The organism is Rhodanobacter sp. DHG33, assembly GCF_014843005.1.
In the GTDB taxonomy this organism is placed as follows: Bacteria; Pseudomonadota; Gammaproteobacteria; order Xanthomonadales; family Rhodanobacteraceae; genus Rhodanobacter_A.
The window spans coordinates 1-114331 of the sequence record NZ_JACYXM010000009.1; the positions used below are offsets into that span (position 1 = coordinate 1).

General features: G+C 63.6%; 104 protein-coding genes, 1 tRNA gene and 1 riboswitch (1 of these 106 cut by a window edge). Of the genes, 40 read left to right on the forward strand and 65 right to left on the reverse strand.

The features are described from left to right. The 12 genes from IHE46_RS15360 to IHE46_RS15415 form a co-directional block, all read left to right on the forward strand. On the forward strand, window positions 1–2928 hold a 2928-nt coding region (locus IHE46_RS15360), incomplete at its 5' end, for a fibronectin type III domain-containing protein (protein WP_343230043.1). 31 nt (window positions 2929–2959) lie between these two features. Next, window positions 2960–3943 (forward strand): RHS repeat-associated core domain-containing protein, encoded by a 984-nt coding sequence (locus IHE46_RS15365; protein ID WP_192165553.1) that lies wholly within the window; start codon window positions 2960–2962, stop codon window positions 3941–3943. Beyond that, window positions 3940–4347, forward strand: coding sequence for a hypothetical protein (locus IHE46_RS15370; protein WP_192165555.1), 408 nt, complete (start codon window positions 3940–3942; stop codon window positions 4345–4347). The genes IHE46_RS15365 and IHE46_RS15370 overlap by 4 nt, the downstream gene beginning before the upstream one ends. A gap of 281 nt (window positions 4348–4628) precedes the next feature. Beyond that, window positions 4629–4883 carry a hypothetical protein gene (locus tag IHE46_RS15375; protein WP_192165557.1) on the forward strand — a complete coding sequence of 85 codons (255 nt, stop codon included), beginning with the start codon at window positions 4629–4631 and terminating at the stop codon, window positions 4881–4883. 228 nt (window positions 4884–5111) lie between these two features. Next, entirely contained in the window at window positions 5112–5786 is a 675-nt protein-coding gene (locus IHE46_RS15380; protein ID WP_192165559.1) for a hypothetical protein, read from the forward strand. A 576-nt stretch (window positions 5787–6362) separates the two neighbouring features. Beyond that, window positions 6363–6791, forward strand: coding sequence for a DUF4279 domain-containing protein (locus IHE46_RS15385; protein WP_192165561.1), 429 nt, complete (start codon window positions 6363–6365; stop codon window positions 6789–6791). A 759-nt stretch (window positions 6792–7550) separates the two neighbouring features. Next, on the forward strand, window positions 7551–8450 hold the full coding sequence (locus IHE46_RS15390) for a WYL domain-containing protein (RefSeq protein ID WP_192165563.1): 900 nt from the start codon (window positions 7551–7553) through the stop codon (window positions 8448–8450). Window positions 8451–8500: 50 nt separating this feature from the next. Continuing rightward, window positions 8501–8746, forward strand: coding sequence for a multiubiquitin domain-containing protein (locus tag IHE46_RS15395; RefSeq protein WP_192165565.1), 246 nt, complete (start codon window positions 8501–8503; stop codon window positions 8744–8746). Beyond that, window positions 8746–9147, forward strand: a complete 402-nt coding sequence (locus IHE46_RS15400; protein WP_192165567.1) for an E2/UBC family protein — start codon at window positions 8746–8748, stop codon at window positions 9145–9147. Before IHE46_RS15395 ends, IHE46_RS15400 begins: the two co-directional genes overlap by 1 nt. Continuing rightward, a complete protein-coding gene (locus IHE46_RS15405) occupies window positions 9144–10481 on the forward strand; it encodes a ThiF family adenylyltransferase (protein WP_192165570.1) in 1338 nt (445 codons plus the stop codon). The genes IHE46_RS15400 and IHE46_RS15405 overlap by 4 nt, the downstream gene beginning before the upstream one ends. Window position 10482: 1 nt before the next feature. Then, window positions 10483–12111 carry a phosphotransferase gene (locus tag IHE46_RS15410; RefSeq protein WP_192165572.1) on the forward strand — a complete coding sequence of 543 codons (1629 nt, stop codon included), beginning with the start codon at window positions 10483–10485 and terminating at the stop codon, window positions 12109–12111. Next, a complete protein-coding gene (locus IHE46_RS15415) occupies window positions 12108–12704 on the forward strand; it encodes a DUF6527 family protein (protein ID WP_192165574.1) in 597 nt (198 codons plus the stop codon). Before IHE46_RS15410 ends, IHE46_RS15415 begins: the two co-directional genes overlap by 4 nt. 8 nt (window positions 12705–12712) lie before the next feature. On the opposite strand, the gene IHE46_RS15420 is transcribed toward IHE46_RS15415, so the two are convergent. After that, a complete protein-coding gene (locus tag IHE46_RS15420) occupies window positions 12713–13798 on the reverse strand; it encodes a site-specific integrase (RefSeq protein ID WP_192165576.1) in 1086 nt (361 codons plus the stop codon). Window positions 13799–13902: 104 nt separating this feature from the next. Between IHE46_RS15420 and IHE46_RS15425 the strand changes: the two genes are divergently transcribed. From IHE46_RS15425 to IHE46_RS15445, 4 genes are all read left to right on the forward strand, one after another. After that, complete coding sequence (locus tag IHE46_RS15425; protein WP_192165578.1) at window positions 13903–14796, forward strand: DNA-binding protein; 894 nt, start codon at window positions 13903–13905, stop codon at window positions 14794–14796. 38 nt (window positions 14797–14834) lie between these two features. Beyond that, a complete protein-coding gene (locus IHE46_RS15430) occupies window positions 14835–15350 on the forward strand; it encodes a hypothetical protein (RefSeq protein ID WP_192165580.1) in 516 nt (171 codons plus the stop codon). A gap of 1847 nt (window positions 15351–17197) precedes the next feature. Then, the gene (locus tag IHE46_RS15440) at window positions 17198–17518 is read left to right on the forward strand and encodes an SEC-C metal-binding domain-containing protein (RefSeq protein WP_192165584.1); all 321 of its coding nucleotides are present in this window, start codon (window positions 17198–17200) and stop codon (window positions 17516–17518) included. 88 nt (window positions 17519–17606) lie between these two features. Continuing rightward, entirely contained in the window at window positions 17607–17909 is a 303-nt protein-coding gene (locus IHE46_RS15445) for a hypothetical protein (RefSeq protein ID WP_192165585.1), read from the forward strand. A gap of 423 nt (window positions 17910–18332) precedes the next feature. Here IHE46_RS15445 and tadA read toward each other — a convergent pair whose 3' ends face one another. The 4 genes from tadA to folD all read right to left on the reverse strand — a co-directional run bounded on the left by tadA (window position 18333) and on the right by folD (window position 22967). Next, window positions 18333–18812, reverse strand: a complete 480-nt coding sequence (gene tadA / locus IHE46_RS15450; protein ID WP_192165587.1) for a tRNA adenosine(34) deaminase TadA — start codon at window positions 18810–18812, stop codon at window positions 18333–18335. Between the two features lie 78 nt (window positions 18813–18890). Then, the gene (guaA, locus tag IHE46_RS15455) at window positions 18891–20471 is read right to left on the reverse strand and encodes a glutamine-hydrolyzing GMP synthase (protein WP_192165589.1); all 1581 of its coding nucleotides are present in this window, start codon (window positions 20469–20471) and stop codon (window positions 18891–18893) included. 117 nt (window positions 20472–20588) lie between these two features. After that, a complete protein-coding gene (guaB, locus tag IHE46_RS15460) occupies window positions 20589–22049 on the reverse strand; it encodes an IMP dehydrogenase (protein ID WP_192165591.1) in 1461 nt (486 codons plus the stop codon). Between the two features lie 69 nt (window positions 22050–22118). Continuing rightward, window positions 22119–22967 (reverse strand): bifunctional methylenetetrahydrofolate dehydrogenase/methenyltetrahydrofolate cyclohydrolase FolD, encoded by an 849-nt coding sequence (folD, locus tag IHE46_RS15465; protein ID WP_192165593.1) that lies wholly within the window; start codon window positions 22965–22967, stop codon window positions 22119–22121. A gap of 69 nt (window positions 22968–23036) precedes the next feature. Here folD and IHE46_RS15470 point away from each other — a divergent pair, with 69 nt between their 5' ends. Then, complete coding sequence (locus IHE46_RS15470; RefSeq protein ID WP_192165595.1) at window positions 23037–23636, forward strand: GNAT family N-acetyltransferase; 600 nt, start codon at window positions 23037–23039, stop codon at window positions 23634–23636. On the opposite strand, the gene moeB is transcribed toward IHE46_RS15470, so the two are convergent. The 8 genes from moeB to ndk form a co-directional block, all read right to left on the reverse strand. Continuing rightward, window positions 23597–24766 (reverse strand): molybdopterin-synthase adenylyltransferase MoeB, encoded by a 1170-nt coding sequence (gene moeB / locus IHE46_RS15475; RefSeq protein ID WP_192165764.1) that lies wholly within the window; start codon window positions 24764–24766, stop codon window positions 23597–23599. The two genes, IHE46_RS15470 and moeB, sit on opposite strands and share 40 nt — an antisense overlap. Before the next feature lie 68 nt (window positions 24767–24834). Continuing rightward, a complete protein-coding gene (der, locus tag IHE46_RS15480) occupies window positions 24835–26238 on the reverse strand; it encodes a ribosome biogenesis GTPase Der (protein WP_192165596.1) in 1404 nt (467 codons plus the stop codon). A 22-nt stretch (window positions 26239–26260) separates the two neighbouring features. After that, window positions 26261–27484 (reverse strand): outer membrane protein assembly factor BamB, encoded by a 1224-nt coding sequence (gene bamB / locus IHE46_RS15485; RefSeq protein ID WP_192165598.1) that lies wholly within the window; start codon window positions 27482–27484, stop codon window positions 26261–26263. Then, complete coding sequence (locus IHE46_RS15490; RefSeq protein ID WP_192165600.1) at window positions 27481–28131, reverse strand: tetratricopeptide repeat protein; 651 nt, start codon at window positions 28129–28131, stop codon at window positions 27481–27483. The genes bamB and IHE46_RS15490 overlap by 4 nt, the downstream gene beginning before the upstream one ends. A 150-nt stretch (window positions 28132–28281) precedes the next feature. After that, the gene (locus IHE46_RS15495; protein ID WP_225563107.1) at window positions 28282–29274 is read right to left on the reverse strand and encodes a helix-turn-helix domain-containing protein; all 993 of its coding nucleotides are present in this window, start codon (window positions 29272–29274) and stop codon (window positions 28282–28284) included. Beyond that, entirely contained in the window at window positions 29271–30068 is a 798-nt protein-coding gene (gene pilW / locus IHE46_RS15500; protein WP_192165602.1) for a type IV pilus biogenesis/stability protein PilW, read from the reverse strand. The genes IHE46_RS15495 and pilW overlap by 4 nt, the downstream gene beginning before the upstream one ends. Beyond that, the gene (gene rlmN / locus IHE46_RS15505) at window positions 30058–31209 is read right to left on the reverse strand and encodes a 23S rRNA (adenine(2503)-C(2))-methyltransferase RlmN (protein WP_192165604.1); all 1152 of its coding nucleotides are present in this window, start codon (window positions 31207–31209) and stop codon (window positions 30058–30060) included. Before rlmN ends, pilW begins: the two co-directional genes overlap by 11 nt. 132 nt (window positions 31210–31341) lie before the next feature. Next, window positions 31342–31767: a nucleoside-diphosphate kinase gene (ndk, locus tag IHE46_RS15510; protein WP_192165606.1), complete on the reverse strand. Its 426-nt coding sequence runs from the start codon at window positions 31765–31767 to the stop codon at window positions 31342–31344. Between the two features lie 175 nt (window positions 31768–31942). On the opposite strand from ndk, the gene IHE46_RS15515 reads away from it, so the two are divergent. The 3 genes from IHE46_RS15515 (at window position 31943) to IHE46_RS15525 (ending at window position 36437) form a co-directional block, all read left to right on the forward strand. After that, on the forward strand, window positions 31943–32611 hold the full coding sequence (locus IHE46_RS15515) for a TetR/AcrR family transcriptional regulator (RefSeq protein ID WP_192165608.1): 669 nt from the start codon (window positions 31943–31945) through the stop codon (window positions 32609–32611). 77 nt (window positions 32612–32688) lie between these two features. After that, window positions 32689–35076: a 3-hydroxyacyl-CoA dehydrogenase/enoyl-CoA hydratase family protein gene (locus IHE46_RS15520; RefSeq protein ID WP_192165610.1), complete on the forward strand. Its 2388-nt coding sequence runs from the start codon at window positions 32689–32691 to the stop codon at window positions 35074–35076. A gap of 155 nt (window positions 35077–35231) precedes the next feature. Further along, the gene (locus tag IHE46_RS15525; protein ID WP_192165612.1) at window positions 35232–36437 is read left to right on the forward strand and encodes an acetyl-CoA C-acyltransferase; all 1206 of its coding nucleotides are present in this window, start codon (window positions 35232–35234) and stop codon (window positions 36435–36437) included. Between the two features lie 159 nt (window positions 36438–36596). On the opposite strand, the gene IHE46_RS15530 is transcribed toward IHE46_RS15525, so the two are convergent. Both IHE46_RS15530 and IHE46_RS15535 read right to left on the reverse strand, forming a co-directional pair. After that, a complete protein-coding gene (locus IHE46_RS15530) occupies window positions 36597–37763 on the reverse strand; it encodes a hypothetical protein (protein WP_192165614.1) in 1167 nt (388 codons plus the stop codon). Between the two features lie 82 nt (window positions 37764–37845). After that, on the reverse strand, window positions 37846–38109 hold the full coding sequence (locus tag IHE46_RS15535; RefSeq protein WP_192165616.1) for a DksA/TraR family C4-type zinc finger protein: 264 nt from the start codon (window positions 38107–38109) through the stop codon (window positions 37846–37848). Window positions 38110–38305: 196 nt separating this feature from the next. On the opposite strand from IHE46_RS15535, the gene IHE46_RS15540 reads away from it, so the two are divergent. After that, window positions 38306–39007: a pirin family protein gene (locus IHE46_RS15540; RefSeq protein WP_192165618.1), complete on the forward strand. Its 702-nt coding sequence runs from the start codon at window positions 38306–38308 to the stop codon at window positions 39005–39007. Between the two features lie 209 nt (window positions 39008–39216). Here IHE46_RS15540 and IHE46_RS15545 read toward each other — a convergent pair whose 3' ends face one another. After that, window positions 39217–40122 (reverse strand): sulfotransferase, encoded by a 906-nt coding sequence (locus tag IHE46_RS15545; RefSeq protein ID WP_192165620.1) that lies wholly within the window; start codon window positions 40120–40122, stop codon window positions 39217–39219. Window positions 40123–40295: 173 nt separating this feature from the next. Here IHE46_RS15545 and IHE46_RS15550 point away from each other — a divergent pair, with 173 nt between their 5' ends. Further along, the gene (locus IHE46_RS15550; RefSeq protein WP_192165622.1) at window positions 40296–41219 is read left to right on the forward strand and encodes an MBL fold metallo-hydrolase; all 924 of its coding nucleotides are present in this window, start codon (window positions 40296–40298) and stop codon (window positions 41217–41219) included. 26 nt (window positions 41220–41245) lie between these two features. Here the strand turns inward: IHE46_RS15550 and IHE46_RS15555 are convergent, their stop codons facing one another. The 13 genes from IHE46_RS15555 to cmk all read right to left on the reverse strand — a co-directional run bounded on the left by IHE46_RS15555 (window position 41246) and on the right by cmk (window position 60333). Further along, window positions 41246–41674 carry a GNAT family N-acetyltransferase gene (locus IHE46_RS15555; RefSeq protein ID WP_192165624.1) on the reverse strand — a complete coding sequence of 143 codons (429 nt, stop codon included), beginning with the start codon at window positions 41672–41674 and terminating at the stop codon, window positions 41246–41248. Window position 41675: 1 nt separating this feature from the next. Then, window positions 41676–42020 carry a tRNA-binding protein gene (locus IHE46_RS15560; RefSeq protein WP_192165626.1) on the reverse strand — a complete coding sequence of 115 codons (345 nt, stop codon included), beginning with the start codon at window positions 42018–42020 and terminating at the stop codon, window positions 41676–41678. Further along, on the reverse strand, window positions 42017–43315 hold the full coding sequence (locus tag IHE46_RS15565; RefSeq protein WP_192165628.1) for an FAD-binding oxidoreductase: 1299 nt from the start codon (window positions 43313–43315) through the stop codon (window positions 42017–42019). The genes IHE46_RS15560 and IHE46_RS15565 overlap by 4 nt, the downstream gene beginning before the upstream one ends. Window positions 43316–43375: 60 nt before the next feature. After that, a complete protein-coding gene (gene pbpC / locus IHE46_RS15570) occupies window positions 43376–45742 on the reverse strand; it encodes a penicillin-binding protein 1C (RefSeq protein ID WP_343230044.1) in 2367 nt (788 codons plus the stop codon). A 54-nt stretch (window positions 45743–45796) separates the two neighbouring features. Then, window positions 45797–51835 carry an MG2 domain-containing protein gene (locus IHE46_RS15575; protein ID WP_192165631.1) on the reverse strand — a complete coding sequence of 2013 codons (6039 nt, stop codon included), beginning with the start codon at window positions 51833–51835 and terminating at the stop codon, window positions 45797–45799. A gap of 194 nt (window positions 51836–52029) precedes the next feature. Then, on the reverse strand, window positions 52030–52905 hold the full coding sequence (gene galU, locus IHE46_RS15580; RefSeq protein ID WP_192165633.1) for a UTP--glucose-1-phosphate uridylyltransferase GalU: 876 nt from the start codon (window positions 52903–52905) through the stop codon (window positions 52030–52032). After that, window positions 52906–54804, reverse strand: a complete 1899-nt coding sequence (locus IHE46_RS15585) for a nucleoside-diphosphate sugar epimerase/dehydratase (RefSeq protein WP_192165635.1) — start codon at window positions 54802–54804, stop codon at window positions 52906–52908. After that, on the reverse strand, window positions 54791–55813 hold the full coding sequence (locus IHE46_RS15590) for a glycosyltransferase family 4 protein (RefSeq protein ID WP_192165637.1): 1023 nt from the start codon (window positions 55811–55813) through the stop codon (window positions 54791–54793). Before IHE46_RS15590 ends, IHE46_RS15585 begins: the two co-directional genes overlap by 14 nt. 5 nt (window positions 55814–55818) lie before the next feature. Further along, a complete protein-coding gene (gene lapB, locus IHE46_RS15595) occupies window positions 55819–56991 on the reverse strand; it encodes a lipopolysaccharide assembly protein LapB (RefSeq protein WP_192165639.1) in 1173 nt (390 codons plus the stop codon). Next, on the reverse strand, window positions 56988–57233 hold the full coding sequence (locus IHE46_RS15600; RefSeq protein WP_192165640.1) for a lipopolysaccharide assembly protein LapA domain-containing protein: 246 nt from the start codon (window positions 57231–57233) through the stop codon (window positions 56988–56990). Before IHE46_RS15600 ends, lapB begins: the two co-directional genes overlap by 4 nt. A gap of 204 nt (window positions 57234–57437) precedes the next feature. Next, a complete protein-coding gene (locus IHE46_RS15605; protein ID WP_192165642.1) occupies window positions 57438–57740 on the reverse strand; it encodes an integration host factor subunit beta in 303 nt (100 codons plus the stop codon). Between the two features lie 80 nt (window positions 57741–57820). Next, window positions 57821–59494, reverse strand: a complete 1674-nt coding sequence (rpsA, locus tag IHE46_RS15610) for a 30S ribosomal protein S1 (RefSeq protein ID WP_192165644.1) — start codon at window positions 59492–59494, stop codon at window positions 57821–57823. 158 nt (window positions 59495–59652) lie between these two features. Then, window positions 59653–60333, reverse strand: coding sequence for a (d)CMP kinase (gene cmk, locus IHE46_RS15615; protein WP_192165767.1), 681 nt, complete (start codon window positions 60331–60333; stop codon window positions 59653–59655). A gap of 101 nt (window positions 60334–60434) precedes the next feature. On the opposite strand from cmk, the gene IHE46_RS15620 reads away from it, so the two are divergent. The 4 genes from IHE46_RS15620 to ykgO all read left to right on the forward strand — a co-directional run bounded on the left by IHE46_RS15620 (window position 60435) and on the right by ykgO (window position 64169). Continuing rightward, entirely contained in the window at window positions 60435–60692 is a 258-nt protein-coding gene (locus tag IHE46_RS15620; RefSeq protein ID WP_192165646.1) for an acyl-CoA-binding protein, read from the forward strand. A 71-nt stretch (window positions 60693–60763) separates the two neighbouring features. Next, window positions 60764–62782, forward strand: a complete 2019-nt coding sequence (locus tag IHE46_RS15625; RefSeq protein WP_192165648.1) for an NADPH-dependent 2,4-dienoyl-CoA reductase — start codon at window positions 60764–60766, stop codon at window positions 62780–62782. 284 nt (window positions 62783–63066) lie between these two features. Beyond that, on the forward strand, window positions 63067–63981 hold the full coding sequence (locus tag IHE46_RS15630) for a LysR substrate-binding domain-containing protein (RefSeq protein ID WP_192165649.1): 915 nt from the start codon (window positions 63067–63069) through the stop codon (window positions 63979–63981). Between the two features lie 62 nt (window positions 63982–64043). Then, window positions 64044–64169: a type B 50S ribosomal protein L36 gene (ykgO, locus tag IHE46_RS15635; RefSeq protein ID WP_007080705.1), complete on the forward strand. Its 126-nt coding sequence runs from the start codon at window positions 64044–64046 to the stop codon at window positions 64167–64169. A gap of 85 nt (window positions 64170–64254) precedes the next feature. On the opposite strand, the gene IHE46_RS15640 is transcribed toward ykgO, so the two are convergent. The 5 genes from IHE46_RS15640 to carA form a co-directional block, all read right to left on the reverse strand. Next, complete coding sequence (locus tag IHE46_RS15640) at window positions 64255–64731, reverse strand: hypothetical protein (protein WP_192165651.1); 477 nt, start codon at window positions 64729–64731, stop codon at window positions 64255–64257. Between the two features lie 53 nt (window positions 64732–64784). Further along, window positions 64785–65897: a glycosyltransferase gene (locus IHE46_RS15645; RefSeq protein WP_255430907.1), complete on the reverse strand. Its 1113-nt coding sequence runs from the start codon at window positions 65895–65897 to the stop codon at window positions 64785–64787. A 163-nt stretch (window positions 65898–66060) separates the two neighbouring features. Then, window positions 66061–66540, reverse strand: coding sequence for a transcription elongation factor GreA (gene greA / locus IHE46_RS15650; RefSeq protein WP_192165655.1), 480 nt, complete (start codon window positions 66538–66540; stop codon window positions 66061–66063). Further along, window positions 66537–69764, reverse strand: coding sequence for a carbamoyl-phosphate synthase large subunit (gene carB / locus IHE46_RS15655; RefSeq protein WP_192165657.1), 3228 nt, complete (start codon window positions 69762–69764; stop codon window positions 66537–66539). Before carB ends, greA begins: the two co-directional genes overlap by 4 nt. A gap of 1 nt (window position 69765) precedes the next feature. Next, entirely contained in the window at window positions 69766–70893 is a 1128-nt protein-coding gene (gene carA / locus IHE46_RS15660; RefSeq protein ID WP_192165659.1) for a glutamine-hydrolyzing carbamoyl-phosphate synthase small subunit, read from the reverse strand. 214 nt (window positions 70894–71107) lie between these two features. On the opposite strand from carA, the gene IHE46_RS15665 reads away from it, so the two are divergent. After that, window positions 71108–71803 carry a 2OG-Fe(II) oxygenase gene (locus IHE46_RS15665; protein ID WP_192165661.1) on the forward strand — a complete coding sequence of 232 codons (696 nt, stop codon included), beginning with the start codon at window positions 71108–71110 and terminating at the stop codon, window positions 71801–71803. Window positions 71804–71810: 7 nt separating this feature from the next. Here IHE46_RS15665 and IHE46_RS15670 read toward each other — a convergent pair whose 3' ends face one another. The 7 genes from IHE46_RS15670 to hrcA all read right to left on the reverse strand — a co-directional run bounded on the left by IHE46_RS15670 (window position 71811) and on the right by hrcA (window position 79409). After that, on the reverse strand, window positions 71811–72815 hold the full coding sequence (locus IHE46_RS15670) for a sodium:calcium antiporter (RefSeq protein WP_192165664.1): 1005 nt from the start codon (window positions 72813–72815) through the stop codon (window positions 71811–71813). Beyond that, window positions 72816–73023: riboswitch (yybP-ykoY riboswitch) on the reverse strand. Between the two features lie 44 nt (window positions 73024–73067). Further along, entirely contained in the window at window positions 73068–73865 is a 798-nt protein-coding gene (gene dapB, locus IHE46_RS15675) for a 4-hydroxy-tetrahydrodipicolinate reductase (RefSeq protein WP_192165666.1), read from the reverse strand. Between the two features lie 45 nt (window positions 73866–73910). After that, on the reverse strand, window positions 73911–75032 hold the full coding sequence (gene dnaJ / locus IHE46_RS15680; protein ID WP_192165668.1) for a molecular chaperone DnaJ: 1122 nt from the start codon (window positions 75030–75032) through the stop codon (window positions 73911–73913). After that, on the reverse strand, window positions 75029–75622 hold the full coding sequence (locus IHE46_RS15685; protein WP_192165669.1) for a TMEM175 family protein: 594 nt from the start codon (window positions 75620–75622) through the stop codon (window positions 75029–75031). The genes dnaJ and IHE46_RS15685 overlap by 4 nt, the downstream gene beginning before the upstream one ends. A gap of 72 nt (window positions 75623–75694) precedes the next feature. After that, window positions 75695–77611: a molecular chaperone DnaK gene (gene dnaK, locus IHE46_RS15690; protein WP_192165671.1), complete on the reverse strand. Its 1917-nt coding sequence runs from the start codon at window positions 77609–77611 to the stop codon at window positions 75695–75697. Window positions 77612–77743: 132 nt separating this feature from the next. Further along, the gene (gene grpE, locus IHE46_RS15695; protein ID WP_192165673.1) at window positions 77744–78268 is read right to left on the reverse strand and encodes a nucleotide exchange factor GrpE; all 525 of its coding nucleotides are present in this window, start codon (window positions 78266–78268) and stop codon (window positions 77744–77746) included. Window positions 78269–78347: 79 nt separating this feature from the next. Continuing rightward, entirely contained in the window at window positions 78348–79409 is a 1062-nt protein-coding gene (hrcA, locus tag IHE46_RS15700) for a heat-inducible transcriptional repressor HrcA (RefSeq protein WP_192165676.1), read from the reverse strand. A 138-nt stretch (window positions 79410–79547) separates the two neighbouring features. On the opposite strand from hrcA, the gene recN reads away from it, so the two are divergent. Next, on the forward strand, window positions 79548–81218 hold the full coding sequence (recN, locus tag IHE46_RS15705; protein WP_192165678.1) for a DNA repair protein RecN: 1671 nt from the start codon (window positions 79548–79550) through the stop codon (window positions 81216–81218). A gap of 38 nt (window positions 81219–81256) precedes the next feature. Here the strand turns inward: recN and IHE46_RS15710 are convergent, their stop codons facing one another. Continuing rightward, complete coding sequence (locus IHE46_RS15710; protein ID WP_192165680.1) at window positions 81257–81892, reverse strand: response regulator transcription factor; 636 nt, start codon at window positions 81890–81892, stop codon at window positions 81257–81259. Between the two features lie 234 nt (window positions 81893–82126). Here IHE46_RS15710 and IHE46_RS15715 point away from each other — a divergent pair, with 234 nt between their 5' ends. After that, the gene (locus IHE46_RS15715; protein ID WP_192165682.1) at window positions 82127–83728 is read left to right on the forward strand and encodes an MASE1 domain-containing protein; all 1602 of its coding nucleotides are present in this window, start codon (window positions 82127–82129) and stop codon (window positions 83726–83728) included. A gap of 357 nt (window positions 83729–84085) precedes the next feature. Here IHE46_RS15715 and fur read toward each other — a convergent pair whose 3' ends face one another. Further along, window positions 84086–84508 (reverse strand): ferric iron uptake transcriptional regulator, encoded by a 423-nt coding sequence (gene fur, locus IHE46_RS15720; RefSeq protein WP_192165684.1) that lies wholly within the window; start codon window positions 84506–84508, stop codon window positions 84086–84088. An 80-nt stretch (window positions 84509–84588) separates the two neighbouring features. Between fur and bamE the strand changes: the two genes are divergently transcribed. Continuing rightward, window positions 84589–85104, forward strand: a complete 516-nt coding sequence (gene bamE, locus IHE46_RS15725) for an outer membrane protein assembly factor BamE (protein ID WP_192165686.1) — start codon at window positions 84589–84591, stop codon at window positions 85102–85104. A gap of 6 nt (window positions 85105–85110) precedes the next feature. On the opposite strand, the gene IHE46_RS15730 is transcribed toward bamE, so the two are convergent. After that, window positions 85111–85395, reverse strand: coding sequence for an RnfH family protein (locus tag IHE46_RS15730; RefSeq protein ID WP_192165688.1), 285 nt, complete (start codon window positions 85393–85395; stop codon window positions 85111–85113). Next, on the reverse strand, window positions 85388–85816 hold the full coding sequence (locus tag IHE46_RS15735; RefSeq protein ID WP_192165689.1) for a type II toxin-antitoxin system RatA family toxin: 429 nt from the start codon (window positions 85814–85816) through the stop codon (window positions 85388–85390). Before IHE46_RS15735 ends, IHE46_RS15730 begins: the two co-directional genes overlap by 8 nt. A 140-nt stretch (window positions 85817–85956) precedes the next feature. On the opposite strand from IHE46_RS15735, the gene smpB reads away from it, so the two are divergent. The 4 genes from smpB to IHE46_RS15755 all read left to right on the forward strand — a co-directional run bounded on the left by smpB (window position 85957) and on the right by IHE46_RS15755 (window position 88750). After that, window positions 85957–86451, forward strand: coding sequence for an SsrA-binding protein SmpB (smpB, locus tag IHE46_RS15740; RefSeq protein ID WP_192165691.1), 495 nt, complete (start codon window positions 85957–85959; stop codon window positions 86449–86451). Between the two features lie 119 nt (window positions 86452–86570). Next, window positions 86571–86990, forward strand: a complete 420-nt coding sequence (locus IHE46_RS15745) for a YciI family protein (RefSeq protein WP_192165693.1) — start codon at window positions 86571–86573, stop codon at window positions 86988–86990. 24 nt (window positions 86991–87014) lie between these two features. Further along, on the forward strand, window positions 87015–87431 hold the full coding sequence (locus IHE46_RS15750; protein ID WP_192165695.1) for a VOC family protein: 417 nt from the start codon (window positions 87015–87017) through the stop codon (window positions 87429–87431). Window positions 87432–87472: 41 nt separating this feature from the next. Continuing rightward, window positions 87473–88750 (forward strand): RNA polymerase sigma factor, encoded by a 1278-nt coding sequence (locus IHE46_RS15755; RefSeq protein WP_192165698.1) that lies wholly within the window; start codon window positions 87473–87475, stop codon window positions 88748–88750. Between the two features lie 56 nt (window positions 88751–88806). Here IHE46_RS15755 and IHE46_RS15760 read toward each other — a convergent pair whose 3' ends face one another. The 3 genes from IHE46_RS15760 to IHE46_RS15770 form a co-directional block, all read right to left on the reverse strand. Further along, window positions 88807–89010, reverse strand: a complete 204-nt coding sequence (locus IHE46_RS15760) for a hypothetical protein (protein ID WP_192165700.1) — start codon at window positions 89008–89010, stop codon at window positions 88807–88809. Between the two features lie 601 nt (window positions 89011–89611). Continuing rightward, window positions 89612–91213 carry a glycoside hydrolase family 20 protein gene (locus tag IHE46_RS15765; RefSeq protein ID WP_225563108.1) on the reverse strand — a complete coding sequence of 534 codons (1602 nt, stop codon included), beginning with the start codon at window positions 91211–91213 and terminating at the stop codon, window positions 89612–89614. Window positions 91214–91365: 152 nt separating this feature from the next. Next, window positions 91366–91611, reverse strand: a complete 246-nt coding sequence (locus IHE46_RS15770) for a hypothetical protein (protein ID WP_192165702.1) — start codon at window positions 91609–91611, stop codon at window positions 91366–91368. A 576-nt stretch (window positions 91612–92187) separates the two neighbouring features. Here IHE46_RS15770 and IHE46_RS15775 point away from each other — a divergent pair. Further along, a complete protein-coding gene (locus IHE46_RS15775) occupies window positions 92188–92841 on the forward strand; it encodes a glutathione S-transferase family protein (protein ID WP_192165704.1) in 654 nt (217 codons plus the stop codon). A 36-nt stretch (window positions 92842–92877) separates the two neighbouring features. Here IHE46_RS15775 and IHE46_RS15780 read toward each other — a convergent pair whose 3' ends face one another. The 8 genes from IHE46_RS15780 to IHE46_RS15815 form a co-directional block, all read right to left on the reverse strand. Further along, window positions 92878–93576: a DUF899 family protein gene (locus tag IHE46_RS15780; protein WP_192165706.1), complete on the reverse strand. Its 699-nt coding sequence runs from the start codon at window positions 93574–93576 to the stop codon at window positions 92878–92880. A 71-nt stretch (window positions 93577–93647) separates the two neighbouring features. Continuing rightward, on the reverse strand, window positions 93648–94076 hold the full coding sequence (locus tag IHE46_RS15785; protein ID WP_192165708.1) for a DUF1801 domain-containing protein: 429 nt from the start codon (window positions 94074–94076) through the stop codon (window positions 93648–93650). Window positions 94077–94169: 93 nt separating this feature from the next. Continuing rightward, the gene (locus tag IHE46_RS15790; protein WP_192165710.1) at window positions 94170–94565 is read right to left on the reverse strand and encodes an SET domain-containing protein-lysine N-methyltransferase; all 396 of its coding nucleotides are present in this window, start codon (window positions 94563–94565) and stop codon (window positions 94170–94172) included. Between the two features lie 138 nt (window positions 94566–94703). Beyond that, complete coding sequence (locus IHE46_RS15795; RefSeq protein WP_192165712.1) at window positions 94704–95087, reverse strand: GFA family protein; 384 nt, start codon at window positions 95085–95087, stop codon at window positions 94704–94706. 5 nt (window positions 95088–95092) lie between these two features. Continuing rightward, window positions 95093–96001 carry a prohibitin family protein gene (locus tag IHE46_RS15800; RefSeq protein ID WP_192165714.1) on the reverse strand — a complete coding sequence of 303 codons (909 nt, stop codon included), beginning with the start codon at window positions 95999–96001 and terminating at the stop codon, window positions 95093–95095. Between the two features lie 400 nt (window positions 96002–96401). Then, entirely contained in the window at window positions 96402–98261 is a 1860-nt protein-coding gene (locus IHE46_RS15805) for a S53 family peptidase (RefSeq protein WP_192165716.1), read from the reverse strand. A gap of 1168 nt (window positions 98262–99429) precedes the next feature. After that, on the reverse strand, window positions 99430–99789 hold the full coding sequence (locus IHE46_RS15810) for a hypothetical protein (protein ID WP_192165717.1): 360 nt from the start codon (window positions 99787–99789) through the stop codon (window positions 99430–99432). Between the two features lie 63 nt (window positions 99790–99852). Next, complete coding sequence (locus IHE46_RS15815) at window positions 99853–100107, reverse strand: hypothetical protein (RefSeq protein ID WP_192165719.1); 255 nt, start codon at window positions 100105–100107, stop codon at window positions 99853–99855. A 1272-nt stretch (window positions 100108–101379) separates the two neighbouring features. Here IHE46_RS15815 and IHE46_RS15820 point away from each other — a divergent pair. The 4 genes from IHE46_RS15820 to IHE46_RS15840 all read left to right on the forward strand — a co-directional run bounded on the left by IHE46_RS15820 (window position 101380) and on the right by IHE46_RS15840 (window position 105945). Beyond that, the gene (locus IHE46_RS15820; protein WP_192165721.1) at window positions 101380–102246 is read left to right on the forward strand and encodes a TMEM175 family protein; all 867 of its coding nucleotides are present in this window, start codon (window positions 101380–101382) and stop codon (window positions 102244–102246) included. A 23-nt stretch (window positions 102247–102269) separates the two neighbouring features. Further along, the gene (locus tag IHE46_RS15825; RefSeq protein ID WP_192165723.1) at window positions 102270–102803 is read left to right on the forward strand and encodes a dihydrofolate reductase family protein; all 534 of its coding nucleotides are present in this window, start codon (window positions 102270–102272) and stop codon (window positions 102801–102803) included. Between the two features lie 299 nt (window positions 102804–103102). Beyond that, complete coding sequence (locus IHE46_RS15830) at window positions 103103–103459, forward strand: hypothetical protein (protein ID WP_192165725.1); 357 nt, start codon at window positions 103103–103105, stop codon at window positions 103457–103459. A gap of 1217 nt (window positions 103460–104676) precedes the next feature. After that, window positions 104677–105945, forward strand: coding sequence for a phospholipase D family protein (locus IHE46_RS15840; RefSeq protein ID WP_192165728.1), 1269 nt, complete (start codon window positions 104677–104679; stop codon window positions 105943–105945). A gap of 199 nt (window positions 105946–106144) precedes the next feature. On the opposite strand, the gene IHE46_RS17055 is transcribed toward IHE46_RS15840, so the two are convergent. The 5 genes from IHE46_RS17055 to tpiA all read right to left on the reverse strand — a co-directional run bounded on the left by IHE46_RS17055 (window position 106145) and on the right by tpiA (window position 109475). Further along, window positions 106145–107455: an HNH endonuclease gene (locus IHE46_RS17055; protein ID WP_225563109.1), complete on the reverse strand. Its 1311-nt coding sequence runs from the start codon at window positions 107453–107455 to the stop codon at window positions 106145–106147. Window positions 107456–107465: 10 nt separating this feature from the next. Continuing rightward, on the reverse strand, window positions 107466–107810 hold the full coding sequence (locus IHE46_RS15850) for a nucleotide pyrophosphohydrolase (RefSeq protein WP_192165730.1): 345 nt from the start codon (window positions 107808–107810) through the stop codon (window positions 107466–107468). A 353-nt stretch (window positions 107811–108163) separates the two neighbouring features. After that, window positions 108164–108248 (reverse strand) — tRNA-Leu (locus tag IHE46_RS15855). Between the two features lie 12 nt (window positions 108249–108260). Beyond that, complete coding sequence (secG, locus tag IHE46_RS15860) at window positions 108261–108701, reverse strand: preprotein translocase subunit SecG (RefSeq protein WP_192165732.1); 441 nt, start codon at window positions 108699–108701, stop codon at window positions 108261–108263. 24 nt (window positions 108702–108725) lie between these two features. After that, entirely contained in the window at window positions 108726–109475 is a 750-nt protein-coding gene (gene tpiA, locus IHE46_RS15865; RefSeq protein ID WP_192165734.1) for a triose-phosphate isomerase, read from the reverse strand. Window positions 109476–109583: 108 nt separating this feature from the next. Between tpiA and IHE46_RS15870 the strand changes: the two genes are divergently transcribed. After that, window positions 109584–110396 (forward strand): SDR family NAD(P)-dependent oxidoreductase, encoded by an 813-nt coding sequence (locus IHE46_RS15870; protein WP_192165735.1) that lies wholly within the window; start codon window positions 109584–109586, stop codon window positions 110394–110396. Between the two features lie 41 nt (window positions 110397–110437). Here IHE46_RS15870 and IHE46_RS15875 read toward each other — a convergent pair whose 3' ends face one another. From IHE46_RS15875 to orn, 4 genes are all read right to left on the reverse strand, one after another. Next, window positions 110438–111373: an isopenicillin N synthase family oxygenase gene (locus IHE46_RS15875; RefSeq protein WP_192165737.1), complete on the reverse strand. Its 936-nt coding sequence runs from the start codon at window positions 111371–111373 to the stop codon at window positions 110438–110440. Window positions 111374–111495: 122 nt separating this feature from the next. After that, complete coding sequence (gene glmM, locus IHE46_RS15880; RefSeq protein WP_192165739.1) at window positions 111496–112845, reverse strand: phosphoglucosamine mutase; 1350 nt, start codon at window positions 112843–112845, stop codon at window positions 111496–111498. Window positions 112846–112914: 69 nt separating this feature from the next. Continuing rightward, window positions 112915–113829 carry a dihydropteroate synthase gene (folP, locus tag IHE46_RS15885; protein ID WP_192165741.1) on the reverse strand — a complete coding sequence of 305 codons (915 nt, stop codon included), beginning with the start codon at window positions 113827–113829 and terminating at the stop codon, window positions 112915–112917. Continuing rightward, a protein-coding gene (orn, locus tag IHE46_RS15890) for an oligoribonuclease (RefSeq protein WP_192165743.1) crosses the window boundary here: on the reverse strand, window positions 113826–114331 show its 3' portion. The gene runs 61 nt beyond the window's last position; the window shows 506 of its 567 coding nt (coding positions 62–567); its start codon lies beyond the right edge, outside the window; its stop codon occupies window positions 113826–113828. The genes folP and orn overlap by 4 nt, the downstream gene beginning before the upstream one ends.

Sequence of the window (114331 nt, forward strand, 5' to 3'; positions counted from 1 at the left end):
CCCAGCGGCACGCAGAGCACCACCTACACCTACGACTCGATGGGCCGTGTGCATACCGCGGTCTCCGGTGTCGCCACCCAGGGCTTCGCCTACAACAGCCTGGGCTTGCTCACGGGCGAGAGCCTGCAGGTGAGCGGTTTTAGCTGGGCCATCGGCTACGGCTACGACGCCTACGGCCATCGGTCCACCGTCAGCTACCCGGCCGGTACCGGCACCAGCGAAAGCGTGAGCTACGCGCCGGACCCCTGGGGGCGTGCCACGCAGGTCAGCAGTTATGCCACCGGCATCAGCTATTTCCCCAACGGCCAGGTCGCCGGCTTCACCTACGGCAACGGCCGCCTGTACGCCTCCCAGCAGAACACCCGCCTGCTCACCAGCAACTTCAGCGACGGCACGAGCAGTGCGGCGGACGTGCAGGAGGCGCTGGCCTACGACGCCGACGGCAACATCGCCACGGTGACCGACCCCAGCGGCCTGCGTACCAAGAGCTTCGGCTACGACGCCCTGAACCGCCTGACCAGCGCCACCGCCGCCAACCTCTATCCCGGCGGCCCGGAAAGCTACACCTACGACCCGATCAACAACCTGCGCACGCGCCTGACGCAGGGGCAAACGCTCACCTACAACTACGACACCACCAACAAGCTGACGAGCATCACGCAAGGGTCGACGTCGATCGCCAGCTTCACCTACAACCCACAGGGCGACACCACCGGCAACAACACCGCCACCCTGAGCTTCGACGCCAAGCATCAGCTGACCAATTACCCGGGCGTGGAAAGCTACAGCTACGACGCTGCAGGACGCCGCGTGGTGAAGCAACCGGCCAGCGGCTCGCCGACGTACTACTTCTACAACCAGGCCGGGCAGCTGCTGTACCAGTACGCTCCGGGCACAGCCACCACCAGCAACTTCATCTACCTGGGGACCCGCCTGGTCGCCCAGCACGACCACGTGCAGCTGAGTCTGCCTGGAGCCATCAGCTTCACGGCCAACCCCAATGCGGGTAGCTATACGGTGAGCTGGGGCAGTGTCCTCGGTGCGACCAGCTACGGTCTGGAAGAAAGTTACAACGGTGGAGCCTGGGTACGGCTCTACAGTTCCAGCGGAACGTCGTTTGCCTTGAGCGGCAAGGCGGGAGGGAGTTACCTCTACCACGTCAAGGCCTGTAACAGCAGCACCTGCAGCGGCTGGACCACTTCGGCCACGCTCGGCGTATGGCCGGCCATCCCGACGGTCACCGTGCCCACGGGCACGATCAACGGTCCCTACACCGTGAGCTGGAGTGCAGCGACCGGCGCCACCGGCTACACCGTGCAGGAAAGCCTCAACGGGGGCGCCTGGACCACGATTGCCACCAATACGACGGCCACATCGATCAGCCGTCCGGGCACCACCACGGGCAGCTACACCTATCACGTGGAATCCAGCGACGCTTACGGTACGGCGGGATGGAGTGCGACCTCGACGGCGGTGAGCGTGAACACGGCCTACGGTGTAGTGCCCACTCCGGTGCCCACCTTGACCGTGCCGGCGAGCAGCAGCACAGGTAGCGCCACGGTGAGCTGGACCGCCGCTTCGCCCGTGACAGGTTACACCCTGCAGCAGAGCAGCAACGGCGGCAGCACCTGGACGACGGTGTACAGCGGCACGGCCACCAGTGCAGCCCTGACTGGGCTGGTCAACGGCAGCTACACCTACCAGGTGCAGGCCTGCAACAACACCGGCGGGAACTCCGTGTGCACGGCCTGGGCGACGGGCGGCACGCTGGTGGTCACCCTGCCGCCCGCCAGTGCGCCCACGCTTACCGTCCCGGCGAGCAGCACCACCGGCAGTTACACCGTGAGTTGGGGCAGTGTCGCCACGGCCACCAGCTACACGCTGCAGATGAGCAGCAACGGCGGCAGCAGCTGGAGCACGGCCACCAGCGGAAGCGCCACGAGCTGGGGTGCCAGTGGCCAGGGCAACGGCAGCTACGTGTACCGCGTGGAGGCCTGCAATGTGGGCGGGTGCGGCGCCTGGAGCAGCACCGGCACGACGACCGTGCTGTTGCCGCCGGCCAGTGCCCCGAGCCTGAGCGTACCGGCGAGCAGTGCCACCGGCAGCTACACCGTCAGCTGGGGCACCGTGAGCACAGCAACCAGCTACACGCTGCAGCTCAGTATCGATAGCGGTGGCTGGAGCACGGTGCAGTCGACCAGCGCGACGAGCTGGGGCGCCAGCGGCCAGGCCACCGGCACCTACGGCTACCGTGTGCAGGCGTGCAATGCGAGCGGCTGCGGGCCGTGGAGCGGCACCGGCACCATCAATGTCCTGTTGCCACCGGGCAGCGCGCCGAGCCTGAGCGTGCCGGCAAGCAGCAGCAACGGCAGTTACACCGTGAGCTGGGGCTCGGTGGCGACGGCCTCGAGCTACAACCTGCAGGAGAACGCCAACGGCGGTGGCTGGAGCACGAAACAATCCAGCAGTGCGACGAGCTGGAGCACCAGCGGTCGCGGCACGGGCAGCTATGCGTACCAGGTGCAGGCGTGCAACACGAGCGGGTGTGGGCCGTGGAGTGGCTCTGCTTCCATCAGCGTGACGTTGGTACCAGCGGCACCGACCGGCGTCTCGTCGGCGCCGAACTATGTGCCTTACCCAAGTGGAGCATGGGTATCGAGCTGGCCTGCGGTGAGTGGAGCCACCAGTTACAACGCCCAACGCACCAACACTGGAACGAATGCCGTGGTGGCGATCTACAGTGGCACGGGAACCAGCGTCACCCAGGCGAACGTCGTGCCCGGCACGTATGTCGTCGGAGTGCAGGCGTGCAATGCGTCAGGATGCTCGGGTTGGACGAACTCGGGGGCCGTGACGGTGTATTGCAACGAATCGGCGGTGGCGGCCAAGTCCAATGGCGTCCAACCCCTGATCCTCAAGTGCAACTGATACGACCATGACGATCAGGAAGGAACACACCATGAAGATTCGTCGACTCGTTATCCGCACTGTGTGCCTGTTCGGTTTGTGGCTAGGTGTGGGGCTGCAAGCTCAGGCCCAAACCGACACGGTGACGTATGTCTATACCGATCCACAGGGTACACCGTTGGTGAAGGCGGATGCCTCGGGCAACGTCATTGCCAAGTATGACTACACGCCCTACGGCAACTCGATCGCCTCGTTGGGGGCAGCGCCGAATGGGCCGGGCTATACCGGACACGTGAACGACCCGGAGACCGGGCTGATATACATGCAGGCACGGTACTATCAGCCGACCGGGAGGTTCTTGAGTCCGGACCCGGTGAGGCCGGCAGCAGGAAATATTTATAGCTTCAATCGGTATGCTTATGTAAACAACAATCCAATTCGAAATGTAGACCCTTCGGGACGCTACGTATGTACTGGGAAAACAGATCAATGCGAAAGAGTAGCCACTGCTCTCCAAGAAATTTCGCAAGCTGCTTCAAGCTTACCTGCAGGTTCTAGCGGGCAAAAAGACCTTCAACAAATTATTAGTTTCTATGGCGCCGAGGGAGTGAAGAATGGTGTATCGGTGGCATTTTCCTCAATTAAGGGAACCGCGCTTGCAAATACGTTGACTCAGAAATCTGGATTTTTTACTAGAGCGAAAGCGAAAATCACTCTCGATCTAAATAAAATTGATAGCATCCCAGATCGTAATGATGGGTCGAGTAAAGCTATTGAATTTGCCGCCTCAATCGCGCATGAGGGGCGCCACGGGATCAATGGAATGAGTAGCAGCGTGCCCGAAACAATTAAAAGACCCCAAGAACTTGAGGACGAGCGCCAAGCTTATACATCGCAAGGATATGTCAATGAAGGGTTAGGTGTACGTTCCGCATATGGAATATGGAACATCGGTGATGCACAATTAAACGGCGATGCAATTGAGCGGGCCGCACAGTCCAGTACAGACATTTGGTGCGATGGGAAATGCCAATGAAATATCTAATTCTATTGATTTCATTCTTGCTCTCTGCGTGCGCACCCGCTCGCCATGTCAACTTGACTCACGATGTGACTCTATGCGAGGTCAAGTCGAACCAGAACAATTATGATGGAAAATCTATTTCTTTTCGAGCACAAATTAACAGTGATGGCTTGGAAAATACTTCACTTAGGGATCCGGGCTGTCGAGACTTTTCATTGTCCATCGATCAGGGAGATGGTGATGCAAATTGGTCGGAAGTCAATAAAATTGTTTATGGAGTTGGTGATGTCGGCACCGCAGATAAAATCATTAGCGCTGATATTTCAGGCATTTTCCACAAACTGCCTCACAATGGAAAAATTTCCGTCTCTTCCATAACCAACGTTAAATATTCAATGATAAATGTCAAGCACTAATGAAAATTCAGACGAAATAAAAGTGGACGCTCCTGGCGTCGCTGATGATCACTGCAGGCCTGTTGATCGCCCTAGATGGCTTCTCGATCAGTGAATATGAACTAGGGAAAGATCATGGGTAGAGGGCTTTATTACTTGGGTGCCTAGCGATGAAGTGAATCAGTGATAAATGTCGCCGTGTTGTTAATGTTCTGGAGACGCACTGATGAATAATTCATTGCTGGGGTGTGCTGTTAAGATACGCGCTAACGATTTTTTCTCAAGACATATCCGCGCGTGTCTTGCTTGCCGATGAAGCGGATAGGAAAATTTTATTGGAATTGGATCATGCATTAAGTGTGGTGGGCGTGCTTTACAAATACGCTATTGCGGCACCAAGGTTGGCGAAAAATAACTTGATGGATTTGTTGAATGTAGGCGTATTGGGAAGCGCGGTTACTTGGGTACCAGATGCAGAATTTGATGCAAGCAAACCGTTAGATGTTTCATGGTGGCGAGGAGGAGGGGCGGCTGTTACGGACGTTTGTCTTGATTAGCAGGGTGTTGACCATTCCACGTTTTGTTCAACCGTGACCGGCTATTCAATGCCGAGATTGCCCAGCGCTTCTTCGTCAGAACGATCTTGCTGGCTCGGCTCAACGAGCTGCTCAGAGGCAAGAGCCAAGGGCTGGAAGACCTGCGCCGCGACCTTAGCGCCCGCTTTGCTCGCGGTGCGGCGCGCGGCGCGCGGTGCGCCCGAGCCGGTGCCCAACGCTGCATCGCCCGTGACGGGTTACACCCTGCAGCAGAGCAGCAACGGCGGCAGCACCTGGACGACGGCGTACAGCGGCACGGCCACCAGCGCGGCCCTGACCGGGCTGGCCAACGGCAGCTACACCTACCAGGTGCAGGCCTGCAACAACACCGGCGGGAACTCCGTGTGCACGGCCTGGGCCACCGGTGGCACGCTGGTGGTGACCCATCCGCCGGCCAGTGCACCCACGCTTACCGTGCCGGCGAGCAGCACCACCGGCAGTTACACCGTGAGTTGGGGCAGCGTGGCCACGGCCACCAGCTACACCCTGCAGATGAGCAGCAACGGCGGCAGCACCTGGAGCACGGCCTATAGCGGCAGTGCCACGAGCTGGGGCGCCAGCGGCCAGGCCACCGGCACCTACGGCTACCGCGTGCAGGCGTGCAACGCGAGCGGTTGCGGGCCGTGGAGTGGTACCGGCAGCACCAACGTCCTGTTGCCGCCGGGCAGCGCGCCGAGCCTGAGCGTGCCGGCAAGCAGCAGCAACGGCAGTTACACCGTGAGCTGGGGCTCGGTGGCGACGGCCTCGAGCTACAACCTGCAGGAGAACGCCAACGGTGCTGGCTGGACCACGAAGCAATCCAGCAGTGCGACGAGCTGGAGCACCAGCGGTCGCGGGACGGGTACGCGAGCAATAACCCGATAGCCAACATCGATCCTGATGGGATGGATGATTGTGGCAGTTCAACAGAGGGGCTGAGGCAAGTTGAGAAGCCTTGTCCTCCAAATGCGCCGAATACGTCACCTCAACAACCAACGCCACCTAAAACCTCTACGCCTTTGCCAGCTGTTGTGGTAACTGCGACGTTGTCAAGAAGTTATCCTGGCGCAATAAATATTCCTGGGCCGTCTCTTTTCCTACTGAGAGCTGTGACGGGCGTGGGTCTATTTTTAACGGATGCCAACGGATTTCATGATGCGATCTATGGAAAGCAAGGGTGTTATGGGACTTTAACTTGTGATGGCCGTCCAATTTCTCCGTTAGTGCATGCGGCGACGCCCATTAAAGGGTCAAAACCCAAAGGAGCGCCTCCTGGCACATTGCCAATTGATAAATATCCCGGCCTAAGCAAGGAAGATGTTCACATCATCAAGGGGGTGTTGGAGCGGGCCCTAAAGATTGGACGGGCATTGCACCAAATGGTGACGTGATCACGGGGGATAGCGAGGGTAATGCAGTGAATAACGGATCCAAAGGTGACTATTTGCCAGGTGGAAACTGATGAATACATTTAAATTCAGAACATCCTTACGATTTTTTGGTAAATCGTTCGATCCTCATGAGCTGAGTACTCAGTTGGGCATTAAGGCGACGTACGAGCATAAAATGGGAGAAAGGCGGACTACGCCAAAAGGGGCGATTCTAAACAGCGTTTACGATGAGAGTTACTGCTTATTTGACATCGCAAGTCACCCTAAAGATGGCTTGCATGAAGTGCTTGACCGTACAACAAACTCACTTTTTTGTCATAAAGATCTATTTAATAGCATTCGCAGATGCGGTGATCGCATTGAGATCTTTGTAGGCTGGTTTTCTTCGGGAAACTCCGGGGAGGTTTTACCTTATGATTTAATGGCAAAACTCGGAGAGTTGGGAATTGACTTGGCGCTTGATGTTTACGGATCAAATTCAGAAATTGAAGAAAACTAGCCGAACTCTAGGGTGCATGAATGCCACATCTGGATTGGTGCTCTCGGCGAACCGAGGAGCATCTACGCATGCTCTAGAGCGGTAGCCCTACCGATATTTCCGTACCCGAGGTGGCTTCGTTGCGTAAAGGAGCAAGGTGGTCGAACCGCCTGTCCCGCCTTGAATCCTGGCAATGGCGCTGACCCCAGGCGCACGCTGGCGTCGAAGTGGTAGGCGACTGTGTCGCAGAAACCGTAGTTGACGTCGAACTCGATCTGACCGTCCGGGCATTCACGGAGCAGAGGCGTGAGCTTCGGCAGCAATATCGTCCGCAGCACGAGGTCGCCGCAGGTGATGCGCACGATAACCGGCAGGCTTGTCCCGGAGCTCGGCCTCAATGCCGTCGAGGCGGCGGACGATACCTTTCAGCAGTCGGTCGCCTGCTTCGGTCGAGCGAATCGGCTTGACCTCTTCTGTGGATCTGGTCAGTCCGGAAGGTACGACCCGCCTAGGCCATATGCTCACCCCAATACCAAACCTGACAAAGCGGCCGTGGTCTACCCATGAGTGTTTGGCTACGCCAGATCGATTAGGGACTGTTATCGGGGGTAAGGGGAGTCGCCCCCATTAGCGGACGCTTCCATACTGTGCTTTGGCGCACTGACGCTCCAGTCAGTTGCATCAGCCCTGGCGGGTCGACAGCGTCGCCGGATCACCTTGACATGTCCGGTGCGTCGCATTACTATACGTATATAAACACGTCTCATCTGGAGGCGATGCATGTCAAATCCGTCGTTCCTTGAGCGTGCGCCGCGAAAGGACTTAAAGATTGGCCGCTGGGGTCAAGAGCGTCGTTTGGAATTCATTGACTACCGCCTTTATTGGGATGGTCGCATCAATCGTTCCGAGTTGGTGGAGTTCTTTGGAATATCCATCCAGCAAGCCTCCTTAGATATTGCTCGCTATACCGAATTGGCCCTTGGCAATCTTGAGTACGACCGTAGCGAAAAGGTCTATCGCGCAGCCACGGCTTTTACGCCCATTCTCACATCATCGAATGCGCAGTCGTTTCTCGATCCGTTACTTGGCGTCACCATAGGTACGTTGCCTCTGTCGAGCTCTTTTCTAGGATGGCTACCCCCGACGGATGTCGTGGCCTTTCCCGTTCGCTCCATCCAAGCAAGTACTCTGACCGGTATCAACCAAGCCATTCGCTACCGACAAGACATTGAGCTGGAGTATCAGTCGATGCGGCAGCCCGCTTCGACGCGTCGTTGGATTGCACCGCATGCCATTGCTTTCGATGGCATGCGCTGGCACGCACGGGCATGGTGTTACAGCCGCGAAGAGTTCCGAGACTTCGTTTTTTCGCGCATCCAAACAATCTATCAGACACGCCCAACCCATCTAGCGGATCACACGGATGTGAAGTGGAATACTTACAACACGGTGATCCTGCGTCCCAAGAAGACCCTCTCACCGGCGCAGCAGCGTGCGGTAGAAATCGATTTTGGAATGACCAATGGCGAACTGCACGTACCCATGCGTCAGGCGCTCGTCTTCTACTTCCTTCGGCAGCTTCACCTCACAAATGAACATGAGTTGCAAGATGGCCAGCCGATCGAGTTGGCTAACAAGGATGAACTGAGCTGGTTAATCGTTGAAGCTCACAAGCGGTAATTGCGGTAGTCGTCTATTCATTCAATGTCCTTGAACTGGAGCGAACACACATGAACGGCAACGAGCACAAGAAAGAGTACGAATTTTTCGTGGACGCCAAAAAGTATCACACCGAGAAAGCCACGCTGACCGGTGCTGAAATCAAAGCGATTGCGGACGTATCGCCAACGTATCAACTCTTCCTCGAAGAGGAGGGTGATCAACCGGATCGCGCCATTTCAGATGGCGATAGTGTGAGCCTGGAAGGTCGTGACAAGCATTTCTTCGCGGTTCCGCCTGCCACGTTTGGTGCCTAATGATCGAGCAACAGTTCGAAGTCTTAAGTAACGAGTGCCTTCGCAAGCACCACGCTCAAGCTTCGCGCTTGGCACTCCCCAACGGCAGCCAATTGATCTCCATTGCCGATTTTCCCCTTGCCCTGGGGTGGAATCAGCAAAAAGTTACGGTGCACTTTGTGGCACCGCCCGGCTACCCGGCGGCCAAGCCCGATTGTTTTTGGGTCGAACCGGCGGGCTTGCGTCTTGCCGATGGCGGGACGCCCCAAAACAGCAACGACGCGAACCCGATACCGGGCGACACGCAGCCTGGCCGTCGCACGACTTGGTTCTCTTGGCATCTGCAAGGGTGGGATCCCAACCAAGATTCTCTGTTGACGTTCTTCGAGGTCATCCGGCAGCGGTTGAGTCCAGCGCGATGAACGAGATCACGCTCAGCGAAAGCCATTTCGAGCTCATGCAGCGTGCGCTTTTCCAAGATGGCAGCACCGAGCGCTGCGTAATCTTCTTTGCTTCACAGGCCGAGAAACACGATGGCTCGGTCCGGCTTCTGGTTCGGGAGATGCTGATACCCGATGATGATGACTACAGCCTTCGCGACACCACGGAAGCCGAACTCGTTCCGGCAGTCGTGGCCCGTGTGAGCAAAAAGGCCAAGACCGAACAGCTTTCGCTGATCTTCGTGCACAGCCACCCTGGAGAGGCCTTCCCGCATTTCTCGACCACCGATGATGCGGGCGAGGCGCACATGGCGACCTTCCTTGCTCATCGAACACCAGGGAGACTTCACGCGGCGCTCGTGGTGAGCAAGGGCGGCCTTCGCGCCCGTGTGTTGGGGGCCGGGGAGGGGATTCGCGTCATCGGTCTCGGCACGCAACGAACGGTTTTGTTTGATCCCATCCGCGATCATCGCGCGATGAATGCGCAATTTGATCGGCAAGTTCGTGCCTTCGGTACACAAGGGCAACACGCGATCGAGGCGCTCTGCGTTGGCATTGTGGGGCTGGGAGGGACGGGTTCCCTTTTGGTCGAGCAACTGATGCATCTGGGCGTGAAGAAGTTCATTCTCATTGACCCGGATGTCATCGAGCTTTCCAATCTCAACCGGGTCGTGGGTGCCAACCACGGCGATCTTGGCGTGAACAAAGCCAAGGTGGCCGCACGAGGCATTCGCACCTTTGCCCCTGATTCGCATATCACAGTGGTTGAGGGCGACATCACGCATGAGCGCCACGCGCGCGCGCTCTTCGACGCAGACTTCCTCTTTGGCTGCACAGACTCCCACGGTAGTCGCGCCGTCCTGCAACAGATCGCGTACCAATATCTGCTTCCTTGCATTGACATGGGAAGCACCATCACCGCATCAAGGGGCGAGGTAACCGGTATCTTTGGGCGAGTCCAGTTGCTGACCCCAGGGCAGGCCTGCTTGACCTGCAGTAGCTTGCTGGATCCCGAGCAAGTGCGACGCGACATGATGAGCGAGGCCGAACGTACCCTCGATCCGTATATCGTGGGTGCCCACGAGCCCGCACCGGCGGTAATCTCGATCAATGGCACGGTGGTCTCGCTGGCCACCACGATGTTTATGGCGGTCGTAGCCGGGATTCCGAGTGACGGCCGCTACCTTCTGTATAACGGCAAAAATTCGTCGCTGCGTCGGCTTCATGCGGCGGCGCATCCTAACTGCTATATCTGCTCCTATCGAGGTACCTACGCCCGCGGGGATGCGCTGAGACTGTACGCAAGGGGCGACTAGGATGGCGATTTCGGAGTTCCGTTCGCTCTTGCCTGCCAGGGGAACAATCGTCTTTGGCGGCGAACAACCGTCGGACAACGATGCACGGAGCTTCACGACTCGGGGATACGCTCAACTTCTTTCGACCGAGCAAACCGATCTGACATCGGCAGCCGTCATCGCATCAATCGGTGCAGTGGTGTTTACGGTGACCACCGGTGGCGGTTCCGATCTGAAAGCTTTCTTGGAAAAATACGCAGACGTCCTACTAGATCACGACTGCCGTATCTATGTTCGAGTAAATCGTCAAAAAGAACTTCAGGCAATGGCTCGCACCATCGTCATCAACGCGGTGGATGAGTGCGTGCTTCCCGTCGGATGGGTAACGAAAGACGAAGCACGCAATCTTCAAAACCCCTTGGAACGAAGCGACGGGATGCCATTCGCGCCGTTCGTTTATATTTGTGACTTGGCATTGGGGTGGGATGACATCGCGCAGCTGATCGCCAAAAACGCTGCCGGTGACGCGCCAGCCCCACTCTTACAAGTCGTCGCCGTTGACATTGCCGGTGCTGTTACCCAACTGCCACCAAGCCGAGAGACGTTGGTTCGACGTGCCTTTAGCGACTGCACCAAGGTTCGTCTGGTACAGATGGCAGATGGTTTATCTGGTGCCAAGGTCTTCCGGGCCTTTTCGGAACCGTCAGCGGCAACGCCGGGCTCTTGGCCCTTGATCCATTTCGTCAAATTGGATGCCCGCCGATCCATCGTGTCGGAGTACATCAAATACCACGAGGAGGGACTGGACTTTGTCCCTTTTCATTTGGCCCCACACCTTGATGATACCCGCTGTGCGTTGGGGGCCCGTGATGGCATCTTGGTTGGCGATTTAATTCAAGATGCCGTCTCCTTGCGAGAATACGCCACGACTGGTTTTGCTGCCGTGGCTCTTTCGAATTTGTTCAACAAGACGCTCCGACCGTGGCATCACGCCGCCATGAAGGATGAGGCGCGATCAGTTGCCGACTACTTTGACGGTCGTTATCAGACGAAAATCATATTTCCGACCACAATCCCTCCAAAGCGCCTCCTGGAAATCCAGCGGCTAGGCGGCGACATGTCGCTGACCGACTTGGAAAATATCTTCAAGGCTCAGGACCACAAACCTACTCGCATCGGGACCATTCACGGCGATCTCAATGCCACCAATGTGTTGGTGCGCAATACCGATGCGATCATCATCGATTTCAACGACATCCAGGCCAACATGCCGCTGGTGTATGACGCCGCGTGCCTTGAGGGTGGGTTGCTGGTCGATGGCTTTGTCAAAGATACCCGTTCGCCAAAAGACTGGCTGGCATCCATTGCACCGCTGTACCAGAAGGCGGCGCTCGTGGACTGGATTGAATCGTGCCATCCCAGCGATGCTTCGCGTTGGTTTTACGATTGCGTAAGGCAAATTCGCATCCACGCCAAGCAATTTGAATGTCAGCCAGGCCAATATGCAACAGTGCTGGCGCTGACACTACTCAAGAAAGCGTGCAACAGCCATTCTTTCGAAGACAGCGCTGAACCGTCCGATCGGAAACGTGCGATCCTCCGCGCCGGGGCTTATGTGCTTGGGCAACAGATCCTTCGAAGCCTTAAATGAAGATCGGGAACGTCGCACCGATGTCGAGTGAACTGCCTTTCCAGTTGAAGAGCACGGTGCCGTCGCGGGGCGATGCCTCGGGTCTTCTGCATCACCCTGGTGAAGCGGTCTTGATCGAACGGGGGCGGCCACGCTGGCTGTTGTTGATGTGCCCGTGCGGTTGTGGCGAGGAGATTCCGATCAACCTGGATCGTCAAGCCGGTCCGGCTTGGCGACTCTATCGAAGCCACCGGCATGGGATCAGTCTTTATCCATCCGTGTGGCGTGACACCGGTTGTGAGGCGCACTTCATCGTATGGCGCAGTCGTATTCTGCTGTTCGGCGGACGACACGCCCGCCTTCGGTCGTTGGGACGCCGCGAGGAGATCGCGGGCTTGGCCAGTCAGGTGTATCCGTTGCTGCCGGCTCGTGATTTTGTGTCTTACGTGTCGATTGCGGACACGATGGGAGAGGTGCCGTGGGACGTCTTGGATGCGTGCCGTCATCTGGTTCACGAGGGCCTTGCGATCGAACACGCGGGGGATGAACACGGTCGCTTCAAACGTCGTACTATCACCGCCGTTGGGCTCAAGGGTTTTTCTCGCAAGGCTTAACTCAGCTCTCAATCTTCAAGTAAGCGTGCCGCTGGGTTTTCGGTAGCACCTCCAGATTGGAAGTACCCCATCACACTCGATACTGCCCGGTGCTCCGTCATCGCCATGATCGCTGGCAGCGGCACACCCTGGCGACTGGCTTCGGTCACGAAGCCGGAGCGCAAACTGTGTCCCCCAAAATTCCCCTCCAACCTTGCGAGTCGTGCCCGTCGCTGCACGATCTCGCCCACCGCGGCGGGCGACAGGGCACGGCCCACGCGTTCCTTCCACAGCCGCCGAAACATCGCACCTTCAGTAATGCCGGCCGCCGCTAGCCAAGCCTCCAATGCTTGAGCCGCCCGATCGAGGATTGGCTTGTCTGGTGTCGAGGTCGCAGTAACGCCGGTCTGCTGGGTCTTGCTGTGCTCGAGGCGATAAATGAAACCCTGCGGGCCGATCCGGCGCAGGTCGCGTAGATCGGCCGCAGCGATCTCGCTGCGCCGGCGGCCGCCGCTGGCGAAACCGAAGCAGAGCAGGGCGCGGTCGCGGATGCCTTCCAGGCTGTCATCGCAGGTGGCCAGCATCGCCTCCAGCTCGGCCAGGGTGATTGCGGTCTTTTTGCGCGGCCGCTCGCCGCGTTTTACCGACGCGCGCGCGGCGCGACTCAACACCGTGCGGATCGCCGGTTGTTCGCACGGGTTCGGCAACTGCTTGAGCCGGTGCGCCGTCGATAGCACCGCGACCCGATGGCGCACAGTCGCTAGCGTCCACGAGCCCAGCTTGGCCTTGAGGCCGGCAGCCACCAGCGCTTGATCGACGGCCAGCGGCAGTTCCCACGTCAGTTCGCCCTCGGCCGAGCGCCGCACCACGTGGTCGACCACGAACTGCAGCACGGTGGCTTCGGCAACCGGCAGGCTCAGCTCGATGCCGTAGCGCGCCGCGTGCCAGCCCGCCCAGTAGCGCAGGGCGCTGGCGTAGCTACGCGTGGTGTTGGTTGCGGCCGCTTCGGCGAGCAGTTCGCGGACCGCGTCGGCGGCCTGCTGGGCCAGTTGCTCCGGCAATGTCAGGCTGGAGGCCGGCTGGGCGAGGGCCGGGACTGGGGAAATATCTTTCATATTATGTAATGTATACTACGAAACAGGGCATCTACCCACGATAATCATCACTTATCGCGAGTACGAAACCAAGCGGGCAGGGCGCCGATCGAGGAGACCGTTCCATGCGCACCGGCATCACCCAGGAGCAGGTCAACACCGCCGCCGACACGCTCGTCGCCGCCGGCGACAAACCGACCGTAGAAAAAGTGCGGGCCGCCTTGGGCACCGGGTCGCCGAACACCGTCACGCGGATGCTGGACATGTGGCGCAGTGGCCTAGCGGAGCGCCTGCAGAAAGTGTTGCACCTTCCGGACCTCCCACCGGAGGTGGGGCAGGCGATGACCACGCTGTGGCAGCTGGCCGTCGCGCACGCCGAACGCCTCCTCCAGGCTCGGATGGCCACCGATCGGGCCGCCCTTTTGGCGAACGAAACGCGTCTCGCTGAGGAACGGACGCGCTGGACGGCGACATTGGCTGACGCCGAGACCACCGTCGCTCAAGCTAGAACGCGCCAAGAGCTGGCTGAACACGCTTGCGCCAACCTAGACAGCCAGCTCCGCGACAGCCACGCCTTGCGGGAAGATTTGGTTCTGCAGCGGGATCGCTTGCAGACTTTGGCTGATCGACAAGCCAGTGAGCTTGATGCGCTCCAGGCGGAACGCACAGCCAGGCTAGCCGTTGCAGAACAAGAACGGGAACGCACCGCTGCGCACCTTCGTACGGTCGAGGATCGGGCTCACCAGGAAGTCGATCGCGCTCGGCAAGAAGCAAAGCAGTCACAACAACGTCTGGAAGCGGCCGAACGAAGCCATCGTGACGCCATCCGCGCGCTCGAAGTGCGATCCGTGGCATCACTCAAGCAGCTACAGAAGGCTGAGAAAGAGGTAGCGCGCCTCTCGGGGCAGATCTCCGTACTTGAGACTTCGCTAGCCAAGACTACGGCCAGCACGAAGGTGAAGCGAACTCCACGATCAGCTCGGCCTCCGGGGGCCGCCAAGACCAAAAAGCTAAAGTGAGGATCATCAACGATCATGAGCTACCGCGGGGACTACGTATGACCGCCGCGACACTGACGCTCAAGGCCATCGCAGAGCGGCTTGCCGGGGGCTTCATCCATCGTCTGACACCCCTGTTGGGGACGCCGGCACGCGTGGTCTGTCCCTCGGACGAGGCGGAGCAGGCGATTGTCGATGCCATGACGCAAGTCGCTGCCGTACAGGGCCTTCCGGTCGAGGTTATCGATTTGCGGCCAGCACCTGCCGAGCGATTGGGCGCCGTTACGGCGCGGCTCGACGGCTGGGGAAGCGGAGTGGCCGCTAGCGGCAACGGCTCGCTGCAGGCACTACTGATCCTGCGTGGTTTCGACGTCTTCGGCGACGACACACAGGATGGGCCAACCTATCCATTCCGATCCAAATCTCAATTCGACCGGAAATTCCTATGGCTATTCGTCGGTCGAGACGCATCACGTATGCGGTTCCTGTTCGACAGCTACCGCCGGCCATTGTATCGCGCAGCAGGCGATATCACCCCCGAAGACTGGCAACCAAACGACCATCCGGACAGCTAAGGGGTAATTGCAACTGTAGGCGTTACTTCCTCGCGCGCGTCGGCCAGCTGCTGGAACATTGGTGGGAGCAACTGGCGCAACGCTTGAAGGGCCACGCGCTGCTTCTGGACTTACCGGGTCATGTGGCGCCCAGGCCTTCGCCGAGATCTGGCGCTTGGCGCTGTCCGAAGGGGACGCCTTTGCCCACGCCGTCCTCACGGTCGACCGCAATGCCATCTCGGAAGCTCGCGCGACCGCCACCGATTTGGTCAATAACCCTTTGACCAATTGGTCAGCGGGCTGCTGACCAATTGTGCAGCAGGCTGCTGCACAATTGGCCACGCTAAGGAGGTGCCTAACTTTTTGTCAGATGATTATCCGACGGAATCGCCTCGTACACTGACCATCTATGAGCGCAGCGGTTGCAACATGAGGACGGTTATCCGCACTAATTGTGGAGAGTTAGCGCATTGGCTGGGGACAAATCCATGCGTGCAACACCATTTCAGCCAAGGCTGCGGAACTGCCATGCGTCCTCGGGCGGCGGCGTCGAGCCCCAGGAAGGGGACCAGCACATTTTGCAATCCTCGACCATTCCGTTGTAGTCGTTGATCTTGCACCGAACCCAGGGGCGACCAACTTTCCCCTCGAAAACCACTACGAGATCGATGGGGAATGGAGGAGTGAGCGTAACTGCCATAACTCAGAAGTCTGCGCCGGGATGCCTTATGTGGACGTGACGCCAGACGGGACGCGGATGGGCCACGCGTGCCTCGCAAGTCCGAAGGGCACAGATTCAACTAAATCTCCAAGGTTTCGTGGAGTGCTAAGCTACCGTTAAATTTGCTCTTTTACTTAACAGAAAGTAGCAAATTTAGTTTCTAGACCTCTGGGGGACGACAGCCATGCCAGCTCACCGGAATAGCCTGTGATGATTTTACATAATATACATTATGCGAAATAAAGGGTGCACCAAGGGCCAAGGCTAGGCGCCGTCGCGTGCGCGCTTGGTACCTCTCCCCTGAGGGCTTCCGGGAGCTTCGGCGTACCTGCTTCCTCAGTCCTCAAGCGTGCGCCAAGTTCCTCGGCGTCTCACTGCGGACGGTGCAGCATTGGGACGCCGGCCGGTGCCGGGTGCCGTGGTCGGTGGTGCGACTGCTGCGCCTGCGGCGCTTGGGCGACCTGGGCGCGCTGCACGATGGTTGGGCTGGCTGGATGGTCAACGGCCGCACTGGCGAGTTGGTGAGCCCCAGTGGCTACACCTTTCAGCCGCTCCGTCTGGCCAACTGGACCGTGGTCTACGCGCAGGCCCGTCTCTGGCAGGAGGACTACGAGCGTCGCACGGCTGGGGGTGTGGGGGCCTTGGCCCCTGCGAGGCCGCAGGCCGTGACGCTTCAACCCGAAGTCTGGGAGGCCAGGGTCGTCACCGAAGCTTTGCCCTCCCCTCCAATCGAAGCCATTCCCCAGCTGACCGCTTTCCTTGCCCTCGGGCGTGTCCTCGAGCGGGTCGGTTTCTCTGACGCCTTCCAACTTCACCAGGTAGAGCGGGGGGATCACGCCGCCGCCGGGGAGCGGCTTGGCCGCCCGCCGGCGGCGGGATCTGCCCGCGATGTGATCGACCTGGAAGGCGTTGAGGGCCGCCATGGTTGTCTCACGGGTGCGGAAATGGCACAGTGGCGCGGTCTGGCGACTGTATTGGCCTCCGCGTGCACATCTCCGCGTGATGGCAGTATGCTATCAGTCTGGCGTCAGAATCCCGAGTTTGTGACGGATCAGAAGGCCCCAACGGGGGCCTCGGGAGCGTGTGACGTCCGGGGCCCGGAAAGTAATACGGGCCTAAACCTCACACTCCCGGGAGGGCATTCCTGATGGGTTCGACGACGCTCCGTATCCCCGATGCGCTGAAGGCCGAGGCCGATGCCTACGCGGCCAGCCTTGGCCTGTCTCTCAATGCGCTGTGCGCCGTGGCGCTGCGGGATTACCTCGATGCACGGCGGCGTGGAGCGGAGCCACAGCCCGGGCCTGCGCCTGAACCGGATCGCCAGCCTTCCAAGCCCGCCCAGGTGGCGAAGGCCGTGGCAGTGCCGTCGGCGCGACCGGTGCGGTACGTGGAACCGGCGCAGGGGGTCTATGCACCCTGCCCGTGCGGCAGCGGCAAGAAATGGAAGTGGTGCCACGGGGCATCGTGAAAGGTGCCGCCCCCGGGACGTCTTGGCGGAGGTCCGGGGGCGGCGATTGGCAGGAACCAACCGGGGCTAAGCCCCAAGGAATCATCTCATGAAAGCAGAGGAACGGCGGCAGCAGGAGCGCATCCTGCACGCGTGGCAGAACATCTTGGACATGCTCAATCGGATCGGGCCGGAGAGCGATAGTCAGGCGGACTTGGAAGGCTATGGGGAGGTCAAGGACTACGTGCTGGACCGCATCGAGCGGGTCACCGAGTGTTTGACAAAAGCTGCGCAGCGGACCCCGTCTACTCGGGGTAGAAAACCCGCTTCATTACGTCCGAAGATGAACAGTTTGCATGCCGGAGATAATGCCGTTGATAATCCCGTCTCGGCGGAGGTTGCAAATGGCTAGGAAAACCGGCGGGAGCTATACATTATGCGAAATTATGTGGTGCCATTTTACTGTCCTGCGCATTCAGTTTGGCCGTAAAGCTACGGTGTCGACGACCATCCTCCGCGATTCGTTGTATCTAGCCCCAAGCATGGAGCATATATACATACAGAAGCAGCGTGACCATAGATAAAGACACTGCTGCCGCGTAGTGGTGCCGGCCTGACCAAACCTGCCAGTACATCACTCTACGTTTGCGCGCACGCCGTTGTCTACGCGGTCGAAAAAGACGCTCGATCATCGTTCCGCCCCCCAGCTTCCTGATCTGCAAAGTAAAGCAGATCCTGATGACCGATGGAGTGCAAGCAAATGACCAGGCGACATGCAATCCGGGAATTGGCTAGCTTTTGCCGTCCAGAAGCACCAGCACGATATATTCAAGAATCAACGTCGCGCCTTGAAGAACTCCCGCAGCATGGCGGACGACTCCTCGGCCAGCAGGCCGCCTTGCACTTCGAGTCGGTGGTTGTGGCGCGAGTCGATCAGGGTGTCGAACATGCTGCCGGCGGCGCCGGTCTTGGGGTCGGTCGCCGCGTACACCACGCGGCCGATGCGCGCGTGGATCAGGGCCATCGCGCACATCGAGCATGGTTCCAGCGTCACGTATAAAGTGGCCCCAACAACCCGGTGATTGGCGAGTTTTTCGCCCGCGGCGCGCAACGCCATCACTTCGGCATGGGCGGTAGGGTCGTGCAAGGTGATATTGCGGTTCCAGCCCAGTCCGATGATCTCACCGCCCAGCACCAGCACCGCGCCTACCGGCACCTCGTTCTCGGCATCGCGGGCATGCGCGGCGAGCTGTAGCGCGCGGCGCATGTGCGCCTCGTCTTTGGCGGTAAAAGGCTGGCGGGTTTCTTCGGTCATGTCGGCAAACGGTAAACGATCACGAGAAAGCCGGCGCAATGCCGGCTTTCGGGGGCAAGCCAGAGTTCGTGATCCGGCTCACTCCCACTCGATCGTGGCCGGCGGCTTGCCGCTGATGTCGTACACCACGCGGGAGACGCCACGCAGTTCGTTGATGATGCGGTTGGAGACCTTGCCGAGGAAGTCGTACGGCAGGTGCGCCCAGTGCGCGGTCATGAAGTCGATGGTTTCCACGGCACGCAACGCGATCACCCATTCGTAGGCGCGCGCGTCGCCCACCACGCCCACCGATTTCACCGGCAGGAACACGGCGAAGGCCTGGCTCGTCTTGTCGTACAGATCGGCCTTGCGCAGCTCCTCGATGAAGATGGCATCGGCACGGGCCAGCAGTTCGGCGTACTCCGGCTTCACTTCGCCGAGGATGCGTACGCCCAGGCCCGGGCCGGGGAACGGATGGCGATAGACCATCTCGCGCGGCAGGCCGAGTTCCACGCCGATGCGGCGTACCTCGTCCTTGAACAGCTCGCGCAGCGGCTCGACCAGCTTGAGCTTCATGTGCTCCGGCAGGCCGCCCACGTTGTGGTGGCTCTTGATCACGTGCGCCTTGCCGGTCTTGCTGCCGGCGGACTCGATCACGTCAGGGTAGATAGTGCCCTGCGCCAGCCACTTCACCTGGCCGTGACCGGCATCAGTGACCTTGGCCGATTCCTCGTCGAAGATCTCGACGAACAGACGGCCGATGATCTTGCGCTTGGCTTCCGGATCGGCCACGCCTTCCAGCGCCTTGAAATAGCGCTCGGCGGCGTTGACGCGGATGACCTTGACGCCCATGTGCTCGGCCATGGTGGCCATCACCTGGTCGCCCTCTTTCCAGCGCAGCAGGCCGGTGTCGACGAACACGCAGGTCAGCTGCTTGCCGATCGCGCGATGCAGCAGCGCGGCGACCACCGAGGAATCCACGCCGCCGGAAAGGCCGAGCAGCACGTGGTCGCCGCCCACCTGCTCGCGCACGCGGGCAATCTGGTCGTCGATGATGTTGGCCGCTGTCCACAACGTGGCGCAGCCGCAGATGTCGGTGACGAAACGCTTGAGCAGCGCACTGCCCTGCTTCGTGTGCGTCACTTCGGGATGGAACTGCACGCCGTACCAGCGCTTGGCTTCGTCTTCCATCACCGCGACGGGAATGCGGTCGGTGCTGCCGGTGATGGCGAAGCCCAGCGGCGCTTTGCTGACGTGATCGCCGTGGCTCATCCACACGTCTAGGCGGTGCGCGTCGCCATGGTCGGAAAGGCCGTCGAACAAGCGGCTCTTCGCCACGATGTCCACTTCCGCGTGGCCGAATTCGCGCTGGTCGGCGGCTTCCGTCGCGCCACCCAACTGCGCGGCCAGCGTCTGCATGCCGTAGCAGATGCCGAGGATGGGCAGGCCGGAGTCGAACACTTCCTGCGGCGCCTTGGGTGCGCCCGGCAGCGTGGTGGATTCCGGGCCGCCCGAGAGGATGATGCCCTTAGCGCCGAACGCGGCGATCTCGGCCGGGTCGTGATCCCATGCCCAGATTTCGCAATAGACGCCGAGTTCGCGTACGCGGCGCGCGATCAGCTGCGTGTACTGCGCACCGAAGTCGAGGATAAGGATCTTGTCGGAATGGATGTTTTGCATCGGACTTGAGGGCTTTTCGGAAGGACATCCGGAATGGATCGTGTCGTTCCCGACCTGGTCGGGAACAGCGTCACGCATGAGCCGCGGATCGGGCAGGGAATCCCCTGCCCGCCCGCATCAGGAATTCAGCCGGTAGTTCGGCGCTTCCTTGGTGATCTGGATGTCGTGCGGGTGCGCTTCGGTCACGCCGGCCGAAGTCACCTTCACGAACTGCGCCTTGTTGCGCACGTCGTCGATGGTGGCCGCGCCGAGATAGCCCATCGAGGCGCGCAGGCCGCCGATCAACTGGTGGATGATGTTGCGCAGCGAGCCGCGGTACGGCACGCGGCCCTCGATGCCTTCGGGCACCAGCTTGTCGGCGTCGGCTTCGTTGTCCTGGAAATAACGGTCCTTGGAACCCAGCTGCATCGCACCGATGGAGCCCATGCCGCGGTAGCTCTTGTACGAGCGTCCCTGGAACAGTTCCACCTCGCCTGGAGATTCTTCGGTGCCGGCGAACATCGAGCCCAGCATGACCGAGCTCGCACCCGCGGCCAGCGCTTTCGGGATGTCGCCGGAATAGCGGATGCCGCCGTCCGCGATCAGCGGGATGGAATCCTTCAGCGCCGTGGCCACCATGTCGATGGCGGTGATCTGCGGCACGCCCACACCGGCCACCACGCGGGTGGTGCAGATCGAGCCCGGGCCCACGCCTACCTTCACTGCATCGGCACCGGCGTCGCGCAGCATCAGCGCGGCATCGCCCGTGACGATGTTGCCGGCGATCACCTGCACCTGCGGGTAGCTGCGCTTCACCCAACTCACGCGGTCGATCACGCCCTGCGAATGGCCGTGCGCGGTATCCACCACCAGCACGTCCACGCCGGCCTCGACCAGCGCCTCCACGCGGCGCTCGGTGTCGCCACCGACGCCCACCGCGGCGCCGACCAGCAGCGCTTCGTTGAGGTCCTTCACCGAATTCGGGTTGTCGCGCGCCTTCTGGATGTCCTTCACCGTGATCAGGCCGCGCAGTTGGAAGTCGTCGTTGACCACCAGCACCTTCTCGATGCGGTGCTTGTGCAGCAGCTGCAGCACCTCGTCCTGGCCGGCGCCCTCCTTCACCGTGACCAGGCGTTCCTGCCGGGTCATGATGTTGCGCACCGGATCGTCGGGCTTGCGCTCGAAGCGCATGTCGCGACTGGTGACGATGCCCACCAGCTTGCCGCCTTCCACCACCGGCACGCCGGAGATGCTGTGCGCGCGGGTGAGCTTGAGCACTTCGCGGATCGAGGTGTCGGGGCTCACGCTAAAGGGGTTGCGAATCACGCCGGCTTCGAATTTCTTCACCAGGCGCACTTCGGCGGCCTGCTGTTCGAGCGTCATGTTCTTGTGGATGATGCCGATGCCGCCCTGCTGCGCCATGGTGATGGCGAGGCGCGCTTCGGTCACGGTATCCATCGCCGCGGAAACGATGGGGATGTTCAGGCGCAGGCTGCGGGTGAACCGGGTGGAGGTGTCCACGTCGCGCGGCAGCACGATGGAATGGCCCGGAACAAGGAAAACGTCGTCGTAGGTGAGAGCCTCGGCGAGAATGCGCATGGTAAGCCCCGCGGCAAAGAGAGGATTATACGCGGCACTGCAGCATGCCGCCAGCGCAACGGCTGAACATCAGCGGGCTTCGGCGGCTTCCAGCGTGTTTTCCATCAGCGTGGCCACGGTCATCGGACCCACGCCGCCGGGCACAGGCGTGATCCAGCTGGCGCGTTCGGCGGCCGGGGCGAATTCCACGTCGCCCACCAGACGACCGTCGTCTAGACGGTTGATGCCCACGTCGATCACCACCGCGCCGGGCTTGATCCATTCGCCCTTGACCAGCCCCGGGCGGCCCACCGCGACGATCACGATGTCGGCTCGACGCACATGGCCTTCCAGGTCGCGCGTGAACTTGTGGCAGCAGGTGGTGGTGCAGCCGGCGATCAGCAACTCCAGCGCCAGCGGACGACCCACGTGGTTGGATACGCCCACCACCACCGCATCCTGGCCGCGCACCGGCCGGTCGGTGTGGCCCAACAGGGTCATCACGCCCTTGGGCGTGCATGGGCGCAAGCCGAAGCGGCGCAGCGCGAGACGACCTACGTTCACCGCCTGGAAGCCGTCCACGTCCTTGGCCGGATCGATGCGGTCGACCAGCGCGTCTTCGTCGATGTGTTCCGGCAGCGGCGACTGCACCAGGATGCCGTGCACTTCCGGATCGGCATTGAGCCGGTCGATCAGCGCGAACAGTTCTTCCTGCGAAGTGCTGGCCGGCAGGTCGTAGTCGAAGGAACGGAAGCCCACCTGATGGCAGGCCTTGCGCTTGTTGCGTACGTACACCGACGAAGCCGCATCATCGCCCACCAGCACCACGGCCAGCCCTGGCGCGGGCAGGCCTTGCGCTTTGCGCTCGGCGACACGCTTGCCGATGCGGTCCAGCAGTTCCTGCGCGATGCGTTTGCCGTCGAGGATGCGTGCGCTCATGGGGCTTTTCTGTTTGCAAAGCGCAACATTATCCTGACTGGCCGCCACCCGCACAAACGTACTTTGCCCATGCCCCTGCAAAATCCCCCTGGAACCGCGGAGATCGCTATCCCGCCACTTGCCTTGCGGCCCTGGCGGGACGATGACGCACAAGCCTTGCACGAGGCCGTCCAGGAGTCGCTGGGCAGCGTGGGGCGATGGCTGCAGTGGTGCCATGCGGACTATGACTTGGACGCTGCGCGCCAGCGCATCGTTGTCTGCAAACAGGGTTGGGATGCAGGCGAGCAGTACGCCTTCGCGGTACTCGACGCGACGGGGCGGCTGGCGGGTGGTGTTGGCCTCAACCAGCTGGACGAACGCAATATGCGCGGCAATCTCGGCTACTGGATGCGCACATCCGTCAACGGTCGTGGATATGCCACGCACGCTGCACGCGCCGTTGCGCTATTCGGCTTTGAAGCGCTGGGATTGCAGCGGATCGAGATCGTCGCGGCCACGGGCAACCTCGCCAGCCAGCGCTGTGCCGAGCGCATCGGCGCCAGGCGCGAAGGTATTGCAAGAGGCCGCGTGTTGATGCACGGGCAATCCGAAGATGCCGTGGTCTACGGGTTGCTTCCCGTCGACCTCGATCAGGCGGCGGAAGCGCAGAACGCCGCGACGTCCTCGTAACCGGTGAAGCGGGCGCCTGCCCCACAACCAGGACACTCCGGATCGCGCGGCAGGCGCGTCTCGCGGAAACGCATGCCCAGCGCATCGAAGGACAACAAGCGGCCGACCAGCGGCTCGCCCAGTCCGAGGATCAGCTTCAGCGCCTCGGTGGCCTGCAGCAAGCCCACGATGCCGGGCAGCACACCGAGCACGCCGGCCTCGCTACAGTTCGGCGCGTCGGCCGCCGCAGGCGGCTCGGGGAACAGGCAGCGGTAGCACGGCGAATCCGCCCTGCGCGGATCGAACACGCTGACCTGGCCGCTGAAACGTTCCACCGCCCCGTAGACCATCGGCAGCCACAACCGCAGCGAAGCCGCGGCCAGCAGGTAGCGCGCGGGAAAATTGTCGGCACCATCGATCAATACGTCATGACCGGCCAGCAGCTGTTCCACGTTGTCGGCGCCCAGGCGCTCGCTGCGCGTTTCGATGCGGACGCGCGGATTCAGCGCGTTCAATGCGATGCGTGCCGACTCGGTCTTGGCAATACCCACGCGCGCATCGGCGTGGATCACCTGCCGGTGCAGGTTGGAGCGCTCCACCCGGTCGTCGTCGACCAGGGTGAGTTGGCCCACGCCGGCCGCGGCGAGATACAACGCCGCAGGCGCGCCGAGCCCGCCTGCCCCGAGCAGTACGACTTTCGCCGCCGCGAGTTTCGCCTGCCCTGCCTCGCCCACCTGCGGCAGGCGCAGCTGACGCGCATAGCGCTCGGCGGCATCTGCATCCAGTGCGCCGGTCACGATGGGCAGGCCTTCACCCTTCCAGCGTTCGAACCCACCCGCTACGGAATGCACGTCGCGGTAACCCATGCGTTGCAGCGATTCCGCCGCCAGCAGCGAACGCATGCCGCTGCCGCACAGCGCGAGGATGGGGCGCGCACGATCCGGTTCCGCCTGCTCGATGCGCAGTTCGAGGAAACCGCGCGACAGGCCCAGCGCCCCTGCCGGTGTGCCAGCGGCGCGCTCGCCGTCCTCGCGCACGTCGATCAGCAACGCACCTTGCGCCTGGTGCGCAAGCGCATCGGCGGGCGAAACCTCGGAGATGCGGCCGCGGAGTTCGGCCAGCAGCGTGTCGCGTTGGGTGATCGATGGCATGCCGACAGTGTAACGACCCGGAGCCTGCTCGATGGCTCCATGGATCAGCGGAGCCATCGGATAGGCGGTTACTTCTTGCGCTTTTTCATCTCGCGGATCATGCGCTGGCGTTTGCGCAGCTGGCCTTCGGTGAGCACGTTCTTCTTTCCGGCATAGGGGTTCTCGCCTTCGCGGAACACGATGCGGATGGATGTGCCTTCGAGCTTGTAGCGCTGGCGGAAGAAGTTCTCGAGGTAGCGCTGGTAGGCCGGCGCGATGTGCTTGGTGCGGCTGCCGTGGATCACGATGGTGGGCGGATTGCTGCCGCCGGGATGGGCGAAGCGCAGCTTGGGCGCATGCCCGCGCACCAGCGGCGGCTGGTAGTTCTGGTAGGCCTTTTCCAGCGAACGGGTGAGGTCGGACGAATTCAGTTCCTTGGTCGCGGAGGCATGCGCACGCACGATAGCGCGCATCAGCTCGCGCAGGCCCGAGCCGTGCATGGCGGAGATGTAGACATGCCGCGCCCATTCCACGAACTGCAGGCGGCGCGCCAGCGCTTCCTGGCAACGTTCGCGCTGGTAGGCGTCGAGACCGTCCCACTTGTTCACCGCGATGACCAGCGCCCTGCCCTCGTCCAGCGCGTGGCCGATCAGGGTGAGGTCCTGGTCGGCGAGGTTCTCGCGCGCGTCGATCATCATCACCACGACCTGCGCGGCGGCCATCGACTGCAGGGTCTTGATGACGCTGAATTTCTCCACCGCTTCCTCGACGCGTGCCCGGCGACGCACACCGGCAGTGTCGATCAGGGTGTACTTGCGGCCGTCGCGTTCCAGCGGCACGCGGATCGGGTCGCGCGTGGTGCCGGCCACGTCGGAAACGATCATCCGGTCTTCGCCGAGCAGGCGATTGATCAGAGTGGACTTGCCCGCGTTCGGACGGCCGACGATGGCGACGCGGATGCTGTCGCTCTCGTCGGGCGCAAGCTCTTCGTGCGCATCTTCCGGCAGCAGCGGCTGCAGCGCGGCGATCAGTTGGTCGGTGCCGCGGTTGTGCGCCGCGGACAGCGGCAGCGTGGCGGCGATGCCGAAAGCGGCGAACTCCGCCAACGCGGCCTGTTCGTCAAGGCCATCGGTCTTGTTGACCGCGGCGATGATGGGTTTGCCGCTGCGGCGCAGTTCATCGAGGATGCTGCGGTCCTGCGGCAACAAACCGTCGCGCGCGTCGAGCACGAACACCAGCGCCTGCGCCTCGGCGATGGCCAGGCGTACCTGTTGCGCGGTAAGACCGTCCAGGCCTTCGTCCGAACCGGAGAGGCCGCCAGTATCGACCACCACGAACGGCCGTTCTTCGACGAGATGGCAAACGCCGTAGTGGCGGTCGCGGGTGACGCCCGGCAGGTCGGCCACCAGGGCGTCGCGGCTGCGCGTCAGCGCGTTGAAAAGAGTCGATTTACCGACATTGGGACGACCGACCAGGGCGACGACGGGCAGCATGAGGAGGCATGGTTCCCGGCGATCAGTGCGCGGCGAGGCGATAAGCGCCGATATGGCCCTGCACGTCCTCGACATACACGGTGTCGCCCACCACTACCGGTTGGGCCTGGATCGGCTTCTTGGACAGGCGGATGCGTGCAGCCAGCGCACCGTCGCTGCTCTGCAGCCAGTGCACGAAGCCCGCCGTGTCGGCCACCACGATGTAGTTGCCCTGCACCGCAGGCCCCGTGAGCCAGCGGTACTTGAGCTTGTCGTTCTTCCACATGTCCGAGCCGCTGCTGCGGTCGAACGCCCACACTTCGCCCTGGTCGTTGACGCCGAAGAGGGCACTGCTGTTCAGGGCCAGCGAGGTGTAGGTGGAGAACGGGTGCGACCACATCGGGCGGCCGCTGGGACCGTCGATCGCCGTGAGGTTGCCGTGGTAGGCGGCGCCGTAGAGCGTGCTGCCATCGAGCAGGATCGCGTCGTCGGCATCGTCCAGGCGCTCGATGTCGGTGCGGCCATCGCCGTTCGCCAGGCGCTGCTCCCACAGCTTCTCGCCGTTGTCCAGGCGCAGTGCGACCAGTTTGCCGTCGTCGCTGCCGATGAACACCACGCCGTTCACGGCCAGCGGCGTGCCGTTGCCGCGCAGGCTGAGCGAGGGCACGGTGCCCTGGTCGTAGACCCAGCGGCGCTTGCCGGTGGCGGCATCGAGGCCATAGACGCGGCCGTCCTGGGTGCGCACGATCACCAGATCGCCGCTGATCGCCGGTGCGGACAGCACTTCGGAATCCAGTTCGGACGACCACAGCTCGCTGCCGTCCTTCGGGCTCATGCCGTAGACATAGCCGTCAAGCGTACCCGCCACCAGCAGGTTGCCGGCCACGGTCGGGCCACCTGCATAGGTAGCTTCCGGGACGGCCTTGCCCTTCTTTCCGCCCAGGCCGAACCAGCCCTTCTTGATCTTGGTGCTCTTTTCCCACAGCTTCTTGCCGCTCGCGGCATCGAAAGCGCCGATCTTGCCGTCGGTGCTGATGGCGTACAGCACGCCATCGACCACTGCGGGGCGCAGGCGCACGCCGCTGATGCCGGCGCCCTTGCCGATGCGGGCAGTCCAGACCTTGCTGACCTGCGCCGTGGCCGTGAAATGCTTGTCCAGCGGAGTCGGCGGCTCGAGGTTCTTCTTCTTGAAGGAATCGCAGCCGGCCAGCAGCACCAGCGTACCCAGTGCCAGCAGCCATACTTTCTTGTTCACCACGACTTTCATGCACCCTGCTTCCCGGCCACGGCCAGATCATCGATTTTCATCTGCAGGACGGCATGCTGCGGCGCGTCCTCACCCAATGCCGCCATCGCCGCCTGGTAGGCCTTGCGTGCGTCGTCGGCGCGTCCAAGCTTGACCAGCGCGTCGCCGCGGAGTTCCTGGTTCAGGCCGGTGTATTGCCCGGCCGGCATGGCTTCGAGCGTGGTCAGCGCGGCCTGGCCGTCACCCTTGGCCAACTGCACATTGGCCATGCGCAGTTGCACCATCGACTTCAGCACCGGATCGGTGGCATGCGCCGCGGCCCACTGCAGCGAGTCCAGGGCCTTGTCCAGCTGCTTGTCCTTCACCTGCTGCTTCGCGCGGTCGCTGACCGCGAACAGCGCATACGGGGACTTGGCGTAATCCTTCATCAATTCGTCGACGAAGGCAGTCGCGGCCTCGGGTTTGCCCGCGGCCTGCGCCACTTCGGCCTGCTGGTAAAGGGTGGCGGCAGCGGCTTCGTTGTTCGCCTGATGCTTGCGCCACTGCTGCAGGCCGAAAATGCCGACCAGGCCGATCGCGATACCCACGGCGATGGAAAGGCCGTTCTCGCGCAGCCACTTCTGGACACGCTCGCTTTGTTCGTAGTCGTCGTATGCGTCAAATGCCATGTTTCACCGTTGTTGGGTACCGCGCGCGCAGGGCGCCCGCAGGCTGGATGGCGACAAAAAATGGCTCGCCATCACCCTTCGCCCGAGCACGGGCGAAGAATGGGCAAGCATAACCGAAATGGATGGATCGCAGGCGCAGTGCGATGGCGATCAGAGATTGGCCGCAGCGGCCTTGCCATCCGCGATTTGCATGCGGAAATGCGCCACGTTGGCGTGACGAAGCGCATCGAGCGCCACCGACTGCCCGTCGATGCTCACCTGCGCACCGTCGGCGTTGCCGATGCGCACATCGAGCGGCTGCTCGCTGTGCCAGGTCTTGCTGGTGCCGGCGGGCAGCAGGCCGTATTCCAACCGCGTACCGTCCTGTCCGACCACCTCGACCCAGCTGGCCGCATTGAGGCTCAAGGTCAGGCTGTGGCCACTGGCATCCGTCGAAGATGTGGCAGGCGCGGCTTTCGGCTGCGACGCCTCGTCACCCAGGTTGGGAAACGGCGCCATCGAAGCCATCAGCGGCTGCTGGTCCTGGGCCTGCGGCTGGGTCGCCGGGGCCTTCGTCGCTGCCGTCGACACCGCGTTCGGCTTGCCAGGGACAACGCTCTGCGCATCCTGCTGCGCCACCGGCGATGCATCCAGCGGCGTGAGATGGCTGAGGTCGCGGTCCAGCGTGCTGCGCACGCCGAACCAGATCGTGGGTACCGCGATCACCAAGGTCAGCACCACATAGGTGGCGGCAGTGGCGTAGCGGTCGAGCAGGAAACGCGAATGCGAGATGCCGCCCGTGGCCACGAGTTGCGGCTCGACATGGCGGACACGCGCCAATTCGGCCTGGATCGCCGCATCGTCGATGCCCAGGTACTGGCTGTACTTGCCGATATAGCTGGCCAGATAGACACGGGAGTCGATGTCGCCATGCTCGCCCTGCTCGAGCTTGCGGAGAATGCGCAAGGGCAGCCTCAGCGCATGCGCGCAGGTTTCCATATCCAGTCGGCGCGCTTCGCGCGCCGCACGCAGACGGCTGCCGAAGGCGGCATCGGGGTCGACATGCACCTGGCTGGCAACGGGTACTTCCGTGACATCCCTTTCGGCGAACAGATCGGGCGCGGCCGGATCCTGGCCAGGCTGGGAAGGCTGCATGGTGTTCATGGACTGCTGGCAGTGATTTTCAGGGCGCGAGCCTGCTCCGAGTCCGGGAACTGGCTCTGCAAACGCCTGAGATAGGTTTGGGCTGCATCCGTGTTGCCCAAGCGCGACTCGATATCGTAACCAAGTTTGAGAGCGGCCGCATTGGAGCCGCCCAACGCATCGAAGCGCTGAATGAAGGCCCGGGCTCGGAACGCATCCCCCTGCCGGTAGAGTACTTCAGCCAGATGGAAGAGTGCATCGCCGTTGTTGGGATTCCGTGCGATTGCGTCACGAAAACTCGCTTCCGCCGCGGCTTGGTTGCCCATCTGGAGCTGGCAGATGCCTTCGTTGGTGAGGGCCACGTCGGGGGTGCTGTAGAACGGGTCGGCCACGGCCTTCTGGAAATAGCCGATCGACTCCTGGAATTTCCCCGTGCGGCACAGGAACTGGCCGAGGTTGTTGTTCGGCATCCCCTTGTCCGGTTCCAGCGCCACTGCCTGGCGGTAATTGGTCTCCGCCTCCGGCAGCTTGTTGATCTTCTCGTAGACGAACGCGATGACCGTGTGGGCAGGTGCGTAGTTCGGGTCGAACTGCAGCGCCAGCTTCAGCTTGGCCAGCGCGTCCTGCAGGTTACCCAGGGCAAGGTAATGCTGGGCCAGGTCGGTATGGACGCGGGCGGCATCCTTGCGCTGGTCGGCCTTGCTGGTCTTGGGAATGGACGTGTCGTTCTGGCTGTGGTCGGCGTTGTCGCCAACCGTCACGCAACCGGCAAGCGCCAGCGACAGGCCGAGCGCCGACAGCGATTTAAAGCGCATTCGACACCTCTTGGTCCACACGTTGGCGAATTCCGGCGCTGCGCCGGGTACGGTCGTTCACCTGCCCGGCCAACTGGCCGCAGGCGGCATCGATGTCGTCGCCGCGGGTGCGGCGCAGCATGGTGAGGATGCCGGCGTTGAGCAACTGCGTCTGGAACGCGCGGATAGTCTCGGCGTCCGAGCGCTCGAAGCGCGTACCCGGGAAGGGGTTGAACGGGATCAGGTTGACCTTGCAGGTCGGCAGCTTGCGCATGAAGCGGATCAGCTGCTTCGCGTGCTCGGGCTGGTCGTTCACACCCTTCATCAGGGTGTATTCGAAGGTGATCGAGGTGCGCGGCTTGCGCGCGATCCAGCGCTGGCAGGCCGCGGTCAGCTCGGCCAGCGGGTAGCGCTTGTTGAGCGGCACCAGCTCGGTGCGCAGCTCGTCGTTGGCCGCGTGCAGCGACACCGCCAGCGACACGTCGATGACTTCCGACAACTTGTCGATCATCGGCACCATGCCAGCGGTGGACAGCGTGACGCGCTTGGACGCGAGGCCGAAGCCCAGGTCGTCGCGCATCAGGCTCATCGCCCGCACCACGTTGTCGAAGTTCGCCAGCGGCTCGCCCATGCCCATCATCACCACGTTGGTGATGCGGCGGTTCTGGTGGGTGACGTTGCCCAGCTGCTTCGCCGCCACCCACATCTGGCCGATGATCTCGGCGGTGGCGAGGTTGCGGTTGAAGCCCTGCGCGCCGGTGGAGCAGAACTGGCAGTTCAGCGCGCAGCCGATCTGCGAGGACACGCACAGCGTGCCGCGGGTGGGCTCGGGGATGTACACCGCCTCCACCGCGTTGCGGCCGTCCATGCCCAGCAGCCACTTGTGCGTGCCGTCAGCCGCGGCCTTGTCCACCAGGGTCTTCGGCGGACCGACGTGGCAGCTCGCCTCGAGCTTGGCGCGCAGCGCCTTGCCCACGTCGGTCATGTTGGCGAAGTCGGACTCGAGGTGGTGGTAGATCCACTTCATCACCTGCTCGGCGCGATACGGCTTCTCGCCGAGCTGCGCGAAGAAATCGCGCAGCCCCTGACGATCGAAGTCGAGCAGGTTGACCTTGCCGGCGGTGCCGGACTGGTCGGATGAAATGGCGGCTACCTGGTTCATGTCCTTGTTTCAGAGTGCGGCCATGGATGGCCGCCTTTTGATTTTCGCGTTCAGGGATGAACGCTTTTGTTTAACTCGTGCGGCTATGGATGGCCGCTTCTTGATCTTCGCGTTCACGAATGAACGCACAAATCAACGCGAATGCACTTCGGTGGAAGCGAAGAAGTAGGCGATCTCGACAGCCGCCGTCTCGGCAGCATCGGAACCGTGCACGGCGTTCGCATCGATGGAATCGGCGAAGTCGGCGCGGATCGTGCCCGGCGCGGCTTCCTTCGGATTGGTGGCACCCATCAGGTCGCGGTGCTTGAGCACGGCGTTCTCGCCCTGCAGCACCTGGATCATCACCGGGCCGGAGATCATGAAATCCACCAGCGCCTTGAAGAACGGACGCTCCTTGTGCACGGCATAGAAGCCCTCGGCCTCGGCACGCGACAACTGCTTCTGCTTGGCAGCGACGACCTTGAGACCGGCCTTCTCGAAACGGGCGTAGATCTCGCCGATCACGTTCTTCGCGACGGCATCGGGCTTGATGATGGAAAGGGTGCGCTCCAGCGCCATGGGGGTGCTCCGGTAAATGGGATGAAAGTGTGCGGGGCCGGCATCGTGCCGCGGGCGGTCAAAACCGACTCGGAATGCGGGTTTAGAACGCGAAGTTTGACAGATTCTATCCCATTCGCAAGTTGGCGACGGGCTCTCGGGGCGCCCTGTTTGACGGCAGCCAATCCCCGCGCGTATGCTCAAACGATCGTTTGAATCCCTCCCTTGGCCACGTGGATTGACCCGACCCGTGAACCGCACCGGCTCCACCAAGGAACGCATACTCGGCGCCGCCGAGACCCTGTTCGCCCAGCGCGGCTTCGACGGCGCCTCGCTCCGCCAGCTGACCAGCGCTGCCGGGGTCAACCTCGCCGCGGTCAACTACCACTTCGGCTCCAAGGAAAAACTGGTCGAACAGGTGTTCCGGCGCCGGCTGGACGCACTGAACGCCCAGCGCCTCGCCGCGCTCGCCAAGGTCGCCGGCCAGCCCGGAACGCGGCTGGAGGATGTGCTCGACGCGTTCATCCGCCCTGCCCTCGAACTTTCGCACGAGGATGGCGGCTCGCTGTTCATGCGCGTGCTGGCGCGCGCCTTCGCCGAGCACGACGACGGCCTGCGCAAGTTCCTGTCCGAGAACTACGGCCACGTGATGCGCCAGTTCACCGCCGAATTCGGCCGCCTGCTGCCGCGGCTGAGCAAGGAGGAACTGTATTGGCGCATCGACCTGGTCACCGGCGCGCTGACCCATGCCATGTCCGGCTTCGGCATCATCCAGCGCAAGAGCGACGTCAGCGAGCGCGCCCACCGCGAGCAGACCGCACAGCACCTGATCCGCTTCGCCGCGGCCGGCCTCAACGCCACCTGATTTCACCGCCCGGCCACGGCCAGGCGGTCACCTTGACCGACTTCGTTCCGCAAGCAGCTCTTCATCCGGAGACTTCCATGACCGCTTCATCCACCACCACCCCGACGCTGCGCATCCGCAAGGCGGCCGTGCTCGGCGCCGGCGTCATGGGCGCACAGATCGCCGCTCACCTGACCAATGCCGGCGTCGAAACCGTGCTGTTCGACCTCGCCGCGAAGGAAGGTCCCAAGAGCGGCATCGCGCTCAAGGCCATCGAGCACCTGAAGAAGCTCTCCCCGGCCCCGCTGGCCGATGCCAGCCTTGCCGCCGCCATCATCCCGGCGAACTACGACCAGAACCTCGCGCTGCTGGAAGGCTGCGACCTGATCGTGGAAGCCATCGCCGAACGCATGGACTGGAAGCTGGATCTCTACAAGAAGATCGCCCCGCACGTCTCGCCCACCGCGGTGCTGGCGTCGAACACCTCGGGCCTGTCGATCAACGGCCTGGCCGAGGCGCTGCCTGAGGAAATGCGCCACCGCTTCTGCGGCGTGCACTTCTTCAACCCGCCGCGCTACATGCACCTGGTCGAGGTGATCCCGACGCGCCTCACCGAGCCGAAGGTGGTCGAAGGCCTGGAAGCCTTCCTCGTCACCACCGTGGGCAAGGGTGTGGTGATCGCCCGCGACACGCCCAACTTCATCGGCAACCGCATCGGCGTGTTCTCGATGCTGGCCACCATGCACCACACCGAGCAGTTCGGGCTGGGCTTCGATGTGGTGGACGCGCTCACCGGCCCCGCCGTGGATCGCCCGAAGAGCGCCACCTACCGCACCGCCGACGTGGTGGGCCTGGACACCATGGCGCACGTCATCAAGACCATGGCCGACACGCTGCCCGATGACCCGTGGCATGCCTACTTCAAGGCGCCCGCGTGGCTCTCCGCGCTGATCGAAAAAGGCGCGCTGGGCCAGAAGAACGGCGCCGGCTTCTATCGGAAGGCCGGCAAGGACATCGTCGTGCTCGACGTCGCCAAGCAGGATTACCGGGCTTCGGAGCAGAAGGCCTCGGACGAGGTCGCCGCCATCCTGGCGATCAAGAACCCGGCCGAGAAGTTCGCCAAACTGCGCGCTTCGCAGGACAAGCAGGCGCAGTTCCTGTGGGCCACCTTCCGCGATCTGTTCCATTACACCGCCTACCACCTGGCCGACATCGCCGACACCGCGCGCGACGTGGATTTCGCGATCCGCTGGGGTTACGGCTGGAAGCTCGGCCCGTTCGAGACCTGGCAGGCCGCCGGCTGGCAGCAGGTGGCGCAATGGGTGCAGGAAGACATCGCCGCCGGCAAGGCCATGAGCAGCGCGCCGTTGCCCGCCTGGGTGCTGGACGGCCGCGACGGTGTGCACGGCAAGGACGGCTCCTGGTCCGCCGCCGACGGCAAGGCCAAGCCGCGCTCCACGCATCCGGTCTACGCGCGCCAGTTGTTCCCCGATCCCATCCTCGGCGAGAAATTCGACCAGGGCAGCACGGTGTGGGAAAACGACGGCGTGCGCCTGTGGACGCTGGGCGACGACGGCGTGGGCATCATCTCGTTCAAGACCAAGATGCACACGGTCAACGACCAGGTGCTCGACGGCATCCAACATGCCGTCGGCATCGCCGAGGAAAAGCTCAAGGCCGTGGTGATCTGGCAGAACGGCGAGCCGTTCTCCGCCGGCGCGGATCTGAAGGGCGCGCTGGGCCTGCTGCAGGCCGGCAAGTTCGAGGACTTCGAGCACATGGTCGCCAACTTCCAGCGCACCAGCATGCGCATCAAGCATTCGCTGGTGCCGGTGGTCTCCGCCGTGCGCGGCCTCGCGCTAGGCGGCGGCTGCGAATTCCAGATGCACTCCGCGCGCACCGTGGCCGCGTTGGAAAGCTACATCGGCCTGGTCGAGGCCGGCGTGGGCCTGCTGCCCGCCGGCGGTGGCCTGCACGAGCTGGCCGTGCGCGCGGCCAAGGCCAACCCGGCCGATCCGTTCGAATCGCTGAAGAAGGTGTTCGAGACGGTGGCGATGGCCAAGGTCTCGCCCAGCGCCATCGAGGCGAAGAACATGGGCCTGCTGCGCGACAGCGACGTGGTCGTGTTCAACGCCTACGAGCTGCTGTACGTGGCGAAGAAGGTGGCGCTGTCGCTGGCCGAGTCCGGTTACCGGCCGCCGCTCTACCTGCGCAACGTGCCGGTCGCCGGCGACGTGGGCACGGCCACCTTCAAGGCCTCGCTGGCCAACCTGCAGGCCGGCTACTTCGCCTCCGAGCACGACATCGCCATCGCCACGCGCATCGCAGACTGCCTGTGCGGCGGCAATGTGGAGCGCGGCTCGCTGGTGGACGAGGAGTGGCTGCTGGAACTGGAGCGCAAGCACTTCGTGGAGCTGGCGAAGACCGAAAAGACCCAGGCCCGCATCGCGCACACCATGACTACCGGCAAGCCGCTCAGGAACTGATCGCATCCCACCAGTGCGTCATCCCGGCGCAGGCCGGGATCCAGTAGCGAAGACCGATCGTTGCTGCGACTGGATTCCGGCCTACGCCGGAATGACGAACAAGACAACCCAAGACGCGTCGCCGCACACCCGCGCGACGCCACGGAGCAAGCACCATGAGCAAGCAAATCCAGGACGCCTACATCGTCGCCGCCACCCGCACCCCGGTCGGCAAGGCGCCGCGCGGCGTGTTCCGCAACACCCGCCCCGACGACATGCTGGCCCACGTCATCAAGGCCGTGATGGCGCAGGCGCCGGGTATCGATCCGCACCGCATCGGCGACGCCATCATCGGCTGCGCCATGCCGGAAGCCGAGCAAGGCATGAATGTGGCGCGCATCGGCGTACTGCTGGCCGGCCTGCCCGACACCGTGCCCGGCGTCACCATCAACCGTTTCTGCTCGTCCGGCCTGCAGGCCGTGGCGATGGCGGCCGACCGCATCCGCCTCGGCGAAGACGACCTGATGCTCGCCGGCGGCACCGAGAGCATGAGCATGGTGCCGATGATGGGCCACAAGATCGCGATGAACCCCGCGATCTTCAGCAACGAGCACATCGGCATCGCCTACGGCATGGGCATCACCGCCGAGAACGTGGCCAAGCAGTGGAAGGTCAGTCGCGAGGCGCAGGACGCCTTCGCCGTGGAAAGCCACCGCCGCGCGCTGGCCGCGCAGGCAGCCGGCGAGTTCAACGACGAGATCAGTCCCTTCCAACTCGACGACCGCTACCCCGATCTCGCCACCCGCGGCATCGCCACCGACAACCGTACCATCGCCGCCGACGAGGGCCCGCGTGCCGGGACCACGGCCGAGGTGCTGGGCAAGCTCAAGACCGTGTTCCGCAACGGCCAGTTCGGCGGCACCGTCACCGCCGGTAACTCCTCGCAGATGTCCGACGGCGCGGGCGCCGTGCTGCTGGCCAGCGAGAAGGCGATCAAGGAATACAACCTGCAGCCGCTGGCCCGTTTCGTGGGCTTCTCCGTGGCCGGCGTCAAGCCCGAGATCATGGGCATCGGCCCGAAGGAAGCGATCCCGAAGGCGCTCAAGCAGACCGGCATCACGCAGGACCAGCTCGACTGGATCGAGCTCAACGAAGCCTTCGCCGCGCAGGCGCTGGCCGTGATGGGCGATCTCAAGCTCGATCCCGCCAAGGTCAACCCGCTGGGCGGCGCCATCGCGCTGGGCCACCCGCTGGGCGCCACCGGCGCGATCCGCATCGCCACCCTGCTCCACGGCCTGCGCCGCAGGAAGCAGAAGTACGGCATGGTGACGATGTGCATCGGCACCGGCATGGGTGCAGCGGGCATCTTCGAGGCGGTTTGATTGCGGCGTTGCCTTTGTGGCCGCTCGTGGTCGCAAGGGCGGTCCTCTGCTGGGCGCCAACCGTCCGTGAGCACGAAAGCAGTTGGACAGCCCTGTTCGGTGCAATCTTCAAAAAACGAAACGGCGCCCATCGAGGCGCCGTTTTCGTGTGGAACCAGCTCAGCTCCGCAACTTGTCCACCACTTTCTTCCAGAACGAAGGCTTGCCCTGCGCTGGCTGGTTTGCAGCGGGCTTTGGAGCTACGTATCCAGGCTGCATGGCCTGGCAGTCCGCAAGAAAGGGTTGCGTGAGTTTTTGTACCTGCGAAGGTGCGACCCAGAAACCCACGCGAACGGGGCTGCCCGTGATTTCGAACCAGATACCCAGGGACATCGATTGCAGCACTGGTGTGAGCTGAGCGAACGGCATCTGACGTGAAAACACCAGCGCGTCGCCGTCCGCACGGGGGCGGTCGCCCTGATGCTGCTGCCACGGCTGGTCACCCACTTCGAAATAGGCGTACATGGCTCGCGCAGCCAGCAGTTCGGTGCGCTCCGAACCCACCACGTAACGGGCCGTCAGCGTGATTTGCCCGGGCGCGCACTGCAGCGTCACCTGGTTCTGCTTGCCGCGCACCGTCTGCGACAGCAGCAGTGAGGGCGCAGTCCCCGGCACTTTTTGATAGGCCGCCTCCAGCGGCAGGCGACCGTTGTTGGCCACCTGTGTGGAAACCAGTTTTTCCGTGCTCCACCACGCAACACCGTTCACCACCAGACCCGCCACCTGTGCGAAATCCGCCGGGTGCACCCCCATCGACTCCATGTAGCCATCTGCATCCGGCATTTGCGGCGAGGGTGTGGCGGCACGCTCCGGCTGCAGGTTGTCGTGCAGGCCGATGCGGTCGGAGCCGCTGGGCGACCAGCGATACACGCCGCCCAGGTAGGCATAGGCACACGCATCAAGGCAGGTAGCCGGAAGCGCCGGCGAGTTGCCCGTGTGCCAAGTCCCCAGATGCGTGTTGAAGCGCGAGGCGCGGAACAGCTTGCCGAGTTCCATGCCCGAGGCGATGTCGCCCGCGGACGAATCAAGGTACACGTCCGAGCCGGGGGCCAGCTTCCCGGCTTCCAGCAATTGCCGGACCTGGGCTACCGCAGCGTCATCGATGGTGCCGGCGAGATAGGCCTGCGGCGCCTTGGCCACGCGCAGCGTCATGCTGTCGTTGCGCACATGCACGGTCAATGGACCGGTGGGTCCGGAAGATGATTTTGCCAGGCTCGGCAGGGCGAGCATGCCGCAGGCTGCGATCAGCAGCAGCTTCGCGCTGCGGGAAACGATGGGGTCGGGCAAAGCTGCTCGCCTCGTGTGACACAAAGAAGCGAAGTGTCGCCCAATCCTGCTTGGTCTTGCATGAATGCCGGACCTTGCGGATTCAACGCAACTGGCTGTCCTTGCTGCCGCGGCGGTTGTAGAGATTGGCGGCACGTTCCGCATCCTGCGCCTGCTGGCAGGCCACGCACAGGCGTACGCCGGGAACGGCCTGGCGCCTCGCCTCGGGAATCGGAGCGTCGCATTCTTCGCAGCGGGCGAGGCTGGGACCGCGCTTCAATTGATGGCGGGCACGCTGCACCGCATCGGCGACGGTGGCGTCGATCTGGTCCTGCACGGCGCCGTCGCCGGCCCATCCGGTAGCCATGGGAACCCCCGCGTACGCTATGGCTGGCTAGTGACAAACAATATGCGGCCGCACGCGCGGAATTTCCAGCTGAACGCCATCGCCGTACGCCGTTTTCGCCGGGTCCCGCAGCCGGAACAATCCGTTCACCGATTGCCGATTTCCCTGCGCCTTGCCGGGCCTCATGCTGTACACATCCATCCATGAGGGCATTCCCATGATCGAACGCAGGCCTTTCGACCGCCTCGGCGGCGCCGACCACGGCTGGCTGAACGCGAAGCACCATTTCTCGTTCGCCAACTACCACGAGCCGGCGCGCATGGGCTGGGGCGCGCTGCGCGTGTGGAACGACGACACCATCGCGCCGCATACCGGCTTTCCGCCGCACCCGCACGCGGACATGGAGATCATCACCTACGTGCGCGAAGGCGCGATCAGCCACCAGGACAGCCTCGGCAACAAGGGACGCACCGTGGCGGGCGACGTGCAGGTGATGAGCGCGGGCAGCGGCATCACCCATGCCGAGTACAACATGGAAGACGAGACCACGCGCATCTTCCAGATCTGGATCATCCCCGATGCTCACGGCGAAGCGCCTTCGTGGGGTACACGGCCATTCCCCAAGGGCGAACGGGCCGGGCGTTTCGTGGTCCTGGCCAGCGGTATCCCCGGCGACGCCGATGCCCTGCCCTTGCGCACCGACGCACGCGTGCTGGGCGCCACGCTGAAGGCCAGCGAGACAATTGAATATGCGATGGCGCCAGGCCGCTACGGCTACCTGGTGCCGGCCCGCGGCTCGGTGGAATTGAACGGCGTGAAGCTGGAAGCCCGCGATGGTGCGGCGATCCGCGACGAACGCAGCCTGCGCATCACCGCGCTGGAGGATGCGGAGGTGGTGCTGGTGGATGTCGCGCCATGACTAAAGCCAGGCCGCCGCTTCGTAAGCGTGCGGCAGATACGCATACCGCCGGAGGACGCCGCATCAAGACGTCCCTCAATCAGCCGAGTATTTGGCGCATGGTTTGACGGGAGCTAGCGGAAGATCGAGGTGCTCGCATCAAATCTCTGCTGCGACAAGGGCGTCGCCCGCCGAGTCTTGGCAACGCGACTTACCGGATGAGCTGCCTTTCAAAGGCTCAAATAGCGCATGCCCGGTTCTGTGTGCAATCCGCTGCTGCCGCCCATGCAGCTACGGCGAACGTCCTCATAGGGCATCAGATGCTGTTGCAGCCATTCGCGCATCTGCGGCCCGAACAGGCCTTCGGCCTTGCGCTTGGCTTTGCCCGGCAAGCCGCTCACGGCGTCGCGCTTCCACGGTTCGTTGCGCAGATCGGCGATCGGCTGATCGCAGCTGGCCCCTAGCTTGGCTTCGGCATCGAGCTGCAGGAAGCCGCACAGGCGCTGCCATTCGCGATGCATGTCACGGGTGAGGTCGTCGAGGAAGACGAAATGGTGATGCGGCCGCCGCGCATATTCGCAATGAATGCGGGCCGCGCGGTTCCAGCGTTGCGACCACTGGACAGTGCCGCCGCCGAAGGCGTTGTTGTTCTCGTAACGCAGGTTCGCATCCACGATCGAGGCAAGCACGTCTTCGCCAGGGCGGATCACGTGTACGAAACGCGCCTCGGGAATGTAGCGCTCGATCTCGGGAATGTAGAGCAGGTGGTAAGGCGTCTTCTCCACCCAGGACGTGCGGCCTTCTGTCTTCGCACGTGCATCGAGCAGGTCGACGAAGTGCTGCACGCAGCTTTCGGTGCGTATGGGCCACGGCGACCTTGTGCCATCGCCCGACAAGTCGCGTTGCAGGTTTTGCAGCTCGTGCCTGGCGCGCCCATGCACCAGGCCCAGTTGCTGCCGCAGGCGGCGGCGCGGTTGCCTGGCGTCGCGATCGCCCCAGCGCCATTTGAGATCACCGCAGAGGCGCTCGAAGAATGCGGTTTCGGGCAGGGTCAGCACATCCGGGTGCCGTGCCAGCATCGCCTGCACCAACGTAGTTCCTGAACGTGGGCAACCGACGATGAAGATGCGCTGCATGTGGGCCCTACCTTCAACAACCGTACACATAGCTGACTGTACGCCAACGCGTCGGTTATTACATGGTCAATACCGTTACATAACATAACTTTACAAAACCCGGCAGTCACATGCCAGACAAGGCATAGGCGGCGCATTTGCTACGCTGGGCGCCCGCAGCGACGGAACCGGCCATGGCGGCGCAAGGCATCCATATCATCGACACCGGGTTCGTGCGGCCCCGCTTCGATGCGGCCTACCTCATCGTAGAGAACGGCCGCGCTGCCTTCGTGGACTGCGGCACCAACCATGCTGTGCCGCGCATGCTGGCCGCACTGGGTGACGTCGGGCTCGTGCCCGCTGACGTGGACTGGCTGATCCTCACCCATGTGCACCTGGATCATGCGGGAGGCGCAGGCGAGTTGATGGCGCACCTGCCGAACGCGCGGTTGGTGGTGCACCCGCGCGGCGCGCGGCACATGATCGATCCCTCGCAACTCTGGGCCGGTGCCAGCGCGGTATACGGCGAGAGTGTGATGGAGTCGACCTATGGCCGCTTGCGTCCGGTACCCGCCGAGCGCGTGGTCGAGGCCGCTGATGGGTACGTGGTCGACCTTGCCGGACGTTTCCTGCTTTGCCTGGACACGCCCGGCCACGCCAGGCATCACCTCACCGTGCACGACGCGCGCGCCAACGTCTGCTTTACCGGCGACGTGTTTGGCCTGTCCTACCGTGACTTCGACAACGCCAGCGGCCCCTTCATCCTGCCCACCACGTCGCCGGTGCAGTTCGACCCCGAAGCGCTGCATGCCTCGTTGCATCGGCTGGTCGCATTGGAACCGGAAGCGATGTATCTCACTCACTACGGCCGTGTCGAGGACGTTGCGCGGCTCGCCGCCGACCTGCACGCGCAGATCGATGCGATGGTGGCCATCGCACAGGCCACGCGCGGCAAACCGGATCGTCACACCGCACTGATCCAGGCATTGACCGACCTGTACGCCGAACGCGCCACCGCGCACGGCTGGACACAGGGGCGCGAGGCGCTCATCGCACTGTTGTCGATGGATATCGGGTTGAACGCGCAAGGGCTGGCCGTGTGGATGGACCACGCGTAGCCGCGGTCAACTATCGACCGGCAGCCTCACTTCAAGGCCTTGCGATACATGTGCTGCGTCTTGATCCTCGAATATCCAAGACGCTCGTAAAACGGATGGGAGCCCTCGCGCGCCACGTTGGAGCGCACGCCGATCGAGCCGAAGCCCTGCGCGCAAGCCCACTCCTCGGCATCCGCCACCAGGGCACGGCCGACGCCTTTGCCGCGCGTCGAGGCATCCACCACCAACCCCACGATCTCGACAAACTCCCCGGATTCCAGCGTGTACCGGCGCTCCAGCGCGACCCAGCCAAGCAGACCGTCGCCCTGCGCCACCACGATACGTTGCCGCGGCAGCAGCGACACTGCCTGCAGTCGCGCGCGCATGACATCCGCGCCTGCGGGATAGCCCAATTCCCCCGCCAGCCGTGCGATCTCGGGCGCATCGTCGATGTTGGCTTCGCGCAGCGCGAACATCTCAGGCCAGCCGCGTGCCGTTGGGCACGGCACGTTCGATGGCGGTGAGCACCACCCCGTCGGGCGTGGGAAATCCAGTGAGCAGGAATTGCGAGCGGAACGGGCCGATTTGTTTCTCGGGGAAGTTGATGACGCCGACGACCTGCCGCCCGACCAGATCCTCTTCCTTGTACAGCGCCACGATCTGCGCGCTGGTCTTCCGCTCGCCCCACGGACCGAAATCGGCCCACACTTTCCACGCCGGCTTGCGCGCCTCGGGAAAGGCCTCCACGCGGGTGATCGTGCCGGCCACGATCAGCACTTTTTCGAAATCCGCCCACGTGATTTCCGCAGTCGACTCGCTCATCCTTCCAGCCTCGTCTTGAATCCGTCGCGGGCCTGCTGCCACCAGTAGTTGCATTGCGCGGCAAGCAGGCCGAAGGGTTTGTGCGTGTTCGCCAGGCCGAAGTCCGAGAACTGTTTCCAGCCTTCGTCGCCCTCGGCGATGGCTGCGGCGAGCAGTTCGCCCGCCGCGCAGGTGGGTGCCAGGCCGTGGCCACCGAAAGCCTGCGCCCACCACAGGCCCGCGTCGTCGCCTTCGCCGCGGCCGAGTTGCGGCATCTGGTGGCGCGCATAGCTCATCAGGCCCGACCACGCATAATCGATCTTGACATCCTTGAGCTTCGGGAACACCCGCGCCAAGTCATGCCGCAGCAGTCGCTGCACCGCGTGCGGCGAGCGGTTGCGGACGGAGATGCGTCCGCCCCAGAGCAGCCGCGTATCCGGCAACGGACGGTAGTAGTCGAAAGCGAAGCGGCTGTCGTACACGGCCGCGCGGGTGGCGAGGCATTCACCCAGGCGTTCGCCCAACGGTTCGGTGGCCATCACATAGGTGGCGATGGGCAGCACGGCGCGATCGATGGGTTTGCGCAGGCCGGCTAGATAGCCACCGCAGGCCAATACCACCTGCTCGACGAGCAGCTCGCCCTGCGGCGTGCTGAGCAGCCAGCGCGAACCCTCCCGCCTGAGTCGCCGGACTTCGCTCTCCTCATGCATGCGCACGCCCTGCCCGCTTGCCGCGGCCGCAAGGCCGATGGCGTAGTTGAGCGGGTGGAGGTGCAACGCGTTGCGCTCGTACAGGCCATCGCGATAGCGGTCGCTGCGCACGCGCCGACGCAGTTCTTCCTGTGGCAGCCAATCCCATTGCACATCGTAATGCTCAGCCAGCAACTGCTGGCGCTGACGCAGCACTTCAGGATCGCGGAACCAGTTGGCCCAGATCACGCCCTCGTCCACCGCGTCGCAGGCAATGGCGTATTGCGCGATGCGTGCCCGTATGCGCGCGACTGCCGCCGTGGTGAGGCCAAACAATGCACGGGCGCGCGTTTCGCCAAGCTGGGCCAGCAAAGCCTGCTCGCCCAGCGAGTAGCCCGCGAACACGAAACCGCCATTGCGGCCGGACGCACCGAAACCAATCCGTTCGCGTTCCAGCAATACCACGTCGCGCACGCCGCGCTCGGCCAAACCTAGCGCGGTATTGAGTCCCGCATAGCCGCCGCCCACGATGGCGATGCGCGCCTCCTGCCGTCCCTGGAGCGGCGCATGTTTCTCGTACGGCGTGGCCGTGGCTGCGTAATACGACGGAACCGGCGGTTGCTTCATGCGCGAACGCCCCTGTGCGTCTGCAAGACCTTGGAGCATAGCCCATTCACCATCCCGGGCTCATTGGACCAGGCTCACCTGCAGCGGGCGTTCGTCGCTGCGTCCGTGGTCGTCCACCACGCGTACGCGATAGCTGCCGGCATTGCGCGCCTGCCAGAACAGGTTGCCTCCCGGCTTTCCCTGCCCCACGTAGGCATCGTCGACGAACCAGTACAGCGCGTGCACATCGGCATCGGCGGTGGCGCTGAAAGCGATGGTCATCCGGTCCGATTGATCGAGGCGCAGCGCGTAGGTGCTGGCGCGCAGCGGCGACGTGATCTGCGGCGATTCGCCCATGGGGCGTCCTGCGTCGATGCACGCCGGGTTCTGCGGCGGCTTGCGGCGCGGGATGCCGGCCTGCGCGAACACCTGTGCCAGGTCCGACGGCCAGAATTCGAACACTTCGACATGCGTGCGTTTGTCCGCATACGGCGGGCACGCCGGCAGGCCGGTGGCATCGTCGATCACCAGGGGGCGGTAGATGTTGTCCATGCGGATCGGCGACCTGCCGGGGATGAACCAGGTCCAGCCACGCTGCGGGCACCACTGGCTGGGCAGGTCGCCGCTGGCGAGGCAGATTTCGACACGCTTGAGATCGGCCGGCATGTGCCGTATCGGCTCCTGCAGGTGCGGCTGTTCCGCGCGCAGCGCGTCCACGACCTGAAAGAACAGCGGCGCCGCGGCGTCCACGCCAACGAAGGCCGGATTCGCCGAGCCGTCGAAATTGCCCACCCATACCACCAGCACATAGGGGCCGAAACTGCCGGCCGTCCATGCGTCGTGGAAAGCCCACGAAGTACCGGTTTTCCAGTACACCGGCAGGCGCGTGTTCTCCGCGCCGAAGGCGGCATCCGGACGCGGATTCTGCCGCAGCATATCCATCACCATGAAGCTGGAGGCATCGCTCAGTAGTCGCGTGCCGGATACCCGAGGATCGTTCTCGCGCAGCCGCAGCGGCTGCAGCACACCGCGGTTGGCGAGCATCGCGTATAGGTCGCCCAGTTCCTGCATGGTCACCTCGCCGCCGCCCAGCACGAGGGCGAGGCCGTAGTGCTGCTCGCTGGCAAGGCGGCTGACGCCTGCTTCGCGCAGAAAGTCGTACAGGCTGGGCTGGTGCAGCTGCGAAGCCACCCATACGGCAGGAATGTTGCGGCTGCGTATCAAGGCCTGCGTGGCGGTGATCGGACCGAGGAAATGCCCGTCGAAATTCTCCGGCGTATACGGACCGAACGAGCTGGGCACGTCGCGCAGCACGGTCTGCGGATGCAGCACGCCCTGATCGAAGCCCAGTGCATAGATGAAAGGCTTGAGCGTGGAGCCGGGCGAACGCTTGGCATCCGTACCGTTGACCTGCCCTTCGATGCCGGCGTCGAAGTAGTTGGCCGAACCCACCATTGCCTTGATGCCCATATCGCGGGTATCGATCAGCAGCGCTGCCGCGTTGCGGATGCCGCGCGGCGCATTGCGCTGTACGTAGTTCGACAGCTGCCGTTCAAGGCCGTGCTGCAGGTCGAGGTCGATGGTGGTGACGACACGCGGCGGCAGGCGTTCGCCCGTCACTCGCTGCGCGGCGATCAGCTGGTCCACCGCGTGCGGCGCTTCGAACGGCAGACTGGTCAAGGGGCGCAGCGTCAGCGGCAAATCGAACAAAGGCTTGAGCGACGCATCGCGCGGATGCCTGCGCAGCCAGCGTGCATAGAGACCATTGCGGGCCTCAGCCAGCGCAGGGTTGATGAGTACCCCGCCCTTCTGCAAGGGGCGCGACGGCTCCTGCGGAATCACCGCCAGCGTCAACGCCTCTGGCAGGGTGAGGTCGCTGGCCGGCTTGCCGAAATACGCGAGGCTGGCCGCGCCCACGCCCTGCACGTTGCCGCCGTAGGGTGCGTCGTTGAGGTAGGCCTCGAGGATGTCGCGCTTCGAGTAGGACAGCTCCAACTGCAAGGCGCGCGCGATCTGCCGCAGCTTGCCCGACGGCGTGCGCGTGTCCAGGCCCCACAGCAGGCGGGCGAGCTGCATGGTGATGGTGGAGCCGCCCTGCGGGTGGCGATGCCGTGCATACGTGACCCACGCGCCGCGCAGCAGACCCCATGCATTGATACCCGGGTGCCACCAGTACCAGCGATCTTCGTGCAGCAGCACGCCTTCGACCAGCTGCGGCGAAATCCGCTTCAGCGGCACCCACAGCCGGTACTGCTGGTCGCTGGCCAGCGTCAGCCTTAACAGGTGTCCACCATCGTCGTAGAACGCGGTGGAGCTGGGCAGGCGTTCGCGCAATGGCGGGTGCGGCCACAGGCGGCAACCGGCGAGCACGGCCGCCAGCAGCGCGAAACCGACCAGCCAGTTCTGCCAGCGTACGACCAGGCGCCTTAGAAAAGGAATGACGAGCACCCGCCCCTCACCCTGGCCCTCTCTCCGTGGGAGAGAGGGCATGAACGATTTCGATCACGGTTGCACCACGTCGAGCACGGCGCCGCCGGGTGCCTGTGCCTGGATGGCGCGGTCGTACATCGACTCGGCATAGGCCGGCGCCACCTGGAACTTGCCGGCGTTGGTGGCCTTGATGCGGTAGACGAACTCGCGCACGTCCGGCGTGGCCGTGCCATAGATCACCACACGGTCCTCGCGGATGTCCGCGTACTCGGGCTGCCATGTCGACGTGTCGAGGCCGATGGGGGAACGCCACGCAGCAGGCTTGGGCGTATCGCTGCCGTCGCCGCTGTCGTCGCCGTTGTCCGCCTGGACCGCGGGCGGCGGCTGGATCACCGGGTCGAAGCCGCCCGGCAGCAGGTCGACGATGGCCACGTTGCCCACGCCCTCGTCCCCGGTGGCGCGGATCTTGATGTGCACGTCGATCTCTTCGCCCACCGTGATCTTGTCCAGCGCCTTGCCGTTGGTGTCGGTGTAATCGCGCACGATCTCGATGCCGTTCTTGATCGCCTCCTTCGAACTGCTGCGGTCATAGCCGCCCTGCGTGGCGATGCGCCATGCCGGCAGGCTGCCCTGGTTGGTGAAGCGCAGCGCTTTCGCCATGCCGTCCCAGCTTCCACCCAGCAGCATGCCGCCTTGCGGCTGGCCGATGGGCTTGGCGCTGCCGTCGGCCAGCACTTCGGCGATGCCCAGCTTGTCGAGGCCGGCAGCGGTGTCATGGGCATAGCTGTCCAGCGCCAGCACGGTCATGGCGGACGACAAGGTGTTGTAGTCGTTGTGCGCGAGCGGCCACGAGAGATTCTCGAACACGCGCGGCGGCAGCGACTTCGCTTCCTGCGGGAAGTGCCTGGCGATCAGGTACAGCACGCTGGCGTCGCGGGTCAGCGGGTCGTAGTAGTAGCCGTAGTCGAAGTCCTCGGCGGCCTTGGCGCGGGTGAGCAGCTTGAGCGGCCCGGCCATCAGCCGGTTCGCCTCGGCATCCTGCTTGAGCAGTTTGTACGAGGCGGCCAGCCAGGCGGCGGCCAGATCGTTGGTCCAATCCTTCGGATACTGATCCTGCAGGCGCTTCTGCACCGCGGCCAGTTCGTTGGTGGTGACGTTGCCCTGCCGGGTCAGCAGATAGACGGCGTAAGCACGTTCGCGCAGCTGATCCAGCGTGTCCATGCTGTCGTTGACGGCCAGTTGCTTGAGGTACTGGTTGCCGGCATCGAGCATGTCCTGCGGTACCGCCATGCCGCGTTCGCGGGCCTCGATCAGGAAATTCATCGCGTAGTCGGAGACGAACGGTTCCGCATCCGGCGTGGCCGACCACAGGCCGAAGCCACCCGCACCGTTCTGCCGCGAATGCAGCACGTCGAGGAAGTTCGCCAACACCTGGTCGTTGCTGAGGGTCTTGTCGCCGAAGGCCGGCTGCAGCGCGTGCGCGAACACCGGCACCACCGGCCACTTGGCCACCACCAGCCGCGGCATCGCCGAACTCACGATCTGCTCGCTGCAGTAGTTCTGGTAGTTCACCAGGTAGCTGGTGATGCCTTGCGCTAGCACCACCGGCAGCGAGGAGATCGCCGCATCGCGCGAGGCGTAGGCGTCGTACAGCGGACGCAGCGGCTTCAGGTCGGCCTGGCTGCCCGACTCCACGCGGCCCACGTCGACCTGGGTGCGGTAGGCCGATGCCGGACGCACCGACACGTCGATGCCCTGCCGCGCCGACTTGCCGCCGTAGCCCGCGGAAAAATCGAGATGGCCGGAGCCCAGCTTGTCGGTGGCCTTGACCCGGAAGCGCAGCACGCCTTCGCGCATCGCGGCGAGGCTCACGTCCTGCTTGGCCGGGCCCAGCACCTGCAGCTGCGGGCCGGTCTGCAGCGTCACGGTCACCGGGACCGCCTTCGTGCCGATGTCCGTGAGGTTGTTGGCCACACCCACGCTCACCTCGGCTTCGTCCCCCGGAGCCATCGTGGTAGGCACGTTGGGCGAGAGCACGAAGTCGCCGCGCACCGTGGTCGCGCCTTCCCACGTACCGATGCGATCCGGCGACACCGCCACGGCCATCACGCGCATGCGGCCGTTGAAGTAATCGGGCACGGTATAGGTGAAATCCTTGTCGCCATCGACGTCGACGATGCCCGACCAGTACGCCACGGGCTTGTCGCGCTTGCGCTTGAACGGATTGAGCTGGCGGCTGATCGCCGCATCGGCATCGCCGCCGGGCGCGGCGGACAAGGCCATCAGCTTCTCGAACTCGGGCAGGATCAGGTCGAGGATCTGCGAGGTGTGCACTTCGAGCATCTTCTTGCGGAAGAAGTACTGCAGCGGATCGCCCAGCTTGTAGCGCGCCACCTGCAGGATGCCCTCGTCCACCGCGAACAGCACCACCTTGGCCGGCTGCGCCGCGTGCAGCTTGAAGGTCACGGCGTCGCCCGGCTTCACCAGCGCTGGCGTGTCCACCGTGAGCGCATCGCGCCGCGCGTCGAGGTTCACCGAGAACGGCACCACGCCATAGGACAGCGGGCTCATGAAGATCTCGTCGGAAGACGGATCGCGCACGAACTGCACGTTGACGTAGCCGTTGCCCTCGAAGTCCTTGGGCAGCGTGATGCTCTGCACCGAACTGGTGGTCGTGGCATGGAACCACGCGTGCGCATACACCTTGTCGCGCTCGATGGTGATGAGGCCGCTGCCGGTGTACGGCGCGTGCACCGCGATATGGATGGTGTCACCGGGTTTGTAGTCGGCCTTGTCCAGGCTCAGCTGCAACTCGGCATTGCGGTCCAGCGAACGCGACAGATTGGCATTGCCGGCCACCGAGTAGCTGACACGGTTCACTTCCTTGCGGTCGTTGCCGCGCAGGATCACCAGCGCGTAGTCGCCAGGCTTGTCGGTAGCCAGTGCGTAATCCATGCCGCCCGCGGGAATCGCCAGCGGCTTCTCGTCCACCGGAATTTCCTTGAGCTTGGACTCGTACTTGTAGACGCCGGAGTCCTGCTTGGTGAGCACCGAGACGTAGCGGCGTTCGACCAGTTGCGCCTTGAGGCCGTCCAGCGCGATGGATTTCGCGTCGGGTCCGATCGCCACCAGGCGCACCTTGCGCTCCGCGTTGCGGCTTACGTAATCGAGCGAGTCCTCGCTCTTGTAACCCACCAGCCAATCGTTGGCGGACACCAAAGTTTGCGTCGCGGCGGCTACGCTGCGGCCGCCATCCGGTTCGTGCGCCTTGGCGAGGAAGTAGAGCTGGTAGGTGGCGTCCGCGTACTTCTTGAGGTCGAGGTCGAACTCGGCGTGGCCCTTGTCGTCGGTCTTGTCGTCGGCGAGGTTTTCCTCGTAGCCCTCCTTGGCGCGGCGGATGTCGTAGAAGTGGTAATCCGGCCAGCTGTGGAAGGCAGGCCATGCCGGACGCAGCGTGAGCGAGGCTTCCACGCGGCGATCCGCGGCGGGTGTGCCGAACAGGTTCTGCGCATCGACCAGGCCCTTGAGCTGGTCGGGTTTCACCCAGCCTTCGGCCACCTGCTGCGAAAACTTGGCGCTCACCTTCATGCGGTCGGGCAGGAACTCCTTCACCTGCACCGTGGTGCTGCCGATCTGCGTGTCGGCCTTGCCGCCGCGCACGATGTAGAGGTTCACCGCCCACGTGCCGGTAGGCGCAGTTTCGGCCGGGGTGTAGCTCAGCTCGCCGAATCCGCTGGAGTCCATGGACAACGGCTGCTGCTTCACCGCGACACCGCGCGGGTCGACGATCTCGGCCTGCAGCGGAATGCCTGCCACGTTGCGCGCCCAGTCCGCGGCACGCACGATCAGGCCGATGTGGAAGGTGTCGCCGGGACGGTAGATGCCGCGGTCGGAAAACAGGTAACCGCTGAGCTGGCCCGGGTTCGCCGCATTCGTTTCGCCGCCGATGTCGAAACGCGAGAAATCGAGCTGGCGGTCGTAGCTGCCGATCGGCAGGAAGGAAAGATCCTCGCCCTTCGATACCGCGTACAGCGCGGGCTTCTTCTCGCGGTCCAGCCCCTTGAGGCTGGGGAAATGCACCATGCCATCCGTGCCGGTAGCCTGCGTGTAAAGCGTCTGCCCGTTCACCGCGAGCACCGACACGCTGGCACCGGCTACCGGCTGGCCGTCGTGGATGGACTGCACGAACACGTCCTGGCTACCGTCCAGTGCCTGCTTCACCAGCATGCCGAGGTCGGTGACCACGATCAGGCGGTTGTCGCCGGTTGCGGCATCGCCTTCGTTGCCGTCGCCGTTGTCGTTGCCATCGCTATTGCCTGCATCGTCGTCGCTCGGTGCCGCCGAGCTGGCCGCCGCAGCGGGCGACCCCACCGACTGGCCCGGCGCCGGCGCTATGCCCTGCCTGGCCAGCACGCGTGCCTTGGCAGCGGCGGCGGCGCGTTTGGCGGCCGCGGCCGGGTCGTAACCGGCGAGATGCAGCCAGAAAACGCCGCGCCGCCCGGGCTTGAGGTATTGGCCGAGGTCGATGCCCTCGTAGTGCGCCTGCCCCGGGCCGCCTAGCGGGAAGGACCGCTTGATCTCATAGCGTTCGACGATGTGGCCCTCGTCGAAGTCATAGGGCAGCTGCGGGTGACTGTAGTCGCCGGAATTGAGGCTGACCAGGTGCTGCAGCTGGTCGGGCAGCACGCGGCCGATCTCCACCCGCATGCCGGGCATGTTGCGCGACACCACCGACACGCGTTTGCTGCCACCCAGCGACAGCAGCGAGCCGTCCGCCATGAAACGCAGCAGCTTGGGATAGTCCGGCACCGTAAACACGCGCGCCACCGGCTGGCCCAGTACATAGCCGCCGAAGGACTTCACGCCCTTGCCGATGCGCACGTACACGCGCTGCCCCGGCGCGGCGTGGTACTTGAAGCTCTGCAGCTCCTGGTAATCGTTCTCGGTGGGCACCACGTCGAGCTTGAGCGGCTGCGACTTGCGCAGCACGTCCTCGCCCACCTCGGAAACATCCCACTCGTAGGGTTTGCCGTCGTCGCGGGCGGGTACGTCCGGCTTGTTTGCCGGTAGCACCCAGGCCTGGGTCGCGTCGGCCACGTCGCCGCTGCGCACGGCGCCGCCGAAGTTGGCCACCATCACCTGTTCGGGTTCGTACTTGTCGTTGTCCACCAGGGTGGGCGACAAGTCGTCAACGGTAAGACTGTAGAGGCCCGGAATGCGCACGCTGGCATTGAGCGGATCCTTGGTCCCCTCGCCTCCGCGCGTGCTGCGCACGCCGCTGTCGACCGTGACCGCCACTGCACCGTCATCGTGCGGCAGTGCCAGGGGCTGCGAGTGGATCCACGCATGCAGACGCGTCTGGTCGTAGGTGACCGTGTACTTCAATGCATCGCCACGCTTGCCGTCCTTGTCGGCCAAGGCCAGCGCGATACGCCGTTCGAACTGCGCGGCGTCGATGGGGTAGCTGAAATCCACCGGCACGATCACCTGCTTGGCGGTGGCATCCTGCGGGTCCTGGTAGAACTCGCCCTTGCCCAGCGTGGCAGTGAATGGCGCGGTATCGAATTCGAACGCGTCGTCGGCCAGCAGCGCCTGTGGCGCGAAGGCCTTGCGCACGTCGAAGCGCACTTTGTAATGCTGGCCCACCGGCCAATCCGCGGCAGGCGTGAAGCGCAGGGTGTGGTCATCCACCCAGGTCCACTCGCCCTTGGTGTCCGGGCTCATGGCGATGCCGTCGGTCACCGGCTTGCCGACACGCTCGATCGGCGCGGCCGATCCCGAGAAGTCCAGTTCCAGCGGATGCACCACGATGGGCTGCTTGCTGTAGTCGGTGAGCGCGGGCGCCTGCACCGTCCAGGTGATCTGCTGCGGCTGCGGCGGACGCGGGCGGTTCTGGTACCAGCGCCAGCCATACCAGCCCCCGCCGGCCAGCACGACCGCCGCCAGCAAGGTACCGGCCGAGCGCAGCGGCTTGCGCCGCACGACGTGCACCCAGCCCGGTGCCGACCACTGCACATCGCCGAATAGCGGCCGCAGGACATGGCCCAGCGCGCGTCCCACGATGTGCAACAGGCGTACCGGCAACAGGAACAGGAACCGCAGCAGATCCATGGTGCTCCCCTAGTTCATCCGTCGAATGGCACCGGCCGTTGCGGCCGGTGTCGGGGCCTCCGTCATACGATCAGGCCCCGCAGCGGGGCGAGGCCTGGTTCGGTGGATTTCCCCTTGAGCATCCTGCACCACGAACATGGCAGGACACGGCCGCGATTCTGGCACGGCCAGGCCATGCCAGTCCGCGATGGCAATCAAAGCGTGGCAGCGATCTCGCGCACCACCGGCGCCAATGCCGGATCCTGCAGCGCCATGTGCATGGTGGCGCGCACCAGGCCGGCCTTGTTGCCGCAGTCGAAACGCGTGCCTTCGAAGCGGTACGCGAGCACCTTGCCCTGTTCCTTGAGCAAAGCGTCGATGGCGTCGGTCAGCTGGATCTCGCCGCCCGCGCCCGGCGTGGTCTGCTCCAGCAGCTGGAAGATACGGCCCGGCAGCACGTAGCGGCCGACCACGGCGAGGTTCGACGGTGCGTCGGCCGGCTTGGGCTTCTCCACCATGTGGCGGATCTGCGCGCTGCGCTCGTCGATGCGCGTGGCGTCGACGATGCCGTACTTGTCGGTTTCGTTCTGCGGCACTTCCTCCACCGCGATCACGCCGGCGCCTTCGCGCTCGCCCAGTTCGGCCATCTGGCGCAGCGCGCCCTTGCCGCGACCGTTCCAGATCAGGTCGTCGGGCAGCACCACGCCGAACGGCTCGTCGCCCACCACCGGCTTGGCGCACAGCACGGCATGACCCAGGCCCAGGGCCTCGGGCTGGGTGACGAAGATCGCGCGCACGTGTCTGGGCAGCGTGCCTTGTACCAAAGCGAGCAGCGCGTCCTTGCCCTTTTCCTGCAGCTTCGCCTCCAGCTCGTAGGCCTTGTCGAAGTAATCGGCGATGGCGTGCTTGTAGCGGTTGGTGACGAAGATCAGCGTATCCGCGCCGGCATCCACGGCTTCATCGACGGCGTACTGGATCAACGGCCGGTCCAGCACCGGAAGCATTTCCTTGGCCACCACCTTGGTGGCGGGAAGGAAACGCGTGCCCAGTCCGGCCACGGGGAAAACCACCTTGCGCAACGGCTTGCTCACTCACTTCTCTCCTGTCTCGTGGCGGCGGATCGACACCACGTTATCCGGCTGCGGCGTTTCGCTCCAGCGGAACGAGGGCAGCATGCTGGATACGCAGCGCCGCAATTCTTCGTCGTTGTCCGTCGCGACCATGTCTGCCGCCTTGTGCATCGTAGCCTGCAGCAATTCCCAAGAAACCTGGCGATGCTGGGCCAGGAAGATCTTGGCGTGCGTGGTGGCGCTGTACTCCTCCAAGGGATGGAACAGCTCCTCGAACAACTTCTCCCCCGAACGCAGGCCGGTGAAGACGATGGGCACCTCGCTGCCCGGCTTCTTGCCCGCAAGCCGGATCATCTGCTCCGCGAGGTCGCGGATCTTCATCGGCTCGCCCATGTCCAGCGCGAAGATCTCGCCGCCCTTGCCGAGGCTGGCCGCCTGCAGAATCAGCTGGCAAGCCTCGGGGATGGTCATGAAATAGCGCGAAACTTCCGGATGGGTCACGGTGACCGGACCGCCGTTGCGGATCTGCTGCCGGAACAGCGGCACCACCGAACCGGCGGAATCGAGCACATTGCCGAAACGCACGGTGATGTAACGCGTATCGGCATGCGCATTGAGGTTCTGGCACCAGATCTCGGCGATGCGCTTGCAGGCGCCCATCACGCTGGTGGGGTTGACGGCCTTGTCGGTGGAGATCAGCACGAAGCATTCCACCCCCGCCTCGCGCGACAGATCGGCCATCGTGCGCGTGCCCAGCACGTTGTTGAGGAAGGCCGCACGCAACTGATGCTGCAACAGCGGCACATGCTTGTAGGCGGCGGCGTGGAACACCACCTGGGGCCTCGCCTCGGCCAGCACCTTGCGCATCAGCACGCTGTCGCAGCAGCTGGCCAGCACGCCTTCGAGCAGCAGCTCCGGATAGCTGGTACGCAGCTCGCGGGTGATCTGGTAGAGGTTGTATTCGCTGTGGTCGACCACGACCAGCGACTGCGCCCCCAACCGCGCCACCTGGCGGCACAACTCCGAGCCGATCGAGCCGCCGCCACCGGTGACCAGCACGCGGCGGCCGCCGATCGTCTCGCGGATCGCCGTCCAGTCCAGTTCCACGGCATCGCGGCCGAGCAGGTCCTCGATGGCCACTTCCTTGATCTCGCTGAGCTGCGCGCGACCGGCGACCACGTCGTCCAGCTTGGGGACCGTGCGGTACGGCAGGTCCGTGGCATCGCACAATGCCACCACGCGACGCATCTCGTTTATCGTGGCCCCCGGCAAGGCAATCAGCAGCATCTCGACGGCCGCTTCGCGGGCAATCTCGGGCAACTGCGCGAAGTGACCCAGCACCGGATACCCGTTGATGCTTGCGCCCCGCAGCGCAGCCCTGTCGTCGATGAAGCCCACTACCTGGTAGCCGCCGCTGCAATGGAGGTCGCGCGACAGCAGCTCGCCGGCGCGGTCCGCGCCGAGGATCAACACCCTTCGTGCCGAACTCTGCTGCCCCATCATGCCGCTGCGGCTGTCTTTCCAGTAGCGATAAGCCAGCCGCGGCAGGCCCAGCGCCATCGTCAGGACCATCGGATACAGCAGCAGCATGGAGCGCGGCACGCCGTCCAGTCGATTGAACATCGACAGCAGCAGCCAGATCGCCGCGGAGCCCAGGACGGAGGCGCGCAATATGTTCCACAGGTCCGGCAGGCTGGCGAAGCGCCAGACGCCCTTGTACAGCCCCGTCCAACGGAAGATCAGCCCCTGCGCCAGCAGCACCACCGGAAACTCGAACCAGAGGAACTGTATGGTGTCCTGCGGCCGCAGCGTATAGCGCAGCAGCTTGGCGAGCCACCAGGCCAGCGCCGCCATGGCGAGGTCATGCAGCATGACGGCTACGCGGGGATGGATGATGCCGACGAGTCTACGCAGCGACATGACGATCCTTGAATGAATGGCGTCGCAAGCATTTACGCTTGAGCCCGCTCCAGAGCGCTGCTGCGAGCATATACGTAGCCATCGTAATCGGCAGCCCCAGCCGTGGATGACTGCAAGCCAACCAAGCCAGCGGCGCGGCAAACAGCAGATTCCATGCCATGTAGATCGCCCCTCCCCTTGCGTGCGTCGAACCGCGCCTGATCAGCCACTGGTACAGATGTTCGCGGTGCGCACTGTACCAGCGACGTCCGCGCAAATAGCGCGTCATCAAGGTCAGGCTGGCATCCGTGACGAAAGCCGAGGAGAGGATCAATGCAGGCCACAGCAAATCGGCGTCGACCTGCCACAGCATCGCCGTGAGCGCGAAGATCAGCAGCCCCACGCTACCACTGCCGACATCGCCCATGAAGATGCGTGCCGGCGAACGGTTCAGGCACCAGAAGCCAAGGCTGGCCGTGGCCAGACAGGCCGCAGCCAGCGCGAGCGTCCCCTGCCCGGCGCCCCGGGCCAGCAATGCCAGCCCCACGCCCACGAACATCGCCTGCTGCGCCAGCAGGCCGTCGATGCCGTCCATGAAATTGTGCAGGTTGATGCTCCATGCACCGGCCAGCAGCAGGAGCGGCAACCACCACCGCGCCATGCCTGACGTACCCAGGGCCGCGCCAAACAGCAGCACGGCCAACAGCTGCGTTCCGAAACGCGGCAGGATCGGCAGTGAGCTGTGGTCGTCCCACCAGCCGACCAGCGCCACCAGCAACAGCGCCACCAGCAGTCCCACCTCGACCGGCAGCGGCCAGGAGCTCGGCGCGCCGAGCCACACGCCGCCCAGGCAAACCAGGCTGGCGAGAACGATGCCGATGCCTCCGCCGCGCGGCGTAGGGATGGTGTGGGAACGCCGCTGGCCGGGACGGTCCAGCATGCCGCGGCGATGCGCATACGCGATCGCCGCGCGCGCCGACAGCCACGCGACGATGAAGGAGAACAGCAACCATCCTATGGCCAGGGTCACGGCCGTTACTCGTTGGCCACGCCGTGGATGGGGCGGATCGTGCTCCAGCTCTTGCAGCTGGGGCACTGCCAGTGGTGCGCCTTGGCACCGAAGCCGCAACGGCTGCAGCGGTACATCGCCTGCCCTTCCAGCAATTTCCGGGTGAGATCGCGCAGGATGAGGAAATTCTCACGCGCCTCGCCTTCGATCCGATCCATCGTGGCATCGATCAGCGCCATCAGACCGCGCACGGAAGGGCGCTGGCGCAGTTGCCCGGTAAGGAACCCCACCGCCTCGCGCTGGCCGTCGCGCTGCTGGTACAGCCGGGTCAACGCCAGCACCGGCGAGATGCCGTGGTAACGCTCGAGCAGGCCGCGCAGGAACCGCTCGGCCCGGTCCATCTGCTGCGAACAGGCATAGCTGTTCAACAGCGGGGGAAGGATCTCGGGCACGAAAGCGATGTCCGCCCCGATCGCCGCTTCGTAGGCCTGCACCGCCTCGGCGTGATGCCCATCCTCGGCATGCAGCCGCCCGGTCAGCATCCATGCGCGTACGCAGTCGGACTGGCAGCGGAAAGCCTGCTCCAGATAATCGCGCGCCTCGACCCGCGCACCGTGCTGGCGCGAACGCTCGGCCAGTTCGCAGTAGAACTGGGCGATCATCGGCGATTCGTCCTCGCCGGTCATCGTCTCCAGCCGGCGCGCGTGCTCGATGGCCTTGTTCCAGTCGCGCTCGTGCTGGTAGATCGCGATCAGGTGGCGCAACGCCGAGGGGGCGTGCGCGTTCATCGCCACCAGGTCGGCGAACAGCGCCTCGGCACGATCCAGCAAGCCGGCACGCATGTAATCCTCGCCCAGTTCCAGCAGAGCCACGGTCTTGGTGGGTTCGGACAGATTGGGCCGCGATACCAGATGCTGATGCAGGCGGATCGCGCGATCCACTTCGCCGCGGCGGCGGAACAGGTTGCCCAGCGCGAGATGCGTTTCCACCGTGTCGCGGTTGTACTCGGCCAGGCGCAGGAACACCTCGATGGCCTTGTCCTGCTCTTCGTTGAGCAGGTAGTTCAGACCGCGGAAGTAGTCCGACGAGAGTTCATTGACGGCCGCACCGGAGCGCCGTGCGCTCGCGTAACGGCATGCCCACCAACCCAGCGCGAAAGCGAGCGCCGCCAGCGGCAGCAGCGCGTACCAGGGCATCATGCATGCACCTGCTTCTTGCCGGCTTCCTTTTTGCGTCGACGATGGCGCAGGCTCACGCCCAACCACGCCGTGAGGCCGCCGAGCAGCCAGCCCAGCACCAAGGCGGCCAGCAGTGCCGCCCCCTTGGGCAGTTGCACCTGCGCGAAGGCGAAGTCGTAGTCGACCAGCCCGGCATTGAGCGCGCCTACCACCAGGCCGGCGGCAGCGAAGAATACGAGGACGAAGATCACGATCAGTCGCATCGCACGACTTTACCCGATCGTCTGCATACGGCACAGCAAGGCGGCCCGCCCATGCTGCTGCGATTCAGTCGCGGCAACAGGAAAATGATAAGTCTCGATGAGCGACCGTCTGACGAATTCGCGATCAGGGGGCCACATAAAGAAAAAGGCAGGACCGGCTCGCGCCGCCTGCCTCCCAATGCACCGTGCCAGAGATGGCAACGGTCAACCGCTTGCAGCTTCTTCCAGCGAAAGATTGACGCGTTCGCGCAGTTCCTTGCCCGGCTTGAAGTGCGGCACATGCTTGCCAGGGAGCGCCACGGAATCGCCGGTCTTGGGGTTGCGCCCCATGCGTGGCGGACGGTAATGCAGCGCAAAGCTGCCGAAACCGCGCACCTCGATCCGTTCGCCCTGGGACAATGCCTGGCTCATCTGCTCGACCACGCTCTTGACCGCCAACTCGACATCGGCGAACGCAAGATGGGTCTGGCGCCTGGCCAGCGCTTCGATCAATTCGGATTTGGTCATGATCCCCTAGTCCGCGAGTGTGTTGCCGCGCTGCTCGGTCCGGGGCGGTTCGCGACCGCCCCGGACCGTTCCTGCAACGCTTAGTCAGCCTTGTTCAGCTGTTCCTTGAGCAGCGCACCAAGCTTGGTGGTGCCGCCGGCGGCCGAAGAATACTCGGCCAGCGCTTCCTGCACGTCTTCCTCGTCCTTGGCGCGGATCGACAGCGACAGCTGGCGACCCTTGCGGTCCATGCCGGTGAACTTGGCTTCGACCTTGTCGCCCACCTTCAGGTGCTGCGTGGCGTCGTCGATGCGCTCCTTGGCGATGTCGTTGGCACGGAGGTAACCCTCCACACCCTCGCCCAGGTCGATCACCGCACCCTTGGCGTCCACTTCCTTCACCGTGCCGGTGACGATGGTGCCGCGCGGGTGGTTGCCCATGAACTGGCCGAACGGATCCTGCTCCATCTGCTTGATGCCGAGGGAGATGCGCTCGCGCTCCGGATCCACCGCCAGCACCACGGCCTCGATCTCGTCGCCCTTCTTGAAGTTGCGCACGAGGTCTTCGCCGGACATCTGCCAGGAGATGTCGGACAGGTGCACCAGGCCGTCGATGCCGCCGTCCAGGCCGATGAACACGCCGAAGTCGGTGATCGACTTGATCTGGCCGGAGACCTTGTCGCCCTTCTTGTGCATGGCGGCGAAGGCTTCCCACGGGTTCGAGCGGGTCTGCTTGATGCCCAGCGAGATGCGGCGACGCTCTTCATCCACGTCCAGCACCATCACTTCGGTCTCGTCGCCGACCTGCACCACCTTGGCCGGGTTGACGTTCTTGTTGGTCCAGTCCATCTCGGACACGTGGACCAGGCCTTCGACGCCCGGCTCGATCTCGACGAAGCAGCCGTAGTCGGTGACGTTGGAGACCTTGCCGAACAGGCGCGAACCCACCGGGTAACGACGCGAGATGTTCACCCACGGATCGTCGCCCAGCTGCTTCAGGCCCAGCGAGACGCGGTTGCGCTCCTTGTCGAACTTCAGCACGCGCACTTCCAGCTCGTCGCCGACGTTGACGACTTCGCTCGGGTGACGCACGCGCTTCCACGCCATGTCGGTGATGTGCAGCAGACCGTCGATGCCGCCCAGGTCAACGAACGCGCCGTAATCGGTGAGGTTCTTGACCACGCCCTTGATGATCGCGTTTTCGACCAGGCGCTCGAGCAGCTGCTCGCGCTCGGCGGAGAACTCGGTCTCGACGACGGCGCGGCGGCTGACCACCACGTTGTTGCGCTTGCGGTCGAGCTTGATGATCTTGAACTCGAGTTCCTTGCCCTCGAGGTAGGTCGGCTCGCGCACCGGGCGCACATCGACCAGCGAGCCCGGCAGGAACGCGCGGACGTCCTTGATGTCGACGGTGAAGCCGCCCTTGACCTTGCCGGAGATCATGCCCTTGATGGTCTCTTCCTTGTCGAACGCCTCTTCGAGGTCGTCCCACACCATCGAGCGCTTGGCCTTCTCGCGCGACAGCTTGGTTTCGCCGAAGCCGTCCTCGAGCGCTTCGAGCGCCACCTTGACGGCGTCGCCAACGTTCACTTCGAGGGTGCCGTCTTCGCCCTTGAACTGTTCGATCGGGACGATGCCTTCGCTCTTCAGGCCCGCATTGATCACGACGACGTCGTTGCGGATTTCCACCACGATGCCGGTGACGATGGCGCCGGGCTTCAGCTTGGCGATGGCCTGCTGGCTCTGTTCAAACAGTTCGGCAAAACTTTCGGTCATGTTGATTCCAGAATGGGAAAGGACGGTTGCGGTGTTTCGGACCGGCAACAGCCCACCGGTTGGGGTGCCTTCGGAACGTCCTCTGCGGAGCGCGCCTCGTCACCATGGGTGCGCCCCGACCACACTGGCCGGGGAACGAAAACCGTCGCGCAGCCCGGTCAGGGCTGCACGACAGCGAGAACTTTTTCGACCACCTGATCGATGTCCATGCCGGTGGTGTCCACCAGCACGGCCTCCGGCGCGGGCTTGAGTGGCGCAACCGAACGCGACGCATCGCGGTGGTCGCGCGCCTCAATCTCGCGCTGAAGACTCGAAAGTGTAACGCTGAGTCCCTTTTCCTTCAACTGTTTATAGCGTCTTTTCGCCCTCTCGGCGGCGCTAGCGGTGAGGAACACCTTGAACGGCGCATCGGGAAAGATCACCGTGCCCATGTCGCGCCCGTCGGCCACCAGGCCAGGGGCCTTGCGGAAGCCCAGCTGCAGCTCCACCAGCGCCTGCCGGACGGGGGCGATCGAAGCGATCGCCGAGGCCGCCGCACCGGCGGTTTCGGTGCGCAGTTCGTCGGTGGCGTCGTGCCCGTTCACCAGGATCCGGGTGTCGCTGCCGTCTTCGCTGGGCTGGAAGCGGATCCGGGTGGACTGCGCGCAGCGGGTCACTGCCTCGACATCGGACAGGTCCAGCCCTGCCGCCCCGGCGGCATAGCCCACCGCCCGGTACAGCGCCCCGGAATCCAGCAGCCGCCAGCCCAGATGCTCGGCCACGCGCCGGCTGATCGTGCCCTTGCCCGAGCCCGAGGGGCCATCGATGGTCAGCACGGGGACAGCGGTGGCTCGGCTCATGGCGGCTCCAGCAGACGGAAAGCCGAATGGTATCGCGCCGGCCCCGGTGGCATCGCGTACCATGGCGGGATTCCGGGCCCCGCACGCCCCGCCGACTCGCCATGAACGAACTCCGCCAAGCATTCGAGCAGGCCGCCGAAGCCGTGAAACGGCTGGACTACCGCCCTGACAACGACACCCTGCTCAAGCTGTACGCGCTCTACAAGCAGGGCTCTGAAGGCGATGCGCACGGCAACCTGCCTGGCTTTTTCGATTTCGTCGGCACCGCCAAGCACGAGGCCTGGGTGCAATTGCGCGGCCTCCCGCAAGACGAGGCGATGCGCCGCTACATCGCCCTGGTCGAACGGTTGCAGGCCTGACCCGCCACGGGCGCTTGCGTCCGCGCGCGGCAACGGGCACATTCATACGATCGTTTGAACACGGTCGCGCCATGAACTACCCCCATCTGTTCGCCCCGCTCGATCTGGGCCACGTCGTCCTGCCCAACCGCATCCTGATGGGCTCGATGCATACCGGGTTGGAAGACAAGGCCGCCGATTTCGACAAGCTGGCCGCCTACTTCGCCGAACGCGCCCGCGGCGGCGTCGGCCTGATGGTCACCGGCGGCATCGCGCCCAGCATCCGCGGCTGGCTGAAACCGTTCGGTGGACGCCTATCGATGCCCTGGCATGTGGCGCGCCATCGCAGGCTCACCGATGCCGTGCATGCCGAGGGCGGCCGCATCTGCATGCAGATTCTGCACGCGGGGCGCTACGGCTATCACCCGCTGTCGGTGGCGCCGTCGAGGGTCAAATCGCCGATCACCCCTTTCACGCCGAAGGCGCTCTCCGCACGCGGCGTGGAGCGGACCATCCGCGACTTCGTGCGCAGCGCCGAGCTGGCCCGCAAGGCGGGCTATGACGGCGTCGAGGTGATGGGATCGGAGGGCTACCTCATCAACCAGTTCATCGCCGCGCGCACCAACCAGCGCAACGACGCCTGGGGCGGCGACGCCGCACGGCGCATGCGCTTCCCGGTGGAGATCGTGCGCCGCACGCGCGAGGCCGTGGGGCGCGACTTCATCATCATCTACCGCCTGTCGATGCTGGATCTGGTGGAGGGCGGCCAGAGCTGGGACGAGATCGTCACGCTGGCCAAGGCCATCGAGGCTGCCGGCGCCAGCATCATCAACACCGGCATCGGCTGGCACGAAGCGCGCGTGCCCACCATCGTCACCAGCGTGCCGCGCGCCGGTTTCGCCTGGGTGACGCGGAAGCTCAAGGGCGAGGTTTCCATCCCGCTGATCGCCACCAACCGCATCAACATGCCCGAAGTGGCGGAACGCGTGCTGGCCGAAGGCGACGCGGACATGGTCTCGATGGCGCGCCCGCTGCTGGCCGACCCCGCGTGGGCGGACAAGGCGAAGAGCGGCCAGAGCGAGCGCATCAACACCTGCATCGCCTGCAACCAGGCCTGCCTCGACCACGTGTTCCAGAACAAGCGCGCCAGCTGCCTGGTCAACCCGCGCGCCTGCCACGAGACCGAGTTGAAGATCGAACCGGCCGTGCAACGCAAGCGCATCGCCGTGATCGGCGCCGGCCCGGCCGGCATGGCCTGTGCCAGCATGCTGGCCGAGCGCGGCCATGCGGTCACCCTGATCGACAAGTCCGCGGAGATCGGCGGCCAGTTCAACTACGCCAAACGGATTCCCGGCAAGGAAGAGTTCCACGAAACCCTCCGCTACTTCCGCCATCGCCTCGCCGATACGGGCGTCGAACTGAAGCTCGGCCATGCGGCCGATGCCGCTTCGCTCAAGGCCGCCGGCTACGACGACGTGGTGATCGCCACCGGCGTGATGCCGCGCAAGGTGCAGTTCCCCGGCAGCGACGATCCACGCGTACTCGGTTACCTCGACGTGCTGGCGCGCGATCAGCCCGTCGGGCAACGCGTGGCGATCATCGGCGCCGGCGGCATCGGCTTCGACATGGCGGAGTTCCTCGTCGAGCACCGCCCATCCCCTGCTACGGACACAGCGCGCTGGTCGCGCGAATGGGGCGTGGACACGCAGCAGTCGCAACGCGGCGGGTTGCTGCAACCGCAACCGGAGGCGCCGCTGCGTCAAGTCTGGCTGCTTCAGCGCAGCGAAGGCCGCCCCGGCGCCCGCCTCAACAAGACCACGGGCTGGGTGCACCGCGCGACGCTCAAGGCCAAGCAGGTGACCATGCTCGGCAAGGTCGGCTACGAACGTTTCGACGGCGAAGGCCTGCACATCACCGTCGACGGCCAGCCGCAGGTGTTGCCGGTCGACAACGTGGTGATCTGCGCCGGCCAGGAGCCCAACCGCGAGTTGGCCGATGCGCTGGCAGCGCTGGGCATCGCCACGCATCTGATCGGCGGTGCGGACGTGGCCGCCGAACTCGACGCGAAACGGGCCATCGATCAGGGTACACGGCTGGCCAGCCAGCTCTGACCTTGACTCGTCCATGAAATTGAAAAGTGCAGCCAAGGATGGCTGCCCGTGTGATCTTCGCGTTCACGGACGAACGCACGAATACAGCCCAAAAAAACGCCTCGCAATGCGACGCATCGATAGGGCCAGGGAGGGGGGAGTGGCCGATCGTGCTAGCGTCGCCGCGAGGCGTGGGTCTCCACCATCGGGGGAGGGGGGAGGATGGTGGGACGAGGGGCATTTTATGAGCGACACATTCAAGTATCCAATATATATTTGGATCGATATTTATATGTGATCCCTATATGTTTGACTTCCGCCAGCTGCGCTACTTCATCACGGTCGCCGAGGAGCTGAGCTTCACGCGCGCGGCGATTCGCCTGCATATCTCCCAGCCGCCGCTCTCGCAGCAGATCCAGGCGTTGGAGCGGGACCTGGGCGTCACCTTGCTGGAACGCACCAAGCGCAAGGTCGCCCTGACCGAGCCCGGCAAGGTCTTCCTCGAGCAAGCGCGCCTGATCCTCACCCAGGCCGAACTGGCGCGCAGCCGCACCGCAGCCGTCGCAGCCGGCCACAACGGCCAGCTGCGGCTGGCCTACACCCTGTCGGTGTCGTTCCATCCCGCGCTGCCCCATACCCTGCTGCGCCATCGCCAGATCGCGCCGGGCGTCGACGTTCAGCTGCGCGAGATGAACAACGCCCCGCAATTCGCCGCCCTGCTCGCCAACGAGATCGACGTCGGCTTCGTGCGCACCGAGCCGCGCCACTTGCAAGACACCCGCAAATTGCGGCTGCGGTTGCTCGACCGCGAGCCGCTGATGCTCGCCCTGCCCTCCAGCCACCCCCTGGCCAAGCGCGACGAGCTGCACATGAGCGAGGTGGCCGACGAGGCCTTCGTCACGCAGCCGCGCGAAGTGGCCGCCACCCTCCACGAAAAGCTCACCACGCTGGCCAGTGCCGCCGGCTTCCATCCCCGCACCGTGCAACAGGCCCGGCAGATCAGCGGCCTGCTGGCCCTGGTGGCGGCCGGCCTGGGCGTGGCCCTGGTGCCTGCGACGATGCGCGCGGTGCATCTGGCCGGTGTCAGCTACGTGCCACTGGCCGACCCCGCCGCCCAGCTCCTGCTGGCCGTGGCCAGCCGCGCCGACGACGCCTCGCCTGTGCTGGCGCAATTCCTCTCGACAGTGGATGAATTCGCCCGCGATTCCGGCAACTTGTGACTGGCGATTCAGCAGGTTATACTTGCCCGCTGATTTTTTCCGTTTGGTATCAGGAGCTCGCCGTGAAGGTGCTTAACTCGTTGAAGTCCGCCAAGGCGCGGCACCGCGACTGCAAGATCGTGCGTCGTCGCGGCAAGGTGTTCGTGATCTGCAAGAGCAACCCGCGTTTCAAGGCTCGTCAGCGCTGAGTCCAGCATGACGTGTCCATAAGAAAGGCCGCATCGATGCGGCCTTTTTTGTGTCCGGGCTTCTGGCTAAAGACCGCCCCTCTCTTCAGATCTTCGCTGTCTCGCGTCGACACGACAGCCAGAACAGCACCGCGGATACGGAGAGCGAAACCCAGTAGTCGCTGGGCGCCGGCCCCCACCAGTGAATGTGCCATGGGATGTAGCGCGGGGCGAAATGCGCCACGCCATAGGCCGGGTTCAACACGAACCACAGGAAATCCTCGCTGATCCAGAACAGCATGATGCAGGCGAACACGCGCGCCTCGGCACGCCAGTTCCAGCGGCCGGTGAAGATCAACGGGAAGTGGAAGAACAGCCCCATGCAGGGAAACAGCCACGCGTGATAACCGGTCATCGGCCGGCCGCCCCAGAAAATGTCCAGCAGCCAGTGATGTTCGATGCGCCAGGTCGGCAGGTTAGCCGCCCAACCGGCGGCACCTTCGATCTGGATCTCCACATTCGCGAAAAAGAAAGCCAGCAGGAGGGTCCAGGCGAGGGTCAGCACCAGCACCAACGGGCGCATGGAGACGGAACCCTCCCCTGCCTGCGAGGGGTGTCGATCCAGCTTGCGCACGTTCAATGATCCACCGGTACGGCTGTTGACGACTTGCCCGCAAGTTGGGCCTGCACGATCTCCAGTACGCGCTGCGCGGCCTGCGGCTGGCCCAGGCGGCGCGCGTGTTCGCGCATGCGCGCCAATCGCTGGGGCTCGGCCAGCAATTGGCGTATCCGGTATTCGAGCGAGACCAGATCGATCGCCTTCAATGCCGCGCCCTGCTCCAGCACGTAGTCCGCATTGCGCTCTTCCTGGCCGGGAACCGGCGCGTAAACCACCATCGGCACCCCCATCGCCAGGCATTCGGATGTGGTCAGTCCGCCGGGCTTGGTAATCACCAGGTCGGAACAGGCCATCAGCTGCGGCACTTCATTGGTGAAGCCGAACGGGAATAAGCGCCCCGGATACTCCGCGGCGTGAACCTTCAGCTTGGCCAAAGCGGCTTCGTTGCGCCCGGCAAGCACGACGAGCTGGAAATCGTATTCGAGCCGCATCAGCGTGGCAGCCACTTCGTCGAGCTTGCCGACGCCGGCGCCACCGCCCATCAGCATGATGGTCTGCTTGGCCGGATCGAAGCCGAAATGCGCGGCACAGGCCTGGCGGTCCTGCGGCTGGGTGAACGCCGGCATCACCGGAATGCCGGTGGCGTGGATGCGCCCCGTCTCGATGTGGTTGGCCTGCATGCGGAAGGCGATTTCGTCGCTGGCGGCGAAGAAGCCCGTCATGCATGGGATCACCCACATGCCATGCAGATCGAAATCGGTGACCTGGACCCAGACCGGCACGGCGAAGCGCTCGCGCCGGATTTCGTGCATCAGCATTTCGGCAGGCAGGAAGTGGGTGCAGACGATGGCGTCCGGCGCGAACGCGTTGATCGCCTTGCGCAGGTCGCCCGTGCCCAGCCGCTCGATGGCGCGCCGCAGCTTCTGCATCGGGCCGTTCGGATCGGCCTCCGAACTGCGCTGGTACAGCATTCCCCAAAGGGTCGGGTAGCTGCTTATCAGCGTGATGTAGAAATCGGTGTACAGCTTGCGGAATGCGGACGGCACATAGTCCATCGCATCCAGGTGCCGGGTCTCGACATCCGGCAACGCCGCTTCGGCGGTCAGGCGCAACGCTTCGGCGGCCCGCATGTGGCCTGCTCCGGCGGAGACGCTGAGAAACAGGATTTTCTGCTGCGGCATGGGGCGGACCGTTGTCAGGTGACCGTCGGCGGGAACGTCCATGCCCCCGGTTGGCTTGCCAGACCGGCCACGTCGGTGGCCGGTCGTTCCGCACGTACCTTCAGCCTAGCATTCAGGAATAACGCACACCCGTGATTTCGTAATGCTTGACGCCGTTAGGCGCGGTGAACTCCAGGCTGTCGCCTTCGCTCTTGCCGATCAGCGCGCGCGCGATCGGCGAGGACACCGCGATCAGGCCCTGCTTGATGTCGGCTTCGAGGTCGCCCACGATCTGGTAGGTCACCTCGGCACCGCTGTCCTCGTCCGCCAGGTCCACGATGGCGCCGAACACCACCTTGCTGCCCGGGTTGAGGCGCGAGACGTCGATCACCTCGGCGGTGGAAAGCAGCGCTTCAAGCTGGCCGATGCGGCCTTCGATGAAGCTCTGCAGCTCGCGCGCGGCATGGTATTCGGCGTTCTCTTTCAGATCGCCGTGCGCGCGCGCCTCGGCGATGGCCGCGATGATGCGCGGGCGGTCTTCCGACTTCAGCTTGTCCAGCTCGTTGCGCAGGCGTTCCGAACCTGCCTTGGTGATGGGGGCGCGATTGCTCATGCGCTCAATTCCTTGTGGAGTTCCTGCAGGCTGTGCACGTCCGCACTGTTGTGGAAGTCCAGCGAGTGGACCAGCGCACGTGCGCCTGCGACGGTGGTGGAGTACGTGACGCGCTGCTGCAGGGCCTCGCGCCGGATCGAGAACGAGTCGGCGATGGCCTGCTTGCCCTCGGTGGTGTTGACGATATAGACGATCTCGCCGTTCTTGATGAGGTCGACGATGTGCGGGCGACCTTCGGCTACCTTGTTGATGCGCTCGCAGGCCACGCCGTGCTCGGCCAGGTATTTTGCGGTGCCCTCGGTGGCGACCAGGCTGAAGCCCTTCGCTAGCGCTTCGCGCGCCACCGGCAGCAGGCGATCCTTGTCGGCGTCGCGCACCGACACGAACACCTTGCCTTTCGGCGGCGTCTTGATGCCGGCGGCGTCGTGGCCGCGGGCAAAAGCCGCGCCGAAGCTGCGGCCCACGCCCATCACCTCGCCAGTGGAACGCATCTCGGGGCCGAGGATGGGATCCACGTTCTGGAACTTGAGGAACGGGAAGATCGCTTCCTTCACCGAGTAGTACGAGGGGATCACTTCCTTGGTAGCGCCCTGCTGCTTGAGCGAACGGCCGGCCATCGCGCGCGCCGCGATCTTGGCCAGCGGTACACCGGTGGCCTTGGACACGAACGGCACGGTGCGCGAGGCACGCGGATTCACTTCGAGGATGAACACGGTGTCGCCCTGGATGGCGAACTGCGTGTTCATCAGGCCGATGACCTTGAGTTCCTTCGCCATGGCGATGACCTGGCGGCGCATCTCGTCCTGTACCTCGGCGGTCAGCGAGTACGGCGGCAGCGAACAGGACGAATCGCCCGAATGGACGCCTGCCTCCTCGATGTGTTCCATGATGCCGCCGATCAGCACGTTGCCTTCGGCGTCCGCGATGATGTCCACGTCCACCTCGACCGCGTGGTCGAGGAAGCGATCCAGCAACACCGGCGAATCGTTCGAGACCTGCACGGCCTCGCGGATGTAGCGCGACAAGTCGGCATCGTCGTAAACCACTTCCATCGCGCGGCCGCCGAGCACGTAACTCGGGCGCACGACCAGCGGGTAACCGATCTCGCGGGCCAGCGCCAGCGCCTCGTCCGCGTTGCGTGCCGTGCGGTTCGGCGGCTGGATCAGGCCGAGCTTGACGATCATCTGCTGGAAACGCTCGCGGTCTTCGGCCAGATCGATGGAATCCGGCGAGGTGCCGATCACCGGCACGCCTGCCGCTTCGAGCGCACGCGCAAGCTTCAGCGGCGTCTGGCCACCGTATTGCACGATCACGCCCTTGGGCTTCTCCAGATCGACGATCTCCAGCACGTCCTCAAGCGTCAGCGGTTCGAAGTAGAGGCGGTCGGAAGTGTCGTAGTCGGTCGACACGGTTTCCGGGTTGCAGTTGACCATGATGGTTTCGAAACCATCCTCGCGCAGGGCGAGCGCCGCGTGCACGCAGCAGTAGTCGAACTCGATGCCCTGGCCGATGCGGTTCGGGCCACCGCCCAGCACGATGATCTTCTCGCGGCTGCTCGGGTTGGCTTCGCACTCTTCCTCGTAGGTCGAGTACATGTAGGCCGTGGTGGTGGCGAACTCGGCGGCGCAGGAGTCCACGCGCTTGTACACCGGCCGCACGCCTAGCGTGCGGCGCAGGTGGCGGACGGCACCTTCGTCCGAACCGGTGAGCTCGGCGACGCGCGCGTCGGAGAAGCCCATGCGCTTGAGTTCGCGCATGCGCGGCGCGTCGAGCGCGCTGATGCCCTGCGCACGCACCTCGTTCTCGGTCAGCACGATGTCCTCGAACGCGGCGAGGAACCAGGGGTCGACGCGACTGAGGCCATACACCTCGTCCAGCGTCAGGCCCGCGCGGAAGGCATCGGCGAGATGGAACACGCGATCGGGGCGCGGTTCGCGCAACTCGCGCTTGAGCGTGGCCAGGCCTTCGTCGGTGCTGATGTCCAGCCCCGTGGGGTTGAGGCCGGTCTTGCCGATTTCCAGGCCGCGCAGCGCCTTCTGCAGCGACTCGTGGAAGGTGCGACCCATCGCCATCACCTCGCCCACCGACTTCATCTGCGTGGTGAGGCGAGCATCGGCGGACGGGAACTTCTCGAACGCAAAACGCGGAATCTTGGTGACCACGTAGTCGATGGTCGGCTCGAACGACGCCGGCGTCAGGCCGCCGGTGATGTCGTTCTTGAGTTCGTCCAGCGTGTAGCCCACGGCCAGCTTCGCCGCGATCTTGGCGATCGGGAAACCGGTGGCCTTGGAGGCGAGCGCGGACGAGCGCGACACGCGCGGGTTCATCTCGATGACCACCACGCGGCCGTTCTCGGCATTGATGCCGAACTGCACGTTGGAGCCGCCGGTATCCACGCCGATCTTGCGCAGCACGGCGATGGAGGCGTTGCGCAGGCGCTGGTATTCCTTGTCGGTGAGCGTCTGCGCCGGCGCGACGGTGATCGAGTCGCCGGTGTGCACGCCCATCGGGTCGAGGTTTTCGATCGAGCACACGATGATGCAGTTGTCCGCCTTGTCGCGGACCACTTCCATCTCGAATTCCTTCCAGCCGAGCACGGATTCCTCGACCAGCACTTCGCCCACCGGCGAAAGCTCGAGGCCGCGCTTGACGATCTCTTCGAACTCTTCCTTGTTGTACGCGATGCCGCCACCCGATCCGCCGAGGGTGAAGCTCGGGCGGATGATGGTCGGGAAGCCCACCTTCGCCTGCGCCAACAGCGCCTGCTCGAAGGTGCGGACCACTTCGGCCTTCGGGCACTCCAGGCCGATGTCGGCCATGGCCACGCGGAACAGCTCGCGGTCTTCGGCCATGCGGATGGCTTCGCGCGAGGCGCCGATCAGCTCGACGTTGTACTTCTCGAGCACGCCGTTGTCGGCGAGGTCGAGCGCGCAGTTGAGGCCGGTCTGGCCGCCCATGGTGGGCAGCACGGCGTCCGGACGCTCCTTGGCGATGATGCGTTCCACCGTCTGCCAGTTGATCGGCTCGATGTAGACGGCGTCGGCCGTCTCCGGGTCGGTCATGATCGTGGCGGGGTTGGAGTTCACCAGGATGACGCGGTAGCCCTCTTCCTTCAGCGCCTTGCAGGCCTGTGCGCCGGAGTAGTCGAACTCGCAGGCCTGGCCGATGACGATCGGACCGGCGCCGATGATGAGGATGCTCTTGATGTCGGTACGCTTGGCCATCTCAGCGGGCCTCCTGCATCAGCTTGGCGAAACGTTCGAAGAGATAACCGATGTCGTGCGGCCCGGGGCTCGCCTCCGGGTGACCCTGGAAACAGAAGGCCGGGCGGTCGGTGAGCGCGAAGCCCTGCAGCGAACCGTCGAACAGCGAGGAATGGGTGACGCGCACGTTCGCCGGCAGCGTGGCCGGGTCGACGGCGAAGCCGTGGTTCTGCGAGGTGATCAGCACGCGGCCGTCGTCCATGTCCTTCACCGGATGGTTCGCACCGTGGTGGCCGAACTTCATCTTCAGCGTCTTCGCGCCCAGCGCCAGGCCCATGATCTGGTGGCCCAGGCAGATGCCGAACAGCGGGATCCTGGCGTCGAGGAAGGCGCGCGTCGCGACGATGGCGTAATCGCAGGCCGCCGGATCGCCGGGGCCGTTGGAGAGGAACACACCATCCGGTTTCATCGCCAGCACATCGGCCGCCGGCGTCTGCGCAGGCACCACGGTGATGTCGCAGCCCTGCTCGGCCAGCAGGCGCAGGATGTTCTGCTTCACGCCGAAGTCGTAGGCCACGACCTTGAAGCGCTTGGACGGCTGGCTGAAGCGGGTATGGTCGAGGTCGTAGACGCCCTCGTTCCACGGATACGGCTGCGTGACGCTGACCACCTTGGCCAGGTCCATGCCGTTGAGGCCGGGGAAGGCACGCGCCTTCGCCAGCGCAGCTTCGGCGTCGATGGCTTCGCCGGCCACGATGCAGCCGTTGAGCGCGCCCTTGTCGCGCAGGATGCGGGTCAACCGGCGCGTGTCGATGCCGGCGATGGCCACGATGCCGTGGCGCTTCAGGTAATCCGGCAGGCTTTCGCTGCTGCGCCAGTTGCTCGCGCGGCGCGGCACGTCGCGCACGATCAGGCCGGCGGCATGCACGGCGGTGGACTCGGCATCCTCGGCATTGATGCCGGTGTTGCCGATGTGCGGGTACGTAAGGGTGACGATCTGACGCGAGTACGAGGGATCGGTGAGGATCTCCTGGTACCCCGTCATGGCCGTGTTGAAGACCACTTCGCCGACGGTTTCGCCGGTAGCGCCCACGGCGTGGCCGTGGAACACGCTGCCGTCTTCGAGGGCAAGCAGAGCGGGAATGGACATGGGGAACCGCCTTTCAGGTGCAGCAAAGTCCGCAAGCCGCGAAAAGCAGGCTTGAGAACCTTGTAAGGGAGGACGTTCGGGCGGGTGGCAATGATAGGCGCAGGGGCGCTGTCTGTCCACTTCGAATCTGGCATGAGGCGCGGATTTCGTCAGCATCCGTATCGCCTCGTGGCGCTACACTGGCGCAACGTTTCCAGGGGAATGAAGCTTGCCCATGTGTCCGGATGCCCTGCTCGATCCTGCCCGTTTTGATCGCCCGGACACGCTGGTGCAGTCGGAGCCGTTCCCTTTCATGGTGGCCCACGGCCAATTGCCCGACGAGGCGCGCGGCGACCTGGACCGCGACTTTCCGCGCTATCCCAGCGCGGGCTTCTTTCCGTGGGATCCTGCCGACTGCGGTCCAACGGTCAATGCGCTGATCGAGCAGCTCACCACGCCGGAGTTCGCCAGCCTGATCGGCCGCAAGCTCGGCATCGACAACCTCGGCCAATATCCCACCCTGGTGACGCTGTGCCGGCTGCTGAACAAGCGCCACGGCACCATTCACACCGACAGCAAATCCAAGGTGGCCACCGCCCTGCTCTATCTCAACCCGCAGTGGCCCGACACCAGCGACGGCTGCCTGCGCTTCCTCGGCAAAATCGACGACATCGATGCCATGGTCACTCCCGAGCTGCCGCCGCTGTACGGCGAGTTCGCCGTGTTCAAGCGCTGCGACAACTCCTTCCATGGCCACTTGCCCTACGAGGGCGAACGCCGGGTGATCCAGGTCGCCTGGCTTACCAGCGAAGAAGAAAAGCTGCGCAAGACCAAGCGCGGCAAATTCTCCCGCCTGTTCAAGAAGCTGTTCGGCAAGCTGGACACGCAATACGGCGCCGGCCGCGATCGCAACGCCGCGCACCGCGACTGAGCGCCCTTCAACGGGCGAAATGCCAGAGCACGTAAGCGGCGAACACGCCGTACAGCAGGCCGACCGGCAGCAACCGGTGCGCGTCCGCGCGGCCGCGCCGGAACAGCCACCACAGGTAGGCAATGGCAGCAGCGGTAAGGGCGCCTGACACGATCAGCGGACGATCGAACAGCCACGGCGTGGCGAAAATCGCCAAGGCGCTGGGGATGGTGGCCTGGATCATCATCGCGCCGGAAATATTCGCCAACGCCAGGCGCTCCTTGCCCTGGCGCACCCAGATCAGCGCGTTGAGCGTTTCCGGCAGCTCGGTCGCCACCGGGCTCAGCACCAGCGCCACCAGATGCGGCGGCCACGCGAGCACTGCGCCAATGGCTTCCAGCTGACCCACAAACACCCGCGAAGCCGCGGCGATCACCACCAGGGCGACCAGCGTCTGCAGCAGCACCCACGTCATGGATGGTTGCGCCTGGCGTGGACGAAACTTCAGCGGCTCCAGTTCCTCTTCGACCGGCGCCGTGTCGTCGCTGCGCATCTCGCGCCACACGTACGCTGCATAGGCCAGCAGGAACACCACGCCAAATGCGGGCTTGAGCGCAAAGGCCACCAGGCCAAGGCCGACCTTGAGCGCGAAGATCGCCAGAAACCATCCCTGATCGCGGGCCAACCGACGATGATCGACCCGCACCAGCCCGTCGGTGCGCTGCAGGCGCTTGCGATGCACCCACAGCGCGACGCCAACCACGGCATAGGCGATGGTGGACAGGACGAGGGGACCGCCCATCGCCGCGCCCACGCCGATATCGCGCGCCGCCGGTGTCTTGCCGAAGATGACCGCGACGAAAGTGACGGCGCTTTCCGGCAAGGCAGTGCCGAACGCGGCCAGCACGGTACCGGTCGCGGTGGCGCCCAGGTCGAGCTTGCGGCCCAGCCATTCGACGCCGTTGACGAAGTATTCGCAGGCCAGATAGATCGCACCCGCAGATGCGAAGAACAGGACGAGGGTAAGCAGCATGGGAGATCCGGGCCGGGCGAACGGACAAACCGATGGCGCAACGACATCGTTCGCCCGGCCGGGTGAACACGTCGCTGGCCAAAGGTCTCGCCGGGCAAGGCGTCGCACGGCGACGCCTACCGTTCGCACCATGGCGCCGCGAAGGCAACCAAGTCTGTTGATGCGAACGCCTCGGGGATGAGGCTGGCTACTCCCCAATGACAGGCTGGCGATGGTAATGATCGCCAGCGGGCGTGGCAAGTTTTTGCGCGCTCAGCCCAACGGCGCGAACACGTCTTCCAGTTGCCAGTGACCCGCAGCGCGGCCCACCAGCCAGCGTGCCGCCTGCAGCGCGCCACGGGCGAAGATCGTACGATCGGTGGCGCGGTGGCCCAACTCCAGCCGCTCGCCCTGGCCGATCAGCAGCGCCTGGTGCTCGCCCACGATGTCGCCGCCGCGCACCACGGCGAAACCGATGCTGCCGGGAACGCGCTCGCCCGTACGCCCTTCGCGGCTATACACCGCGCTGGCCTCCAGCGTGGTGCCGCGCGCCGCGGCAGCGGCGTGGCCCAGCGCCAGCGCAGTGCCCGAGGGCGCATCCTGCTTGCGTCCGTGATGGGCCTCGACGATTTCCAGGTCCCACTCCGGCATCGCGGCGGCGGCCTCGCGCAGCAGGCGCGACAGCAGCGCCACGCCCAGGCTGAAGTTCGCCGCGCGCAGCAGCGCGATGCGTGTTCCGGCAGCATCCAACCTAGCCTGCTGGGCGGCATCGAGCCCGGTGGTTCCGGTCACCAGCGGGATGCCGTGCGCGAGGCAATGCTCCAGCGCAGCTGTTAGGCCGGCCGGGCCGCTGAAGTCGATCACCGCGTCCAGCGAGGGCGCGCGCGACCAGTCATGCGCATAGCGCAAGCCCTGCCCCAGCCAGACGGGTTCGCCGTCATGCACCGAACCGGGCGACACCACCGCATGCGCCAGTTCGTAGCGGCCGTCGACGCGCAACAGCGACAGCAGGGCCTGGCCCATGCGGCCGGAGGCGCCATTGATGGCGAGGCGGAGCGGCGAACTGGTCATGGCGGACATCCCGGCATAGGCGGCAAACGGACGTCCAAAGTTAACTTACGAAGTCACCTTCGACCAGAATTGTTTCACACCGTCGAACCAGTTGTGCGCACGCGGCATGTGCTCTTCGGCCCTGCCTTCGTTGAAGCTGGCCTCGAGCTGCTCCAGCAATTCGCGCTGCTGCTTGGTCAGCCGCACGGGCGTTTCCACCACTACGCGGCAGATCAGGTCGCCGGTACGGCCGTTGCGCACCGACTTCACGCCGCGCCCGCGCAGGCGGAAGCTCTGGCCGGTCTGGGTTTCCGGCGGGATGGTGATCGGGACCTCGCCTTCCAGCGTGGGCACCGGCAGTTCCGCACCGAGCGCGGCCTGCGAGAAACGGATCGGCACTTCGCAATAGAGGTCGTTGCTCTCGCGCTGGAAGATCGCGTGCTCGCGCACGCGCACTTCCACGTATAGGTCGCCGGCCGGCGTGCCGGCCGGACCGGCTTCGCCCTGCCCGGTCAGGCGGATGCGGTCGCCGTTGTCCACGCCGGCGGGAATCTTCACCGACAGCGTGCGGGTTTCCTCGAGCCGGCCTTCGCCGTGGCACTGCTTGCAAGGCTTCTCGATGGTCTGGCCGCTGCCGCCGCAATGCGGGCAGGCCTGCTGGATCGAGAAGATGCCGTTCTGCATGCGCACGCGGCCATGGCCATGGCAGGTCTTGCATTGCGTAGTCTTGCCGTCGGCCGAACCGCTGCCGTTGCAATGGTGGCAGTTGACCTGGGACGGGATCTCGATCTTGCGCTCGATGCCGAACACGGCCTCTTCGAGATCGAGTTCCATGATGTAGCGCAGGTCGGCGCCGCGGCGTGGCTGGCGACTGCGGCCACCGCCGAAGATGTCGCCGAAGATGTCGCCGAAGATATCGCCCATGTCGCCGAAACCGCCGCCGCCGCGACCGCCCATGCCGCCCTCGAAGGCGGCGTGGCCGTACTGGTCGTACAGCGCGCGCTTCTGCGCGTCGGAGAGCACTTCGTAGGCCTCCTTGGCCTCCTTGAACTTCTCCTGCGTCGCGGGATCGTCGGGGTTGCGGTCCGGGTGGTACTTCATCGCCAGGCGGCGGAAGGACTTTTTCAGCTCGACCTCGGTAACCGTGCGTTCGACACTGAGGACTTCGTAGTAATCGCGCTTGCTCATGTCTTGGAAATCAACTTGCTCTCAATGCGACGGTCGGGAACGATCCAGAGTGCGGCGATGCACAGGTAACAAACAATCGCCGCCCAGGAGTAGCCCAGCAACGCCGAGGGAATGGCCACGATGTTGAGGAGCGCCGAGGTCATGGTCTTGGGATCCATGCGGCCGCCGATGGCCGAGGCCAGAAACGACTTCTCGCCGCCGTTGCAGCGGATCAGGCTGCTCACCGTAATATGCCAGCACACGGCGATACACAGCATGACGACGCCGTACAACGCCGTCGGAAATGGCGCGTAGTGGCTCTCGCCCATCCATGCCGTGACGAACGGCAACAGCGACAGCCAGAACAGCACGGCCAGATTGCCCCACAGCACGCGGCCGTCGATATGCTCGACGGCCATCAGGATGTGGTGATGGTTGTTCCAGATCAGCCCCACGTTGATGTAACTGAGCGCATAAGCCAGGAACAGCGGCCACTGCGCCAGCAACGCCTGCGGGTCGTGCCCATCCGGCACCTTCAGTTCCAGCACCATGATGGTGATGAGGATCGCCACCACACCGTCGGTGAAGGCCGTCATCCGTTCTTTGGTCATCCGCTCCCCCGATGAAACCGGCCGGATCCCGCGGAGAACCGCGGGATCCGGCCGCATGACTATAAGCGACGATTACTTTTTGTCGTCCTTCACTTCGGTGAACTCGGCATCCACCACGTCGTCGGGCTGGGCCGAACCGTGCGGGCCGGGCTGTGCGCCGGCATCCGCCGGGCCCTGACCCTGGGCAGCGGCGTACAGCGCCTGGGCGGCCTGTTCGAGCTTGGAGATCTTCGACTCGATCAGCGCCTTGTCGTCGCCGTCCTTGACCTTCTCCAGCTCCGACAGCGCCTCTTCGATGCTGCCGATCTGCGCGCCGACCTTGCCGCCGTGCTCCTTCAGCGCACCGCGGGTGGCATGCACCAGCTGGTCCGCCTTGTTGCGCGTGCCCACCAGTTCGTGGAACTTCTTGTCTTCTTCCTTGTTGGCCTCGGCGTCGGCCACCATGCGGGCGATCTCTTCCTCGGACAGGCCCGAGCCGGCCTTGATCTCGATCTTCTGTTCCTTGCCGGTCTTCTTGTCCTTGGCCGACACGTGCAGGATGCCATTGGCGTCGATGTCGAAGGTCACTTCGATCTGCGGCATGCCGCGCGGCGCCGCATCGATGCCCTGCAGGTCGAACTTGCCCAGCGACTTGTTGGCGTTGGCGCGTTCGCGCTCGCCCTGCAGCACGTGTACGGTCACCGCGGTCTGGTTGTCGTCGGCGGTGGAGAAGGTCTGCGCCGCCTTGGTCGGCACCGTGGTGTTCTTCTCGATCAGCTTGGTCATCACGCCGCCCATGGTCTCGATGCCCAGCGACAGCGGGGTCACGTCGAGCAGCAGCACGTCCTTGACCGAACCGCCCAGCACGCCGCCCTGGATCGCTGCGCCCACGGCCACGGCCTCATCCGGGTTGACGTCCTTGCGCGGCTCCTTGCCGAAGAAGTCCTTCACCGACTCCTGCACCTTGGGCATGCGGGTCTGGCCGCCGACCAGGATCACCTCGTCGACATCGGACACGCGCAGGCCGGCATCATTGAGCGCGGTACGGCACGGCTCGATGGTGCGCTTGACCAGGTCTTCCACCAGCGCTTCCAGCTTGGCGCGGGTGAGCTTGATGTTGAGGTGCTTCGGGCCGGAAGCGTCGGCCGTCACGTACGGCAGGTTCACCTCGGTCTGGTGCGAGGAGGACAGCTCGATCTTGGCGCGCTCGGCGGCGTCCTTCAGGCGCTGCAGGGCCAGCGGATCCTTGCGCAGGTCGATGCCCTGGTCCTTCTGGAATTCCTCGACTAAATAGTCGATGACGCGCATGTCGAAGTCTTCGCCACCGAGGAAGGTGTCGCCGTTGGTGGCCAGCACTTCGAACTGCTTCTCGCCGTCGACCTCGGCGATCTCGATGATCGACACGTCGAAGGTACCGCCGCCCAGGTCGTACACCGCGATCTTGCGGTCGCCGCCCTTCTTGTCCAGGCCGTAGGCCAGCGCAGCCGCGGTCGGCTCGTTGATGATGCGCTTCACTTCCAGGCCGGCGATGCGGCCGGCGTCCTTGGTGGCCTGGCGCTGGCTGTCGTTGAAGTAGGCGGGCACCGTGATGACGGCCTCGGTGACCGGCTCGCCGAGATAGTCCTCGGCGGTCTTCTTCATCTTCATCAGCACCTTGGCGGAGACTTCCGGCGGCGCCATCTTCTTGCCGTCGCCGGTGGCCACCCATGCGTCGCCGTTGTCGTTGGCGACGATGGAGTACGGCACGATGTGGATGTCCTTCTGCACCTCGGCATCGGTGAACTTGCGGCCGATCAGGCGCTTCACCGCATAGAACGTGTTCTTGGGATTGGTCACGCCCTGGCGCTTGGCCGGCGCGCCCACCAGCACTTCGCCGTCCTTGCTGAAAGCCACGATGGACGGCGTGGTGCGGTCGCCCTCCGAATTCTCGATGACCTTGGTGGTGCTGCCGTCCATCACGGACACGCAGGAATTGGTAGTGCCCAGGTCGATGCCGATGATCTTGCCCATGAATGTGCTCCCGAATCTCGAAGGCGGCCCCCACGGCCGCGCAATGGTTTTCCAGATGGGGCCCGCGTGCGGCGAATCAATGCCGACGGGACTCCGGATGCGTCGCGCCCGTGGCGCGCGGTTCAGCCTCTGTCAGTCTTTCGCCACCGCCACCAGCGCGGGGCGCAGCAGACGGTCGTTCAACACGTAGCCTTTCTGCAGGACGCTGACCACGGTGCCCGCCGGCGTACCGGGCGCTTCGACCATGCTGACCGCGTGGTGGCGCTCGGGGTCCAGCGGCTGGCCCAGCGGATCGACCTGCGCCAGACCATGGTTCTCGCCCACCTTCAGCAGCGACTTGAGCGTGAGGCCAAGGCCTTCGCGCATCGCCGTCACGTCGGCGGTTTCCACCGCGAGGCCGCTTTCCAGGCCGTCGAACACGGGCAGCAGCTCGTTCAGCAGCTTCTCGTTGGCGAAGCGGCGCGCCTGCTCCAGGTCGCGATGCAGCCGGCGGCGCTGGTTTTCCAGCTCGGCCTTCTCGCGCAGCACGGTCTCGCGCAGCTCGCTGTTGCCGGCCTCCACCTCGGCCACGCGCGCCTTGAGCGCCTCGATGTCGGCGTTGAGCGCCTCGCTGGCGGCATCGACGTCGGACGCCGGGTGCGGATCGTTGTTCTGCATGAATGACTCCAAACCTTGTCCGTGGCCGGCATGCGCCGACCGATTCAAAACCTGCGGGCAACCCCGCCTCCCGCGCTTTTTATGAGGCCGTCGCCGCGCGATTCAAGGCATCGCTGAGCAGCCCGGCGGTGGCCTGCACCACCGGTATCACCCGCTCGTAGGCCATGCGCGTGGGGCCTATCACGCCCACCGCCCCCAGCACGCGCCCCTGCACGCCATAGCTGGCGGTGACCACGCTGCAGCCGTCCAGCGCCGCGAAGCCCGATTCCTCGCCGATGAACAGCCGCACGCCCGGCGCCCGTGCGCACGACTCCATCAGCTGCAGCAGCCCGTTCTTCTGCTGGAACGCCTCGAACAGTTCGCGCAGGCGCTGCAGGTCGGCCAGTTCGGCATAGCCCATGAGGTTGGTCTGGCCACTGACCAGCACCTCGTCGCCCTCGGCCTGCGGCGCGAACGAAGCCGTAGCCAGCTCGGTGGCATTCGCCACCAGCCGGTTCAGCTCGCTGCCCGCCGCGCGCAACTCGGCCAGCAGGTGGGCGCGGATGTCGTCCACGCGCCGGCCGACGTAATGGGCATTGAGGTAATTCGCCGCCTGCTCCAGCTCGCGGCCGTCCAGCGGCTTGGCCAGCTGCACCACGCGGTTCTGCACCTGGTTGTCGGAGAACACCAGGATCACCAGCACTCGTGCGTCGGGCAACGGCACGAAATCGATGTGGCGCAGCGGAAAATCCGCCTGTCGCGGCACCGTCACCACGCCGGCAAAGTGCGTCATGGCAGACAACAGGCTGGAAGCGTTGCCCAGCAGGTCGCGTGTGGTCGCCGGCCCCGGCGGCAGTTCGCGCTGCAGGCGGGCCATATCCTCGTGCTGCAGCGGCTGCAGCTCGATCAGACTGTCCACGAACAGGCGCAGGCCGCGCGGCGTAGGAATGCGCCCCGCCGACGTGTGCGGCGAGGCCACCAGGCCGGCCTCCTCGAGGTCGGCCATGATGTTGCGGATGGTCGCCGGGCTCACGTCCAGCCCCGAGGAACGGGACAGCGTGCGGGAACCCACCGGCTCGCCGTCGGCCAGATATTGCGCGATCAGGCTGCGCAGCAGGCGCCGCGTGCGTGCATCGAGTTCATGGTCGTAAGGACGGGACATGCGCCGTGGCGAGTAGCAATCGGTGAGACAGGAAAGAAATAGGGTTTGCGTGCCTGCGATGCAAGCTGCCGCATGAATTGTAGCCGCAGGCCAGCCGCTACAATCACCCGACCACCTCCGGACTGCCGCCAGCCCGCCATGCTCACCTCGCTACACGTCCGCCATTTCGCCGTCGTCGAACAAGCCGAAGTCGATTTCGGTACCGGCCTTACCGTCGTCAGCGGCGAAACCGGCGCCGGCAAGTCGCTGCTGGTGGATGCCCTGCTGCTGCTCGCCGGCGCGCGCGCCGACAGCGGCATGGTGCGCACGGGCAGCGATCGCGCGGAATTGTCCGCCGAATTCGACCTCGCCACCCTGCCCGAGGCCCAGGCATGGCTGGCACGCGAGGAACTGGACGACGGCGAGGCCTGCCAGTTGCGCCGCGTGATCCGCGCCGAAGGCAGCTCGCGCGCGTGGATCAACGGCCGCCCCGCCAGCGCCGGCCAGCTGGGCGAACTGGCCTCCCTGCTGGTCGAGATCCACGGCCAGCACGAGCACCAGGCGCTGCTTTCCCGCGCCCACCAGCTCGCCCTGCTCGATGCCCATGCCGGCCACGAACCGCTGGCCGCGCAGGTGCGCGAACTGGCCGTGCAATGGCGCGAACTCGGCGCGCGCATCCGCCGCCTGAGCGGCGGCGCGGATCGCGAACAGCGGCTGGAGCTGTTGCGCCACGAACTCGCCGAGCTGGAGCAATGGGCGTTGCCGGGCACCGAGCTGGCCGAACTGGAAGCCAGCCACAAGCGCCTCGCCAACGCCGGCCGGCTCGCCGAAGGCGCTGCCGGCGTGGTCGAGCTGCTGGATGGCGATGGCGAATTCGCGCTGCGCCGCGCGCTGGGCCGTGCCCATGCCGAACTGGGCAAGCTCGCTGCATTGGACGACACGCTGAATCCCGTGCTGGAACTGCTGGACAACGCCGCGATCCAGCTCCACGAGGCCACCGACACGCTGGAACGCTACGCGCAGGATGTCGACCTCGATCCGGAGCGCTTCGCCGAAGTCGATGCCCACCTCGCCCGCCTGCACGAGCTAGGTCGCCGCCATCGCCTGCCGATTGCCGAGCTGCACGACAAGGTCCATGCCCTGCACGCTGAACTGGCCGAACTGGAGGGTGCCGGCGAAGCGCTGGAACAACTCGCCGCCCAGCGCGACCGCGCCCGCAGCGACTACGACCAGGCTGCAGAAAAGCTGGGCAAATCGCGCCGGAAAGCCGCAGAAAAGCTGGGCAAGGAAGTCAGCTCCCTGATGGCCGAACTGGGCATGGCGGGCGGCGTACTCAAGGTCGAACTGGAACCTGCCGATGGCGAAGAGCCCGATCCGCAGGGCCGCGAGCGTTGCGAGCTGCTGGTCAGCGCCAATCCCGGCCAGCCGCCGCGCGCATTGCGCAAGGTGGCCTCCGGCGGCGAACTCGCGCGCATCAGCCTAGCCATCGAAGTCGCCACCCTGGGCAACGACAGCGTAGGCACCATGGTATTCGACGAAGTGGACAGCGGCATCGGCGGCGCGGTGGCGGAAGTCGTCGGCCAGAAGCTGCGCGCGCTGGGCGGCCAGCGTCAGGTGCTGTGCGTCACCCACCTGCCCCAGGTGGCCGCACAAGGCCACGCGCATCTGTTCGTGAGCAAGCACAGCGACGGCAGCCATACCCGTACGCAGATCCAGTCGCTGAACGCCGAAGGCCGGCGCGACGAACTGGCCCGCATGCTAGGCGGCGTGGAAATCACCCGCGAGACCCGCGCCCATGCGAAGCAGATGCTGGAACGCGCACAGGCCTGAGAGACTGTTCGACGCAGGCCAAGGGCGCTGCGCGGGCTCTAGCCGTTGGCCGGCAACAGTCCGCGCTCGCTGGCCATCCGGTAAAGCTCCAGTTCCGAGCCCGCGTTGAGCTTGCCCATCACACTGGCGCGGTGGATATAGACGGTCTTCTGGCCGATGCCCAGTTCTGCCGCCACCTGCTTGGGTGTCTTGCCGCAGGCGAGCAGCAGGAAAACCTCGCGTTCGCGGGCGGTCAGGCGGTGCAGCGGATCAAGCGCGGATTCCGGCTGCTCGGCACGGCGCTGGCGCAGGTCGGAACTGAGGAAGCGCTCGCCCTGCATCACTGCGCGCAGGCCGGCCACCAGTTCCTCAGGCGCCACGCCCTTGGTCACGTAGCCGCTGGCGCCGCGGCGCAAGGCCTCGGAGACGTAGGGTTCGCCGTCGTGCATGCTCAGCACCACGACGCGCGTGTCCGGCGACACGCTGCCAAGGTGTTCGATCAGGGGCAGGCCGCTGCCGTCGGGCAGCGAGAGGTCCAGCGCCACCAGGTCGGGGCGGTGCTGCGACACCACTTCCACCGCGTCGTCCGCGCTGCGGCACTCGCCCACCACCTTGAGATCGGGCTCCAGCCCGATCAGGCGCTTGAAGCCTTCGCGCACGATGGCGTGGTCATCGACAAGGACAATGCTGTACATCCGCCTACTGTAGGAGCTTGAGTGATGGAAATCACCCGCGTTGCAAGCGCTGCCGAACGGCACATATTCCAATCGGCTCCCGCCTCATCGGACCGAGGCAAGCCAACGCACCGCCAAAAGTCCCTAGACACGGATGTCTGGCTGATTGCGCTGCCGCGACAAGCCTAGTCCCGGGCATTTACGCCCTCGCTCTCGCGCAGCTGCGACACGGATCGCCCATGTACCATCACAAGGATGCGCAACAGACCCTTCCGTCCACTGCACTCCGGCCCGCTGCTGGGGGCGCTCTACCTGTTGTTGTGGGTGCTGCTGTCGCCGACGGCGCAACCGTATTGGATGCTGCCTTACGGCATGCGTTTCGGTGCGTTGCTGCTGCTGCCCGTACGCAGTTGGGGCTGGTTGCTGGGAGCCGAACTGGTCGCCTCCGCGGGCATGAGCCTCCACGACGGATTGCCGATGGGCTGGAAGGGCTATTTCCTCGGCGAACTGCCCGAACCGTTGGTGACCGCGGCGAGCCTGTGGCTGCTGCGCCGCTTCAACCCCCACGCGGGCACGAACCTGCACAACCCGCAGGAAACGGCCCGCTTGCTACTGGCCGCGATGCTCGTGGTGCTCGCCACTGCGGCGGTGGACATCGGCCTGCTCACAGTGATCCATACCACCGCGGCCGAAGATGCCCTGATCCACATGCTGGGCAACGAGCTGCTGGGCGATTACCTCAGCGTGCTGCTGGTCGTGCCGGTGATGATCCTGCTGCTGCGCTCTCCGCCCGGTCGTCATTCTCTGGCGGGCCTGGCGCTGGACGGCCTGCAGGTCATGCTGCCGGCCATGGCCATCTTGCTGCTGCTGTCCGAACAGGCCTCGTCGCAGCCGCAGTTCGCCCGCGCGCTGTCGCTGGCGCCGGTGCTGTTCTTCGCCTTCCGCCATGGCTGGCGCGGCGCCGCCCTGGCCATGATCGTCTCCAGCCTCGGCATGACCGTGCTGGACCAGCGGCTCGGCCATGCCCCCTCGGCCGCCGGCTACCTGTTCCTGGCCGTGGCCGGCACCGGCACCTTGATGCTCGGCTCGGCCACCGATGCGCTGCGCCGAAGCAAGCTGCGCGTAGCCGAGCAGAACACCCACCTCGCCGCGATCAACCGGCGGCTGGACCAGTTGGCGCGGCAACTGCGCGCCGCCGCCCGCGGCAACCTGCAGGCCGAGGAAAACCAGCGCAAACACATGGCTGCCGAACTGCATGACGAGCTGGGGCAGAACATCACGGCGATCCAGACCCACGTGAAGCTCGCGCAGGCCCGCCTGCAACAGGCCGGTCTCGAGGACATCGGCACCTCGATCAACGGCATCCTCGCCCACATGCGCCGCGCCCTGCACCGCTTGCTGGACGATCTGCGCCCCGCCGTGCTGGACGAATTCGGCCTGCTGCGCGCGCTGGACGAAGGCCCGATCCGCGACCTGCTGAACGCGGCAGGCATCAGCTACCACACCGAATTGCACGGCGATCCGCGCCTGCTGGACGACGACACCCGCACCGCGATCTATCGGCTGGCGCAGGAGAGCGCCACCAACGCCGTCAAGCATGCCAAGGCCAGCGAATTCCGGCTGCGCTTGCGCATCGGAGAGCGCCACGGCGCGGCGCTGGCCCTACTCGACCTGCGCGACAACGGCATCGGCCTGCCCGAACGCCCGTCGCGCGGCGGGCGTGGCATGCAGGGCATGCGCGACCGTGTCACTTCATTGGGCGGCCTGTTCCAGCTGCGCCCCTCGTCACGCGGCGTACACTTACGCGTTTTGTTGCGAAGCAACAATGACTTACCGGTCACGCTTCGGACCATCTAGGAAATTTTCCGATACCCAGAGCGTGAAAGCTTCGTTAGGATTTTTCCATCGATGTGGGGGAGCCGCCATCGTGAGATGGCGTGCCGGAGTCCTCGTGGGGACGGCGACTCCGGAGTGATGGCAGGAAGCCATCTGGTCGTTACCAGGGATGAAGGGTCCAGCGAGCAATTCGCAGGCCTGACATCCGAAAGGTACCGAGGCAATCGCGAGGTGGACAGGAGTCCTTCCTCGCGATTTTTTTTGCGCCTGCCACATCCCTTGGCGGCGCCACTTCCATGACAGATGCAGCAGCGAAGCCGCACCCGGTGATTGGTGGGCGGCCGGGGGCTTGCCGAGGAATCGGGAAATCGGGCGGAATCAGCCTTTGCGAGCGCGGTTCTTGGGGCGCACGTACAGCACCAGGCTGTGGTCTTCGATCACATAGCCGTGGCGGGCCGCGACCTCGCGCTGCAGGCGCTCGATCTCCTCGCTGACGAACTCGATGACCTTTCCGCTGTCCACATCGATCATGTGGTCGTGATGCTTGCCACGATCGAGTTCGTAAACGGCCTGGCCGCCCTCGAAGTTGTGCTTGACGACGATGCCGGCCGCTTCGAACTGGGTCAGCACGCGGTACACCGTGGCCAGGCCGATGTCCTCTTGATGGGCAAGCAGCTTCTTGTAGACGTCTTCGGCGGTGAGGTGGTTGCCCTCCTCCTCGTCGAAGATCTGCAGGATGCGCATGCGCGGATGGGTCACCTTGAGACCGACCCTGCGCAGCTCCTTGGTTTCCTGTTCCATCATTTGCCACCTCACGCCGGCGCGGCGATGCCGAACCGGTAGTGTATCATCCACACCTTCACGATCTGGACGCTTCACGCATGCACAAGCTGATCACCCTGCCGGTTGTCGCGCTGTTGGCGCTTGCCGTTTCCGGCTGCCATCTGGTCTATACGCAGGATGTGCGCCAGGGCAACCTGCTCGACAAGACCATCGATCAGAAGGCGGTGGATCAGCTCAAGCCCGGCCTGACCAAGCGCCAAGTGCTGCTGCTGGTCGGCACGCCGTCGGTGGCTTCGCCGTTCAACCAGAGCCGCTGGGACTATGTCTCCACCTATTCGCACCGCGGCGGCCCGATGCAGGTCAGCACCATGACCCTGTATTTCAACGACGACATCCTGGCGCGCGTCGAAGGCAGCCCCTATCTCGAGAACAACAAGAACCTGCTCAAGGAAAGCAAGAAGTACAACGTCGACTACCCGGTCAACGACACCAAGGGCGACAAGGACATGAGCGGCAAGGACAGCAAGGATTCCGGTGGCGGCGACTCCAGCGGTAATTCCGGCGGGGACTCCGGCAGCAGCTCTGGCAGCGATTCCGGCAGCAGCAACAACTGATCCGGATCAGCCTTGGCCGGCCCTGCGCCGGCGTGAGGCCATCGGATCGAGGGCGAGCGGCCGGTAGATTTCCACCCGATCGCCATCGCGCAGTACCTGGTCCGCATCGATCCGGCGCGAGAAGATACCCAACCGCAGTGGGTCCAACGCCTCGGCTGGTAGCTGCGGCAGCCATTCAACTGCCTGCACCGCCTGCATCGCCGTACTTCCGGCCGGCAACGAGACGCGGCAACGCCAGATACGTTGCGTACCGGCGTGCATCACTTCCACCGTAATGGCCGGCTCAGCCATGCAGCTGATCCGCGGCGCGGCAGAAATCGTCCACCATGCGATTGGCCAGCCCCTGGAAACCCAGCTTGAGCACGCTGCCGCCGATGCCGGCGTAATCGAAATCCAGCGTCAGCGCCACCTTGCAGCCATCGTCGCCCAACGCCGTGAAACCCCAGTGGCCGTCCAGCGAACGAAACGGGCCTTCGACCAGGCGGATGTCGATGCGGTGCGGCCGCTCAGCGGTGTTGCGGGTGGTGAAGCTGTGCCGCAAGCCGGCAAAATGCAGGTCGAGCCGGGCCACCAGCACGTTGCCGTCGCGCTCGATCACGGTGGAGGACGAGCACCACGGGAAGCGCTTTGGGTATGCTTCCACGTCATCGACCAGATCGAACATCTGTTCCGGCGAATGGCGTACCAGCGCGCTGCGGCGTATTTCGATCACGGTATGTCCTGGTTTGTGCATTCATCCATGAATGCGAAGATCAAATGGGCATCCATCCATGGATGCACTCTTAAAAGAAGCGTTGCCTCCTGAAGGGCGCGCAGGCAACGTGGCCGCCCAGAGCCCGAAGTTTAGCGGACATGGCCAAGAGCAAGGACAAGGACACCACCAAGGGCACCGGCACCATCGCGCTCAACAAACGTGCGCGCTTCGAGTACCACATCGACCAGCGTTATGAAGCCGGGGTCGCGCTGCAGGGTTGGGAGCTGAAGGCGCTGCGCGCCGGACGGATCAATTTCGGCGACGGCTATGCCATCGTGATCAAGGGCGAGATCTTCCTGGTCGGCGCCTCGATCCCGCCGCTGATCAGCGCCTCCACCCACGTGATTGCCGAAGACCGGCGCACGCGCAAGCTCCTTCTGCACCGCAAGGAGATCGACCAGCTGATCGGTGCGGTGGAGCGCAAGGGCTACACGCTGGTGCCCACGGCGATGTACTGGAAGAACGGCAAGGTCAAGGTGGAAGTCGGGCTGGCCCGCGGCAAGCAGGAGCACGACAAGCGCGACACCGAGAAGCAGCGCGACTGGCAGATCGAGAAACAGCGCACCATGCGCTCGCACAACCGGGCTTCCTGACGCCACTCGCGCTGCCCGGCTGCCGGGTCCTGAAAAATCTTTGTGCACCGTGTCGATTCGGCACATCGTCGTTCGTCGTACCTGTGAAGGCGGAATCATTCCTCCCAGGAGACAAACCGATGCGCTGCATAGTCATCGTAAAAGCGAACCAGGACACCGAAGCTGGCGTGATGCCGAGCACCGAACGCCTCGCCGCGATGGGCAAGTACAACGAAGACCTGGTGAAGGCCGGCGTGATGTTGGCCGGCGAAGGCCTGCACCCCAGTTCGCGCGGTGCCCGCGTGCGCTTCGACGGCTCCCAGCGCACCGTGACCGACGGCCCGTTCGCCGAAACCAAGGAGCTGATCGCCGGCTTCTGGCTATGGCAGGTGAAGTCCATGGCCGAAGCCATCGAGTGGCTGAAACGCGCCCCCTTCGATGCCGGTGTCGAAGTCGAGATTCGTCCGGTGTTCGAGGCCGAGGACTTCGGCGACAAATTCACAGATGCCTTGCGCGAACAGGAAGCCAGCCTGCGCGCACAGATCAACGACCGCCAATAAACCCAAGCCAGCGAGGAGTCCCCCATGCAATTCGTCGCCTACCTCAACTATGACGGCAATGCCGAAGCCGCCTTCGATTTCTATGCCCAATGTTTCGGCGGCAAGGTCACCATGCGGGCGCGCTACGGCGATGCACCGCCCGAAATGCCCATGCCGCCCGAGATGCGCGACAAGATGATGCACGTACGCCTGGAAGTGGGCGATCAGGTGCTGATGGCCTCGGATGCGATGGCGCCGCAATGTCCCTACACGCCGATCAAGGGCTGCTCGGTGTCGGTCCAGCTCGACTCGCCGGAACAGGCCGAGCGCATCTTCCACGCACTGGCCGAAGGCGGCACGGTGCAGATGCCGATCCAGCAGACCTTCTGGGCCGCGCGCTTCGGGTCATTGGTGGATCGCTACGGCGTGCCATGGATGATCAACTGCCCGCCCGCTGCATGACGGCTTGCCGTCGCAAGGCGATGATGGTTTGATCGGTCGCCATGACGGCGACCGACATCTCTCGAAGCATCGAAGCCATCTGGCGCATCGAATCGGCGCGCATCATCGCCGGGCTCACCCGCATGCTGCGCGACGTGGGCCTGGCCGAGGAATTGGCGCAGGACGCGCTGGTGACCGCACTGGAGCAATGGCCGCAGACCGGCGTACCGGACAACCCCGGCGCCTGGCTGATGACTACGGCGAAGCACCGCGCCATCGACCGCCTGCGCCGCCATCAGCTGATGGAACGCAAGCACGAGGAAATCGCCCGCGAACTGGAGGCCGAACAGGCCGATGCCATGCCCCGCTTCGACGCCATGCTAGACGACGACATCGGCGACGACCTGTTGCGGCTGATCTTCACTGCCTGCCACCCTGCGCTGCCCGCCGAGTCGCGCGTGGCGCTGACCCTGCGCCTGCTCGGCGGCCTCAGTACCGTCGAGATCGCCCGCGCCTTCCTGCAGCCGGAGCCCACCATCGCCCAGCGCATCGTGCGCGCCAAGCGCACCCTGACCGAGAAGCAGGTACCGTTCGAAGTGCCGCGCGGCGAAGAGCTTGCCGAACGCCTGGACGCCGTCCTGGGCGTGATCTACCTGATCTTCAACGAGGGCTACACCGCCACCGCCGGCGACGACTGGATGCGCCCCTCGCTGTGCGAGGAAGCCTTGCGCCTGGGCCGCATCCTCGCCGGGCTGATGCCGCAGCAGGCGCCGGTGTTCGGCCTGCTCGCGCTGATGGAACTGCAGGCCTCGCGCACGCACGCGCGCAGCGCTGCGGATGGCGCACCGATCCGGCTGCTGGAGCAGAACCGCGCGCGCTGGGATCGGTTGCTGATCCAGCGCGGGCTCACCGCGCTGGACCGCGCACAACGGCTGGGCGGCAATGAGGAGCCGTACACCCTGCAGGCCGCCATCGCAGCCTGCCATGCCCGCGCCAACACCGCGGAACAAACCGACTGGAACCGTATCGCCGCACTGTACGCCACGCTGGCCGAGGTCATACCGTCTCCTGTGGTGCAGCTCAATCGTGCGGTAGCCGTGTCGATGGCCAACGGGCCGGCGGCGGCCCTGCCTCTGGTCGACGCCCTGCGCGGCGAACCGGCACTGGCGAACTACCACCTGTTGCCTGCCGTGCGCGGCGACCTGCTGGAAAAGCTCGACCGCCATGCCGAAGCCCGTGCGGAGTTCGAACATGCCGCATCGCTCACCCGCAACACGCGCGAACGCGAACTGCTGCAGACGCGCGCCATTGCCTGCGCACGGCAGGCGACAGCCGACTGATGCTCTGCAAAACAAAGGGCCGCCCGGTGGGCGGCCCTTCTTGAACATGCCTGACCTCAGGACTGGCTGTCGTCAGCCGGCGCAGCGTCTGCACCGTCTTCTTTCTTGCCGACCATTTCCTCCAGCGCGCCCGCACCCTTGAATCCGGCAACGGCCGCGATGCCCTTCGTCAGCAAACCCGCATTCGGATCGAGCTTCTCGGCGCCTTCCACTGCAGCCACGGCACCGGCAACTTCACCCAAGGTATCGAGAATTCCCATAACGACCTCCGCGTTGGAATGGAGTACCCAGCATGCGTTTGGCCGCTTTACCGGCGAATGAATCCTGGCGCAAGTTCAAGCAACATGATCTTGCGAGGCTTTGTCAGAGAACTGACATGGCAGTGGAGGCGCATAACGTGCCGCACCATCCGCCTGCCTGATCCAGGCCGCGCAAGCCGATGCACTTGGTTGTGCTCTAGTTCGCTCGCCAATTAACGGCACCTGAGGTGGTGGCTACTTACTACTTACTGCCGTTCGCCGATCTGTTTGCCGATGGAAACGGCCATCGTGCCCCAAAGAGAAAGGCCCCCTTTCGGGGGCCAGTGAACCGGGCAAAGGGGATTGCGGCGGTTCGGGGGCACGCGGTGCGTCGGTGAGGAACCAGACTTCCCGGGCATCGTCAATTTGCATCCCCGATACCCTACCGGCTATCGGGAAATGACGTACATCGCTGTAGGCGTAGCCTGACAACAGGCCTGCGAACGGATATTGAAGGGACATACGGATGTTGCGCACTGCTCGACCTGAGCGTTCGCGACACCCGAAGTCGGGTCATCGCCCCATGCACCGGAACGACCATGGCGACAAAGGGGCTCGCCGCTCAGAGCGGCGCGTCCTTGAACAGCGACACACCGGGCCCGTATTGAAGCAATTCGACGCTTTGCCGGAGCGCGTTGTAGTCAAGATCCCGCCCCGCATCGTCCTGTGCTTGTCCACGCCAGAACACTTGGCCGGCGGCGGGTACCGCATCTTTCAGCAGGTTGTTGACGGTCGTCGCGTAGGTGTAATCCAGCGTTCCCTTGTCGTTCCATACCGCGATCTGTCCGCCGACCGGGCCGTTCGACGCATGGATATTGGCAGGCAGGCGCCTGTTCCATCCGTCATACAGCGCATCGCCATGCAACCCTTTCGGATTGTCGTAAGCCGGGCCGAAGGGGACGATGTACCAGTCGCCGAACGACTCGATCCAGCTGAAGCCACGGTCGCTCCAATTGATCTTTGCCTCGTCGCCCCAGTTGATCCAGCGCTGGATCACGAAGGATTTGTCCAGCCCGTTCGCCATGTCGGCGCTGCCCCAGATCTCGACCTGCTTGCCGTGTTGCTGCAGGAAGCGCCCCAGCTTGTTGAGGTAATCGACCTGCGTAGCCACGCTGACCGTGCCGCCATCGACGTTGACCTCGTCGCCGCCAATGTGGATCACGCTGGAACGAAACCAGGGCAGGAATTCGGTGAACACCGACTCGACATAGGCCAGCGTGCGCGGATTGCTGGGATCGAGCGTGCCGCCGGCAGGCGTACCACCGGCGTAGGCCAGATCCGGGCGTGCCAGCACGAAAGCTCCCGAGTGACCGGGCGTGTCGATCTCGGGAACGATCGTCACGCCATTGGCGGCCGCAGTGCGTTCCAGCTCGTCCCAGTCGCTGCGCGTGTAATAGCGACCGTCGGCAGGCACCAGCCCGGCAAAGGCACGGTTGTCGCTCTTCAGACGAAAGGCGCGGCTCAGCCACGACTTCTTGTCGTCGCTCAACACCTGGTCGTTGAGATGAAGATGCAGCGTGTTGAGCTTGTACCACCCCATGAAGCGGATGTAGTTCTTCAGGAAAGCGACGTCGGCAAACTTCCTGCCGACATCCAGCATGACCGACCGCTCGCGATAGCGCGGAAAATCCACGGCGTGGCCGCGAGGAAGCGCACGGTGCTTCTTGTCGGAACGACCATCCAATACAAGCATCTGCAGCAAAGTGCGGCCGCCGTAGAACACCCCCTGCTCCGTATCCGCGCACAAAGTCACGTGGACGTCCGTGTCGAGCGTGTACCCTTCCCGCCCGATGAGCGCCGAAGACACGCCGCACTGCGCCATGCGCACGACGATGTCGTGTTTCCCGGCCTTGTGCCCAATCGATACGGCTATCTTCAAACCGGTAATCGACTGGATGTCACTCGCCAATCTCGTGGCGATCAGTTTCAGTGCCTTGGCGTGGTCAGGTTCGACAAGCAGGCGCGTATGGCCATCCAGCAACCAGTTCCCTTCGCCGCCCTGCCACTGTTGCAAGGTTGGCATCACCCGTGGCGCGGTATGGCTGATTCGATCGGTTGCAGGCTGCGCCGGCGCGGCAAAAAGCGGAGCGGGCACCAGCGTGGTCAGTGCCATGCCAACACAAAGGCTCAGGACGAAAAGGGTCTTCGGCAGCAGCTTCGGCATGCGGTGGTCTCGGCACTCGTGGGGTACCCGGCAGTTTATCGGGGACCCTGATGGAGAACACTCCGACATGCGCGCCAGCATTCGCCACGACCATGCAACAGCTCGATGATCGAAGCGCTTATCTCTGAGAGGCGCTCCCCTTACGCTGCCGATCAGGCCACTGCCGTATCCGCAGACTCGGCGCCGGGGTGCGCATAGTGACCCAGGCGGGTCGTGCCTTCGGGGCTGACCAGATCCACCGAGGCGGTCATGCCGGTTCGCGCGTGGTGATCCCGTGCCAGCTTGCGCGCGTCAGTGATGGCTTTCGCCAAGCTAAGGCGATTCGCCAGGCAGGTCTGCCCACGGCAGATGCACCACATGCCAGCTTCATCTTCCTGGATCGCGAACAAAATGCTCATCGACGGATGCCTCGGGCTGGATCAAAGGGGCTCTGGTCAACAGTTGCCTAGGGGCGCAGTTACTTCACCAAACTTGCTGGACGAGTACAAGAATGCAGGAAACAGAAGTGTAACGATGTCAGCGTTCCCTGACAGAACTGTCGGGGGGTTCTGTATCAGACCGACCTTAGCTCATACCGCTCCATTTGAGTATTCCGGTCCTCGGACAGCGAGTTCCGCCTGTGGACAGTGGGCTCGGGGCCAGGCAGCAACCGACCGGAACTGGCTCGTCGCATGCCTGTTCAAGCGGCCCAACAGCTCTCTGGAGGCTCGGGCAGATACGGCCCGATCCTTGTTCGGGGGTCGGACCGCGCCAGTAGCTGCGTTGGCTGTCGATCCCGATGCGGGTCATTCGTCGTATCAACGGATCGAAGCGGAAACCATGAGAACGTGCTGCGCAGCGACTCCATGAACATTCCTGCCGGACAGATGACCTGCCAAGAGAATGGAGCCGGCGGAAGAGCGCCATCCATGAAAAGATTTCACAATCAATAACCTGATGCGCACTGACAACGTGCAACCACCTGGAGCCTTCCAATGACCCCCACTATTACCGCCTTTGAACAGTCGCCCGACCGCGGCCAGGGGCTCGCGCGCGACATGCGCGTTCGCTGGGCGCTGGAAGAAGCGAACCAGCCTTACAACGTTCGCCTGGTGTCGTTCAAAGCCATGAAGGAACCCGCGCATCGCGCGTTGCACCCCTTCGGGCAGATTCCCACCTATGAAGAAGGCGAGCTTGTCCTGTTCGAATCGGGCGCCATCGTGTTCCACATCGCGCAGCGCAATACCAACTTGCTGCCGGATGACGCGAACGCCCGGGCGCGGGCGATCACCTGGATGTTCGCCGCGCTCAACACAGTGGAACCGCCCATCCTCGATCTGCAAACCGCAAAGTTCATGGAAGGCGACAAGCCCTGGACCGAGGAACGCCTGGTACTCATCAAGGATCGCATCCGCCACCGGCTGGGCGACCTTTCCGTTCGCCTTGGTGACGCCGAGTGGTTGGACGGCACGTTCAGCGCGGGCGACCTCGTGATGGTGCATGCGCTGTTGCGGCTAAAGCCTTCGGGCATGTTGAACGAATACCCGAACCTTGCTGCCTACGTTGCCCGTGCCGAAGCACGCCCTGCCTACAAGCGTGCTTTCGCTGCGCAGTTGGCGGTTTTCACAGGTAATCCATCGAACCGCTAAATTAGGCGAACCGTTGCAATCATTTTCAGACTGCGACTATTTGACCGCCTCGGTGGTACGCGTCCACTGAGCAATGGGGCGGCCGTCGCGCCGCCACCACGACCCGGCCTGATCCTGAGGCCAACCCGCGGGCGAGTCTTCCCAACTCTCCTGCCGGCCATATACCGTGAGGTCCAGCATCTGCAGCGAGGGCAGCATGGCCTCGATCCCTCGCCATTTCGTTTCATAGGTTTCGAAAACCTGGTCACCGGTCCGCAGGTAGCAACGGAGGTCGCCACCACTTCGAGTTGCCAACACCTCTGCGGAGTCGGCAGTCGAATACCACGGCGGCGTCCAGCCCATGAAGTCCCGGTAGGCGGCGATCTCATTCCACGGACCACTGCTGAAAACGGCATAGGTCACGTCGCGCGCCGCCAGATAAGCGCACACGGCCGCGTTCATCGCAGACTGACCGTGCGTGCAGCCTTCGCATTGCCGGTCGTGCGGCGCGCCCTTATGCCACATGAAGTGATACACCACCAGCATCCGCCGGCCATCGAACACATCGAGGAGGGAGACGGGGCCATCCGGCCCCACGACCGTGGCCGGTTCCATCGGCGTCATCGGCAGGCGGCGGCGAGCGGCGGCCAACTCGTCGCCGGCACGCGTGTGGGCTTTCTCGCGGACCAGTAGTTCGGCACGGGCCCGCTCCCACTCATCACGGGTAACGATTCTGGGAGTTGCCAGTTCTGTCATGACGTTCTCCGTATCTACTTGAAGCCGCAAGCAGCCAGCGCAGCGGGATGACGGTCGGCTTGAACGAACGGTTAGGTGTGTGTTTGTTTCATACCGTCCTGGATCGCCTCTTTGAGAGTGTCCAGGTCGATATCTTTGAGCGCTTTGAATTTGATGCAGTAGCCGGTGACGCTCGCCTTGCCGATGGAGTCGCCGAACTTTTTTTGCAGATACGTCTTGTCGTCCATGCCCATGATGTAGACCGACAACCCCGCCGAGTTTGCGCTGATTCCGATTTGAAACAGCTCTTTGGTCTTGCCGTTGGCGTACTGCTTGTCGAGGGCGCCGTAACCGATGTTGGGATTGGAAACAACCTTGCCGCTTTCGTCCTTCCCGTCGAAAAACGACAACTTGCAACCGGGGTTCATTTCGAGAATCGTGCTATGGAGTCTCCGCATATCGCTTTGCTTGGGCTCCGGCACGGCTTCGAGATAGCGGCTGATCTGATCCTCTGCTGGCATGGCACGCCTCCGTCGGGTTGGTACTGCGCCTAACGCCTGAGTTAAGCCGCGCTGCGAAATAGTTTCGGCCAAGATGAATTACTAGGCGCTCGCCTAAATCGGTGTGATGCCTGTGTCTTGAAACCAGACATCCTCGGAGGAGTGAATATCTCCGGCTGTTTCGTTGTAGTTGATGGTTAGCTCCTCACCAAGAGCGATATCCCGAGCGGCAGTGAATACCATAGAAAGGCTGTCCTTCTCTGCCGAGTATCGAATGTTTGCAGGGTTTCCATGGTTGTAAATGCTGCCCCACCCTAGCGCGATACAGGATGCGCATGGCCCTTTCGTCAAGCGCCCCCAGTCAAACACAATACGCTGCACTTGCTTGGGCATCTCCTCCCAATCGGCATGCACCAGCACTACCGGACAAATCTCAACGATTTCACCCGCCAATATGGCGCGCGTAGCAAATATGCCACGCCCTTTAGCGGTACCCGTGTCTTTGATCATCGAAGAATCGCAGCATTTGCAGTGCATCGCTGGCGCCCTAACATTGGGACTAAACGAAAACGGGACGATCTGCCTTGAACAAATTGTTAGGCGGCACCTGTAAACCTCTGAGCGCTCGATGCGAACAACGGCAGGCCTTCAATCGAGGAATTTCCAGGTGTCTGCCCCGTCGAAGCGCCTGATGACGATCGACTCCAGTAGCGCAGGATCAAAATTCCGCAAGTTCACGCCATGACGAGCACCAGGCGCAGCTTCAAGCGGCTCCCAGTGAGTGACGATACCGCAGGTCTTGCAGCGCACATTCCTCAGGGTCCGGTCGCCCCATATATAGCTTTCGGTGTTCTCCGGATGACCCTCGATAGAGACCGAGCCGAATTCGTAGTAGGCCCATATGCCTCCGGTGCGCCGGCACAAGGAGCAGTTGCAACTTGTCGCTGTGTCAGGCGCAGCTGGAATCGTAAGACGAACGGAACCGCAGTGGCAGGAACCCTGCAGCAATGTCTGAGGCTGTTTTTTGTCCATGGAAATCAATCCGACTTGGCTGCTGACTTGCTCAGGTCGATCAGCGGAATGCCTCCGCTAGTGACAGTCGGCAGAACACCGTTCCAGTGCTGCAGGCCGTAGAACTTGGTGTATTCCGGATTGGCGCGTAACGCGGCACCCACGGTCTCTGCAGCCTTCGCCTGAGCATCCGCTTCGATGACTTGAGAATCGGCGCGGCCTTGGGCCGCTTCGACAGCAGCCTTTGCCTGTGCGGCTGCAAGCACCGTCGCTTGCTCACCCTCGTACTTAGCGCGCGCAACCGTGTTCTCAGCCTGCACCGCGTCGGCTTTGGCCTTCACCGCCTGCTCGATCGATGCCTCGAAAATCGGCGAGTAGTGAATTCCGGTGAGCTGGACGTCGATCACATCGACGCCGAAAAGGCTACCAAGCCCCTGACTGATGGCATTTCGCATCTGCACAGTGATCTGGGCACGCTGATCGCTGATCGATAGCGTGTTGTACTTGGCAAAGGCTTCCAAGGCGCGATCACGAACGACGGGGAGAAGCGTGGCATCGATATCCACGGCACCGGTTCGACCCACCTTGTAGAGCAGGTTGAACACAGACCGCGCAGGGATCTGATAGATGACGCTGATATCGATCGTGACCTTTTGATTGTCATTCGTGTAGACATCGAGCCCGGCCAATGTATAGATCGAGCGACTGATCTGGAGGCGATCCACGGTCTCCACCAGCGGCACCTTGAAATGCACGCCTGGACCCAAGGGTTCATCGGTAATGACCTTGCCTCCCATCCAGCGGATTCCCGCCATCTCACTGGGTTGCACGACGAAAAACGAGCCCGACAACACGACGATCGCCAGCACGGCGATCACCACAAGCTTGATCAGTCCGGCATTACTGCCTGAACGGACAGTGAGATCCTTCAACATACGGTCGCATCCCCTGTTTGATGTTGGCGCGAACATGCGCCGGCCGCCGTTTCCGATGCCCAGATTTAGAACCAACTGTTACGAGCTGAAAGCAGACCTCACCAGCTTGCTGGCAACGCCGCTCGATAGCAACGCCCGTAGGCAGCCGCCGAACCCACCCAAAAAGAAAGGCCCCCTTTCGGGGGCCTGTGAACCGCGCAGGGGGGGACAGCAGCGGTTCGGGGCGCACGGTGCATCGGTAGAGGAACCAGACTTCCCGGGCCAGGACAATGTGCAGCAACGACACCCTGACTGCCCAGCAGGCATTGGCGTACGGCGATGTAGGCGAAACCTGATGCGGTCCCCATAAAAAACCCCGGAGCCCGCATCCCTGCGGACTCCGGGGCCTCGAACGGTTTACTTAAGGATTGTTGGTAGCCGTGATGAAGCCAGGCGTACCGGCGATGAACGTATTCGCCGCCTGGATATCGAAGCTTCCCCAACCCGTCGCATTGTCACGCCCGGCTCCGGCTGCGTAATAGCCATTGTTGCCGGTGGTCACATCATGAAACGGATACTGGCTCGAATAGGCGTAGAGCGCCGGAGCGGCGAAACCCAACCCGTTGCTGTTGGCACTCTCCAGGCGAGCCCAGGCACCCACGAACAGCGGCGATGCCAGACTGGTGCCACCATTGGTGTAGTACCCCGACTGGGAAATACCCGACGTCGAGCTGGCCGTGAAGTAGACAATGATCGGCGAGTTGGTCCAGTCGGCATCGAAAGCGACGTCCGGCACCTCGCGATGCGGATAGCTGCTCGACTGCCAACTCGGCGTGGCCTCGGAACCACTCACGCCGCCGCCGCTGTAGGGCCAGGAGGCTTCGGAAACATAGGCGTCGGATGCGGTGGTGTTCAACGTGGTGCCACCGGTCGCCACGACATATGGCGAGCTCGCCGGATAGTTCACCGAGAGCGTGGTCTTGCTGCCGTAGGAGCCATTCTCCGGCGCCGAACTACCCACCGGGCACGGATAAGAGCCGTTATCGCCGGTCGCCGCCGAGAAGGTCTGTCCCTGCGTCACGCCCAACTGGAACGCCGAATCGGCGAAGCCGGGGCTGCCGTCGCATTCGGGCAGGCCCCACGACATGTTGATCACCTTGGCGCTGTTGGCACTCACCGCCTTGTTGATCACCTGCAGCAGGCCGCTGTTGCTCGCACCGCTGGAGCCCGTGCGGCTGCTGTACGTGCCGCCGTCGGTGTAGAAGATCAAGGTCTTCACGCCGCCGCTGATACCCCGAATGGCCTGCGCGTCCATGCCCCACTCGCCCTGGCCGCTGTCGTCGCTGCTGCTCTTGGTGGTGGTCGAAACGATCGAGGTTGCCACGGCAGTCAGGCCCTGGCCACTTTCGAGCTGCTTCAGGTCGTTGACCGCATTGGTCATGCTGCCCCAGCCCAGGATCGCAACCGTGGTGTTCGACGCGGTCGGAGTCGTGCCAGCGTCATAGACCGTGGCGAACTCCTGCGGATAGTAAGCATGTGCCGCCGAATTGCCAGTCACGGAGACCACCGTATACGCGGGACGCAACTGCGACGCCGGCAACGAGAAGGTACGCGCCTGGTACAGCGTCTGCAGGCCAAGCACCTGGTCGACCGCGCCGTTCAGTGCTGAGGGAATCTGCGCATTCTGGGTATTGGCGATGCCATCACGGCCATGACGCGTGAAGTGGCCGATCGCGGTACGGAAGGCAGCGTTCGCCGCACCTACCGTGCCATCCGCGGTCACCAGCAGTCGATTGGAAGCAATCTTTACGTTGGTGAAGCCCTGGCCGGTGAGGTAATCCGCCACCGCCTGTGCCTGCTGCTGTGTGGGCGCGAAGGTCGCCGTGCTCTCCTGGCTGCTCAGAAACTGGTGATAGGAGGGGCTACCCGGGCGGAACAGCTCCTTGGTGTAGCTGTCCAGCACATCCTTGTTCCGAAGCTTGAGCGTGACCACGATCGACACAGGCTCCTGACTGGACGCATAGCCGTTGAAACTGGCATCGGCGGTATAGGGCACCAGCGTGCGAGTCGTCGCCCACCCGTTGACCACCGAACCCTGCGCCGACGCCGCGGTTGCCATACCAGCCATGCCGATCGCCAACGCCAACGCGGTGACCAGGCGGCCACGCGCAAAGGTGCGCCCTGCAACGTTTGCGGAACCTGCATTACGGAAATTTACCATGCGATGTAACTCCCTTAATGGATGGATTGAATTAGCGACAAACCATTCGCAGCTTTTCATCCCGCACTCCCCCTCCCTGAAACCCCATATCCCTCTCTTTCGCAAGCCAACGAATCAACTTGGAAATCAGTCTTCATTGTGTTTGCCGCCATCGCAAGCTAAGTCACCTTGGCGGACAAAACAAGATCGCGTTCCGAGCCTTAATGGCGTAACTGTATTGAGCCGACCATCGATGCTTCTGATTTTGAGACCTAGGTCTCTAAAATAAGTCGAATGAATAGGGTTGCGCTCCTCGGCATCAAGACAAATCATAAAAAGCCAGGTGCGCAGTCGACGCTATAATTAAGGCGTAAAACACCACTTATAACAAATCACGATGCCCATATATCAAATAATCATATTCGCACGCTTTTAAGCTGTTCTAGGACGCCCCACCCTCTTCGTGGATGATAGGTTTCCCCATGCACAGCAAGGCCGCCAGGAAGGGCCGCGCCCAGCCACGAGGGAAGCAAAGATAGAAGAAGGTCGTCGACAAAGACCTCTGAAACGATAGACTCAAGGCATACCGGCGAGCAGCGCCATCCATCCTCCCATCAGGGTCAACTTTTATTGGCAGAGTTGGCTGCACAAACTCCGCGTGTCTACTACCCAAGTAGTAAGGCAAAAGCGCTGACGCTCCCATTTTCAGCAGCTGCAGTAACCCCCAGTTACAACAGCCGCGTTTGTGCCAAGTCCTTGATTGCAATTAGAGAGGCAGCACCAATAGTCGAGTTACTACTCCGGCTTTGGGCAAGTTTTAGCTTTTACCGCCCCCACTAACGAATAGGGACAACGGCGAACAGAGAACCTGCCGTGTCGTTTGTGTATATCGAACATGCTCCCACCTCGACCCTATGACTTAGAGCAATCGATGGAAATAGGAATTTTCTTAAATTTGGTCGTAGGAAGACTTGCACTATTCGCCAGCGGTCCAGCTTCCCAGTTGGATTACGGCTCTCACGCGGAAAGCCGTACTGGTCCGCGTCGACTGTTGGAATGCCATGCTCATGGGCGAACTGTGAGGCGTGGCTCATGCATAACCGGTTGCCTGGCTCGAGGTTGACCGCGAGCGTTTCGCGACATCTACCGAGACCGCTAATCATCATGCAAGGGGTCGATCCAAGCGATGCCAGCGGGATCGCTGCGGGGCCATATAAGCGACAACGAGGTCGCCCCTTTGAGTGGGAAGTTAGCCGGGCGCGGGGAACTGGCGTTCGTACGCGGCGACATGGTGAGGAAACAGATGCTCGTAGACGGGGGAGCTGATGCCAAGCACAGAGACCTCGAGCCCGTCTTCGCCAAACTCCGCCGAATAGTCGGCGATGCACACCCCACCGACCGCCTCAAGCGCTTCACCGCTATGCAGGCACGCCGACAGATGGAGGCTAGCTTGATTTTTGCCGGTTAGAGATATGACTTGAGATTGGATGTTTGCGTAGGCGGGCGTAGGCGTGAACTTGCCGAACGCAACGCCCATGGGCGGATCGCCGAACTCAAGTTCGGACTGACCAATAAGTTGCTCTCCGCTATAGATGTGAAATTGCGTCATGGTGTTTGCCAAGCTCACCCCTGAATTTGATGGCGCGCGCAGCGGGTCCACTGGGATGAATAGTTAGGCGAGCAACCATAGTCTGTATTTGGCGCCCGTGGTTGCTGCAACCGCGGAAAGACTTTGCTCTACCTGAGCCGAATAGTGGTCTGACACCAAGCTGGCCTTAACGGTGTGGAGCTCCTGAACAAGACGCACGATCTCTAGCCACTGCGCGGCCGAGATGATGCTGCGGTCATACGCCGAGCCGGCACGGGTGAAACCGTCGATGTCGCCATCGAACTTGGAATAGATGCCCAGCATTTCCTCGGTGATCATCTCTATGCCTAACGTTTGAGTTAAGGGGCGCCGAAGGCATCCGCCTTGAACGAGTTGTTAGGCTAGACGCTGTTGATCAGCCTCACGGAGCAGAGGATTCACTATGAACGTCCGAACCGACCATTGGAATGCAAAGAAAGATATTGGAAGGCCTATCACGAAGCCGGCTACGCCGCATATTAGCTTGATGCTTGCCAGAGGGACGCCAGCAACACCGAGAAAAGCACCTAGAAAGAATCCACTGACCGCACCGACCAACCCGCCTCCAGCTGTGGCAATGAGAGAGAACAACAGCCAACTCTTTGCATATGACATTGCCGAAATTTGCATTGACGCTCCCCTGTGATGGCCTAACACTGGAATTAAGCTACGACGAAACCGTCCGCCTTGAACAAGTAGTCGGGGGCCAAGGTTACTCGCGTCCCCGCATGTCACTTACCCTGAGAAGCTTGGAGACCGTAAGGACGCGTTCGCAGGCACCCAGGTTGCCATAGTGCCCCAGCGGCCCCAAGGTGCCCTGTACGATAACGTGTGATGTGCCCCAAGGACCATTAGCGTCCTTGGCGGGCAGCTCTGCCTTAGACATATCTCCGTTGACACACCATCTGACATCCTTGCCATCAGGGAAGAAAGAGGCGTACTCGAAGTTGTAGAAGTACTTGCCACTGTAGGTGGCTTGGCGCTCAGGAAGACTGGCGCATGCCGTGGCCAATAGAACGGTCACGAATAATGCGAAGCGAACCTTTGCCATGGCGGGCCCTAACGCTGGAGTTAAGTGATGGGGAAGCCGTTCGTCTCGAAGGAGAGGCCAGGTCGCCCCCCCACTCTGTACGCAGAACGATGAGCCGTGCGTGGCACACCTCCCTTGAACACAATACCGCCAGGCGAGACCTGAGCGAACCTTGCTTGATACGGGCAAGCGCGTTGCCGTTGCTGGAAAAGTACCAGCACAGGAACAAACGCCTGGAAACGCACCGACGAATGCCATGAAGGTCTATCCTCCCTCCAGCCGAAAGACTCTGCTCCGGATCGAAAGCAGACCACCTGGGGACCATTCAAACGGACTGTAACTTGCCTTCGTACCGCCGAGGGATACCTGCCCTCCTGGAATAGAGTGCAGCGCCCCGTGAGTGGCGCATCGTTCCTCGAAAAAAGCGACACGTTGCAGCTGCACGATACCCCAGCGCATTCCCCCTCCCGCATTTCTGCCACGGCGCCCCCTAACGGTTTCTACAACACTGCGCGTCGTCCACCTTTAGAAAGGAGAGACCGATGGAACCGTATGCCGACCCGCACGCACACACCCAACCCGTGCGCGAACACCATGTCCATCAGCGCCACTTCGACCGCCTGGTGATGCTCGCGGACGGCGTGTTCGCCATTGCGCTGACCCTATCGGCCGTTGAATTGCGACCGGAAGCCCAGCCCGGCCAGAGCCTGCTCGAAGTCTGGGGCGCCCCGCTGCTGGTGTATTTCTTCAGCTTCTTCTGGATCGCCAGCGTGTGGTACCAGCACCGGCGCGCCATGGCCCAACTGCGCCGCATCGATGCGCCGTTGACCGTGCTGACCATGCTGCTGCTCAGCCTGGTGGCGCTGGTGCCGGTGTTGATCCGCAACATGATCATCAACGGCACCCTGCAAGTGGTCCATAAGATTCCGCTAAGTGTTGGGCTTCACGCGATGGTCGCCGGCGGCAAGTTGCCCGATGTCTTGCCGGCAACCAGTACAGGCCCCGTGTTCGAGTCGGCACTCGTGTTCTCGACCAACGGACTCATTCCGTACGCGCTCATCATGCTTACGATCCAGCTCTGCCTGACGGCCGCGTGGGGCTATGCGGCTTTCCTCGCCAGACTTGCGCCGGATCTCGTGCCCGCTCGTGCCAAGGCATGGCTGATGCACGACCTGTCTCTCACCGTGCTGTGGGCTACGCTCATGGCCTGGCTCCAACACATGCTCTGGCTGGCGGCGATCATGCTGGTGGTGGTCGTAGCCTTGCGCATCGTCGAGAGGCGCATGCGACGCAGCGCGGCAACCGCGGAAGCAAGCCACGGAAGAAGCCCGCCAGCAGAAGGGGCCGCACCGCAGCCCGCCGCGGAGGCCGCCGAGGTGCCCACGGGTGGAACACCACCCTCACCCTGAAAGCTATCGAGGAGGGATTTCGCATGGCGAAGCTTGTTTACGGATTGATGCAATCCTTGGATGGCTATGTCGACCACCAAGCCTTAGGGCCGCCTACTCCGTCGGTCTCTCGTTACTTCGTAGACCACCTGCGAGGTCTGGCGGGCATGCTCTACGGCCGCCGCATGTACGAGATCATGCGCTATTGGGATAACGACCATCCGGATTGGGACGCCGAGGACCACAACTTTGCCGCGGTATGGCGCAGCAAGCCGAAGTGGGTCGTGTCGCGCACGCTGAAATCGGTCGGCCCGAACGCCACCCTTGTCGCCGATGACATCGAGGCAGTCATCCGGGAGCTGAAGGCCAAGCTTTCCGGCGAGATCGATGTCGCCGGACCCGACCTGGCGCGAAGCATCGCCGATCTGGGTCTTATGGATGAATACCAGCTCTACCTCCGCCCCCTCGTGCTTGGCCATGGCAAGCCCTTCTTCGCCGGGCCTCGGCCGCCACTCCGCTTCGTAGCCAGCGATGTAATCGGCGATGACGTCATCCGGTTGACGTACGTGCCTGCTTAATCGCGCGTCCATCGATGCGATGAATAAATCATCCGTAGCGCCGCAAACAAATCCATGCCATTGCGGCGTGATTAATCCATCCTTATTAATCACCCAATGGCATCTGACAAAATAAAGTCCTATCCCTACATATTTATTCCATTACCTGACAGATTTTCTTTTTCTCCCCACTTATTATGAAACCGCCAAGGCACCCTCGCCCCGGCCGGAGAAAACCCGCACTACCAAAACCAACGCGGGCCGCATGGGCTGCAACCCATACGACCCGCTAACCACCACCAACTAAGAAGGAGTTGATCATGGCTAACCCCAATCATACGGCAGCCCCACACGCCGCTGTGCCCATCCCCACCAACCCGCTCTCGCGCCCCTACTGGACCCGCGCCGAGGCCAGTCCCGACGAACACGACGCCGCCACCCTAGCCGGCCTCGCCATCGCCATCCACGCCCTCGCCCGCGTGCTGACCAATAGCGAAGCTTTCCGCGACCAGCACGCCAACAGCCAAAGCGACACCCTCGACCCCGGCTGTAGTCCCCTCGACACCCCCACCACCGAAGGCCTCTTCGCCGCCTTGTACTTCCTCAGCGAACAAGCCGAACAGCTCAGCCAGCCACTCCTTCCCCCGCCACCCCACTCGGGCGACCTGCCGTACTGAACGGCGGAGCTCGCAGCTCCATCGCCCAGCCTCCGAACTCGGACTGCCGAGCAAAAAGCTCGGCAGTCCGAGAAAAAAGCTCGACGCGCCGAGTTCAACAGCTCGGGCGTCCGAGCAAAAAGCTCGAGTCGCCGAGTTCAGAGCTCGACCAATCGAGCAAAAAGCTCGACACGCCGAGTCCAAAGCTCCGCCGGCCGAGTAAATAACTCGGCGCACCGAGTCCAGAACTGCACGCGCCGAGCAAATTACTCGGCCCGCCGAGCTTTTTGCTCGGCCGCCCGAGCTCAAAGCTCGGCCGCCGCAACTCGGCACCCGGCATACCCCGCCCTGCACGTGCCGCAGGCACAAAAAAGCCCGGCGCATGCCGCGATTGCCAACATGCGCCGGGTGGTAGTGCCCACACGTCAGGGGTTACGCCGGCGTGTTGCCCTGCACCGGCTCGGGCGCACCGCGCGCCGCCCCGCGGGCAAAGCGGGCACTGAGGTCGCGGCGCAGGTCTTCCAGGCCCTGATTTCTGCCGCTGACCGCAGCAGACCGTAAGCTGTGGGCGCATCGCCGATCACTACCAGAGAGCGCAGATCCGTTGGAACCTTGCTCGATCGCTGGAGAGGCAACGGTGCGTCAAAGAACAAGGATGTATAACAGCCATCTCATTCTATAGTGGTCTTGCGATGACAAGCACGCCCAAAACCAAGAGAGTGGACATCGGCAACTGGCTCGATATGGACCCTGCCTGGGAGGGAACGTATGCCATGAATTCAAGCGCCGAGGCCAGGCGGGAATGGGTTATATATGCAAAGTCTGTGACTCTTAGCACATCCGCCCCTGAGAACGTCCAATCGCTCTTTACCACGACTATCAATGCGTTGGTTTACAGCTACTTCTACTACCCGCTAATGACTTTGTGCGCGGATCAGTTGCTTCGGGTCGTTGAAACTGCGGTCCAGGAGAAATGCAAACAATTAGGGGCACCAGCGTTCCACACATTAGGATCGGCTATAGACTGGCTAATTGCGAGAAAGATAATTCCACACACTGATTGCGATCGATGGAGTGCAATGCGGACATTACGCAACTTCAGTGCGCATCCACGTTCTCAACTCATCGCTAACGTGGCCATGATGCGTATGCAAGTCGAAGCGTCGGCTGAGTTAATAAATAGTTTGTTTCCCGAGCAAATGGCTCAAAGCTAGCCATCATCTACGAGAGCAGCGACGATGCTATTCACCAATTCCAACGCGCGCGGGGACTTCATACGCAATGCACTTATGGACGCTGCGCGAATCGATGAGCCGGTATTCGTCGCTACAGCATTCTTTACCGACTACGGCATCCTGAAGAGCATTGCGCAGTCAAGCCATCGCGTTCGGCTTGTCGTTCGCCTTGGGTATCCCACCTCGCCGATAGCCCTCGGGGAGGCGCTCAAAGATCCTTACGTAGACATCCGCTTTTTCACGGATCATTCCTTTCACCCTAAGCTCTATATCTTTGGCGACCGTCTTGCCTACCTTGGCTCTGCCAATCTCACCAGCGCAGCTGTCATCTCGAACCAGGAAATACTGGCCGCTATCCCGGCCGAGGATGATCGATTTGAAGACCTGGCCGCCCTCTTTGGCGAATATTGGGAGCAAGCGTCGGTCCTTACTTCCGATGCGCTTGCCAAGTACCGCCTGGCATTTGACTCTTACAAAGAGATTGACGCGGGCATCACCGAGCTCGAGAAGAAGGTTGACGTTGCGTTGGGGCGGGTGTACTTCACAAACATTGATCGCGGCAAGCAAAAGAAAACCAAGGAAAACGTTTTTATTGACAGTTATAGGCGCACTTACCAGGAAGGAGTCAGCGCGTTCAATTTTATTCGGCAAAAGTATGTCGAATACGGCAAGCGAAAGGTTTCAGAGAGTGAGCTCCCATTACGCCTGGAGATCGATTCGTTCTTTAGCTTTGTCCGCGACCACATAGCCTATGGCGAGAAATGGATGGAGCCTCAACTTGGCTGGAATGATGGCCACCTTTCTGCACTGATCGATGCTTTTCAGCAGTGGCATGCCGCGCCCTTTCCGCATCTAGAATCAAAGATCATCCACGAAAATTATCCACGCCTTCGCTCCGTCTTTGAAACTGAGGGCGCCCTTCAAAAAGCTGACGATCAACTGCTCTTTGAGGCACTTCTTACGCTCCACTCCTTTCACGACAGCCTGCGTTTCCACAAAGGAGGCATCCCCGGACTCCGGGAGGCCTTTATCGATGGCAACGATCCAACAAAAGTGAGAAATAGCCTTGCTTACTTGGTTCATGGAAAGGATGAAGTGGTGCAACGCATGGCCAACCTTATCTATAACGCAGACTACAAGCTGAACTCCTTTGCCACTGCAAATGTCCAGGAAATGATTGGGTGGCAGAACAAGGATGAGCTACCGGTGATCAATGGCCGCACCACCAAAATCCTCCGATACTTTGGATTCGATGTCCGTCAGCTGAAATAAATGGCTGCCGCCATGGTGGCAACTTGCCTCGCCTGGAAGAAAACAGAAAGACCGCCAATATGGCGGCCTTTCACGAATTGGTGCACGGTGAAGGAATCGAACCTCCAGGATCTACTCTTGGAAATCGAATGACTTTGAATCAGAAGACATGACCCTGGTAGCGATTCCGTCCGCCCGGGCCGCGCAGCTGTCGGTGAATTCATTCGGCGCGGCTCGTACTCCTGATAATGGACACAAGCTCATCGATCGACAGCGCAGGCTTTCGACGATGAAGCATCGCATGACAATTTGGACAGACTGGGCGAAGGTCATTGATTGGGTCTAGCACGTACTCTTCCCCTACCTCGGCCAGAGGCTTGAGGTGGTGTACATGGATATAGCCGTTACCTAGCTCACCATAGACACTCTCGAAGTTGAACTCGCAGACTACGCATCTAGCCTTCCAGTGCGCGATGCATTTGCGGCGCGCGTTGGGGTCCCGCTCATAGATATTGACGGTGATCTGCTTCTTAGCCCCCTCAATTATGCCCTGCGGTTCCGCCTCAATCTCCTCGGGTGGCACTTCAGGATGCGCTTGAGGATCGCCAGCAAAAGTCCAAATAAGCTTGACCGGGGAGGTGTCTTCAACTCCCTTGGCGCGTGCTTGTCCTGCATAGGTGAACGGCGCGCGATCATCCTCGCGATAGAAGACATGCACCACCGCGCCATCGGCCAATAGCGCCTGAATCGAAGGGTGCTCTAGGCGCGAACCTGTCTTCCCATACCACACCAGGTCATCGCCGATGAATTTGTTCTCATAGTCATGGCCAGTTCGTCCGGCGGTGCCCACCGAGCAGAAGACGAAGTGGACGCCGTGATGCTCGAGGTACCCTGTGTACCAAGGGCCACCCTGTGCTGGCTCAATGCCCACAGCTTCTTGCAATGCTGCGCGGGTATACGATCCACCGATATCGAAATCCAGATTCAGAGCCATAGCTTGGTCTGCTGACTGAGGGCTCCTTGCCCCAGTATTGCTGGTGAGGCGAAGAGCATCCAATATCCGTGCACTTGGGCCTTCCTTGAGCACGGTGAAGCCCTGGACGATAGCCGTTGGTTTGCGTTCGGCAAGCTGATTGAAATCGCGAATATGGATCGCGACCGGCTCCAAGTCCGTCAAGAAGAATGTGTACTCCCAGGTCGCCCCATCTTCCATCCTGCCCCACAGGGACTCCGCCATCAGCGCACTCTGGCATTTGTAGGCGACGGTACCCCTATAGAAAAACTGGCGCCTCCTATAGAAAAGCGCCGTATCTCCTGTAGCCATGCGGCGCCACTTCTTGGCGTTGCCATCATCCTCGCCAGGAGTAACACCCCACACCGCCACTGACTCACCGAACTTGCTGGCAACCAGAGATCTCTCCTCCTGTGAGAGGAATGGGGCCAAGCGAGCGATCGACACGGGGTTCTGGATCGTATCCACGAAGTGCTTGTAGGCAACATCGTCCGCGCACGGTTGCAAGATCAGTTGCATATGCTTCCCTTCAAAGTTCTGTGTATTTCTTGGCTGAACCCTTGGCCTTTTCTACCGGGTACTTGGCAGCGTTCTTACTGAGCTTGGATAGGATTGCCTGCTCTAGGTCGATCCCTAAGTTGTCGCAGAACTCAATAAGGTACACGGCAATATCCGCCGCCTCATCGGCCAACTCTCCTTTTGCTTGAGAGGCGTGGACCTCGCTTTCCTCGGGGCTCTTCCATTGGAAGTGCTCCAGCAACTCAGTTGCCTCCAAGACGACGGAAATGGCGAGGTTCTTAGGATTGTGGAACTGCATCCAATCGCGGGCATCGCGGAACTCGCGGATCTTGAGTTGGATTGCGTTGAGGTCCATGTGCAGGCTCCCAATGTTAGATAGGTCGAGCAGATGATTGGGGCGAAACGCAAAACGCGAATCACGTCCGTACCATATGCGACAGAGCCTATGCGAGTTCACCACTGAGTATCTAGATGCGGCAATGGGCATCTAAGGGCAGAACTAATCGAATGCGAATCCAATCGCGATTCAGGAAAATAATACGGTGGCCGCGAAATAGACCGGGCCGAACACGCAATCACGTTAGCCAACGTTCGAACTGATTGTGCCCCAAGGACTTCTAGCCAGACGATCGGGCAATAAAAAACCCGCCTAAGCGGCGGGTTTTCCTAGTCTTTCTGGTCCATTCTGGACATCGTCGGACTATACATTGGTGCCCAAGAGGGGACTCGAACCCCTACGCCTTTCAGCGCTACCACCTCAAGGTAGTGCGTCTACCAATTCCGCCACCTGGGCAGGTGTCTTACTTTACTTCTGCTTCTGCGGCGCCGGCGCGGCCGGCACTTCGCTTTGTTGCTTGTTCGCGGCAGGTGCCGTGGGCACGGCCGGGTTGTTCGTGGCGGCAGGCACTTCCGGGTTTGCCGGAACCGTCGCCGCCGGGGCCTGCTTGGCGGGTGCCGGCGTGGTGCTCATGCCGGCCATCACGCCGAGGTCGGCACCGCTGCTCTGCGCGTTGCCATGACTGTGCAGGTACACGCCCATGCCAAGGCTCAGCAGGAAGAACAGTGCAGCCAGCACGGCCGTGGCACGGGTCAGGAAGTTGGCCGAGCCGCGCGCACCGAACACCGTGGCCGAGGCACCGCCGCCAAAACCGGAACCGGCGCTGGCGCCGTCGCCGTTCTGCAGCAGGATCAGCACGATCATGGCTGCAGCGACCAGAATGTAAAAGACGCTGAAAATGACAAACATGGTTGCAATCGAGCCTGTGGCGACTTAACGCGCCGCTGCGCAGATTCCAAGGAAGTCGGAAGCGATCAACGAGGCGCCACCGATCAGCCCCCCGTCCACATCCGACTGTGCGAACAATTCGGCGGCGTTGGCCGCCTTGACGCTGCCGCCATAAAGCAGCCGAGTCAGACGGGCAATCATAGCATCTTCCTTTTGGAGTTGGCTACGAATGAACGCATGGACTTGCTGCGCCTGCTCCGGCGTCGCCGTGCGGCCCGTGCCGATGGCCCACACCGGCTCGTAGGAAATCACCGCGGTATCGAACGCCGCAATGCCGCAGGCATCCAGCACCGCCTTCAGCTGCCGCGCGACCACGGTTTCGGTTTCGCCCGCCTCGCGCTGCGCCAGCGTCTCGCCCACGCAGAGGATGGGCGTGAGGCCGCCGGCACGCGCGGCGGCAAACTTGCGCGCCACCAGCGCATCGCTTTCGCCGTGGTACTGGCGGCGCTCGGAGTGCCCCACCAGCGCCCATTGCGCACCACAGTCGGCCAGCATCGCTGCGGATACCTCGCCGGTGTAGGCGCCCTGCCCCTCGTGCTCGCTGAGATCCTGCGCGCCCACGCCAATGCCGGCCTCGGCACAGGCCGCAGCCACATCGCCCAGGTAGGGAAACGGCGGGCAGAGCACCACATCGATGCCGCTGGTATCGCTGGCGGCAACCTCTTTGCACAAAGCGGCCGCCATCGAGCGGCTGCCGTGCATCTTCCAGTTTGCCGCCACGAGTTTCTTGCGCATGTCGATGGGTTTCCGTACGGACAAAACCGAGATTTTACAGGACGATAGCGGGACTGGTATTGCTGCGCCGCAGCGTTCAAGATGCCTTGACATCCCACGGAGCCACGCATGACCGCCGCCCGCCCGCTCAGCCTAGTCACCGGCGCCTCCGCCGGCATCGGCGCCGCCTTCGCCCGTGCACTCGCGGCACGTGGCCACGACCTGGTGCTTACCGCCCGACGTGTCGACCGGCTCGAATCGCTGGCGACGGAGCTGCGCCAGCAGCATGCCTGCAGCGTAACGGTGCTGGCGGCCGATCTGGCCGATCCCGCCGCGCCCGCCGCCTTGTGCGGTGAACTTGCGCAACGCGGGCTCGCGGTGGATTGGCTGGTCAACAATGCCGGCTATGGCGTGCCCGGCAACTTCGTGACCCAGGACTGGGGCACGCATGCGGATTTCCTGCAGGTACTGCTGAACGCGCCCGTCGAACTGGCATGGCGCCTGCTGCCCGGCATGCGCGAACGGGGCTATGGCCGCATCGTCAACGTGGCCTCGCTGGCCGGCCACGTGCCGGGCACGGCGGGGCATACGCTGTACGCCCCGGCCAAGGCCTTCCTCATCAAGTTCTCGCAGGGCCTGGCACTGGAAAGTCGTGGGCACGGCGTACACGTGTGCGCGTTGTGCCCCGGCTTCACCTATTCGGAATTCCACGACGTCACCGGCACGCGTGCGCTGATGAACAAGCTGCCCGGCTTCATGTGGCAGAGCGCCGATGAAGTGGTGGCCGAAGGCATCGCCGCGGTGGAGCGCGGTGATGCGGTGCATGTCACGGGGCGCGTGAACCGCTTCATCAAGAGCACGTTCAAGCTGATGCCGGATCGGTTGGCCTTCCGGCTGTCGGCGCGCCAGGCGCGGCGCTACCGGCAGTCGGATGAGCCCTGAGAACCTTCTCCGCCAGCACGCTGGCGGAGAAGACAGCTGCATCAGATCAGCTTGATCTCGCGCAGCCGCTGCTGCAGGTACTCGTGCGAGGTGATGCTGGTGTCGTAGCGCTTGGGGTTGTCCGGGGTCACGCACTGCGGCAGCGGGTCGAGCACCACGTCGGGGTTGGGGTGCAGAAAGTACGGCACCGAGTAACGCGGCTTGCGCGCGTTGGCATTCTGCGGGTTCACCACGCGGTGCGTGGTGGACGGGTACACGTGGTTGGTCAGGCGCTGCAGCATGTCGCCGATGTTCACCACGATGGCGTCGCCCTCCGTGGTGATCGGCAGCCACTCGCCTTCGCGGGTCAGCACTTCCAGCCCTTCCGCGCTGGCGCCGACCAGCAGGGTGATGAAGTTGATGTCCTCGTGCGCGCCGGCGCGCACGTTGGGCACGTTGTCGTCGGTGATCGGTGGGTAGTGGATCGGACGCAGGATGGAATTGCCCTGCTCGGTCTTGTCCTCGAAATAGTTCTCGGGCAGGTCGATGTGCAAGGCCAGCGCGCGCAGCACGCGGGTGCCCAGCTGGTCCAGCGCTTCGAACAGGCCGTAGCCGTACGGGTGGAATTCCGGTATTTCGCTGGGCCACAGATTGGGCGCCATCACGTCGGCGAACTTCGAGTCGCGCGCAATCTCGCGGCCGACGTGCCAGAACTCCTTGAGGTCGGCGTGCTTGCTGTCCTTGGCGGTTTCCACCTTGAACGGCGTGTAGCCGCGCGCACCGCCGCTGCCCGGCACGTGGTACTTCATCTTGGTGTCGGTGGGCAGCGCAAAGAAGCGCTGGAACGCATCGTAGGCGCCGTCGATCAGTTCGCGCGCAATGCCGTGGCCGCTGATGCCGCAGAAGCCGAATTCGCGATAGGCCGCACCGAGCTCGGCGACGAAGGCCTCGCGGTCGGTGTCGTAACGACGGATGTCGAGGGTGGGAACGTTTTTCATGGTCGTGTCCAGTCAAGGCTGCGGTCGATGAGTGATACGCCACCGCAGGGACGTTCACGTCGGGCCATTCCTTGGCGACCGGTTCCTTGAGCGACCTGGTCAGGCGCGATGCGCCTGTTGGTTCACGAGCGTTCTGCGGACGATTTTACGACGTCGGCCAGGCTTTGTGCCAACTGCCGCACTTCGGCGTCGTCGTCGCCTTCCACGGTGACGCGCACCAGCGGCTCGGTGCCGGAGGCGCGCAGCACCACGCGACCGCGGCCCTGCAGGGTGCGCTCGGTGTGTGCCAGAGCCTCCTGCACGGCAGCGCTGCCGAGCGCTTCGCGGGCACCCTCGGCACGCACGTTGATCATCACCTGCGGCATCTTGTGCAGGCCCTGGCGCGCCGCGGCGAAATCTTCGCCGGCCAGCGCTTCCAGCACGGCCAGCGCGGACACGATGCCGTCGCCGGTGGTGGCGCGATCCAGGCACAACACGTGGCCCGAGGTTTCGCCACCCAGCACGCCGCCGTGCTCCTTGAGCTGCTGCAGCACGTAGCGGTCGCCCACGTTGGCGCGCACCAGCGGCACACCGAGCTTGTCCAGCGCCAGTTGCAGGCCGTAGTTGCTCATCAGCGTGCCGACCACCGGGCCTTGCAGCTGGCCGCGCGCGTGCCAGGCGCGGGCGATCACGTAGAGCAGGTCGTCGCCGTCGGCGATCGCGCCATGGCGGTCCACCATCTGCACGCGGTCGCCGTCGCCGTCGAAGGCGATGCCGAGGTCCGCACCCAACTCCTGCACCGCACGCTGCAGGGCCTGCGGGTGGGTGGAGCCGACGTCGCGGTTGATGTTGAAACCGTCCGGCTTGTCGCCGAAGGTCGTCACCTCCGCGCCCAGTTCGGCAAACACCTTGGGGGCGACCTGGTAGGTGGCGCCGTTGGCGCAGTCCAGCACGATGCGCAGGCCGTTGAGATTGAAATCCTCGGCCACCGTGCTTTTGCAGAACTCCACGTAGCGGGTCGCGGCATCGTCGATGCGGCGCGCCTTGCCCAGTTGCTCGGAAGGCACGGTGACGAAAGGCGCGTCGATCTCCGCTTCGATCGCCGCTTCCATCGCGTCGCTGAGCTTTTCGCCATGCGTGGAAAAGAACTTGATGCCGTTGTCGTAATGCGGATTGTGCGAGGCGCTGATGACGATGCCGGCTTCGGCGCGCAGCGAACGGGTGAGATAGGCCACCGCCGGCGTCGGCATCGGCCCCAGCATGCGCACGTCCATGCCGGCGGAAACCAGGCCGGCTTCCAGTGCGGCTTCGAACATGTAGCCGGAAACGCGGGTGTCCTTGCCGATCAGCACGCTGCGCCGCGCGCCGCCCTGCTGCTGCCTGAGCACGGCGCCCAGCGCGCGGCCGAGGCGCAGCATGAATTCGGCGTTGATCGGCCACTCCCCCACCCGGCCGCGGATGCCGTCGGTGCCGAAGTATTTGCGTTCGCTCATGATGCCTCCCGAAAAATTCCCTGCCCCACGGCGGCGCCTCATGCGCCACCGTCCTGTCCGTTTTTTTACTCAGTCGTCGTCCGGCCAGCGCGGGGGCGCCGGCTTCGAATCGCGGCGCGGCGCCTCGTCACCCGCGTGCACGCCCCGCCACACGGCCAGCGCGTCCACCGTGGCGGCCACGTCGTGTACGCGCACGAGCATTGCACCGCGCTGCACCGCAATTAGCGCAGCGGCGGCGGAACCGGCGGCGCGTTCGTCCGGCAGCTTGCGGCCGGTCAGTTCGCCGATCATCGATTTGCGCGACAGCCCCGCGTAGACGCCGCTGCCCAAACCGGCAAAGCGCTCCAGCGCGCGTAACAGGGCGAGGTTGTGCTCCAGGTTCTTGCCGAAGCCGAAACCGGGATCGACCATCACCTTGCGCTTGTCGATGCCGGCCAGTTCGCAGGCGAACAGGCGGTCGGCGAGGAAGCGGTGCACCTCGCCCACCACGTCGTCGTACTGCGGCGCGTCCTGCATGCTGCGCGGTTCGCCCTGCATGTGCATCAGGCATACCGGCACGCCGAGCTCGGCCACCGCGTCCAGCGCGCCTTCGCGGCGCAGTGCGTAGACGTCGTTGATCATGCCCGCGCCTGCGGCTACCGCGGCGCGCATCACTTCGGGCTTGGACGTGTCGATGGCGATGGGCAGCGACGTGCGCTTCGCCAGTTGCTCGATCACGGGGATCACGCGCCGCAGTTCTTCCTCGATGGACACGTCCTTCGCGCCCGGGCGGGTGGACTCGCCGCCCACGTCGAGCATGTCGGCACCCTGCTCCGCCAGCGCCAAGCCATGCGCCACCGCGGATTCGCTGTCGGCAAACTGGCCGCCGTCGGAGAACGAATCCGGCGTGACGTTGAGGATGCCGGCCACGCGCGGGCGATCCAGCACCAGCTTGCGGCCGGCGCAATCGAGCACGGGGGCGAACATCGCGTCCAGCGCGCTCATGCCGGATCCTGCCCGCCCAGCGCCCCCATGTGGCGGCGGTAGTAGCGCAGCTCCTCGATGGAATCCCGGATGTCCGACAGCGCGGTATGCGCGGATTCCTTGCTGAGGCCCTTGCCGATGGCCGGCGCCCAGCGCCGCGCCAGCTCCTTCAGCGTGGACACGTCGAGATTGCGGTAATGGAAATAGCGCTCCAGCCGCGACATCTGCCGATGGAGGAACCGGCGGTCCTGGCAGATCGAATTGCCGCACATCGGCGACTTGCCCGCCGGCACCCACTCGCGCAGGAAATCCAGCGTGGCCTGTTCGGCGATGGCATGGTCGGTGGTGGAGTCGAGCACCTGCTGCCAGAGCCCGGAGCGGCCGTGCTGGTTGCGGTTCCAGGTATCCATCGCCTCCAGCCGGTCCAGTTCGTGGCGTATCGCGAACACCGGCCCTTCGGCCAGCACGTTGAGGTCCTTGTCGGTGACGATGGTGGCGATTTCCAGGATCGAATCGGCATCGG

Excerpts from the sequence above, each read along its gene's own strand:
- IHE46_RS15365 (WP_192165553.1), top strand. The coding sequence starts at position 2,960 with ATGAAGATTCGTCGACTCGTTATCCGCACTGTGTGCCTGTTCGGTTTG.
- IHE46_RS15370 (WP_192165555.1), top strand. The coding sequence starts at position 3,940 with ATGAAATATCTAATTCTATTGATTTCATTCTTGCTCTCTGCGTGCGCA.
- IHE46_RS15385 (WP_192165561.1), top strand. The coding sequence starts at position 6,363 with ATGAATACATTTAAATTCAGAACATCCTTACGATTTTTTGGTAAATCG.
- IHE46_RS15390 (WP_192165563.1), top strand. The coding sequence starts at position 7,551 with ATGTCAAATCCGTCGTTCCTTGAGCGTGCGCCGCGAAAGGACTTAAAG.
- IHE46_RS15395 (WP_192165565.1), top strand. The coding sequence starts at position 8,501 with ATGAACGGCAACGAGCACAAGAAAGAGTACGAATTTTTCGTGGACGCC.
- IHE46_RS15400 (WP_192165567.1), top strand. The coding sequence starts at position 8,746 with ATGATCGAGCAACAGTTCGAAGTCTTAAGTAACGAGTGCCTTCGCAAG.
- IHE46_RS15405 (WP_192165570.1), top strand. The coding sequence starts at position 9,144 with ATGAACGAGATCACGCTCAGCGAAAGCCATTTCGAGCTCATGCAGCGT.
- IHE46_RS15410 (WP_192165572.1), top strand. The coding sequence starts at position 10,483 with ATGGCGATTTCGGAGTTCCGTTCGCTCTTGCCTGCCAGGGGAACAATC.
- IHE46_RS15415 (WP_192165574.1), top strand. The coding sequence starts at position 12,108 with ATGAAGATCGGGAACGTCGCACCGATGTCGAGTGAACTGCCTTTCCAG.
- IHE46_RS15420 (WP_192165576.1), bottom strand. The coding sequence starts at position 13,798 with ATGAAAGATATTTCCCCAGTCCCGGCCCTCGCCCAGCCGGCCTCCAGC.
- IHE46_RS15425 (WP_192165578.1), top strand. The coding sequence starts at position 13,903 with ATGCGCACCGGCATCACCCAGGAGCAGGTCAACACCGCCGCCGACACG.
- IHE46_RS15430 (WP_192165580.1), top strand. The coding sequence starts at position 14,835 with ATGACCGCCGCGACACTGACGCTCAAGGCCATCGCAGAGCGGCTTGCC.
- IHE46_RS15440 (WP_192165584.1), top strand. The coding sequence starts at position 17,198 with ATGGGTTCGACGACGCTCCGTATCCCCGATGCGCTGAAGGCCGAGGCC.
- IHE46_RS15445 (WP_192165585.1), top strand. The coding sequence starts at position 17,607 with ATGAAAGCAGAGGAACGGCGGCAGCAGGAGCGCATCCTGCACGCGTGG.
- tadA (WP_192165587.1), bottom strand. The coding sequence starts at position 18,812 with ATGACCGAAGAAACCCGCCAGCCTTTTACCGCCAAAGACGAGGCGCAC.
- guaA (WP_192165589.1), bottom strand. The coding sequence starts at position 20,471 with ATGCAAAACATCCATTCCGACAAGATCCTTATCCTCGACTTCGGTGCG.
- guaB (WP_192165591.1), bottom strand. The coding sequence starts at position 22,049 with ATGCGCATTCTCGCCGAGGCTCTCACCTACGACGACGTTTTCCTTGTT.
- folD (WP_192165593.1), bottom strand. The coding sequence starts at position 22,967 with ATGAGCGCACGCATCCTCGACGGCAAACGCATCGCGCAGGAACTGCTG.
- IHE46_RS15470 (WP_192165595.1), top strand. The coding sequence starts at position 23,037 with ATGCCCCTGCAAAATCCCCCTGGAACCGCGGAGATCGCTATCCCGCCA.
- moeB (WP_192165764.1), bottom strand. The coding sequence starts at position 24,766 with ATGCCATCGATCACCCAACGCGACACGCTGCTGGCCGAACTCCGCGGC.
- der (WP_192165596.1), bottom strand. The coding sequence starts at position 26,238 with ATGCTGCCCGTCGTCGCCCTGGTCGGTCGTCCCAATGTCGGTAAATCG.
- bamB (WP_192165598.1), bottom strand. The coding sequence starts at position 27,484 with ATGAAAGTCGTGGTGAACAAGAAAGTATGGCTGCTGGCACTGGGTACG.
- IHE46_RS15490 (WP_192165600.1), bottom strand. The coding sequence starts at position 28,131 with ATGGCATTTGACGCATACGACGACTACGAACAAAGCGAGCGTGTCCAG.
- IHE46_RS15495 (WP_225563107.1), bottom strand. The coding sequence starts at position 29,274 with ATGAACACCATGCAGCCTTCCCAGCCTGGCCAGGATCCGGCCGCGCCC.
- pilW (WP_192165602.1), bottom strand. The coding sequence starts at position 30,068 with ATGCGCTTTAAATCGCTGTCGGCGCTCGGCCTGTCGCTGGCGCTTGCC.
- rlmN (WP_192165604.1), bottom strand. The coding sequence starts at position 31,209 with ATGAACCAGGTAGCCGCCATTTCATCCGACCAGTCCGGCACCGCCGGC.
- ndk (WP_192165606.1), bottom strand. The coding sequence starts at position 31,767 with ATGGCGCTGGAGCGCACCCTTTCCATCATCAAGCCCGATGCCGTCGCG.
- IHE46_RS15515 (WP_192165608.1), top strand. The coding sequence starts at position 31,943 with ATGCTCAAACGATCGTTTGAATCCCTCCCTTGGCCACGTGGATTGACC.
- IHE46_RS15520 (WP_192165610.1), top strand. The coding sequence starts at position 32,689 with ATGACCGCTTCATCCACCACCACCCCGACGCTGCGCATCCGCAAGGCG.
- IHE46_RS15525 (WP_192165612.1), top strand. The coding sequence starts at position 35,232 with ATGAGCAAGCAAATCCAGGACGCCTACATCGTCGCCGCCACCCGCACC.
- IHE46_RS15535 (WP_192165616.1), bottom strand. The coding sequence starts at position 38,109 with ATGGCTACCGGATGGGCCGGCGACGGCGCCGTGCAGGACCAGATCGAC.
- IHE46_RS15540 (WP_192165618.1), top strand. The coding sequence starts at position 38,306 with ATGATCGAACGCAGGCCTTTCGACCGCCTCGGCGGCGCCGACCACGGC.
- IHE46_RS15545 (WP_192165620.1), bottom strand. The coding sequence starts at position 40,122 with ATGCAGCGCATCTTCATCGTCGGTTGCCCACGTTCAGGAACTACGTTG.
- IHE46_RS15550 (WP_192165622.1), top strand. The coding sequence starts at position 40,296 with ATGGCGGCGCAAGGCATCCATATCATCGACACCGGGTTCGTGCGGCCC.
- IHE46_RS15555 (WP_192165624.1), bottom strand. The coding sequence starts at position 41,674 with ATGTTCGCGCTGCGCGAAGCCAACATCGACGATGCGCCCGAGATCGCA.
- IHE46_RS15560 (WP_192165626.1), bottom strand. The coding sequence starts at position 42,020 with ATGAGCGAGTCGACTGCGGAAATCACGTGGGCGGATTTCGAAAAAGTG.
- IHE46_RS15565 (WP_192165628.1), bottom strand. The coding sequence starts at position 43,315 with ATGAAGCAACCGCCGGTTCCGTCGTATTACGCAGCCACGGCCACGCCG.
- IHE46_RS15575 (WP_192165631.1), bottom strand. The coding sequence starts at position 51,835 with ATGGATCTGCTGCGGTTCCTGTTCCTGTTGCCGGTACGCCTGTTGCAC.
- IHE46_RS15585 (WP_192165635.1), bottom strand. The coding sequence starts at position 54,804 with ATGTCGCTGCGTAGACTCGTCGGCATCATCCATCCCCGCGTAGCCGTC.
- lapB (WP_192165639.1), bottom strand. The coding sequence starts at position 56,991 with ATGATGCCCTGGTACGCGCTGCTGCCGCTGGCGGCGCTCGCTTTCGCG.
- IHE46_RS15600 (WP_192165640.1), bottom strand. The coding sequence starts at position 57,233 with ATGCGACTGATCGTGATCTTCGTCCTCGTATTCTTCGCTGCCGCCGGC.
- IHE46_RS15605 (WP_192165642.1), bottom strand. The coding sequence starts at position 57,740 with ATGACCAAATCCGAATTGATCGAAGCGCTGGCCAGGCGCCAGACCCAT.
- rpsA (WP_192165644.1), bottom strand. The coding sequence starts at position 59,494 with ATGACCGAAAGTTTTGCCGAACTGTTTGAACAGAGCCAGCAGGCCATC.
- cmk (WP_192165767.1), bottom strand. The coding sequence starts at position 60,333 with ATGAGCCGAGCCACCGCTGTCCCCGTGCTGACCATCGATGGCCCCTCG.
- IHE46_RS15620 (WP_192165646.1), top strand. The coding sequence starts at position 60,435 with ATGAACGAACTCCGCCAAGCATTCGAGCAGGCCGCCGAAGCCGTGAAA.
- IHE46_RS15625 (WP_192165648.1), top strand. The coding sequence starts at position 60,764 with ATGAACTACCCCCATCTGTTCGCCCCGCTCGATCTGGGCCACGTCGTC.
- IHE46_RS15630 (WP_192165649.1), top strand. The coding sequence starts at position 63,067 with ATGTTTGACTTCCGCCAGCTGCGCTACTTCATCACGGTCGCCGAGGAG.
- IHE46_RS15640 (WP_192165651.1), bottom strand. The coding sequence starts at position 64,731 with ATGCGCCCGTTGGTGCTGGTGCTGACCCTCGCCTGGACCCTCCTGCTG.
- IHE46_RS15645 (WP_255430907.1), bottom strand. The coding sequence starts at position 65,897 with ATGCGGGCCGCCGAAGCGTTGCGCCTGACCGCCGAAGCGGCGTTGCCG.
- greA (WP_192165655.1), bottom strand. The coding sequence starts at position 66,540 with ATGAGCAATCGCGCCCCCATCACCAAGGCAGGTTCGGAACGCCTGCGC.
- carB (WP_192165657.1), bottom strand. The coding sequence starts at position 69,764 with ATGGCCAAGCGTACCGACATCAAGAGCATCCTCATCATCGGCGCCGGT.
- carA (WP_192165659.1), bottom strand. The coding sequence starts at position 70,893 with ATGTCCATTCCCGCTCTGCTTGCCCTCGAAGACGGCAGCGTGTTCCAC.
- IHE46_RS15665 (WP_192165661.1), top strand. The coding sequence starts at position 71,108 with ATGTGTCCGGATGCCCTGCTCGATCCTGCCCGTTTTGATCGCCCGGAC.
- IHE46_RS15670 (WP_192165664.1), bottom strand. The coding sequence starts at position 72,815 with ATGCTGCTTACCCTCGTCCTGTTCTTCGCATCTGCGGGTGCGATCTAT.
- dapB (WP_192165666.1), bottom strand. The coding sequence starts at position 73,865 with ATGACCAGTTCGCCGCTCCGCCTCGCCATCAATGGCGCCTCCGGCCGC.
- dnaJ (WP_192165668.1), bottom strand. The coding sequence starts at position 75,032 with ATGAGCAAGCGCGATTACTACGAAGTCCTCAGTGTCGAACGCACGGTT.
- IHE46_RS15685 (WP_192165669.1), bottom strand. The coding sequence starts at position 75,622 with ATGACCAAAGAACGGATGACGGCCTTCACCGACGGTGTGGTGGCGATC.
- dnaK (WP_192165671.1), bottom strand. The coding sequence starts at position 77,611 with ATGGGCAAGATCATCGGCATCGACCTGGGCACTACCAATTCCTGCGTG.
- grpE (WP_192165673.1), bottom strand. The coding sequence starts at position 78,268 with ATGCAGAACAACGATCCGCACCCGGCGTCCGACGTCGATGCCGCCAGC.
- hrcA (WP_192165676.1), bottom strand. The coding sequence starts at position 79,409 with ATGTCCCGTCCTTACGACCATGAACTCGATGCACGCACGCGGCGCCTG.
- recN (WP_192165678.1), top strand. The coding sequence starts at position 79,548 with ATGCTCACCTCGCTACACGTCCGCCATTTCGCCGTCGTCGAACAAGCC.
- IHE46_RS15710 (WP_192165680.1), bottom strand. The coding sequence starts at position 81,892 with ATGTACAGCATTGTCCTTGTCGATGACCACGCCATCGTGCGCGAAGGC.
- IHE46_RS15715 (WP_192165682.1), top strand. The coding sequence starts at position 82,127 with ATGCGCAACAGACCCTTCCGTCCACTGCACTCCGGCCCGCTGCTGGGG.
- fur (WP_192165684.1), bottom strand. The coding sequence starts at position 84,508 with ATGGAACAGGAAACCAAGGAGCTGCGCAGGGTCGGTCTCAAGGTGACC.
- bamE (WP_192165686.1), top strand. The coding sequence starts at position 84,589 with ATGCACAAGCTGATCACCCTGCCGGTTGTCGCGCTGTTGGCGCTTGCC.
- IHE46_RS15730 (WP_192165688.1), bottom strand. The coding sequence starts at position 85,395 with ATGGCTGAGCCGGCCATTACGGTGGAAGTGATGCACGCCGGTACGCAA.
- smpB (WP_192165691.1), top strand. The coding sequence starts at position 85,957 with ATGGCCAAGAGCAAGGACAAGGACACCACCAAGGGCACCGGCACCATC.
- IHE46_RS15745 (WP_192165693.1), top strand. The coding sequence starts at position 86,571 with ATGCGCTGCATAGTCATCGTAAAAGCGAACCAGGACACCGAAGCTGGC.
- IHE46_RS15750 (WP_192165695.1), top strand. The coding sequence starts at position 87,015 with ATGCAATTCGTCGCCTACCTCAACTATGACGGCAATGCCGAAGCCGCC.
- IHE46_RS15755 (WP_192165698.1), top strand. The coding sequence starts at position 87,473 with ATGACGGCGACCGACATCTCTCGAAGCATCGAAGCCATCTGGCGCATC.
- IHE46_RS15760 (WP_192165700.1), bottom strand. The coding sequence starts at position 89,010 with ATGGGAATTCTCGATACCTTGGGTGAAGTTGCCGGTGCCGTGGCTGCA.
- IHE46_RS15765 (WP_225563108.1), bottom strand. The coding sequence starts at position 91,213 with ATGCCGAAGCTGCTGCCGAAGACCCTTTTCGTCCTGAGCCTTTGTGTT.
- IHE46_RS15770 (WP_192165702.1), bottom strand. The coding sequence starts at position 91,611 with ATGAGCATTTTGTTCGCGATCCAGGAAGATGAAGCTGGCATGTGGTGC.
- IHE46_RS15775 (WP_192165704.1), top strand. The coding sequence starts at position 92,188 with ATGACCCCCACTATTACCGCCTTTGAACAGTCGCCCGACCGCGGCCAG.
- IHE46_RS15780 (WP_192165706.1), bottom strand. The coding sequence starts at position 93,576 with ATGACAGAACTGGCAACTCCCAGAATCGTTACCCGTGATGAGTGGGAG.
- IHE46_RS15785 (WP_192165708.1), bottom strand. The coding sequence starts at position 94,076 with ATGCCAGCAGAGGATCAGATCAGCCGCTATCTCGAAGCCGTGCCGGAG.
- IHE46_RS15790 (WP_192165710.1), bottom strand. The coding sequence starts at position 94,565 with ATGATCAAAGACACGGGTACCGCTAAAGGGCGTGGCATATTTGCTACG.
- IHE46_RS15795 (WP_192165712.1), bottom strand. The coding sequence starts at position 95,087 with ATGGACAAAAAACAGCCTCAGACATTGCTGCAGGGTTCCTGCCACTGC.
- IHE46_RS15800 (WP_192165714.1), bottom strand. The coding sequence starts at position 96,001 with ATGTTGAAGGATCTCACTGTCCGTTCAGGCAGTAATGCCGGACTGATC.
- IHE46_RS15805 (WP_192165716.1), bottom strand. The coding sequence starts at position 98,261 with ATGAAAAGCTGCGAATGGTTTGTCGCTAATTCAATCCATCCATTAAGG.
- IHE46_RS15810 (WP_192165717.1), bottom strand. The coding sequence starts at position 99,789 with ATGACGCAATTTCACATCTATAGCGGAGAGCAACTTATTGGTCAGTCC.
- IHE46_RS15815 (WP_192165719.1), bottom strand. The coding sequence starts at position 100,107 with ATGATCACCGAGGAAATGCTGGGCATCTATTCCAAGTTCGATGGCGAC.
- IHE46_RS15820 (WP_192165721.1), top strand. The coding sequence starts at position 101,380 with ATGGAACCGTATGCCGACCCGCACGCACACACCCAACCCGTGCGCGAA.
- IHE46_RS15825 (WP_192165723.1), top strand. The coding sequence starts at position 102,270 with ATGGCGAAGCTTGTTTACGGATTGATGCAATCCTTGGATGGCTATGTC.
- IHE46_RS15830 (WP_192165725.1), top strand. The coding sequence starts at position 103,103 with ATGGCTAACCCCAATCATACGGCAGCCCCACACGCCGCTGTGCCCATC.
- IHE46_RS15840 (WP_192165728.1), top strand. The coding sequence starts at position 104,677 with ATGCTATTCACCAATTCCAACGCGCGCGGGGACTTCATACGCAATGCA.
- IHE46_RS17055 (WP_225563109.1), bottom strand. The coding sequence starts at position 107,455 with ATGCAACTGATCTTGCAACCGTGCGCGGACGATGTTGCCTACAAGCAC.
- IHE46_RS15850 (WP_192165730.1), bottom strand. The coding sequence starts at position 107,810 with ATGGACCTCAACGCAATCCAACTCAAGATCCGCGAGTTCCGCGATGCC.
- secG (WP_192165732.1), bottom strand. The coding sequence starts at position 108,701 with ATGTTTGTCATTTTCAGCGTCTTTTACATTCTGGTCGCTGCAGCCATG.
- tpiA (WP_192165734.1), bottom strand. The coding sequence starts at position 109,475 with ATGCGCAAGAAACTCGTGGCGGCAAACTGGAAGATGCACGGCAGCCGC.
- IHE46_RS15870 (WP_192165735.1), top strand. The coding sequence starts at position 109,584 with ATGACCGCCGCCCGCCCGCTCAGCCTAGTCACCGGCGCCTCCGCCGGC.
- IHE46_RS15875 (WP_192165737.1), bottom strand. The coding sequence starts at position 111,373 with ATGAAAAACGTTCCCACCCTCGACATCCGTCGTTACGACACCGACCGC.
- glmM (WP_192165739.1), bottom strand. The coding sequence starts at position 112,845 with ATGAGCGAACGCAAATACTTCGGCACCGACGGCATCCGCGGCCGGGTG.
- folP (WP_192165741.1), bottom strand. The coding sequence starts at position 113,829 with ATGAGCGCGCTGGACGCGATGTTCGCCCCCGTGCTCGATTGCGCCGGC.